The sequence below is a fragment of the Parabacteroides sp. PF5-6 genome (genome assembly GCF_029504695.1).
In the GTDB taxonomy this organism is placed as follows: Bacteria; Bacteroidota; Bacteroidia; order Bacteroidales; family Tannerellaceae; genus QVMG01.
The window spans coordinates 1-115343 of record NZ_JAQFIN010000004.1; the positions used below are offsets into that span (position 1 = coordinate 1).

Consider the following 115343-nt stretch of genomic DNA (forward strand, 5'->3'; position numbering starts at 1 on the left):
GTACGACGGTTTAAAACCGTAGCTTTGTCAATGGTTCTTGTTTCCACGTAGTCGTAGTTTTCGTCGAAAACAAACAACGTTACGCTGTCTACGTCACCTTTGGTGGTGATGTCTTTGTTGTTGGAGAATGCTTTGAGTACAATTGAATACGGGTTGGAAGCGGCAGCAGCTTTGGTAACAACCTCTGCAGAAGCTTCAGCCTGGATGTATTCCATGGTAGAATCTTCAGAAGAACAAGCTGTGAAAGCCATAACTGTGGCGATCAACCAAGCTGCAACTAAACCTTTAGATAATGTATTCTTTTTCATGACTCAATAATTGTATACGTTGAACTTTTTTTTGTTTTGTGTCTTTAAGATCGGGACCCTCACCCCGGTATATCTCTCATTCACGATGCAAATATATAGCCCGAAAATCAACGCCGCAAGTATTTATAGTTAAACAAAGTTAAAAGCATCAATATTCTCTCAAAAACGGCGTGATAACTCTCAAAAACGATGCTAAAACGGTCGGTAAAGGGGGTGAAAGTATCTGCAGATATCATTATTATCTCTTAAATCAACAGGGTTGAATATATCAAAAGAGTATGTAATCAAATCATCATGCCGAGGAAAATCCGAATCGTACGATCGGTAAACATATCAAGAGCCCACGTTCGGATTTCACCCAAGCGGGCTACCTATATATATATCGATATTTCCTATCCTTATTTTGCCTGGAAATAGCTGTTCTTTGAATATCCCTTTTGATTTCCGGGAGATTGGGAGGGGTGTACGGATGATAAATTGATGTAGCTTTTATCAAAGAGCTCCGGACAGGTGATAAGAATCCTTAAGACTTGTTGCGTGAAATCCGGTTTCTTTAACAGCCATGCAGCGGAAATTAAACTAATACTTGCCAAAAAGCATTAACATTATAAAGCGGAAAGACTAATTAAGCATTTTATAACACTTTCGCGGCGGAACAGTTATACATTTGGTGACGATAATGGTGTGGAGATGAAAAAACTTTGGATGGTTTACCTTATCCTCTGTATGCACAGTACGGACAAAATCTATGCTCAGTGGGCAGCGGTTGATTCATTGTGGTTGCAAAATATAATCGAGGGCAAAGACTCGATTCGGTTGAATCCTGAGACGATGAGGGCGATTGAAGAAGGGACTTTCCTGAACCGGGAGAATCCCTTCGCCCAGCCACTCGAAGCGCCTCCGATCCTCGCGATCACCCGTGATTTCTGGGATATAGCCACAGAAGATTCCCTGGCGTTTGCGATCGATTCGTTGTCGCCGGCTGTTTTAACGATGTTGATACGGATGAAAGAGAAAGATAGTTTGAAGATAAGTGATAGCTTTCGGTTGCGGTTGAAATTTCATGAGAAGGAGAAGTTCCGAATAGGCCAATCACCATTTGCTGTTTCTGCCGGCGCCCAGAGTCTACTTGATGATACGGTGAAGGACGGACAAAGACGAGGGAGCGTCGGCGGATCAGTGAATTTTGGATTTTCATTGGATGACATTTTGACTTATCTCTTTCGGCCGGAGGAAAGGCAAAAACGGAAAAACAGGAAACGGGCGAAGGCGATAAAGGACTATCATGCAGCACCATAAAAAAGTAAAACGAATAAATCATCTATACCTGGCTTTGATCCTATCCCTTCTGGGTGGGGTGAGCCCGGCTTTTGCGCAATGGTCGGCCAGGGATTCGCTTTGGCTGCGTGATGTATTGGCGGGAAAAGATACGATCCGCCTCAATCCGGAAGCGATGCAATCGATACAGGAAGGCTCTTTCCTCAATCTGGATAAACCCCGTACGCCCATGCGATCGACGCCTCTTGATCTGCCGATTGAGAAGGATTTCAGTTCCTATTTTTTACCGGAGGACTCGACAAAGGCTTATCAGTTTAAACTGACCGACCTGCCGCCCCATATTGTTTTGCGCTATTATAATCCGAAAGGCTCTCCCGGTCAGCAGTTTAGCTATGAGTATTTTTATTACTACCTGAAGCGCTCCACGCATGGCATCAGTGGCGGACAAAGCCATGACTTTGCGCATCTCTTGAATATGGCTTTCAGCCCGGAATACCGGCGGTTGATGAAGAACCGGAAAAACGCAGCCAATCTGCGGTATTATAACGATTTGCCGCGCGCCGAACTGTATCAAAAGCAGCAACAGTTCCTTTCGGCACATCCCGAACTGCGCAAACCAGCCAATGCGGCCGAGGCAGCAAAGATGAAGAAAGAATTGAAAGACAGAGGCTATGCGATTAAGACGGATTCGCTATCCACCAGTCGATCATCTTCCGGGCCAGACTCAGTTTCCGTGGTATTTCCGGAAGATTTCCCCGATTATAAAACGCAGCCGAACTGAGTTCCTCCTCTTGTATACAGATCTCACCGCCGGCATAGTCGGCAATAAACCCAACCATTAGCCCACTTGGGAAAGGCCAGGGTTGGTTCCCGAAATAACGGATATTCTTGATTTCTAAAGCTACTTCCTCACGCACTTCCCGCACGACGCATTCTTCAAGCGTCTCTCCGGTTTCCAGAAAACCGGCCACCAGTCCGTGGAACGGTCCCCGGAAATTCTTTGCCCGTATCAATAAAATGGAATCTTCCTTGCGTATAAGCACGAGGATCGCAGCGGAGATCACCGGATAAAGTTCATGTTTGCAATTCGGGCATATTTTCATCACCGGAAGCGGATGTTCAGTCGCTGTGCCGCACGCAGGGCAAAAGCGGCTATGTCGGTCCCAGTGATTGATCTCAAATGCCTTGCCGGCTATCCGGAACGAATCTTTATCGAGGAAATCGTAGGAGGTGCGCAAGCCCATGAATTCGTATGTGTCGGATGGTAGATTATGGGACGCTTCACCGGTATATATCCCCGTCTTTTCATCTACCGTTACTTCCAGCAAGCGGTCTACCGCAACCGGCGGATATTCGCCGATAGGAATCGCATAACGGTCTCCGTCCTTTTCAAGTAGGAGATCCTCTCCGGAAAAAATATAAAAGTATTGTGTTTTAGTGTTCATTTTGTAGGATCCAACCACCTCCCGGCTCGTACCGCGCCGTACTCCTCCTTAACCAAGGAGGAGAGCTTTAGGATTTGGACGAGGGTGTGTTATGAGCAACGGATATTCCTGCCCAGGCGGAGGATGGTTGTCCGGGATATGCCATTCAACTGGCAAAGCTTCTCGATCGTCGTACCGTATTTCATGGCAATCGCTCCGAGTGTATCTCCGGATTGTATCTTATGGTAGACCGGTTCTTTCGATTCGCCGGCTCCGCTTGTATTGGTGTTTTGGGCGGAAGCGACAGCGGCTTGCGTGGCCTTAACCGTTGTTTTCTGTGGGGCAGGGGCCTTGGCTGCTTTTTCCGCGCTGGTATTTACCCGCAGCGATTGTCCGATCCGGAGCGTTGTGGTCGATTTGATGCCGTTCAAGCGGCAGATCTCATTGATGGAAGTGCCGTAGATCCGGGCGATCTTACCCAATGTATCTCCTGATTTCACCCGGTGATAAGCCATCCGGTCGTCGGAAGAGGTGTAGATATTGCTTTTGCGTCCGTTGATCTTCACGTTGCGGAATACATATAAGTCCTGATGGGGCGTGCCATTGGTGAAATCAATGATTTCCGCCGGATTAATCGCCTGTCCGAGGAAGCGGGTCTCGAAATGCAGATGCGAACCGGTCGAACGTCCGGTATTTCCTCCCAAGCCGATCGGTTGTCCGGCGCGTATGATATCGTTTTCGTTGACAAGGAATTTGGAAAGGTGTCCGTAGATGGTTTCCAAACCGTTCGGATGGCGAATCACCACATAGTTGCCATATCCTCTGCGTTCAAAAGAGCGGATACGGATTTTCCCGTCGAAAGCGGCACGGATCGTATCACCGGTGTACACTTTGAGATCGATGCCCCGGTGCATCCGGCGGCGACGGGGACCATATTTGGATGTTACTTTGATTTCGGAGTCGATCGGCAGGACAAAAGAAGAACAATCGATGGCAAAAGAATCAGGGAATATGGCTTTGACTTCGCCACGGAAGGGGTCAACCCATTTGTTTTCCCAATGCGAACCGTAAAGTTCGTCGGCCGGGAAATTTAATGATTCGGTAAGCAATAATTGTACTCTCTCATTGCTTTCGATAAGCTCTTTAAGCGCAATATCCCTTTTGGCAGGAACCCGGTCGGCCATCAGTTCCGATACGCGTTCCTCCATCAATTGAGACTGACTTTGTAGTATAGTGTTACCTTCTTCTACCGGAGTTTGTGCATATAATACAGTGGTTGAGAGGATAATACCTGCCAGACTTAGTAGTACTCTTATATTCATTATATGTTAATTACTTTTGCTTTTTCAATTCGTACGGATGACCCTTTTTCTCGTTGAATTGGATCTATACCAACCAAACAAAGTTCGGGAATAAGATGAAGAAGACCAATAATACTGCGCTAAACTTTCCTAAAAGAGAAAACGGCAGAGAAATATATGATGGTTAGCCTTTTGATAATCAGTGTTGTGTAAACTGATATGTTTTACAACATGTCAGCTGATCATGCCCCAGTTTGTCCGTCTGGCAAAGAGTGATTTGAGCCGTTCGTTCAATATCTGATTGGTTTCGGCGTCCAAATTAGGGTCTTCGTTCAATATCTCCAAGGCGATATCGCGGGCGTATTGCAGGATCTGCCCATCGGCGCCAAGATCGGCAATTTTCAGGTCGATCCCATCCCCACTCTGGCGCGTTCCTTCCAGGTCGCCATGCCCACGCAAGCGAAGATCGGCTTCGGCAATTTCGAACCCATCGGTGCTGTTTACCATAATTTCCAACCGTTTACGGGTATCGTTACTCAGCTTGAACGAAGTGACCAAAACGCAGTACGACTGGTCGGCACCACGGCCTACCCGTCCCCGTAATTGGTGAAGCTGGGACAGTCCGAAACGTTCGGCGCTCTCGATAATCATCACGGAGGCGTTCGGCACGTTTACGCCGACCTCGATCACCGTAGTGGCCATCAGGATCTGTGCTTCGCCGGAGATAAATTTCTGCATCTCCGTATCTTTCTCTGCCGCTTTCATGCGTCCGTGCACCATGCAGACCTTGTATTCCGGAAAGATCTCTTTGTAGAGTTCGAACCCCTCCTCCAGGTTTTTGTAATCGCTTTTCTCGCTGCCTTCTATCAATGGATAGACGACATAGACCTGCCGGCCGGCATGGATCTCTTTGCGGATGAAATGGTAAAGCTCAGCTTTCTTGTTGTCGTAGCGGTGGAGGGTCTTGATCGGTTTCCGCCCGGGGGGTAATTCATCGATCACCGAGACATCGAGATCGCCATACAGCGTCATGGCCAGGGTACGGGGGATAGGCGTGGCCGTCATCACCAGTACGTGGGGAGGAACGGCACTTTTCGACCATAACCGCGAACGCTGTTCCACGCCGAAACGATGCTGTTCGTCGATCACCGCCAGTCCGAGCGAGGCAAAAGAAACCGTTTCTTCAATCAGGGCATGCGTGCCGATCACGAGCTGAATCTCCCCATTCGCGATAGCCGGAAGTATCTTGTTGCGCACACTCTTCTTGGTCGATCCCGTCAATAGTGCCACCCGGATATCCATGTCTTTGAGGAATGCCATCACCGTCGCATAATGTTGTGTTGCCAGTATCTCCGTGGGCGCCATCATACACGCCTGGCAATCGTTATCGACAGCCAACAGCATGGAAAGCAAGGCCACCAGCGTTTTCCCACTGCCGACATCCCCCTGCAATAAGCGGTTCATCTGCCGCCCGCTTCCCATATCGGCACGGATCTCGCGCACCACTCTTTTCTGTGCGCCGGTCAGTTCGAAAGGCAGGTATTTCGCATAAAACAGATTGAAATAATCGCCTACCGTGGGGAATACGATCCCTTTGAGTTTCATCTTCCGCAGTCCGGCTGTGCGCAATATATTCAATTGGATATAGAAGAGTTCGTCAAACTTCAGGCGTAACTGCGCCTGGTTCAGTTTCTCGATCGACTCGGGGAAGTGAATGTTTCGGATCGCCTCAGAGAGCGGCATCATCTGGATTTTCTGGCGTAACCAGTAGGGCAGTGTCTCTTGCACTTCCCAGCCGATCGCATGCAAGAGGTTGTATTGCAGGTTCTGGATCGCGCGGGAATTCAGGAAAGACTTTTTCATCTTTTCCGTCGTATGATAGAAAGGAGCCAGTCCACTCGCCACCTGACCCGCCTGATCCAGCGGATCGATATCCGGATGGGGGATATTGACAACCTGCCCGAACTCATTGGGTTTGCCGAAGACAATGTATTCGGTCCCCGGCCGGATCTTATCCGTCACGTAGCTGAGTCCTTTGAACCACACCAGATCGATCATGCCGGTGCCATCCGTAAATTTGCCGATCAGCCGCTTGGTACGCCCCTCGCCAACCGTATCGAAATAGAGGATACGCCCTTTCAACTGGATATAGGGCATATTTCCGTTGACCTCGGCTACCTTGTAGAAGCGGCTCCGGTCGATATACTTATAAGGAAAATAATACAACAGATCCTCGAAAGAAACCAAACGAAGTTCCTTCTGCAGGATCTCTGCCTTGCGGGGACCCACCCCCGGAAGATAGGTGATCGCTCTTTTGTCGAGATCAATCCACATGGTTATGACGACAATACGGACAAAGGGCCTTGGCCACCAGCAGATCAAAAGGGGTGGTGATCTTGATATTCTCCCGGTTGCCGGGCACGATATGTATCTTTTCCCCTGCCGCCTCCACGATCGAAGCGTCGTCGGTGAACAAAGGCGAATACTCCTGTTGATAAGCGCGAATCAGGATATCGCTATGAAACACCTGTGGTGTCTGTACCGCATAATATTCGGAACGGTCCACCGGATGATTCCCTTCATCGGTGACCACCCGGATCGAATCGACGATCGGGATAACCGGAACCGCATTGCCTTCCTGCTCGGCACTATTGAAGCAGTTGCCGATCACTTCGGGTGCCGGAAACGGGCGTACCCCGTCGTGGATGGCGACCCATCCTTTCTCTCTCCTTTCCGGGGCGACTCCTAATTCCTCCGCAAGATATTCAAGGGCGTTCTTGACGGAATGGAAACGCGTTTCGCCTCCGTTCACCACATGGAAAGAGATGGTGCAGTTCAATTCTTTGCACAGCATTGCCCAATAGTCCTGATGTTCTTCGGGCAATACCAACAGGATCTCGATGGTGGGATCCCAATCGTGAAACGCCTCCATCGTATGCATTAATACCGGTTTGCCTTCGATCGGAATGAATTGCTTGGGCAGGTCGGCGCCCATGCGCAGCCCTTTCCCGCCGGCAACAATGATTACATAATTCCTCATTAGTCCAGCTCTTCTAAGATTTTTTTTACTTCTTCATCCACTTTAAAGAGTTTCTCTTTACAAAGTTTGATCAGTCGGGTCGCTTCTTTGACCTTTTCGGATAAGAGATCGACATCCAGATCGTTCTTCTCGATATCGGCCACGATCTGATGCAATTTCTCTATCGCTTCGTTATATGTTTCCATTATCAATTATCCATTATTAATTATCCATTATCAACTGTGATCTGACTTCGCCATCGGCCAAGCGGGTAACGATTCGGTCGCCGGCCTGTAAGTCCGCCGCGTGTTTGATGATCTGCCCGTCTTTCAGCGTGAGGCTGTAACCTCTCTTCAGGATATATTCCGGCGAGGCTAATGTAACAAATTGTTCCGTCAATTGCAACTCTTTCCTTTTATCGGAAAAGAAATGAGTGGTGCCGCTTTTGAGGCGGTTGTTCAACCCTTCGAGCGCGAGCGTATAATCCGAGAGCAAGGAAGAGGCCACGACAGGCAATCGGCCGGTCAGGCTTTTCAATGTATTGCGGTTGCGCTCCAGCCGGTTCGATACGATAGCGGGAAGGCGTGTATTCAGGAGTTGCAGGAAATTTTTCTGCTCTTGCAGTCGCCCGGTCACCTGTTGGTATATCGCCTGATGCAGGCCGGACAGCTCATCGGCAGCCAGTTGCATACGCCCGATCAGGAATTCGGCCACGGCGGTCGGCGTTTTCAGGCGGGTATGGGAAACCAGGTCGACAACCGTATCATCGCGCTCATGCCCGATCCCGGTAATGACCGGCAAAGGGAACTGGGCACAGTTTGCCGCCAATAGATAGGAATCGAAACTGCTGAGATCGGCCGTCGAGCCTCCGCCACGGATGATGACCACCACATCGAAGTGCTCTACATAATTATATATATGATCCAGGGCGGCAATCACCGACATCTCCGTCTTGTCGCCCTGCATCAGCGCCGGGAAAAGGCGGATGTAAAACGGAAAGCCCATTTTGTTGTCTCTGATCTGTTCCAGGAAATCTTCGTAGCCGGCAGCCGTGGGCGAGGTGATCACGGCAATGCGCTGGGGCAATGTCGGGAAGGGCAGTTCTTTGTTCAAGGTGAAGATCCCCTCTTCCTGCAGTTGGCGGATGATCTCGATGCGTTTGCGCGCCATATCCCCCAGGGTATAGGTCGGGTCGATATCCGTCACCGTCAGGTTGAAGCCGTATAACTCATGGTAATCAACCGCTACCTTAACCAGTACTTTCAATCCGGAGACAAAAGCTTGTCCGGTCTCCCGCTCGAAGTACGGCCGGAGCATATGGAATGTTTTGGCCCAGATCGTGCCTCTTGCCTTGGCCACCAATTGGCCGGTGGCCGGGTTCTTTTCGACAAACTCCAGGTAGCAGTGGCCGGAGGCATGCGTACGCACATCGCTGGTCTCCGCCTGTATCCAACAGGTTGCCGGGAAGGCTTCCTGGATAGCGGCCTTGATTCTCCGGTTCAATTCCAGGAGGGAGAATGCCCGGGGCTGTTCGGCTGTTGGGGGATCAATGGACATCTTTTCTTCCTCTCTTATACGCTTTGTAGATATTCGGGATGCCAAAACCTTTCTCCGCGTCCGGACGTTTGGCCTGGCTGGCTGTACGCTGAAGTAAAGCGATCAGTTCTTTGTTATTCAATTCCGGAAGCGCCTCCCACAGGCAGGCGGCCAATCCGGCGATGATCGGTGCGGCATACGATGTGCCGCTGGCATAACGCAATTCGCCGTTCGAACCGATCACGGCGCAACTGCTTCCCAACGCCACAAGGTCGGGTTTTATCCGGTCGTCGGCCGTGAAGCCGGTCGAGCTGAAGCTGCTTTTCTCTTTCTCTTCCGTGACGGCGCCAACAGTCAACAGATGGGCTACATCCGAGGGGAACGTGATCTTTTGCCAGTCGTTATTGCCTTCGTTGCCGGCGCTGCAGACCACAAGCATTCCTTTCTCTGCCGCCATTTGGGCCGCCCGGCTGATAAAGGCGGTTTGCCCGTCCAATAGATCGGTGGAATAACTCATCTCTTCCACATCGAACGTGAAATAACCCAACGAGCTGGCAATAACGTCTACCCCGGTGCTATCGGCAAACTCGATCGCGTTTGCCCAATAATCTTCTTCGATCGGAAACTCACTGCGGTTGTCTTCGCTTTTCAGGAGCCAGTACGTGGCCTGCGGTGCCGTACCCACGAGAATACCCGGCAGATTTGCCGCCAGGCACGACAGGACCCGGGTGCCATGATCATCGCCCAGGAAAACCGATTCTCCGGGGGCGACGAAATTGTGCGTACCGGCCAGGCGCATCGCGGCAAAAGCCTCGATCCGGTCGGCGTTAGTGAAACCGGCATCGATCACGGCAATACTCAGGTTTGTGCCGGTAAATCCTTCTTTATGGAGTTTCTCGCCGTTGAGCATCCGGATCTGAGGCTCGGCGTATCCGTATAGATCATTGGTTTTTTCCTGCTGCAGGGTCAATCGTGAGGTGTCTCTGTTGAAGAAAACCGAAGGATCGAAATGGCTGTCTCTTTCTCCTTTCCACACCCATTTGACGGAATCGACGATGGCCAATTTTTGTATGCGTTCGGCGATCAGACTGTCCCGGCTGGCTACGACCACCGTGGTGAGCCATTTGCTTTGGGCGACAATCTCTCCGCCTTCCTGCGTGAGCGTCTGTAGGTAGGCCGGTGAAATAGGCAGATCCGACGGGTTTATCTCGATCCGGTGTTTCGCCCTTCGCTCGATGGCCTTTTGCGAAAGGAATGTTTCGGGTTTATCCAATAGAGCGGCCGGGTGTGTGCACCCTTTATCCGTCAGGTAGACACGGAAACAATAAGTCTCTCCCGCAGAAAGAACGAACCAGGGAGAGAGTAGAGAGACCGTAAGGAATAAAATCCGGGAAAATCTAACCATTCATTATTCTTCTTCTTTGCAGATCGGAATTTCTCGTTTGAGGCTTTGACGCAATGAAATCAGCGTCTCTGTTTCGATCACTCCGGAGATCTCCTGGATTTTTGTGTTGAGCAACTCCATCAGGTGTTCGTTGTCGCGGGCATATAATTTGATCAGCATGGTATACGGGCCTGTCGTGAAATGACATTCAACGACCTCCGGTATTTTGATAAATTCGGGAACGGCATCTTTGTACATGGAGCCGCGTTCCAGCTTCACGCCGATATACGTACACGTATTATATCCTAATATCTTGGGATTGATATGATAACCGGAACCGGTAATTACATTCATATCGATCATACGTTGGACACGTTGATGGATGGCAGCCCGGGAGACCCCGCATTCTTCTGCTACATCCTTAAAGGGAATCCGTGCATTCTTAGAAATGATATTCAATATTTGCCTGTCCAGTTTGTCAATCTTTTCCATTATTCTTTCACTTTTAATATGGGTATTTCTTTTCTTGGTATCAAAAGTATATATTTATTTTCAAATATATGTCATTCTGAAAGAGAAAAGTGCTTCGGTGTTAAAAAAACAAGGCGCAAACATGCTTTTAAACATATTTGCACCCCGTTTTCTTATGCAAAATGGCAGTATAGCTTATTTCAGGATTTCCAGTAATTCGACTTCGAATTTCAAGGTAGCGTTTGCTTTGATGTCCTGGCCGGCACCTCTTTCGCCATACGCCAGATCAGCCGGGATCCAGAAAATATACTTAGAACCTACGGGCATGATTTGCAAGCCTTCAGTCCATCCTCTGATCACCTGGCCTACGCCAAATTCGGCAGGCTCACCCCGGTCTGCGGTGCTGTCGAACACCTTTCCGTCTAATAATGTACCGGTATAATGCACTTTTACTCTATCCGTAGCCGTCGGCCGTTCGCCGGTACCTTCGGTGATAACCTGGTATTGCAGGCCGCTTTCCGTTGTGATCACACCGGGTTTGGCTTTGTTTTCTTCCAGGAATTTATCGCCTTCTTCTTTGGTTTTATTCGCTTCTTCGGCTTGAACGCGGGTGAAATACTCCTGTACGAAAGCGTTTGCCTCTTCCATCGTCAATTTGGTCTTTGCATTTTCGTCGCGCAGAGCTTCTTCGAACCCGGCCAAGAGCAGATCGATATTTACACTTCCACCCGGCACGGTAGTGATATTCTTGCGGAAACCATCCCCATTCAATATACCGAGAGAATAGCTGGCGCTATCCAATCCGTTGTTTAACTTCACACTCTTCTTGGAATCACAGGAAGAGGCAAATATACCGGCTACCAGGGCCAATACTGCAATGCATACATTCGCTTTTTTCATCTTTTCTTTTCTATTATATGATTATTTTACGATTTCTAATAATTCGACTTCAAAGATCAACGTGCTGTTGGGCTCGATGGCCTCTCCGGCACCCCGCTCTCCGTACGCCAGGTCCGACGGGATAAAAAGTTTCCATTTCGAACCTGTCGGCATCAACTGAAGCGCTTCGACCCAGCCGGGGATCACCTGCGAAACACCAAATACGGCAGGCTGTCCTCTTTCTACGGAGCTATCGAAAACCATACCGTTGATTAATGTACCATGGTAATGGCATTTGACTTTATCCGTTGCTTTGGGTTTGTCGCCCGTACCGGATTTCAGGATTTCGTATTGCAAACCGCTGGGCAAGGTGGTTACCCCGTTTTTGTGTGTATTGATCTGTAGGAATTCTTCCCCTGCCTTTCTGTTGTTATCCAATTTCTCGGATTGCAGTTTCATGAAGTAGTCGTTTATGACCTTTTTGGCTTCGTCGTATGAAATGGCCGGGTCTTTCTCCTGAAGCACATCACTCAATCCCTGCGTGAAATCTTCCAGGTTCAACCCTTTGATGCCGGAATTCTGAAAATTGTTTCCAATGCTTAACCCCAGCGAATAACTAATTTTATCCATATTGTTTATAACTAATTTGATACGGTATTCCAAACCGAATTTAATGCGGCACAAAAATAGTGTTTTTTATCTGACTTATAACTATACTTCTTGCTTTTTTAATCTGCTTGCATCGACTGCCTGTTCATCCTGGTGAATGTATTGTGTTGAATCGGCAAACCTATCACACATTGATACGCCCACCTCCCGTTGGCAATCCTATCATTGTGGATGATATTCCCGTCACCCAGGCAAAGCTATCACCGAATCGGTATTCCTATCACCCTTGATCCAGCCTGGCTTTAGGGTATTTTTGCTACAAAAATTAACAAAGGCAAAGCTATCACCGAATGATAGGTTTGCCTTTGTTCGAACGGTTGTGATCCGCCATAAAAAAACGCACATCCGGAATCTCCGGATGTGCGTCATATATTCGTATACAAAAATTGAGGGCTTCTGTTAGGCTACGTTTACAGCGTGAATAGTCTGTCCCCATGCTGCTACGATCAGGTCCAGTCTGTATTTGCAAGCGTCAAAAGTGATGTTGAACAATTCTGAGGCGTTTAGAGACAGTTCCTGTGAATTTCTGAGTTTTTTGCTGGAAAGAACCAATACGTCGTTCTTGTAAAGCTCTATCGTGATGTCGTCGGAAGGTAAAATCGCGATGTTGGCTGCAACCAGGTTGCCCGCTTTGTTTGCGGTTGCCGGTACGATGTATTCCACTTCTTTACCTGCGAATGTACCATCATGATTAATAGCGGATGTCGCTGTTTTGATTTTGTAGTAAAAGTCACCGTTTGTGTTACCAAATTTCTTAGCGATTCCTGTGGTGGTCAGTGAAAGTTCAGCTACCTTTCTTTCGATAGCCAGTGTCTGTACATTCTCAGTGCGTGTTGCGCTGGGGCGTCCGATGGTGATTTGTCCATGGAACAGGTCACTGGGGGAAGTGACCTGCCCATTGTTTTGTTTTAACTGGACGCGTAAATCAGATAAAATGCTGTTTTGGTTGAGTGAACTAACTTCTTCTTTTTTGTTTGTTAATCCTGCCCATGCCACCACAGTGATACTGTCGGTGCCGTTAGCCTGGATTGATATCGTACGACGGTTTAAAACCGTAGCTTTGTCAATGGTTCTTGTTTCCACGTAGTCGTAGTTTTCGTCGAAAACAAACAACGTTACGCTGTCTACGTCTCCTTTGGTGGTGATGTCTTTGTTGTTGGAAAATGCTTTGAGTACAATTGAATACGGGTTGGAAGCGGCAGCAGCTTTGGTAACAACCTCCGCAGAAGCTTCAGCCTGGATATACTCCATGGTAGAATCTTCAGAAGAACAAGCTGTGAAAGCCATAACTGTGGCGATCAACCAAGCTGCAACTAAACCTTTAGATAATGTATTCTTTTTCATGACTCAATAATTGTATACGTTGAACTTTTTTTGTTTTGTGTCTTTAAGATCGGGACCCTCACCCCGGTGTATCTCTCATTCACGATGCAAATATATAGCCCGAAAATCAACGCCGCAAGTATTTAGAGTTAAACAAAGTTAAAAGCATCAGTATTCTCTCAAAAACGGCGTGATACCTATCAAAAACAGAGGTAAAACCTCCTTGATGCGTGGTAAAAATATCTATACGACTGATTTCTCCCTCGCGTGAACAGGTTGCCAAAACTATCAAAATAGATTGTAAAAGAATCGGCAACCGCGGTTTTTCCCTTATCCTATATAAAGGTAAACATATCATCTGTGTACGGATCCATGATTCAGGCGATGGGAATCGAACCCGAATCCGCGGAACTATTTCTTCTTTTTGCTGGGAGTATTTGTTTGTTGATAACCGTCAACACATTTGTTGATAATTATCAACAGATCTGTTGACAATTGTCAACAAACTTGTTGATAATTATCAACAAATGAATGCTCCCGCGAAGGCGCTCAGATACAGTATCTTATAGCTGTCGGAAAAATAGGGGAAAATTGGCCTTTTCCGTACCCCCTATCTTTCGTTATCTATGCGGTGATTTTCTTGCTTTTTGCGAAAAACTTGATTTTCATAGGGTTATTTATAGTGTTTAATTTTGTCGTTTCGTAAAAATTTTATTCTATTCTTCTTTCTTCTGATATTTATTTCCTATTTTTGCATAGATTAAAATATACCTTTATCATTTCGTTTGTTGTACTACAATTAAATTATGCAGCATATTATGAAGAGCTTAGTATTAAATCGGAAAAGCCTTTTGGTTATTATTTTGGCTGTTGTATCAAGAACCCTACTCTTTGCCCAAGGAAATGCCGGCAGTGAATCATCTATTGGCCTGATCCTGATCTTTCTGATCCTGTTAATTGTCGTGGCGGGTGGTTTGTATTTCTTTCTGAAAAAGAAAAACGAATCCGTATTGCATGCGATTAAAGAAAAGAGCACGTCTGCCGCGACCGAGCTCGATGTGTTGCGTAAGCAAAAAGAGGAGTTGGACGCTGCCTATACGGCCTTGAATCAACAGATCAGTGAAAAAGATGCGGAGATCTCTACCCTGGCCGGCAATAAGCGGGAGTTGGAACAGATCCTTGTCGCTAAAATTAAAGAAAACGATACCATCCTGCGTGAAGCCGCCGACAAAGAAGAGCAGGCTAAAAAGCAGGTACAGGTAGCGGAAACGATTCAAGACAATTTCTTTGTGGAGACCATCCACGAGATGCGTACCCCACTTTCTTTGGTATTGGGGACCTTGTCGATGGTGGTACAGAACAAAACTCCGGAAGAGGAGGTCGCTACCCAGCTGCTTTCCGCCTACCGGAATACATTGGCATTGGAAGACCTTGCCGACCAGCTGATCGGAACACGCCATAATAATGATGTGGCCAGCTACCTGCGCGTGGCCCGCTACGATGTGGTGGATATCTCCCGTCAGATCTGCGACTTGTTTATCGACTGGATCGCGATGAATAATGTCGATTTCCAGATCACGGCGCAGAGCGAAGTGCTCTGGGTATGGCTCGACCGCCGGAAAATGGAATACGCCTTGCGTACCTTATTATCTAACGCGTTAAAAAATACCTTCGTCTACGGAAAGGTGGTCTTCGATATCTCGATCGAGCAACGCGAAGGCATCTCCTACTGTAAATTGCTTATCCAGGACGAAGGGCTCGATGAATTGGAAAACGCCCGCCGCGGCCTGCGCCAGATCGTCGATATGGTGGACGACCTGGGTGGTATCTACGAATGTGACTCTTCGGCAAACGGAACGGCCTATACCCTGATGGTGCCGCTGGGTAAGAAACACCTGTTGGAACGCCGCGTTGAATTTGTGGAGCCCGAAGGCGACCTGGTGAAGCTCAATGAGAAACAGAAAGAAGAAATCTCCCAACTGATCCAAATCATTCCGCAGAAGAAGACCACCGGCAAGAAACTGTTGGTGATCGACGATAGCGACCAGATCCGCTGGTTCCTCAAGCATGTGTTCAGCAAAGAATATCAGATCCTCGAAGCGCGCAACGGTGAAGAAGGGGTGACTATGGCCCTTCAGGAACAGCCCGACCTGGTTTTGTGCGACGTGATGATGCCGGTCAAGGATGGATTCGATACCTGCCGGGAGATCAAGAGCGACAGCCGTACGGCACAGACCCCGGTGGTGATGCTCACCGCCAAGGTCGAGAGCGAAGACGTGATCAAAGGGATCGAAGCCGGGGCCGACGATTATATCACCAAGCCGTTCGATGTGGAGATCCTGCGTTCGAAGGTCGGAAGCCTCTTGAAACGTCGCGACCAACTGAAACATTATTATACCCGTTCGCTGATCGCTGCCGATCCCAACGCGGGAGGCGATCCCGATGGCAAGACACAGAGCAATCCGTTTATGGAAGCTGTGATCCGCAATATCGAGAAACATCTGGACGACTCAACCTTCGAAGCCAAGATCCTGGCCGAGTCGTTGAATATGAGTTTGCCGACCCTCTACCGGAAGATCAAGCAACATTCCGATTGCAGTATCCTGGAACTGACCCGTACGGTCCGCCTGAAGAAAGCCGCCGAATTGATCCTGACCCAGCAACACTCCGTACAGGAGGTCGCCGAGCTGGTCGGCTTCAACGACACGGCCACCTTCCGCAAGCGCTTCACCGAGCAATACGGCGTCACCCCGTCGCAGTACGGCCAACCGAATTGATCCCTTTACATATATAATATAGACAACCGCCGACCGCAAGGGCCGGCGGTTTTTTTAATCTCTCCTAAAGCTGGAACTGGCTTAAATGCTCCAAAAGCTAAAAGATTCCTAAAGCTCTCCTCCTTTGAATCGAAGATCTATGTCATCTGTATGCATCAGCATATCGAAGGTGTGATATTATACCGTATTCACTTTTGCTAATCTTCCACAGCCTTTGAAAAACAATATCTATATTGAATATAATGTATATTTAAACGCTGATAAATGACTTTAATACTGTCGTTAAATGATAGTAATTACACTTAATAAATGATTTATCCGCCCATATAATTTGATTTGATTGCCTACTTCTGCTTTGGATGTAGGCCCGTATCTTTGCCATGCAAAAACGTCAAAAAAGCCATTTTACGAAAGTGCGCAAAGTCATGCCGGTACTGTAAAGTACGGCAAAATGAATAGTTCTATTATTAATTAATTTAAACCCAGACTTTTATGAAGTTAAAAGCAATTTTATTTGGAGCAATAGTTGCTCTGTCGCTGACCGCGTGTTCGAATGACAACCCGGATCAGATCGACCAACCGGTGGTACCCTCTGATAAAACCACATTGAATGTATTAGTGAATGACGCCATGACAAAATCCGACGCTGATGCCTCGGCAGTTATGAATTCTTTACAGGTGTTGGTATTCAATGCCACACAGTATGGTCTTGTATTGGAAAAGATCGGTAAGCAAGACGCGCAATACGATTACCGGTCAGAAGAAATCGAAATCAGCGCCGGTAGAAAAGCCGTTCTGGTGATCGCCAACTACCCACAGTTAGACCTGGTGGAAGACGCGGTCAACGGAACCCCGATCACCGAGGTATTGAATATGGTGAAAGATTTCGAGGAAGACCTGGAAGTTGATGGCGCGCTGACGATGAACAGCCGCTTGTACAAAGACATTACGGTTTCTTTGGGTAAGCGCCATTACTTGGGTTTCCCGGTGGTAGATCCCAACTCGGTATCGTATGAAGTATCCAAACCGGTCACTTTGTTCCGCAACGTTGCCCGTATCCGTTTGGCCTCTGTCCATATCATGGGCGATAAATTGGTCAATAGCGAGCAATATCCCGGCCTGGTGATGGAACTGCAGCAAGCCTATATCCTGCACGCCAAAGAAATGACGATGCTGGTGGGACAGGACGGAACAGCCTGGGGTTCAACTTCCGCTCAGAATGTGAACTATATCAATGGCTACCCGGGTGTAGACGAAAACAACCAGACGATCTATATGCGCAATGAGAATGCGAAGTACACCTCCCTGTTGGGCCCGTTCCGCTTCTTTGAAGGCTATAATAAAGAATGTAGATATCTCTTCGACCTGACAACAGACACGCATACGCTCTTCGACGGGAAGAACGGCAATCCGGAACCGGTGGAGTTCTATGTCTATGAAAACCCATACGGCGAAGATTTCGAAGGAATCCAAACCCTTCTGGTGTTGAAGGTCGACTTCTCTTATGTGGTGCCTCATCCTTCGTTGGCTATCGATCCCGGAGCAGCGGATAGTGATATGATCCGTGAACATTTCACTCGTTATTATACGGTAGCGGTTGGTGAGCATGGCTTCTCGTTGCCGAGAGGTTTCAAAGGCATTGGCACACCGCGCGATCAGGAGAAGGAAGGCCAGGAATACTGGGGAATCTACCGTAACCTGCAATACAATGTGCATTTCTCAATCCAGGGTGAAGGTTATATCGATGATAAAGGCGATAAAGGCCAACAATTCCTGCAAGCTAAAGTCGAAGTGGCTCCCTGGGGCGAAGTCGACCAGTATGTGATTGTTGAATAAACTAGCTTTCGCACACAGATCACACCGATTCGGCCGATTTCCGATCCGCATAATCCGTGTCATCTGTGTGCAAACAGACTGAAACACCCATTGGGGAGACCCTCTCGGACTTCCCGAATGAAATGCTTCCCTCCCTTTTTGAGAGGAAAGTCTATCAAAATAGTTTATCCGTTTTATATAATACCTGTTTTTCATCGGTTTACCGTGTTATTTTTATCAAATAAACCTATATTTCTATCAAAGTGCAGGGAAACGATTGTTTGAGCTTTTTACCCCTTTTTTTTGAGCGGATTGCCTCGTTCGACATTCGAGCAGTCCGTCTATATTTGCGTTGTGGTTCTCAAAGGGAAATATTTTTTTTCTGTCGGACCCGAACAATTTCAACATATTCTTGTTTAGAGTATGTCTGATGAAAAACGATAAAGAGCAACCGTTAAACAGGAAGCAACCGTTTAAACTGGAATATAAAACAATTATATATAAGCGAAAGTAATTAACTGTAATACTAATTTTTTAAAATTTGAGACTTATGAAACTTAAAAATTTGTTATTTGGAACCATGGTCGCGCTGGCGTTCACTGCTTGTTCAAGCGACAACGATCCCGTTATTGAACCGACACCGACTCCAGGTGCGGATGCAGCATTCTTAAATGTGAAAACAATGAGCATTCAAACGAAAGCTGAAACTGGTGATGCAACAATCACTAATATGCATGTTTTTGTGTATTCCGGAGGTAATCTGGAAATAAAGAGCTCTAATCATGGATTAGGAGTCTACACAGATGCAAACGATGAGGTAACCGAGATTGCTGTAAGCCCGGGTAATAAGGAAATTATTGTTGTGGCAAACGCTCCGGCAGGTGCTTTTGATGATGTTGTTAAAGGTACAGCTAAAAGTGTTTTGTTAGGTAAAACCGTTGATTTAGCAACTGAAGTTTTAGGTGAAGATGCAAAAGGCTTCTCTATGAACAGTGGATTATTCGCTGTCTCTTTACAAGCTAACGTGAATAACTTCCTGGGTTATACTGACAACGAAATAACAGCTGCAGGTGGTGGTTATAAAGTTGTACCTGCTGCAGGTAACTTGACAGTTGCAGGTCGTGTTCCATTGTATCGCAACGTGGCTAAGATCAATTTGAAAGGTGTAAATATCAGTAAGAACTTAAATGCAACACAATATCCGAATGCTGCGTTTACAGTTAAAGCTGTCTATCTGTTGCATACACCGAAATTGTCTTCTTTGATTGCTAATGATTACAAAGCATGGGGACCGACTTATAATGTATCCGGTGGTTATTATAACAGTGCAACAAATACTGTTTATGCAAATTCTTGGGTTAAATATATGACTACTCCGTACAACCCGGAAGAAATAGATGAAACGAAACTGGAATATCCGGTGATTAAAAAAGCCTTTATCAATGCAGCACTTGATGGTGCTCCGGTTTATGCTAATCTGTCTAACTTAGTTTATGAAATGCCGTCAGGAACGATTACTGCTCCATGGGCACCGGGTGCAAACGAAAATGAAAACGCAGACGAATGCTACTTCTATGCGTATGAAAATGCAGCAAAAGGCAACAACCAGCTTGAAACATTATTGGTTGTTATGGGTGATTTCTCTTGGGATAGCGCTAATAAAGACGAAGGCAGAATTACTGCTTCAGAGCGTTATTATCCTGTTGCTGTAGGTGTTGATGGTGTTGCTGCTGATGGTTTTACTATTAATAGTGGTTTCTTCGGAGCTGTAGAAGAAAGATATACGACTGCAAATGGTAAATTCTTCGGCGTACTGAGAAATCTTGAGTACAATGTAACTGTTGGTATCGCAGGTGTGGGTTATAAAACTCCGTTTGGTCCTCCGACAGGTCCTGGTGAAGGTCCTGGTCCTGACGAAACCGTTCTGCACGTGGCTACAGAAGTTGTAGACTTCGGTCAAGTTACCCAAGGTCATGTAGTAACAGAATAATCTATCGATTATCTAAATATAAAGCCTCCGGAATTTCCGGGGGCTTTTTTGTGTTTAGCTCTTTCCGGCTTGCGTTGCGTGAAGGCGAAGTCTGGGCGCTTCGGATCACCCCGAACCGTAGGTCGCTTACGAAGCGTAAAGCAAAAACTATGGATCACCTCTTCTTCGGTAGTAAAAAAATACGCAGAGGATGCAGATTAATTCTGTTTTTCTTTAACCCATGATAATCAACCGATATAGCTCTTTGTGGCGTCTGGGGCAGCGTTTGGGAGGCCGGGATCTGAGTTAAATATCCGCTTGAAGAGCCCGATAAGATAAATAGTTGAAAATAGACGCCTTCCCTGCCGAACATTTTCTTTGTTATATTGTTTAAAACTAAGAAATGGAAAGTGCAGAGGAGGCTTGATTTTAGGCGGTGACCGTTGATTTTATTGCATTACCGAGGTAAATCTATCACCCCAAAAAAGATGATACTTTCATCTATTAATATAGAGAGAAGCACCTATCAGCGGTATTGAGGAGAACTTCTATTTTTGTATCATAAATTATTCAAGATAAACGAAATAATTATATACCTTATGAAACTGAAGAATTATATTTTATGCGCAGCAGCTCTTTCCTTTTTGTTCAGCTGCTCGGACAATGAACCGATTTTAGACAAACCGGTGGAAACCGCGACAACGTTATCTCTTGTAACCACTGAATTGCAAACTAGGGCAGACAACAATCCAAACATTGAGAATCTGGTGGTAGCTATTTATAATGCGGATGGCACAGCCGTTATAACAGTAGATCCGACTGAAAATCCGACATTCGAAATAGATGGTGTTGACGGCTTTAGCCAAGATATTGCTATCTCTCCGGGAAACCATAAAGTGTTAGTACTGGCCAATATCGCAAAATCAGCCGTGGAAGGAAAAAGCTTGACTACCCTGTTGACAACAGGAGTGCTGACTTTGGATAATGAAGGTAAAAGCAAAAATGACGATGGCGATGAATACCTGACCATGAGCAGTAAGGTGATTGATGTTACTTTTTATCCGAATGTTCGAAACCTGATGGGACATACCACAGCAGGAGCGGGAGAAAAAATCGTTTACCAGGAAGACGGTGGTCCTATTAAGCTGTATCGTCACCTCTCTACTGTTGAGTTGACAGGTATCGCTTTAGTAAAAAAGACTCCTTATGGTAAAGGAATTAGTTTTAAACTAAAAGAAGTTTTTATGGCGAATGTAAAAAGCCAGAGCCGGATGGTAGCCGACTGGTCGACTGCTGATCTGCTTAAGAATCGCTCGGTAGAAGTGAATTTTACGGATGTGGCTAACTGGTGGTATGGCAATGTTGCTGATATGGATGGTTATTATAAAGGTTTTGAAGGTGGAACGGTTAAGGCTGGCTTGTTAAGCAGCGGCACAATCACGGATGTTACTTTGGATCGTGGCAATCCTGAGACACCTGGCGCTCTTGAAGGTCCGATGTATACTGGTGAGAATAATATTGTTGCCGGTCCTTTTAAGGTTTATGAAAATGAACTGCCGGAAGCAAATGGAAAAATCGGCTATCAGACATTATTGGTGGTTAAAGGAGATTATACCTATATCCCGGATGGTGAGGTTGATGAAGTTACTGTGGTGGATAAATATTATTCAGTTCCCATCAACAATGCTGGAACAGAGGCTGCCGAATCGGTAAAAGGTATTTTACGTCCCCATTTCGGAATTATCCGGAACAATAACTACACCCTGACCATGGGTATTAACGGTCCGGGTTCTAACAATCCCTACCAGCCCGATGCCTTTATTAATGTAAATGCGGAGATACGGGTAGCCGACTGGACTCAGGTGGTTCTCGGCGGTGACTTAAACTAATAGCGAGCAAAAAGAAAAAGATATAAAACGAAAAACAGTACAGTTATGAAACATATATTTTCAAAAACAAAAGCCCTTTTGATGGTACTCTGTATCGGTTGGGGGATCATGGCTACCAGTTGTATCAATGAAGACCTGGATGCTTGTCGTACGTATAAACTGACACTGCAGGTATTGAACCTGCAAGGGTATGATATCACTGAAGGGTCGGCCGAAGATGTTCAGGATGCTTCCGTATTTATCTTTGATGAAAACGGGAAACACCTGGAAACCGTGAAGATGACCAGTGCGCAGATCGTAACCCGCACACCGATTGAGATCAATTATCCGGCGGCTAAGAAATTACAGATTGTAGCCTGGGGAAATGTCAATAATGATTTGCAACAACTGCAGGTTGGCGCTACAATCGATGACCTGAAGATACAGGTGAAGAAATCGAACAGCTACGCGCAATCACCCGCTGAACTTTATTTCGGCGACGATGAAGTGCCCTTAAGCCTGGGTACATTAACCAAAGATGAAGAAGTGCCTATCCAGTTGGCTGTCGGCAGACTGCAGATGCGTACCTTGAATCTGGACAGAGGATTAGCTAATAATGGCTTGCGTTCGGATGTCGAGTGCCAGTTCTTCTTTAAAGAAACACTGGACCAACTGAACTCCAAAGGCGAAGTAGAAGGAAATGATGTCGCTTACGACCCGGATGCCGAATGGGTTGGCAGCGAATGGGAAATGACGGAATTTGATACGATCTTCCCCGGCGAATTGCAATTGGGAACAATCGAAGCCAATGGCATAGAGATCGGAAATGCAGATAGAGACTACGAAACAAAAGAACTGTTGAGAGCTGAAGCCGGACATGATACGATCGTTGTCTTTGTTTGGGGGGATGATGGCGAATACCTTGGCGCGCGCATCAAAGTTCGTCCCTGGGGATATATTGAAGACGATATTGAATGGTAAACTAACCGTAAAGAGAAAGAAAAATAATCATTAAAAGTTTAAGCTTATGAAACTGAAAAATATAATAATCGCTCTGGGTGTATTGGTCGCTTTTTCGGCCTGCTCGAAAGATGACGATGCTCAGGAACAGCAGAAAGATAAAGCATATCTTTCTATAAAGGTAGCGAATAAAACGATCTCGAAAGCGGAAGTTGACCCGCATGAATTGCCGGGCGAAGCCAATATCAATAATCTGGCGGCTTTCGTATTCAATGCCACGACCCTCGAAGGTGTAGGCGGTAAGATGGAAGTATTAACCGATGTGTCCCATGAATATGAGATGACCGGTATCCCGGCATCCAGTGGCGCTGACCCGGTGATGATCGTATTGGTGGCCAACGCCCCGGCTTCTGTCATGTCAGGAGTAAAGAACTATGCGGATCTGCAGAGCGCTTTGGCGCAGTTGAGCTATCAAGAGCAATCCAACCTGACGATGAGTACGCAGGTGATCACTTCCGATTTCCCGCTGGACTATGGAGATAACTATATCGGTTTCGGACCCGGATATGAAAATATCAATAATATCAGCGAACCGCTTTGGCTGACCCGCCTTCCGGCACGCCTGGAAGTGACCGGTATCAGTACGAAGTTTACCCGCGCGGAACTGCTGGGACGTAAAGTGCGCATCAATGGTTTCTATTATACAAATGTGAAAAACGAATCCCATTACTTCAGCGTAGCCGATTGGGGCGTGGTTCAGGTAGATAGTGAAACAAGCAATTCCGGCGTTACTTATACTACCGGTGTAGAGATTGATAATGATAATCCGGCGACCGATCTTTATTATACCAACTATGTGATGGAGAACCTGGGACCGGAAACCCCGACAGCGATCGTGGTCAGTGCCACCCTAAGCGCCTCGGATGAGTACGAAGCAGAAACCGTATTCTTCCGCGCCAATATTCACAATCAGAACACCACGCTGTTCCAAGATGGTATCAATGTTTCTCACCGGTTTATCAAACGTAACTTTGTGTATCGCATCACCATGGCTTTCGGTGATAATGCCTTCAATGGGACCAATACCGATCCGGACCCGGAACCACCGATAGATCCACCGGTAGATCCTCCTGTAGATCCGGATCCAGATCCTACGATTTTCAATCTCTCTGTTGAAGTGGTAGGCTGGGGTGAAGTAGACCAGTATGTTGAGATTAAGGAATAAACAAAAAGGAAAAAGTAAACCAGAAAAAAGTAAAGCGTATGAAACGAATATATTTATATATGACCTTATTGGCAGCCTTGCTGATGACAGGCTGTTCCAATGACGATTTGGGACCGGAAACTCCGACTCCGCAAGGTGACGCCGAGATCGCACTGACGATCGGTGTGGGCGATGGACTGACAGTGACTTCCAAAGCGGAGGGAGACGTGACAAATAATCCTAACCTGAAGGGAAGGGACGCATTTGAAACTAAAATCACTCGGTTGACGGCGATTATATTCAATGGGAATAAGGTGGAAGCCGCTAAGACGGTGGAAAATGAAAATGGGATCAATGCCATTGGTGATATTGTTGTTCCGGTAGAGACGTATGATATTGCTTTGGTAGCTAATGGACCGGAAAATCTGGAGACAGTGGCTGACTTGGATGCTTATAAAGCGAAAGTGATGTCTATCGATAGCCAGGAAAGCGGATTGGTTATGGTGCGCTATTTGAAAGGTGTTACTTTAATTGCTGAAACGGATGAGAACGGACAATGGATCCGCCGGACGTTTAATTATCTGCGTGAAAATGACGCTATTCATGCATCTGCGCCTTCTACAACTGATATAAATGTAGCAGCGAATCCATATAATTACGGGGCAGATGCTACAGCTGAAGCTAACCGTATCGTATTGACCCGCTTGGTGGCTCGCGTAGATTTTGAAACGATTAAAGTTGATTTTACGAATGCCAATCAATTCAAAGGAGCTACTTTTAAACTGGCGAAAGTATATGTGGTGAATGTTCGTCCGAATACATTGCTCCATCCGGGAGAAACTAACGGATATGAATCAGCCGCAGCGGATGATGCTTCTTACCTCTATTATCGTGGAGCACCGGCTACTTTTGTTGCTCCTACTGATGTTGTTGATCACTTGATCGATCCCGCATCTAAAGCACATGATTCCTGGAACCCGTTGGTGAAGGATTACTCCGCAGAAGCGGCAGGTGTTATTGAAATAAAAGATGGTGACCCTGTATATGATTTCACAAGCACCGCCACCCGGGATCAATTTAGCTGTTATGCCTTTGAAAACAGTAATCCGACGACAGAAGGTGGTTATCAAGCTCGCTTTGTGATCGAAGGACAAATCTACTATGCTGATGAAACAGCCTATGAAACACCGAGTTACTATCATGTGGTATTGAATGCAAAGGCTAAGACTGAGACTGAAAAAGCTATAGGTTTGGTGCATAATAAGATTTATCGTATCCAGGTAACCTTGAAAGGATTAGGTTCAAAAGTGCCGGATGAAAATCCGCCGACGTATGCCGATGTTGAAACTATGATCGCAGTAGATTCGTGGAAGATTATCAGGCAGTACGAAGAAGATCCGGATCTGGATTAACCGGAGACTAAAAACGCATAATGTAAGGCATTTGATCTACCCTTTCGGGGGTAGGTCAATGTTTTTAACTATATGGGACCCTCAATTAAAAACCCTCAAAACTCGTTAGTATTATGGAACGCATGATGAAAGTACTTCAACACGAAGTCGACAACACCAATCAGATGATCCTGTATCAGGAAGGCGACAGCTGGTACGCGTATGAACATTCGGCTTATTTCCTGGCATCGAAACAATCGGTGATCGTGAAAAAAGAAATCCTGGCCGAAGGATACGATGTAGTACTGGTCAAGGCCAAAGTGGAAGACCCGCTCTCCCCCTTAGCCGCCGGATTCTCCCTGAAATGGGCAGCAGACGACACCCTGCAATTCGCGATCGATGAACCCATCGCCGGTTTTCCCGAGTGGAAAGAAAACCAATTGAAGAAGTTCTCCGCTTAAGACATTCAAAAGGATAATGTAAGACGATTTTTTTAGCCCCCGCCCCATTTGGAGCGGGGGTTTTTGTTGTTATTGGAAAAAATCGGGAGATTTTTTCAGTAGTGAGTAGTGGGTAGTTAGTAGTTAGTAGGCGCGGAGCGGGAGGATGGAAGAAAATGTGAAGATTTTTTAAGCGAGCGTAGCGCGTGCCGCAGGCTCTCTTTTGCCGTCAGTTTCAACTGACGGTTTTTAAGCTGGAGGCGTAGCCTCAACCGCTGCGGGTTTCAACCCCAGCTTAATGATTATGTGTGGGTTGAACGTAATGCTGGGGTTAAAACCCGCAGCGGTTGAGGCTACGCCTCACATTATTCTGACCGTCAGTTGAAACTGACGGCAAAAGAGAGCCTGCGGCACGCGCTACGCGCACAGTTTAGAACCTATTAGTCCGCGTGATCCGTGTGATCCTTGGCTAAATAATCCTCAAACATCAAACTATTGGAAGAAATTTCAACATTCCCTTTGCCTCCCCTTTCGGGGGAGCTTGGAGGGGGCTTAAATATTCTCATCCCTGCATCCTAATCCTTTCATTCCGGAAATATTCCCTCCGAAAGCTGATAATCAAGTGATGCGGAACAAAAATATTTTCACGCGATTCTCGATTGTCAATAGGCTAATGTCTATTGTTTTCAAGGCTTTTCCGCCCTCTAAACGTGGTATTTCTATCCTTTCAAAGGTATTCCTTTCACCCCTCTGAAAGTTGGTAGTTTTACCCCTTAAAGTTGAAATTGCCACCTATCGTCAGCTGTTATAAATCAAGCTACTTTTGCTTTCACAAGTTCACAACAGAACGAGAGATAATTAAAACAAAAAGATAACAAGATAAAATTCTTTCATTATGAAACTGAAGAGCATAGTAGCAATGATTTCCTTCCTGATGGTAGCAGTATCCTGCTCAATGGAAGATGACGTTTTAAACGAAATGGCAAAAGGTACCACCACTCAAACTAACCAAGAAGAAGTAGGAATCTCTGTTTTAATTAATGTAAATAATGTACCGACTAAAGGTGCTTTTGGCGATGACATCAAACCGGGTGCTTATCTGGATGGAACCGACGCTGATAAAGTTGAAAAATGTATGGTTTTTATTGCAAATGCAGCAGGAACAATTACGTATCGGAATACAAACGTTGCAGTAGGCGAAGACAAAAAATTGGTCATGAACTTCTCCCTGAAGACCGGCTCGGCTTATAAGATGTTGGTTGTTGCCAATTCAACTACTGATTTCAACGCTTGCACAACTCTGGATCATATTAAAGCGAAAGGATTAGCCGCAACGGATATGAATGCATTGGTGAAATGGGGTGAAGAAGTTATTGACTTAACTGATTCTGTTGGATTAGCTACAATGCCTGGTGCAGAAGAAAAGATAACCGTTGACTTGCATCAACTGACCGCTCAGATCAGCCTGAAAGAACTGATCGTGAAAGGTTTTAATAATGGAACAAATCCGACCGATGTATATCTGAGAAGTGTAGAAGTTGTTAATCAGAATGTAGAATATAGCATTGATAACTCTTATCGTAATCTTGTTGAAACAACTTCTTGGGATGCTGATAGCAGAGGTGAAAATAAGATTGCCAAAATGCATATTTATTCTCCGACTGATGCTACGAAGGAATTTGTACCAAATGCAAATACTGTTTTTACAACATACCCTAATAATAAAGGAGTATACAGTGATTTTACGGCTGGAGCAGCCACACGCGTTCGCTTAACTTTTGAAGCAGGAACAAATGTTTATGATAGAGAGTTTGTTATCAATCGACCGGATGCCGATGACTTCATCAATAAAGAGTCGAATACGACATATGTTCATGCCGGATACATTTATGAATTGTATGTAGCTGTAAATATTGATGGCGATACTTTCAACTGCACGATCAAATGTTGTACTAAGGACTGGTTATACAACGAGTACGAAGTAACAATGGATGAGTTGACGGAACTATAATAAAAAAACAAAAGTCATGTCCGACACTCCCCGGTGCGGACATCGGCTTTTGGATCAAAGCGGGTAGGTGGCCAACAGATACCCAAATGCATAAAGGAAAAAAATAAAAAAAGATAGGATCATGAAACTGAAAAGTATAATATGGATTGCACTCGCTGCATGTATGGCATTCTCCGCCTGCACCCAGGAGGAACCGATTGATCAGGGTGAGAAAGTGAAAGATGGGATTCCAACTACGTTGGATGTAACGGTTTCGACTGAAATGGTGACGACAAAGGCCGGTGAAACACTAAAGCCTGGAACTTCTGAAGAAACAAAGATCAATACATTGGCTGTTGCGATTTACAAGAGAAATGACGATAATAGCGTGGGTAAATTCTTAAGCTTTAAGTCGGGTAATGCTACTGAATTGGCAGAAGCTGATGTACATGGTACAGATAATAGAACCGCTTATACTCTTTCTAATTTGTCTGTCGAAACGGGAAAGGTCCAGGTCTTGGTTATCGCTAACTCCACCGTGAAATTGGCCGAGGCGAATTTCACCTCTTATGCTACCGCAAAGGCTTTAGTCGAACAGATCAAGGAAGAGAGCGGAGCCTATCTCTTTGCTGCGGACAACCTGGTTAAGTATGCTGATGAACAAGCGGAAGTAAGTCTGACAAATAAAACGCTTCATATTGAATTGACCCAATTAGCCGCCAGAGTGGATGTGCGTTTGAAGTTTACCAGTATAACAACGGATAACCACTGGCAATTTGATATGTCTAAATACACGGTCTCCGGAATAAATGTAGCTTCGGATATTTATCTGAAAGATTATACGCAAGGGAATTATGCATACAATACAAAGACCTCTTATTTAGATGAGTTGAGTAAAGAGTTCTCTCCTGCGCAAAGCTTTGTCTCTTCGAAGCAGAATGGCGAGCTTCTTTTCACTTTTTATACGTATGAACGGCAGACTCCCAAAGAAGACGCTACTCCTTTGAAAATACAGTTTATCGGTGAGCTAACGAATGTGACGGAAGAAGTTACCGAAAGCAGAACATATACTCTGGAACTAAAACCTGAATATGTCGCGGGCAATAATAAGAAAACAACGGATGGCGTGGTGCATGGTTATCTCTATGACGCTACCGGTAGTATCGATGTGACCACAAAGAATATCAATTTCGAATATGAGGTTCTTGACTGGCAAGATCGGACAGTGGAAGTGAATATTAAGCCGATCTATTATTTGGCAGTGAAAGATAAAGTGATGTCAATGCCTAATATGGATTATATAACAACGACTTATCAGTCTTCTTCTTTAGTGACGGAGATTCTTAATCTGAAAACTTTTGTAATGGGTGAAGGTGATCCGGTTCAAGATGCATCGCCTCAGGCAACTGTAGACTGGGATAAAAGTAATAATGATGGTACTCTTCGTATTAGTGCAGATATCCCAACAAATTATGTGCCTCGTCTGATTACTTTTACGGTAAAGAATGCAAATGGTTTGACTGAAGATGTTGAGATAAAGCAGTATCCGCCGTTGTATATTGAAGCAAAACTTTCTTCTTCTCGAAAAACAGCATCAAGTTATCAAACAAACTGGAATATGTACCAGTTTACCTCATTAGTTGCTGATTATTCTTTATTCCCTTATCCGGATGAATTAGACGAAGATAAGAATATCCGCGGAAATGACCATAATCATGATAATGGAACGGATCAAGCAAGAGGAAACAGCTTTACAGATTATATACGACATAATGCGCAAATGGGATATCCTGTACTGACTGATGAGGGTTATACTAAGGATACTCCTGAGAATAATCGTTTAATTTCGCCTCGTTTTATGTTGGCTTCCCAATATGGCACTTCCAACACAAGTTCTACCTATGCTCATGCACAAAAGGACGGGTATACTACTTCTTTCAATGTGTGGTTAGTGGATAGTAATGGGAACACAGTGTCTGGAAGTACGAAGTCAAAAACGAAACAGGAATCTTGTTTGAATTATGAAGAAACACGTGGTAATACAGTCTATAAAGATTGGCGCTTGCCAACTCAAGCAGAATTGTATATGATAGATGTTCTTCAGAACGTAGGCAACTGCGCGGTTAAAGCAATCTTGGAAGGTACTTATTATTGGAGTGCAAATAGTAATGGGAGTATTTTCTTTATGGACGCTCGTTTGAGTGGATCTTCTTCAAGCCGAAATGGTGCTTTCCGTTGTGTACATGATATTAAATAAGGATGTTAATCGTTAAAAGATAGAACAATGAAAAAGTTAATATATTTATTTGCAGCCCTGTTTTGCGTACTCTCCTCCTGCCAGGATGGGTTAGGAGAAGATCCGGTAATTATCGAAGACGCAGACAAAGTGACGTTAAGTTATACGTTAGATATTCCTGATTATGTTCTCGCAACACGATCAGAGTCCATCGCCAATTTGAGTTTGATGACATTTGACGCCCAAGGCAAATTCTTAGGTAAAGTGTCAAATGCTACTTATACACAACCAGATGCTGTTTCAGGCAAAGGCACAGGCTCAGCTCGGGTATCCATCAAAACGGCCTCTATCCATTTTGTTGCCAATTATTCCTGGGCAGGTTATAATGAAGCGGATTGGTTAGACAGAGATGAGGCTGTGGTAATGCAAAGTTTTGTGACAAACCAACAGGTACTTTGGGGCGTTGCCGAAAATGTGAACCTGTACGCAACAATTCAAGTCTCTCTGCTGCGCAACTATGCGAAAATTGAGGTGATTGATGAGACCGAAGCCGGTTCAGGTGCACAAGCCAGATTCGGATTGACGGGTTTTGCCTTGGCAAATTACACAAGCACGGGTACGATTGTTACTTATGGTGAAGGTACAGGTTTTGCTAATGTGGAAGAAGTAGTGACTGTTCCTACTACCCCTGTATATTTGGACCAGACAGATAGCGATATGGATATGAGTCCCAAATATGCCTTTGAATCAAATAATAATTCGAATGCGAATTCAGTTGATATTATTATTAAGAATGAAGCAGGACGTTACTATAAATTGAAATTAATAAAGGATAATGCGACTCTCGAATCCTGGAAGGTAGAACGTAATTATAATTATAAAGTCATTCTAAAAACATTTGAGAAAGACCCCTTTACCAATGGTGTTGGTTCTTTTGATGAAGCAAAAGATGCCGCCTCGGCAAATAATCTTTATGCGGAAATTATTAAAGAATCACCTCAGGTGTCAGATGCGGATGAGAATCGCTTGGAATTAGAACAATTGGTCTATTTGTTTACGACAGGTGATAATTTCTCTATCCAGGCCAATTATTATCCTAATGGAGGCACGAGTACGTCTAATAGTGGTATACGCTATGACGTATTGGAAGATACACATGGTATTTTATCTAATTTAGGTATTAATAATGGTTTATTTACCGGTACGGTCGCTACTGTTACAGAAGATCAATATGAGGCTACAGTACGTATTTCTTATAATGGATTATCTCGTGAAGTGACGATTATCTCGACTAAAGCTTATCAATTCAATCCGACCACTCCGATAACCCATAATGGTAAAGATGCGGTTGTTACATTGAACTTTAGTATTCCGAGTGATTATCCGGCAGCATTGCTCCCGGTGAAATGTAAGATACATGCTACCACCTTATCTCCTGTTGCGCCCAATACCATGTTGACGCATTATGAGAATGAAACTTACTATTATATCTATGAGGCGAATACAACCGGAAATCATTCTGTTCAATTTACAGCCTCTTTCGAGAATAGCTCTGCCGATATTACCATCGAAAATGAATATTTTGAAACTGGAGAGATACGATTGAATAATAATGGAACGGCTTTAGCCTTTACCGATCTTTCCTTATCTGGTATTTATGAGCGTAACGAAAAGGTGGCAACATTGTCTTTCACCGTGCCTGCCGGATCTGATGGAAAAGTTATTACGATCGCTGGTTTGCCTACTGAATTTGATGGTCCAGCGACATATACCGTTTCAGGTAATAACGCGCAAACCATTACGCTTACTTACGACTTATTAGGCTATGTGAGTACGGCTATCTTGACCTTAAAAGCGGATGGATTTGCTAATGGCGTAGTTCAGGGGAATATAACTCTGGATAATTTACGATATTCTAAATTGTTTTATATTAGTACGAGCAACCGTATTACCACTGATAACCTTACAATAGTTGATGCAGATGGCACGGATTCAGGTTTCCGCTCTATAGGAACTTCTGGTGTGGCTGTAATCACGAATCGTATGGGCAATAATAATCGTTATTATGAAATCAAGATAGACGAAGCGGCTCAATTAACGGATAAGGTAACATTTAGCTATATGCATGTAACGCGCTCGGGGTGGTGGCCTAATTATACTTATACAAGAACTACTTATTCTAAAACCTATACGGTTGCCGAATTATTAGAGATGTCTACAGATTCGTCAAATGATGGAAGCTCAACGATAATACTTACAAATCCGTAAGAAATTCCTACATCATATTAAGAAAGACTGCTCGATAGGGCAGTCTTTTTTGTGTATGACGGGCATATTATACATCTATGGTGAAAGTCCATTCGAGGCGTAGTTACCGACGAACCCTATAGCGACTTGCAAGTTTCAAGTGGTGACGCTTGCCTTTTGCCTCTCGGCTTTCACTATTTTTGTATAAAATGCGATTAGGATGACTGTCCTAGAATTAAATGCCAAAAAGGCGGAATTGGAAGAGGCGATGCCGTGTCAATACACACCGGAGGAAATTATTGCCGGAGCATTGCAAGCCATTGAGGAGGCTGAAAACGGTGGCGGTGTATATTATCGTATATGGGATTGTCGGCAAAACCCCGAAAAACTCCGCGCGGAAGTGAATAAATTGCATTGACCCAAAGAACTTGCTTTGTATTCTTCGTGTCACTTCGTGCACTTGGTGGTTCAACCCGAAGAGTGATTAACCACAAAGTGACTCCAAGTGACACTACGTTTAGGGTTTGCTGCGATCTGTGTTCCTGTGTGCTCCGGGGTGGATAAATGTTAATGCCGCTGTCGGATTTGCTTTAAGACAAAACAACTATTATATTTGTATTGAAATGGAAGGCAACATTTCTTTCTCTTAAACGGCACTTTGGCGTGACTCGGCATAATCCGAACAAGTTCGGCTTCTGCGCTCACTACTTCAAACGTTCATCTTTACCTCGGGGTTCTAAGCGTTTTTAACCCCGACGGGCACGAAGGGCACCACGTCTATCGCAATCTATAATGATATTCCTTACCCCTAAACGTAAATAAAGTTTACGTTTTTTACTTCCATCTTCCATCATTGGCACACTGATGACACCGATCAGGCGGATGAGCGCGGATCTATCAGCGCTAATCCATTTATGCGATTCAGAGGCTGTTGATGTGAATGGCTTAATCCTCCTTCTTTACGTATAAAGGCGAGCGGCGATGTCCGATCTTTTGCAATTTGCCTTCGGCGACGAGCTGTTTGATGCGGCGGTAGGCTGTTGTGCGGGTCATGTGGAAAAGGAATTGGAATTGTTGCCCGGTGATATGGGGGTGCGTTTGAAAATAAGTCTCCAGCTTTTGATCTATTTGTTCCGCTGAATAGGGTGTCGAATGGTTTTTCTCCCGTACACGTTTTAAATCAATGGCGGTAAAGCGCTCTTTAAACCCTATTTCCGGGCGGAAAGCGATCGACTTGACCTGGATGCTGCCTGCCCGTATGTCTTTGGGGTCGCGCACCGGCGGCATGTCAAGGGTCAGCTGGAAATAACCCAGGCCTTCCAGGTGTACCCGTTTGCCATACTTCAGCTCATGCGCCAACACATCGGCCAGCTCGCTTAATGCGGCCTTGACGTCGCCGGGTGTCAGGCTACAACGATCATGGATCAGATAGGCCAGGTCTTCCGTATTCGTCGTGCCCCGCGTAACCACACGGGCATGAAGTCGTTTCCGGCGATTCCCATCCGGTAAAGGATTTTCGTAGAGGTCGTAATGTAATGACATCGTTGATCTGTTTTGTTTGTTAACTATATCTCAGTTGGTTTCACACGAGTGGAACAGTTGTTTCACACCTGTGGAACACCAGTTCCACACCTGTGGAATAGTTGTTTCACAGCTGTGAAATCATTCCATGAATACACAAATATAGTATTAATCTTCCACAAATGCAACAAAATGGGGCGTAAAAACGCTTCATTGTTTTAGTGATAAAAAATTTGTAACATGATGTATATCAGTGTTATATTTGTATTATGAAACCTCGGGGTTTGTCTGCCTTTGTGAAAACTTTGTGGTTTGTAATCCGAGGTTTGATGAACCGGGAGGTTTCACAAGGTAAAAAGGGCATTTTATTCACTAAAATTATATTGGAAATGAAAACGTTAAATTCTTTCTTTAAAAGCTGGTGGTCGCGTGTCTTACGTAGTGTACATCGCCAAGCGGTAACCAAACCGGCAGTAAACGCTTTTGCGTATGTTTCTCAACCGCGTTGTCCGAAAAGCCGGGTGGCGGATACGCTGCTTACGGAATTGGAAGAGTGGTTGTTGTCGCATTATCAATTTCGCTTTAACCTGTTGACGGAAGCCACCGAGTTCAGGAGGAATGAGGCGGTTGATGCGGCATTTTCCCCGGTAGACAATCGGCGGATGAACGGTTTTTGTATCGATGCGCGCAAGGCGGGCATTAATTGTTGGGACCGGGATATCAACCGCTTTATCCATTCGTGTTATATCCCGGTGTATCATCCGTTTCGTGATTTTATGGCGAATCTACCCTTATGGGACGGGACAGACCGGATGGCGGCATTGGCCGGCAGGGTTTCGGACTGGCCGTTGTGGGTCGATGGTTTTCATCGTTGGATGCTGGGTATGGTGGCGCAATGGATGGAGTTCGACAGCCAGTATGGGAATAGTATAGCTCCGGTGCTTGTCAGTCGCTGCCAGGGGTTGCATAAGTCGACCTTTTGCAAGATGTTGCTTCCCGCGTGTTTGCAAAATTACTATACGGATAGTTTTGATCTGGCAGCCCTTTCTTCGGCGGAGCAGAAGCTGGTTTTTTTCGGGCTGATCAATCTGGATGAGTTGGATAAGTTTACGCCCCGTAAGATGGCTTTGTTGAAGAATGTGATGCAGATGGCGGCTTTGAATATCCGCAAGGCGTATAAGAAGAGCTTCTCGGCACTGCCCCGTATGGCTTCGTTTATTGCCACGTCGAACCAGAAGGAGTTATTGACCGATCCGACCGGTAGCCGTCGTTTCTTTTGTATGGAGGTCGACCGGCAGATCGACTGTACGCCTCCTGACTATGTGCAGCTCTATGCGCAGTTGAGGTCCGAATTGTTGTCCGGTGAACGCTATTGGTTTACCCCCGAAGAAGAGGCGGCGATAAGGGAGCACAACCGTTCTTTCCAGAAGCGGCTGATCGAAGAGGATGTCTTTTTCCGTTGTTTTCGCCCAGCCACGCCCGAAGAGGAAACCTGTTTATTCTTAACGGCTGCAGAGATCTTCCAACAGTTGAAAAAGCATAATCCGGCGGCGATGTTGCAATCTTCTCCGGTGCATTTCGGTCGTTTCCTGACTACGCTGGGGATCGAAAAGGTGAATAAGACCCGCAACACGTTTTATAAGGTTGTGGCGATCGATTCGCCGGCTATGGAAGATGGAAGTAAAAATAGCAAACTTTCTGTAGGGGATGATTTTTGAGAGGAATGCAACGCTTGGGGTTGTTAAAAAAATCTAAAACAGCGAAAGGGCTTCTTCCCGGAGGAAGTGCCGGGATCTCCCTTTTTTAGCGGGATCTGGACTATATGCTTTGATAATCATGCCTTATCTGTATTTTTTTATGAAGAAAAAAAAGGGTTTCCCGGACGAACATTTTCCTGAAAGTTTTGGTTTGGCTTATAGATAGAGCGATAAAATGATGAGTTGTACTGCGATCTCCGGCAGGGAAAAAGGTAAATGTAAGAATAACGGGGGTATTTGTTTCATAAATGCTGCATGTTATTTTTACCCATTGAAGTTGAAGGCTTTGCCGACGATGTAATTAACAAATTAGCCCTATGTTTGTCATGGAAAAAGAGATAATCAATGAAATATTAACCGGAGTTAAACAGCTCTCACAAAAAAAATAAAAGCAAAGATATGAAACTGAAAAGCGTATTAATTTTAACCGTATTATTGGGGTTGATGTTTTCCTGTATAGCGGAAGACCCGATGGAGGATCCCAATCCTCCTGTGGGAGGGAAATCCCAAATTGACCTAACCCTTTCGATGGGGGATCTGATTACGAAAGCCGGTGTTCCGGCCGATAATTATACGTATGCTACTCCTGCAGAGATTACAGTAAACGATTGTGTGATTGCTATCTTTGATGCCGAGGGCAAGAAGGTGTTTTATAAAGAAGCCTCTTCCGGTGATCTGACGACAACCGATCACAATAGTGATGATAGTATGGCACCAGCCGGCAAAAAGGTACTGACATATCATGTAGATGTGGAAGTCCCCTGGGGTAAGGATATGACTGTGGTCGTGATTGCTAATTCAGCGCAGGACTATAGTAGTTATACCGACCTTGCTGGTTTCAAGAAAGCGATTGAGACCACCACGGCATTTACTAATCCGACATTCGATCCGACTAAGCTCGTAAAAGTGGGTATCCTGGAAACGGATATTACGACTGATATGACCGCGATTGAGGTGCCTATGGTGCAATTGGCTGCGCGGGTGGATCTGAATCTGGCGATTACGGCTACGGATGGGCTGGATGTAGAAGGTGGACAGACAGAGGTTTCTTATGAATTGGCTGGCTTTATAAACGAAATGTCGGAAGCGGCTAAAGCTGGTAATTTTATGAATAATAGCGGATTGACGTTCAAGGGGTATCCGATTGATGTCTTACAGAATGAGAATAAGCAATATCTGGCAAATAATGGTTATAAGGCACGTTATCAGAATCATAACCCTGTAAGCTATGATGTAAACAAAGGTAATGTTAAACTTTCCTTTAGGGAAGATGCTGAAGATCAATGGCTTGTGCAAAAAATCAACAGCCGGACAATCCAATGGGGGTTAGACTTGAAATCGATCACCATTGATAATATTATGTTGAAATCGGATGTGCTCCTGGACAAATGGGGAACACTTCTTTTCTCCAATACCCAGCTGCCTATTGAAGAAAATATGGAAAGTTTAACCTGGACGAACCCGGCTGTAGGGCAAGAAGGACATATTGATACTTTTGCCGGAACTCATTTCATTCTGACATTTTATACGTATGAAAAAGAGTTTGATAAAGAACCTTTGACGGTTAAAGTCAATGCCGATGTGATCAGAACTACTGTCTCTTCGGTTGAAAGATATCGCGGAATGTATGGTGCCTGGTATGATACGAAAAGTAAGAAATTGGTGAATGGATCTGGTGGAACAAATGTTGTGTTTGTTATTCTTGAGGGTAGCGAGTTTGGTTCCCTTGGCGCTGATCAGGAAATAATCGAAACCGAAGGGACGGCTTATTCGAAGCAATTCGCCTTTATTATCAATCCGCAGACCGGTCAACCCAATTATACCAGTAATACCGACGGTGTGATCCACGGTAATTTATACTCTGTCGCTGCAACGGTTAAGAGTGTGAATATCGATGTGGAGGTGGATCTGGAATATGCCGTAAATACATGGAAAGATGGTGGAACAGTAAATCTTCCTTCTTTCAATTAATCGTTTATTAAACAGAAGAGATAGAGTCTGATTTTCAAATCATAAATTATAAGTTATGAAACAGTTAAGCAAAAATATATTACTCCTTTTGATTGGAGGCTTCATCTTCAGCGCATGTGCGGATGAAGTGGATAATGTGGGAGGAAACGACCAGCATGTTGTAGACGGTATTCCGGTAGAGGCATCTCTTTACTATAAGAGTGATAAGTCTACTGTCATCACACGGGCAAACAGTGAAACGGGGAGTGCGGTGAAAGATCTCTATGTTGTTTTATTTAATACCGATCAAGCCGGTTCGTATGCGGGGAGTCAATATTTTACAGGTGAGGAAGAGTTGCTCCCTTCGTTAGCCGATAATGACGGGCGTGTAAAGATGAAAACGACTTCCGGGAAGAAAAAAGTGTATGCAGTAGCCAATGTGCGGTCTGCCAATTTTTCATCCTCAGAGGAGACTGAGGATTTGTATTCGCGGATAAAAGCATTCTGTGATGAAACGGATGCCAGCAAAAAGACATTGGCCAAATGGTTGGAAATATCAGCGATGATGACCGATGAATTTACCTATTGGCCCGATGATTTATTCCTGATGAGTGGGAAGTATGCAGCAGAGCCCTCTCTCGGACTTAATGCCGGTGAGTGTATATTCAATATAGATGGAACGGTTAGTGATGGCGTGATTGAACTGGACAGAGCGGTTGCTTCCATCACGTTCAATATCAGTGGGGAAGGATTTACCCCTGAATCATGGCAAGTGATGCAACTCCCTCGTGGGGTACAGCTTTTTAGTGATAACGGGACTACAGGTGTGCCTGAGGATAATACTTTTGATTATCCGAATGCAAATACCTCATTTAAACAGAATTCTTTCACTTTTTATATGTTGGAGAATCAAAATGATCCGGTTACAGATTACCCTGCCGATGCACAGGAACAAGCCAAATGGCGGGAGAAAAAAGAGGTGGCTCCTGCAACAAGTACCTATCTCAAATTAAAAGGATCCTATTCAGGAAAAGCGACTTATCCGTTTGATGGAAAGGAGGAGCAGAAAGATGCCAGTGCTTCGGTTACTTATTATATCCATTTAGGGTATGTCCCGGATGCAGGTAGCTTTAGCATCAAACGCAACCATAAGTATATCTATAATGTAGTCGTTAACGGAGTTGAAGATATCATTGTAGAAGCGACGACCGATGAGGATAATCCGCGTTCGGATGGGGAAGTTGTCTTTGCGGAAAAGGATTATATCGAATTGGATGCGCATTATGGCCGTGTTTTTCTGACTTTCCAGAGTGGAGAGGAACTGGGAGCTTATGAATTTGTGTCTAAGGTAAAGACCGTATCGACAAACTGGATTGAAAAGTCGGTTAATATCGCCAATCCGATCGATATCAATTGGGTTTATTTTGTCGATGAAGCGGATGTGCTTGCGTTGGAGGGTAATAAGAAAAACCCGAATTTCAAGAACCTGGAAGCAGAGGATAATCCCCAGATCATGACGATTAATGAGTTGGCCAATGAGTTCAAGAAAGATAAAGGAGAGGGTGTAGAAGGCAGGTATTATAAACAAGGAGCCCGAGTGTATGCTTATATAAGTGAAAACTATTATGATGATTATTCTTTGTCTTCTTTTGTCAGTTATAGTCCGTCGGGGGCAATGGATAAAGCCCGTACCATGTCGATCGCTATCCGGCAGGCAACGGAGGATGGAAAAACCTCTGTTGTTTCAACGGCACGTTATGTGCTCAGACAGAAACCGATTGTTACTTTTTATAATGTGCCGTCCGTTACTAATCCCTGGGGGGTAGAGTGGGTGAATGAAAATTTACCGTCGGATTATAATAGTTTGGGAGACAATGTAGGTGAAGGAGGAAAAGCCAGTGCCGGTTTAGAATATGGTTTGAAGAAAGATCTTCGGGAAAGTAGTGAAATGAAGTATGGCTTGACGGCGATGAAACATGAACTGACCCAATCCGGCCTAATGGCTGATGAGGCTGCCTGGTTTAATAAAGATATTATCGGAACAAAAGTGGAAAAAACAGGAGGATATAAAGATTGGGACTTGTATTATGCCAAAGCTTATGCTGCCTGTATGAGCCGTAACCGGGATGAAGATGGTGATGGAGAAATTGATAACGATGAGATCAAATGGTATTTACCGGCGATCGACCAATACCAACATCTATGGATTGGGATGAATGCCTTGCCGAATGCCGCAAAATTGTATCCCCAGGAATTTCAACAAAGGATATGGGACTTTTATCATTATGCCAGCTCGGGCGGACATGTCTATTGGGCGGAAGAAGGTAATGCGGTTAGCTTTAATCTTGGTGAATATAGTGGCCCTACGTTAGGTTATGGTAAGTTTCATGTGCGTTGTGCTCGAAATCTGAAATCTGATACCTACGATGATATTGCAAAAAAAGATTTGACAAAAATATCTTTGGGCAAATATAATGGTTCGGGACATGACTTGGGTTCTTATGTCACCCTAAATGTTGGAGAAACATTGACCAATGAGTCTCTCCGCAGTGGTTATATGATAAATGGCATGCATGGCATGCACAATGAATATGATGAAGCCAATAGGATCTATAGCGGAGTGATTGATGTGGCGACTTTAACGATAACTCCGAGGGTTAACATCGTTAATGGTAATTTCCCAAGTACCCATTTCTGGACAGATGGTGACGGTTATGGTGGCGGATTGAATTGGGCAGATATGGCTACTATCTTTAGACCTGTCTCTCACGAAGGAAAAGGACGGAATCCGTGTGAAGAGTATTATGGTAGTGGTACCGGCTGGCGTCCGGCCAATCAAAATGAGATCATTCTGATTACCTCTATATTGGGCGCGGATGATGATAGCAATACCGGGTTTAAGAAAGCAATTCAAGCACAGACCTATTATTCTTTCTGGGATATCGAAAATGACAAGGCAGCGGTTAAGAATCCACATAGTGGAGAACGTCGAGGATTTGGATATGGCGGTGAGTATATGACATTATCACCCGGCAAGTGGCATCTGCGCTGCGTGAGAGATGCAAGGAAATAAAATAGTAATATCAAACAAAAGAGGCCGATCCCGATGGGGTCGGCCTTTTCTTTTATGGCCCTGTGCCGGCGGTTGGAATCCGTATTTGCCGTGTGAGCGGCGGCGGGATGAAGTGGGGCGATAGGGTATGGTTTGTTAAGTATCGCCGCTTTGCAACGCATACCCCTTGAAATTGAAACTTTCACCTATCTATTCGAATGGGGAATCCATCTATGTTTGTAGCGAAATAATTAGACAAAAAGAAAAGGATAGAACTTAACAAGTGGTGTGAACCGTGCGCCAAGAAATACGATTTCTTCCTAAATGTTAAATTCAACTTTTCACTAATTTATAAATGAACATTTTGGCTTTGTATCGGTTTAGTCATTGTGCACGGTAAGATGTGCGCTGTTAACCGTACAACAGTTAAAAATCATAGTTGTAGGAATAATAGAAAAGTCAATTGTGTATGAAACTAAAAAACGCATTTCTGGCATTAACCGTTATAGGATTACTCTTCTCCTGTACGAATGAAGTGGTTCTGGAAGGACCTGACGGATCAAAAGCTATCGATGGTTGTGTGGCTACCACGGCTGAGCTTACCCTGAATATGGGTAAGGTGGTGACTAAAGCCGAAGACGGATATATCGCCGCTACGGCGGAAGAGTTGTCTGTCTCTAAAGGATATGTGGCTGTCTTTGCCCTTGAAATAGAAGACGGTGAGACGGTGGTCAAAGAGATGCTGGGTGAACCGCAATACTTTGAAACAAAAGCTGCAGATCTGACAACCACCGATAAAAATGAGCTGAAGATCGCTTATACAGTCCCCGGCATTCCGGTGACTACCGGAATACGTTGCCGTATCCTGGTGATTGCGAATACAACGTTAGATCTGAGTGAGTTAAAGACTTATAACGATTTTTTCAGCAAGGTGGAAGCTTATGAAGCAGCTACAGATTTTGCTGATGATAATCTGGTGAAAGTAGGGTATAGCGATGCGACTCTCACGCTGAAGAACCGGTCAGTAGAGGTCGCCATGACCCAATTGGCGGCTAAAGTGAATATCAAGATCCAGATGGGAAAGGATTGGCCGGCGGCTGAGACTGACGGATCAAACTATACCTGGACCTTTGAACCGACTTCCGGATTTACCGTTAGCAATATCAATACAGAGACCGACCTGATGCTGGTTGATGAAAAGGTCAATAGCCAGCTGGTAGAGCGCTCACTGCCCGAGTCTTCTAAAGGTGAAGATGAAGAATGGAGCAATTCCTTTACTTTCTATACCTATGAAAAAGTGGGCCAGACGGGGGCGAAAGACCTGGAAGTCCGTGTGAAGGGGAAAATTCATCAATATAAAGGCGGTGTACTTATCTACTCGCAAGAGGTAAAAGAATACGGTTTGACTTTGAATGCGAACACGGTATCCAACTGGGATGGATTCCGCCATGGTAATTATTATGATGTAGTGGCAAAGGTATCCCCCAGCACGATGCAGATCGAGTATGAACTGACGGTTTTAGATTGGGGAACCGGAGGAGATATAAAGATCGAACCTTATTATTTATATGTTGATAAATTGAGCCTGTTGATGGCATGCACGGAAGATCATTCCGTGGGTTATACCACATTCCCTTCGCTGACGGGTGCGTTCGAGATTTTATCTATTTCGGAATTAGTGCCCAACCCTGCTACCGGAGAAGTGAGCGAGGAACCGATCAGCGAAGAAAGTCTGGCAGACTTAAAGGATAAAATCCTGATCAGTGCAACCGATGACAATGGTTCGGGAACGATTGATATTTTTTCTCCACTGCCGACAAACTATGTGGGACGCAAATTTGTGTTTGTGGTGGAAAATGAAAAAGGATTAACTCAGCAGGTTGAGGTGTACCAGTATCCCGCATTTTATATTTCTTCTTATACTACAGGATCGAATGTAGCCGGAACGGATGGACAGACCAATCATTCGATGTATATCTTTAACTCGCTGGTTTCTACGTTTGAAAGCCTTCCGGAAGACTATACCGGGCTGAAGTTTAATGATTATTATACCACGAATGGTGGGGGGAATAAAAATATTGATAAAGAGAATTATACCGAAAATAATATAAATCGACCCGCTTATAAGAATGGGCATACGACTGCGGAAGATTTTCAACGGATTGCCAATATGAAGCTGAATTATCTGCGTACAGAAGCCGTATCCGGTTATCCCCAGGTAATGGCTGGCGATAAGACCGTTAACTCGGAAGAGAACAATCGGCGGGTATCTCCTAAATTTATGCTTGCCTCGCAGGCGGGTATTACCGGTCGGGCGAGCTATTCCGCTCAACAAGACCGTTGTGCGAATTATTCAGAGAAAGATGAACAGGGCAATAATTATACCGACTGGCGGATGCCGACTCTGGCCGAATTGCATTTGATTGATGTCTTGCAGAATATTGATGGGGCCAGAGTTACCGGAATCCTTGAAGGACCTTATTATTATAGTGCTTATTGCGCCTGGGGCGAAGCCTGGAAATATGCCAACGAGGGAAATAAACGGGATACGGATAACGGTTTCACAACAAGTGAAGGGATCGGTGGAGCGATGGCATTTATGGATAACCGTGTGCGTGACTTTACACGTGATGAAATGCGGGCACCGGTACGTTGTGTCCGGGATATGAAATAAGCCAAAGAAGAAGTAGAATAGTTTAATTATAAATTGACGAGAGATGAAAAAAATAATATATCTGCTTTCCGTATTATTCTTAACGTTTACCGCTTGCCAGGAAGAGACTTTGTTGGAAGTCCCGGGTGGGGAGGATACAGGAACGCTCAAAGAAGAAAGTTTGACCGTGAATTTCGGGTTGGATATTCCGACATTCTCAGTAGCAACAAAAGCGGGTGATGTAAATGTTTTTGGTGATGCAGGTGTTCCTGTTAATTCACTGGATGTTTTCACTTTTGATGCTGAGGGGAAGTTCCTGGGCAATGTAAGGCTTCTTGGAGAAGGTAAATCAGCAAGTAAATATGACACTTTTGTGGAAAATGATAAAAGCGGAACTGTAGTGATCTCCACAAAGACGGCGATTATACATTTCCTGATCAATTATGAAGGCAGTCTCACCGGGTTCTCCGGGACGGAAACAACGATTATCCCTTCGTTGGAAACGACACAGTTTGGTTATTGGGGACGTGTGGAAGTCTCATTAAGCGATTTGAAAAATACGGTTCGGGCAACCTTGATCCGTAATTTTGCCTGGCTTACTTTCAAAGATGAAGCTACTGATTTTGGTATAGTCAATGCTCCTCAGAAAGCTACTTTGGCGACTTTCGGGGAAACTGATGAAGAAAAAAAGGACTTTACTCCGGTCAAAGGGGTTGTTACATTACCGGCCACACAGAGCTATTCCAATAAAGCCGCGCTTCAACAATCGTATTACATATTGGAAACACCTAACGCAATCAATACAGATGCAGGAACCCCTCTCTATGTTATTGTAAATCAGGGAAACAAATATTATAAAATACAATTGGTGAAATCAGCTTTTGAAGCCTGGGAGCTGGAGCGTAACTATAAGTACACCATCGATTTTGAGAATTTTGAGCTGGCAACCGGCGGATATGATTCTTTTGAAGGTGCGGCTGGTGGAGATATTGCAAACAATGTATTTGCTGAAATTATTAAAACCGCACCGGGCATTATGGATGCCGCGGAGAATCGTCTGGAAGTTGAAAAAATGGCTTTCCAGTACACTCGGGGAACTGAATTCCAAGTTGGCGCGAATTATTATGTAATGAATGAAGAACATAAATCGATAAAAGATAATTCGTATATCCAGGTCCGGATAAGAAAAGGAGCAGACGACGGTGTGGTTGAACTGCTTGGATATGACGCAGAAAACGGAAAAATCCTCGGGAAAGCACTAAAGGATGGGGTTACCTATATTCAGGTGTATGAGACACTGAAGAATGTTTTGTTGCGTGATATTGAAATCACGGTTTCCGATGGTTTTGTGTTTATAGACCCCTCACTTGTCAATGAAGGAGAAAATAAAGTTAAGCTTACGTTTACCATACCGGATATCGATCCTGCTTTTTTCCCGTTGAGAGTAAAGATACGGACAAAGAACCTGTCACCTTTGAACGCGAAGTTATATATGGAATATGATGAAGATGGGGAAGTGATTTATGTGTATGAAGCTACCGCTCCGGGAACATACGAAGTGCCTTTCTTTGGTTTGTCGGAAGCCGAAACAGTGCTCTTGATGCATGAAAATTTCCAGGAAGTGGAACTGGATTATATCCCTGAGATAATCAATGGAATCTTTTTGGATATACGGGATTTTAACTATTTCAGATTTACAAATAACGCCGGGGAGTTTCTTGGAGCGAGTACTGGAAATTTCGCGGAGGAAAATACCTTTAAGATCACGTATAATGACGGAAATGATGTAGCATATATTTCGTTCAATAATTACTTATCGGTCAATCCGCTAATTCTGCCGGATGATTATGCGGGCGATGTAAGGGTTTCAATTACTGCCTCTTCAAATCGTACCTATGAGGGAGTCTTTACTGTGGCTCAGTTGCAGGAGAAGGGCGTTAGTAAAATATTGTCTGAAGTCGTTAATCCGGAACTAAGCGAAACAATGATAGATATAACGCCTAAGGGAACTTTCAAATTATCGACAGGAAAGGTTGTTGTTCCTACGGGTGGAAAATTGTATGTAGCCTATAAAGGACTCTCTTATGAAGAGTATAAGGATCTTAGTTTCACAATAGAACAAGGTCAGCCGGTAGAAGGGGAAACTTTCAGCATGCCGGAAAATGTAGAAGAGTTCTATATCTGGTATAAATCAGGTAGCACCGTTCGGAGTATCAAATATACGACAGAGGAATTTGCCGAGATAGAAGAAGATACGGATAAGGTGTTGTTGTAATAAGCGAAACATTTTCCTGTGTATCGGAGGATGTCAAAATCCGCTGCGTACGAGATAAATAACCTGAGTGAACGAACTATATTTTTATGATTTAAGCCCGGAGTCTTTTGGCTCCGGGCTTTTTGGTTCTTGCCGGTTCATAGATTATCATTTAATCCGTATAATCCAGGTTCAGACAATCTTTAAGTTTCAACCCCAGCATTACTGCTCTTACTTTGTGTTCTTCGCGCACTTGGTGGTTAGGACAAGACATTGTGGGACTATTCATTTGTTGATAATTATCAACAAATATCTACTCCTTGTCTTTGCTGCCGCAATCCCCCTTTTTCAAACTACCGGTAGTTTGCGAACAAAATACCAGTAGTTGGCGAACAAACTACCGGTAGTTTGCGAACAAACTACTGGTCGTTTGCAAAGGGGGTATTAATGGTTTATTTTCAATGGTTTAGGAGTTGCATTGAAGAGAATGGGAAGATTTTCTTCGGTAGTTAGTAGTTGGTAGTTAGTAGTTAGTAGGCGCAAAGCGGTAGATAGAAGGAAATGTGAAGATTTTCCGGTGATAGCAGATGGACATTCTTGGCTGGGGTTGACTCAAAAGTATCAGATATACGAACTAAGTGTCCTCGCCTGACCAGGCGAGGACACAGAGATAGTATATCTTATACTTTTGGGTCAGCCCCAACCAAGATAGTTCATTTGGTATTCTTGTAAACGAATCGGTTTGGGGATACTGCCTGAATTTCCGACGGTTTGTTTTAGTTGTGTTTTGGTTATGCTTTTTTAACACTTCGGGAGGGGGTGGGTTTTTTCTCTGTAGAGAGAGAAATGCGGGGGGATTGTGTTTTTGTGGACTTTGAAAGTTGGCGGATGTGGATTTTTGAGCATCCTGAAAGGTAGATGTAGAGAGAGTTTTACCATGGTTGGCCCGTTTTTTTTACCCCCTCAATTTGAAATATATACCTATTGCGAGGTGGGGAATTTGCCGTAATTTTGTCCCGAAGAAAAAGACAAAAGAAAAAATTGGAAATGCCAAATGGTGTGTGCATAGTATCCCTGATATAAAAGGTGATAACCCGGTCGGCAGAAAAAAAAGACTGTAATTCTTATTTTCTTTCCAAAATTGGTAGGTGCTGCTTTTGTAGTGCGCAGAGGGCTTTTTGTCTCTAATTTATAAACGCTATAACTAAATGGATTTGGTATGAAACAAGGAAAAAACTTTGTTCTGTTAATCGTTTTTGTACTCTTTTTTTCGTGTACCCATGAGGCGCCGATCGATGGCGAAGGAGGCGGAGGATCCGCAAGTAATGAAACTACCGTAACGATTCAACTCCCACTGGAAGGGGTGCTGACGAAAGGTCCCGACTCGGTGAACGGCCTGTATGCTACGGCAGAGGAGCTGGAGATCCGTGATTGTGTGATTGCGATCTTTGATGGCAACAACATTCTGACCGGATATAAGCGGGTGAAGAAAGGGGATGCCGACCTGGTCGCTCCGGCAGGCGAGCAGTCCTCAAACGCTTATTCGATCAAGAACGTGCGAACGGTCACCGGTGATGATATGTTTATACTGGTGATTGCGAATTCGGAAAACGCGCGTATACTGAATACGGATGAACCCGGCCTTTTCCCGGCGAAGATCGGGGAGACTACGATTGAGGAATATACGATGTTTTATGAAACGACCGCGTCTTTCACGGATAACCACCTGGTTAAGGTCGGGTTCGATGCCGGATTCTCTATCCGAGGGGTAGAGGGCGAGGTGATTGCGGTGGAGCTGACCCAGCTTTCTGCCCGGATCGATTTCAATATCGTATTGAGTAGCGATTTGATTAGTAGCGGCTGGGGCTATGCGATCAACTGGCTGGAAAAGAATAATCAGCGTCATGTGTCCTATCTGCTTGATCCGAATGTCCTGACGCCTTATGAGGCAACCGCGAATACTAAGGTCAGGGAGACCTTTACTACGCTGAGTGAGCTGGTGAACTTTCTCGAATATGGACATACCTTTTATACCTACGAGAAGAAATGGTATTCGGCAGCAGAATTGGCCGGGAAAAATGATGCCATGTATGTCGATGTCAATCTGACTTTGTTCAAAAACGGCTACTCGCAGAATAAGACGTACCGCGTATTGATCAACCCGAAAGGCTTAGGTCCCAATAAGGATCGGCATGGTTTGTTGCATGGTAACCTCTACGAGGTAAAGGCCCGCTTGAATCCTGTGCCTGATCCTAACCCCGGTCCTGATCCTGAACCGGGTCCTGATCCTGAACCCGAACCCGGTCCTGGTCCTGGTCCCGGTCCTGGTCCTGGCCCTGACCCTGTTCCCATGGATTTTGTATTGGAATATGAGGTGGTCAGCTGGTGGGGTAACGGAGAGACTGAGGTCTTTATCCCGAATTTTAACTAAGAGTAGTCGTCAAATAAAAGAAAAAAACAAATCATTATGAATAGAATGAATAAGATAGTGGTGTTCCTCTTCGCCTGTTTGGCTTTTGTTTCCTGCATGGACGAAACGGGGATGGAGCAAACGAAGATAGAAGTAAAAGACGGTTTGCCGGTGACTGTTCAGTTGGACTTTCAGCCGAGCGAGGCTACGCGTATCACAAAGGCGGAGATGACCGAGGCGGAAGAGCATGCGTTTAAGGATCTCTATGTGTTTATTTTCAATGAGAACGGCACGTTGGATGCCAAGCAATATTTCACGGAAGACGAACTGATTGCTTTCGGGAAGCAGAACGGGCAGGGGCGTGTCAGTCTTCGGGCCACTTCGGGCACGAAGCGTGTGATGGCCATCGCGAATATACAGGCTTCGAACTTCGCTTTGTCTGCCGATAAAGACGAGGTGAATAATCCGAAAGACCTGAAACGGCGGATCGACCGATTCTTCGAGAACCCCTCGAATGGGCTGACGCAGTGGATGAATTTCTCGGCGGAGATGACCAAAGACGATACCTCCTGGGCCGGTGGGCATTTCCTGATGAGTGGGATGTATAATAAGGAGAGACCGGAAAACTTCGATGCGATGGGTACGGGCGTTTGTCTTTTCCACGCGGATGGAAAGGTGACGGATACGGCGGGTGCCGGAGGCGGAAAGATCTGGCTGGTGAAGACGGTTGCTTTTGTGAAGTTCGAGATTTCAACGGCCGACGACGTTTCTTTTGAATTGGAAGAATGGCAGATCCACCATGTGCCCCAGCAGGTGCATCTGTTTAAGAACAAAGGGGTATATACCGAACAGGTGTTTGAGCCCGGCAGCGATTTTATGGGTAGCTTTGCCAATAACTCGTTTGATTTTTATATGCTGGAGAGCCTGCGACCGACGGGTAGCGGCTTGGATGTGCAGAGCCGGGAAAAGGTGACCGACAACTCGACCTATATTGTGATCAAAGGGAAATATAAAGGTCCGGGCGAGAACCGGTTCCTCGAAGATAAGAGTGACTGGATGCAGACGGCTACCGGTACGGTAACCTATAAAATTCATCTGGGTTACGTGCCCGGTCCGAATGACTTCACGGTCAACCGCAACTATAAATATACCTATAAGGTAAAGATCACCGGGGTGAACGAGATCATCGTCGAAGCGTTTGAAGATAAAGACTCTCCGCGGTCGAGCGGCGATCTGATGTTTGCCGGGGGTGAACTGATCGAGGTCGACTGTCACTTCTCCCGCTTGTTGTTGAACTTCCCCGCCGGTAGCCAGCTGGTGAGTGATCATAAACCGGGTATTCCGATTCCCTGTGCGGTGAAGACGGCGAAGACCGGTTGGAAAACGGGTGATGTAGAAGTGTTCAAGGCCGATGGTTCCTTAAATCCGGCTGCGGATATCGACTGGGTGTATTTTGTCGAGAAGAGTATGGCGGATGCGTTATGGGCGAAGGGAGGAAAAGGCCCGGATTTCGAGGCTTATCGAGCGATGTCGGATGAAGATAAAGCCCAATCGTATATTATGACGATTTATGATCTGGCCATGGCCTTAAATGCGAATCAGACTTACTATAACACAGGAGTGGATGTCTATGCGTATGTTTTTGACAATTACTATGATACTAAGGATGTGGATCTGGCTGATTTTGTCAATTACGAGAGAAGGTCACTGTCGGATAAGAGCCGTACGATGAAGATTGCGTTGATGAGTACGGGCAGCGACAGCCGGGTCAGCTCGGCGCGGTATGTGATCAGCCAGAAACCGCTGGTTACCATCTTCGACCCGACTCATGGCGGCGGATGGGCGTTTGAATGTATCAATGAGAACCTGCCGCCGAAATACCATACGAGCACGGATTACAGCTACAAAGCCAATTACGCGGGGCTGTATTATAAAAAATCGGGAACGATCTGGGGACCCAATGACGACAACGGTTGGAGGAATACCTATTGGTATGATGCCGACAAAACACAGCAATCGGCAACCGATCCTTCTATTACGGGAGGTGATGTGTATGATGGCGCGGGAAAGAAAGTACCTTACGTACTGAACAGGGCGAATAATCTTTCTTTGGCTTATGCGGATCTGGCTTGTCTGAGCCGGAATGTCGACCTGAACGGTGATGGGAAAATCACGGGTGATGAGCGCATTTGGTATTTGCCGGGCATCGATCAGTATCAACATTACTGGGTCGGTTGGGATGCTATTCCGGCAGAAGTCACGTTGTATCCGGAAGAGTTCCGGAGTTATTTCACGACACACCCGGATAAGGTACGTGAAACCTTTAGCTTCTATTCTTCCGGAGGAAAACGTTTTCAGGCGGACGAGGGATCTGCGGTACGAGAGGATTCGGACCATAACCGGAGATACCGCTTGCATATCCGTTGCGCGCGTAATCTGGGAAGTATTGATGGGACCAACAAGGTTTCTATTGCCGAGACGGCTCCAAGCGGATCGAACGATAGCTTCCTGATTGAGGTGACAGGTTTGCCGGCTCGCTCTTTGCGGGGGAAAGTCGATGGGAAACAGGTTTCGCATGATGAATATTCCGGTTTGAACGCTTTGTATAATACACTGGAAGTGAAGCGCAAGCTGATTGGTCCGACATCCCCGGGTAATCTGCATGCACAATGGTCGACCACAGGAGCTGCTTTGCCTTATAGAGCGATCAATGAACATATCAATAAAGAAGGCAATAACCCTTGTGAGAAACTTTATGGAAGAGGCTGGCGTCCGGCCAATCAACGGGAACTGATTGCTATCCGCACGATCGGATCGAACGAGATCTACGTGCCGATAAACGCCGACCCGGAAAACGAATATGCCCAGACGATGTCTTCGATGTGGAATTTCTTTAATGCCTGGACGGCGAAAGCGGAAAAACGGGAGATTGGCGTGACCGTATCCAATACGGAAGAGGTCATTACCTCCGCCAAGCCGCGTTGGGGCTATGCTTATCGGGGTAAAGAATTGCATTTGCCTTATGATACACACAACTTCGATGTCCGAGTGCGTTGTGTACGTGATATATAAATACGTAAATGAGTTGTATTTTCTGATAAGCCCGGGGTTCTTTCGACTCCGGGCTTTCTTTTTCGCCCGAAAAAGGAGGGAAGCATTTCAAAATAAGGGTATTCCTCTCGTAGTCTTGTATTTCAAAGGCATTCCTTTCATAAATGTATGGGTAGAACTTTCACCTTGTTTATTGGAAGTTTTACCCTTACAAGATGAAACATTTGCCTATTGCACGGGTTTACTTCTTTGTCTATATTTGCCAACGAATAGAGACTGTATATGGGTATTGGGGAGTATCCTGGGAATAGTCGATGTAGAACAGTGTATAATATTTTAAACAAATAGTATATGAAAAAAGTACTTTTCCTTTTTGCTCTTCTGGCTCTGATGACGACCAATGCCTATGGCCAGAAGTTCGCGGTGAAGTCCAATTTGCTTTATGATGCGACAACTACCTTTAACTTAGGGATGGAAATCGGCTTGGCAAAGAAGTGGACACTGGATATTTCCGGAAACTACAACCCTTGGAAATTTGGTGATGAATGTACAGGTACCCGTACCAAACATTGGATGGTACAACCTGAGCTCCGTTTCTGGACCTGTGAAAAATTCAATGGGCATTTCTTTGGTCTTCATGGACATTATGCCGACTACAATGTGGGCGGTTTCAAATTCCTGAGTGATAACATGGAGAATAACCGCTACCAGGGCGACCTGTACGGAGCGGGGCTTTCGTATGGTTACCAATGGCTGCTGAGCAACCGCTGGAGTATGGAAGCGGTGATTGGTGCCGGTTGGGCGCATATGGAACATGACAAATATCCTTGTGCTTGCTGCGGAGATTTTGAGAGCAAGGACAGAGATTATTTCGGTGTGACAAAGGTGGCACTCTCTATTATTTACTTTTTTAAATGATCTGAGCCATGAAGAAGATATTGAATACTTATATTACAATCGTTTTGCTCGCATTCGTTTCACTGGGTGCGATGGCACAAAACTCATCGGTTAGTGTAATCTCTAATGACCTTCGGAAAAAAGGGAATACATTGAATATTGATGCGACAATTATTATTCCGGGAGATGTCGTTAAATCAAAAAACTATATCGAATTGACTCCGGTACTGGAAACAAGCAACCAGAAGATGGGCCTTCCTTCCGTTTTGGTGAACGGCAAGAACCGTCAGAAAGTGTACGACCGCCTGAGCGCGTTGAACAACCTGGACGAAGAAGCCCGTTTTGCTATCGTCAAAGCGGCAGAAGCGCCGGAACACCGGGTAGAATACAAAACAACCATTCCTTGGGAAGACTGGATGCGCGATGCGAAATTCGTATTGGCACCGGACCTCTGTGGTTGTGGCAATGAAACACCGGGCGACCCGATCCTGATCGCCGACCGTATCCTGCAGAAACCGGACAAACGCTACGAACCGGCTCCTACCTTTGCGTATGTCAATCCGGATGTAGAAACCCGTAAAGAACGTGCCGAAGTGGGTACGGCATTCCTGGATTTCCAGGTTGGACGTTACGCGATCCTGCCGAACTTCCGCAACAACGCCACCGAACTGGCAAAGATCAAGAGCACCATCGAAACGGTGATCAACGACGAATATATCACACCTGATGGTATTGAACTGAAAGGTTTCGCTTCTCCGGAAGGCTCTTACGCCAGCAATACGACATTGGCAAAGAACCGTACACAAGCGTTGCGCGATTATATCATCGGACAATACCGTCAGTATAAAGCCGACTTCTTCACCTTGAACTCCGAACCGGAAGACTGGGCAGGATTCAAAGCGAAAGTCGAAGCCGACCAGAATGTACCTTCACGCAGTGCTGTATTGGATATTATCAACAGCAGTGATGAGGCAGACGCCAAAGAACGCAAACTGCGTGCATTAGATGGCGGTGTTCCTTATAAATATGTATTGGCAGAACACTTCCCGGCATTGCGTCGCACGGAGTATAAGATCAATTATACCGTACGCGGATTCTCCGTGGAAGAAGGACGTGAGATTATCAAGACCCGTCCGCAGCACCTGAGCTTGAACGAGATGTTTGCCGTAGCAAATACGTATCAACCGGGTAGCCGTGAATACAATGAAGTCTTTGACGTGGCTGTACGCATGTTCCCATCGGATCCTGTGGCCAACCTGAACGCGGCGAATATCGCGATCAGCAAGAAAGACTACGCTGCTGCCAAACGTTATCTGGCAAGCGCCGGAAATTCACCGCAGGCGGCACACGCGAGAGGCGTATTGGCGCTGGTGGAAGGTAATTTGAATGAGGCGGAACAGCTGCTCAAACAAGCGCAAAACGGGGGTGTGCGCGAAGCAGCAGCTAACTTGGAAGAGTTAGCGAAGAAAAAAGCGGACAACGCTCTTTTCGCCAGCTTCGAATAACTAAATAAGAAAAGGGGGAAGATGCCGAGTGGGCATCTGATTATATAGTTATTGTATATAAAAATGTTTTAACATGGAACGTATTTCGAACATTGAAAATGTTTTGTTAAACGAGGTGGACAATCCAAACAATGTCTATCTGTATCTGGAGGGAGATGTATGGTGTGCTTATGAACGGTCAGCTTATTATTTGGCTGCGATTAAGTCCGTCAATTTGGAAAAAGAGGTGATCGGCGACGGCTACGATGTCGTTTTGCTCAAAGCCCGTTTCAAAGTAGATGAAATGAGTTTACCACTCTCTCCGGGAGTTTCTTTGAAATCAGTCGCAGATGACAAACTGCAATTCTCTATGAATAGAGGTGTAGAAGGATTTCCCGAGTGGAAAAGAAGACAATTAGAATCGTTATCTGCTTGAGGAAATTTGCTGGTATAGTAAACTAGCGAAATTGAGGGTGTATTTTTGGGAAGCCTGGACTCCAATCCGGGCTTCCCTTTTTGTTGTTAAATCGCTGGATTTGTTTTGTATTGTCAAATAAAAATCTTTTCTTTGTAGCCGGGATAAGTGTTGAAAATCAAGCGATATAGTTTTTTGATTCCCGGTTATGCCATGGGACCGTTTCCCTGTTTATGGAAATTACTCTGCTGAGTGTAAATGTAGGAACGTTTAGACAAGAAAAAGAGCGATTTTGTATAGTATAATTTGATTTGATGCGAAAGATAAACCGTTGTATTATTGGAGGATTACTCCTATCTATTATTTGTATGGCTTCGTGTTCGAAGAAAACGCCTTTACAGGATGAGCCGGAGGAAACGAAAGGTTTGCTCTATGTCCATCCGCAATGGGTTGACTTTGAATGGAATCACACGCTCTATACCCATCTCTATACAACAAAGTCCGCTCTTCTGGATCTCGAAACCGCTTCTACCGGATATGCCATTACTGCCGAATCAGGTGTTTACTCGCTGATCAGTCACAATACAAATATTTCAGGCGTTCAATTTACGGATCTGGATAACTTCTACCAGGCCAAAGCAACCGCTATCCGGATCGATCAGACCCGGACAGACGACAAAGCGCTTTATCCTTCGGGCAATGCCTATCGCCTGGCGGTGGAAGAGGTTACCGTCAAGGCCGGTGAAGAAAATCATATCTATCCGCATGTTTATCCATTGACACGAACGTTTGTCATCCGCTTTGTCGTGACCAATGGCGATACATTCAATCGGATAAAAGGTGCGCTCGAAGGAGTCTATTTCGCCGTTTATCTGGCTACCGGTCTGCCGGTGGGTGAGGAGACCGACTGGCATATCCCTTTCGAGACAGCAATCAACGATGACAATACGGCAACTGCCACGATCCATCTCTTGGGTCTGTACGATCCGGCGAACGGCTTGAACTACGAAAACATCCTGCCGGTCGTGCTCGAAGACGATGATGGCGATACCTATCCGACGGAGATCGACCTGAGCGAGGTATTGACCGATATACTCGACGATAACGGTGGGCAGATCCCTATCGATATACCGGTGGAGATCGAGGTGGCGTTGGAGCAGATCAACGGTAGCCTGGTGGCTGTTGTCAAACCCTGGGATGAAGGCAAAGGAGGAGGAGAGGTTTGACGATGAAAAATATACGAACGATACTCTACGTTTGCTGCCTGTGCACCTTGCTTGCCTGCTCGAAAGAAGAGCCGGCAACTGCGCCGGACTCTCCGGCGGAGATCACATTGGGGGTACGGGCAGATCAAACGCGGGCGGCGGTCAGCAACCTGGCCGACCTGGCGCGGATCGGCGACCGGATCGGGATCTATGGCATTACCGACTGGGCGAAGCCGGCGGTGATGCGCAATGTGCAGACCACTGCCGTCAGTAAACAGACAGGCGCGCTCCATTGGGAAGATACCTATTATTATCCTTACCACCAGGACGTACGTTTCTACTCCTATTATCCGTATGCCCCTTCCGGCACGACGGGCGATCATTATATGGAAGAACCGGCCGGTATTGCGCCGATCCTGCATTTCACCCTGACGGGCGAAGAAGACCTGATGTATGCCGATCCGGTCACCGGCTCGGGCGATACCCCTCCGGCAGCCTTGGTGTATAATCACTTATTGACCCAGTTCCATTTCGTTTTGATCGATGAAGGAGATTTCCGCGAAGCAACAATCGAACGGATCACCTTTACGCGCGCCAATACCTCGTCCACCCTGCATCTCGCAGATGGCACATTGGGGGATTGGTCGAACCCGCAAGATATGCTTTTCCCCACTTCCTATCCGGTGCAGATCACCGGAACAGCCGAACAGCCGCAAGCAATCTCCGGTAGCCTGATGTTGCAACCCGGCCTGAAGCAATGCCGGTTGGAGGTTGTGGTGTCCGGCAAAGGCACCTTCTCCGATATCACGATCACGCCCTGGAATGAACCGGCGTTTGTCGCCGGACGCTCGTACGAGATCACGTTGAAGTTCAATAAAAGAGACGATGGCGGTAAGCCCGGTGATGGCGATGGTGATGGCGATGGAGGTGACGATGGAGATGGAGGTGACGATGGCGATGGCGGTGAGATCGGCGTAGAGATAAAAGCCAGCGCCTGGGTAACGCCCTGGAAAGAAGGCGGGAACGGCTCGGGACAGATCGGAGAATAAAGAGTAAAAACCAGTATATAGAGAATAAAAAAGTAAAAACAAGTAATAATTAAAAATGGAAAAGATCATGAAAAAGAGTTATGTATGGCTGATCGCTATTCTGGGAATGGCAACAGCATGGACCGGTTGCTCGAAAGACAACGGCAACGGCATCGACACCCCCACCCCGCAAGAGGAACAAGTGGAGATTATGGCAAAATCCAAGGCATTGACCTTGAATGTAACAACAAAGGCTCCGTTTGAAGGCACGATAGGTGAGGACAGTGAACTGACCGCACGCGTATTGGTATCCACGACGGAAGGTGATTATTCAGATACTCATACGGACGGGACGATGATTTTTGCTGACAATGGAGAAACTGCTGTTGGTTTTGAGACCGGTTTTGATGGGAATAAGTTTTTCCCGGGCAATGATGATATCTATCTGGTTGGATTATATCCGGTAACCACTGCCACAATAGCAGATGGAGCTGTTGCTTATACCATTGATGGGAAGAGTGATATAATGTTTGCCGGAGAAGAAGAAACAAGCAAAAATGCGGAAACTGCTCCTACGTTAGCCTTTACCCATCTTCTGACCAAGCTGAATATATTTGCAGTTACTGCGGATGATGCTACAGCTGAAGCTTGGGGAGATATTATTGAACTGACTATAACCGAAAGAAATGTAGCAGCGATTACTCTTGCTGATGGCACAGTTGATTTTGGAGAAGATACCGGTTCAATTTCATTTTATGATATAACGGGTGATGAAGCTGTATCTGATGAAAACGCTTTGTCTATTACTGTAGTTCCTGAAGAACAGGAAGAGGGGAACGAAGTAGAAGCAGAAGTAATTGCTTATTCTTTGGTAACGCCAATTGAATTAGCACAAGAAGAGACTTATACGCTTTTATTAAAAACAGCAACAAGTGGAGAAGAAGCAATCAGCGTTCCAATAACAATTACTCCTTCCGATGAGGATATAGATTCGACCGCCGGTTATTATTTTGATATCACATTGACTTTCAAGGGTACGGAAATCACAGCTACGGCAACCGTTACCGATTGGGTTGCAGGCGGAACCGGTGCCGGTACAATCGAATAATACCTCATACATCTAAATACATACAAAAATGAAAAAGTTTTTATTATTTGCTTTCTCCGTTTGCCTATTGAGTGCTTGCAGCTCAGGCTCGGAAGATATTGGGAGTGATATTCCCAAAGAAGATCCGCCGGTAGCAATTACCCTGAGTGCGAAAAGCCTGACAATTGATGTGAAGACAAAAGCGCCGTATACGGAAACGACGCCGACTGAAGCTGCGCCATTGAAGGCATGGGTGATTTCCAGTTTGGCTTCCGGTGATTATTTAGGGCGTCATTCTATCGGAACGATGACGTTTGAGGGGGTAACCGCCACGAAAGAAACAGGTGAAACGCCTTATGACAGTGGTGCGGAGAATCCTTATTATCCGGCTGATGAAACTATACCGCTTTATTTTATCGGATTGTATCCGACTGCGGCTACGGAAGGCGATCCGGATTGGACGTTTTCTGCAGAGAAGAGCGAAGCTTCTTTTACTTTCGACGGTAAAGCAGATGTGATGCATGCCGGCGAGGTATCGAAGAGCAAAGGGGAGTATCTTGCTGAGGATGGTAAAGCTCCGGCTCTTGCTTTTGCACACCAACTGACGCTCTTGCACGTGTATCTAAAAGCGGAGAACGAAAACGCACAAGCCGCTTGGGGAGAAATAACAGGAATAGAGCTGGTGAAAGCAGGAGATGCTGCGGCAAGTAATACGATTACTATAAGTACGGGAACTGTGGAAGTCGAGGGTGGTGAGGAAGGCGAAGAAACCTATGCCGCCGAGATCACGTTCTCAAGCGTTCCGGCAAAAGACACACCGATCCCATTTTATATTGCGGAAGAAGAAACAGAAGTGGATGAATCGATTTCGGTAATTTATAGCGATGGAGTATTTCCTAAGGTGAACGCTGAAACAGGAGCCGCGTATACATTAAGCTATGAGGCCACTCCACTTGCAGCGTATGCCATGGTGGAAGCAATCACTGCTGACGGCACACTCGACTATACGTTGAAAATCAAGTCTAAGAAGTATGAGGCCGGACGTGAAGTAGGGATAAGCTTAAAAAGGTTGGACAGTGACACCTTCACAGGAAGCACCCAAGGCAAATCCTTCAATATCACGTTGACCTTTGGTACAACAGAGATTAAAGCCACCGCTACGGTTACTGGTTGGGAAGAATCCGGCAGCGCCGAGGAAACTGTAAAGTAAAAACATACATATAAGAAGTGAATAAACCTCTCGTCATAGTATCCCTTTGTCTGACAGCCCTTCTGGTTTTGTTCGCCTGTTCGGCGGATGAGAACGGAGGGGGTGTTGGTCTCGATGGCAACGGTAGGCTGATCCGGGCAAGTGCCCAGGCGGTATCCTTGCATTCGGTGGCGACAAAGGCACCCTATGACGAGACTACTCCAAGTGAAGACCATCCGCTAAAAGCCCGGGTGCTTGCTTCGACTACCTCCGGTTCGTATAGTTCCTGGCATGCCAATGGCACGATGACGTTCACGGGAGAAGAGTTAACCCCTTATGATACGGAAGACTTTGATGGCAAGAATTATTATGAACTGACCGGGGATCATTATTTCTGTGGCTTATATCCGGATACCACCTGGAGCAGTCCGACAACTACCGCTTCTTTTACCTTCACCGGCAAAGAAGATGTGATGTTTGCCCCGCAGGTCACCTCGGATATCACGCAGGCGGCAAGTAAGCCGGTATTCCAGTTTGAGCATCTCCTGACCCGCCTGAATATCACCCTTGTAGGGGAAGACGGTGGCATCCCTAACGCCTGGGGCGAGATTACGGCATTGGCCTTAACCAGTGTGCCCAATACGGTGACGGTCACCTTGGGAGGAACGGATCTCGAAAAAGCCGCTCCCTCTTATACCGGCAACGCAACAATAAACGCACATCTATATTCAGAAGATGATACACCGGTCTCCACCGAGACTCCGGTTACCATACTCTCCTTAGCCACTCTCGATGAGGATGAAACCCCTCAGCCCCAGGCTTATATCCTTGCGGCGCCGGTGACGGCTATCAGCGGCAGTGCTGCCTACACCTTGTCGATAACGACCGCCAACGGGAGCGTCAGGACAGTCCCGTTGAAGCTGGAAAAGACCGAGGGCGGAGCGTTTACCGGCAATACCCGCGGTTGTTCATTCAATATCATCCTAAACTTCCAGGGGGATGAGATCTCTGTGGAATTTGCTAACGAGGATAATATTAAACTTAGCGGATGGGCTGCAAGCCTGGTATTGCAAACGATTATGCTCACCTGGGATAGAACGCGCGACGCGAAGAATATGCTATTTGCGCTTAACGCACTCAATACAATCAATGCGAATAGTATTTCGCATACCTACTCTTATTTTGGCTTGTATGGTGTGAACGATGTCGATCACGATATGGAGTTTGATGTGAATGTTCTTGCGTCTTGGCTTTCCAGTTTCAAGTCGGGGCAGCACGTGATGTTCGACCTGAAGAAGCTGGTGCGTAATTGGGGTACGAATCCCGGCTCCCTTGAAGACGATCCCAGTGATGACAAACCCTGGGAGGTCGTTCTGAAGAATTATGACACGAATTGGGAACTCGCGCCCGCCAAGCAGACAATCAAGATAGCGGATTATCCGACGGTCGACTGGACAAAGTGGGCGGAAGATACGGATCAGGAGATCGTTGACGGGATCACAGCTGCCACGCTACCCGCCACCAATGGCTTTCCGAAAGCGGGAGGTGCCGAAGGAGATACTGTCCAGATCCAACCTTCGCCTATTCTGACCGATAAAGGCACGATTATAATAAAAAGGAAATGATGATAAACCGAACGACATATCTCGCACTTCTGCTGTTGGCCGCCGCTTTATGGAGTTGCAGCCAAGAGCCGGTGGAAGAGCCTGTGCCACCTCGGGTCGAAGCACATCCGGTAGGGTTTCTGGTGGACGGAAATCTGAGCAAAGGGGTGGTAACGACGCATAAAGATTCGATCTATTCGCTCGGTCTTATCGGTTACTCCACCGAAGATTCTTTTGATATAAAGGCGAAAACATCTGATCCCAACTTATTCGATAATGTGACTGCCTACAGAGAAGAGATCGGAGGCGTATCCTGGATCTACGACCAGCCCGTCTATTGGCCATCCAATTCGGCTCTGAAGAATACCTTCTTTGCTTATTCGCCTTATCAGGATGAATTCCCTGACGAGTCGATAACGATTGTAACGGATAAAGGCTCTCCACGGATCATCTACAGCGTACCGGAGGCAATGAGCGAGCATACCGATCTGCTCTATTCGGTATATAATACGGATGTAGCCAATATCAATTACACCGAACAGAACAGGGGTACGGTTAAGCTTAATATGAAACACGCGCTGCTCTGGCTTCGCTTTATGATCGCGGCGGAGAAACAATCCGGACATGCGGATGAGGCTTATACCGTTACCGAATTCAATATGACAGCAGGGCGCATCATCAATACCGGCCTGTTTGATATGGCTACCGCCACCTGGTACAGTATCCCTGAACTGCCCAACGGAGAATATGAGTCCGTAAACTATGATTTTGATAACCTTGAGGATGAGCCTCTAGTGGTGAAGGCCGATTCAATGTACCCTATGGGTGGCGTTTCCTACGATCATTGCCTGATGATCATCCCACAGAGTATTGTGTTGAGTGAGAATGAAACCGCTGTGAACGTAGCCTTTACCTATGATACCGGTTTAGAAGATGATCCGGAAAAAGATATCGAACGGTACATCACGATGCCTTTCCCCGACGTCAAACTGAATAAGCCAGGTTATGTGATGACATTTATTGTGAAGTTATCCACTGAGGGAGCACGTATCACCTTCCATAGCAGCAACCCGATAGCGGAATGGCTGGAAGAAGAGGATGATCCCCTGCGGGAGATAGAAACGTATTAATTGGTTGAGATGAAACAAACGCTATATATACTAATCGCTTTATGTGGTGTCGCATTATTTGGGGGATGCACTGGGGAAGAACACTCCCCCCTGCCGGAAGAGCAGCCCGAAAGGGCACGGCTCAGGCTGAGCGGTTCGTTGCAAGCGCAGAGTTTCACCACCCGAAGCCCTATCGTGCCCGACCCGGGCGGGATGATCCACCCCATCGCAGGTGCAGGAGAGCAAGGCACAAAAAGCCTACCGCCTTATCAGTTGGAGATCGGTATCATAACGACAGAGCTTTTCTCTCTAACAGGCATCAAAGACTGGGATAACGAGACCACTTACCTTGACCGCGGATTCTTCGGCGGCCAGTATCCGGGCGACAAACCTGAAAATTACGAAGGTGAAGCCGATGAACCCGAAGACCCCGAAAACGAACTCGGGAAATACGCCAGTACCGTTTGGACGGGCAATATCGAATATACCAACCGCATGGGAACTGCCATTCAGCAGGTGTTCTACGACGAGATGGTGGGCGGGGTTACCTATTTTCTGGTGGCGTTCTATCCCTATCATGCAGTCTATGATATTGCTAAGGTCGAGGAGGAAGAGAATGAAACGATGATCTGGGACGATGAAGGCGCCTCGGTTGTCTTCCAGGTCGACGGAAGCCAGGATATTATGGCTTCAACGATGGGATTTGCTAATATTGAAGCCCCATTCGATACGTCACTGTACTTCTCACACAAACTCACCGCCTTGCGCTGCCATTTCGTGGCTGAAAGCGAACTGGCGGAGATGCGTTATGGCAATATCCTCTCTGTGGAACTGATGAATCAGCCTGAATTCATAGGGTTGAATATCGGTAAGCAGGCTGAGGCTGAGGAGTGGGATGATGAACTTTTCGACGCGGCGGAGGATACCCAAACCGACTATTCGGCGGTGCGCTCCTCGAATGACGCATTGCCTTTGCCCTATCCTACGGAGGAGGATACACCTGCCACACCTATCGAATTTGGTTATATGCTTGCCATGCCTGCGCAAAGCTATACGTTCCGGATCATTACGGAGGTAAGAGATGAGGATAATCCATTATACGCCACCTATACCTTCCCTACTGATGATCTCCCATTGGCGGGGACCATCTACAAGCTAACCTTTACGATGGTCGAGACAGCGGATATCGTATTGGAAGTCGCCGCGGCGGAGGAATGGACGTTTGATCAAACCTTTGATTAATAGAGTAAAGAGATGAAGAAAGAAACGATACGATATATAATCTATGCCCTGTTATTGGTGATCGCGTTCGCCGGATGCAATGAAGCGGAAGTGCCCGTTCCGGAAGACGATGAATGGGTCGCTATCGAATTGGTGGGCTTGGATAGCGCGGTAGAGGTGACACGTGGCGAGGGCGAGATTGACAATGCGACGATTATCGTCTTTCAAGCCACAGAGGAAGATACATACGAGTTTTTATACTGCCGCACGATTAACTATGGCAACAACGAAAGAGTCTACCTGAAAAGGGGAGCAACATATAAGGTCTTTGCTATTGCGAACCTCGATGATGCCAACTGCCCCGATGACGAAGAGGTTACGGCGGATACCTACTTCGACGATGTAAAGACACTGGATGGTCTTGCCCAGAAATACTTTATCTCCGCGGTCGAGCAACCCGGCGCAGCGCCTGATAAAATGCCGATGATAAGCGGCACCACAGAAAGTCCGTTTGAAACGGTGGTCTTGCCCGAACGCCTCGCATTGGACGGAGAGGGTAAGTATCCTGTGGTTACACTCCCCTTACGCCGCTTATACACCAAGGTCGCGGTTAATATCTATAACCATGCGAACTCCGAGGTCGATTTGGTTTCCTATTATGCGAACAATATCCCGGCAAACTCCTGGATCGTCGAACGGGCGAATGATGATCTTGATGGTGATTACCCGCAAATATTGACGACTCCCGCTGCCGGTTATACTCGATCTTCTCTAACAGGTATTGGTACAAGCACTACCGAAGGAGCGTATAAAAAGTATAATTTCGATATCTATTGCCTGGAGAACCGCAGGGGGACTGTGTCGGGCTTGACCAGTACGAATGTGTATGACCGGAAGGCACTGGCGCCTGAATACGCGTTTGAGATCTGTTTTCAGGGCAATGTTACAGTCAATGAAAAAGAAGAAGTACTTCAGACCTACGTCGTTGTCGGTAAGGGATACGATGAGGTTAATACGCCAATCTATAATAATTTTGATGTCGACCGGAACTGTATTTACACGGTAAACATCTATGTAAACGGTGTTGGCAATGTGGTAGCAGACTCCCGACGGATGTATCTGAATGTGGCGATCAACGGAGAGTTGACACCACCTGAAGATGGAGGGGATACCTGGTTTTAATATAATCAAGAGATGAAAACGAAGAACGATATACTATGCCTGTTGATGGTTGTCCTTGCCGCGTTTGCGGTATCGTGCAACAATGAAGAAGGGCTTCATAAGGATAAAGAGAAAGAGCAGTTGGCGTACGACCCTTCCACCCATTATTCGTTTGCCGTATCCGCCGGACGTACGCTGACCAAGGGGGATATGCCGGATACACGTGCTACGCTTGATCCAACCGTTGAGGGATATCCCTATTTATGGGAACTGGGCGATCAGGTGGTGATGGCTGTTACTCCTGTCGACGTGACAACTGTTATTGGAGGCTTTGAAGGAGGGATGCTTTTGGAAACCATAAATCCGGTACCCGCTTCAACCACCACCTTTTTTGCGGAGCTGGAGCAGGATCAGTTTATGAGTTTAGTGGATGGTGGACCCACCTTTGACTTTTATTCTTACTTCCCTGCCAATCTGAACGGGGTGGACGGCACTTCTTTCCCCGCGAGCTTGACATTTACTATGCCCGCTTCCTATACCCTCGTTCCCGATACCTTTGTGAATGAGATCTACGCGCCAATGATAGCCATTGAGCGCGATAAAGAGCCGGAGATCTCCTATCCGGAAGGGGAGGTAGAGAATCCGGTCTGCCAGTTAGGCGGTATCGACTTCACGTACGAACATATCCTGTCGTACGCCGCGATCGATATGGACGTGCGGCTACTGCCCGATCCCGTGACCACCATTACGATGACGGTCGATGGATCGGATAATATCATCAATGGGACGATGGTGTACTACCCCTCTACCGGCAACTATGAGTTTACAGAAGGCTCCAATAGCGTAACCATCGATATCACCGACGGCCTTACCGTCGGCAATGATCAACTTCTTTATATCCCTATGCCGGTAAAAGACCTCTCCAGGCATACGTTCACCTTTACCTTTACCACAGCGAATCCCAAAAAATATGCCTACAAAACATTAACCACCACCTCGGGCGTAGACTTCGAACGAGGCAAGATCCATCGGATCCACGTGGCCCCCGCGGCGGAATATGCGGAAGGGACAAGTTTTGCACTTACCGAATCAGGTCTGTATTATATAGAGGCCTGGGGGGGCGATGGGGGGACTGGAAGCAACTCTAATGGTAACAACAATTATGGCGGCACTGGAGGAAGGGGGGCGAATGTACGTGGGCTTTATTCTCTCAGTAAAGGCGAGGTTCTTTCCATACAGGTCGGAGGGGTTGGTTCATCAGCATCAGGAAGAACAGATAACCGAGCAGGAGGAGTCGCTTTGGGGCCAAATTATGGACTTGGCAATGGTGGTAATGGAGGCAATGGTCAAAATGGAAGTAGTGCAGGAAATGCAGGTGCGGGTGGTGGAGCTGCTTCGGGCGTGTTAAGCAATGGAGCCAAAGTTATGATCGCTGGTGGTGGTGGTGGCGGCGGCGGCGCAGCATCAGGGACCAGACCTCCTGACGGAGGTATTGGAGGTGCGGGAGGTGTCGCCAATAACAACGGAGAGGATGGAAAAATCGGATATGACCGTCATAACGCTACTGGCGATCGTAATGGCGGTGGCGGCTATGGAAGCGGTGTTGGTGGCTTTGGCTATAGCGGACAAGGTAGCAACGGAGATGGAAGTAATAGTTCCGATACTACTGGAGGTAACGGTGGCGATGGCTACACTATCGGTACAGCTTTACTTATCGGCGGCGGCGGCGGCGGCGGCGGTGGCGGCGGTTATGTGAGAGGTGGCGGCGGTGGTGCCGGTGGTGCCAGGGGTGCTACATTTAATGCAGCCGGTTCCGGCGGTGGCGGTGCCGGTGGTGCCAGTTTTAGCATCACTCAGGCAAACAGTTCCGGCTACACCCTCCCAACCAATCCGCGTCTCTCTGGCTCTGATGGCTATGTCGTGATCACCCCTATCCGACAGCGATAAGTTCTTTAGGCACGGATCACACGGATTTATGTATTTTGTTTGTGTCCTGTAAGGACAGTGAGCGCTGAAAGCGCGTTAGAGCCCAGCCCAGGGTAAGTAGGCCGTTAGGTCTACGCAACCCTGGGTCGGGAACACACCCACACACAACGGAGCGCTGAAAGCGCGAAAGCAAATCTTTCGCGCTTTCAGCGCTCCGTTTTTATATATATCCCTAACCCGGGGTGGCGAACCTCTTCAAGGTTCTGACCCCGGGCTGATGTATTACGCGCTTTCAGCGCTCATTGTCCTTTCAGGACGATCGCACACAAATCCTGACTCATAGTAAATCATTTAATCAGTAGAATCAGAGTTCAGAAATCTTCCCATTTTCTTCGATTTACCGCTCCGCGCCTACCAACTACTAACTACCCACTACCCACTACCGAAGAAAATCGGAAGATTTTCTTCAATGCGATTTCTAAACCATTGAAAATAAGACATTAATATCCCCTTCGCAAACTTCCGGTAGTTTGCGTACCAACTACCGGTAGTTTGGCGATAAAGTATTAGTAGTTTGCGCGCAAACTACCGGAAGTTTCTCACATAAAAGTTTTTAGTCCGGTCTTCACCTTTCACCCGGTCGCCAGATCCTTGTATTGATCAGCATTTCGGGTGAAAGGTAAAGACATACTTAAAAAAACGTCAGACCTTGCCGAAAAGGCTGCCGGCCTTTTGGAAAACCCTGCCGGCCTTTTGGAAAACTCCGGCGGCCTTTTAGAAAACTCCGGCGGCCTTTTTCGGGAAGCCTCCATCCTTCACCCGAAACGCTGATCAATACAGGGATCTGGCTGTCGGGTGAAAGGTGGAAGGGGGTGTAAAACTTTTATGTGTAGGCTGCCCAAAATAAACATTGCACTTTCGTCGCCTAAAGCGCAATGTTTTGTTCACCAAAGTGCAATGTTTTTTCGACCAAAGTGCGATGTTTTGGAGAAGGGGGGTCTGGCGTTTCAAATCTTGTGAAAAGTGAAGATTTGCGACTGTTGCTATCTTGGCTCCTTGCCTGGCCAGGCGAGGGGGACCGCTGCTTGCAGCGGTGGAGTGGTTGTTCCTATTAGTAATTTATTGGTATATAGTCACCTAACAAAGACAACCTCTCCACCACCGCAAGCGGTGGTCCCCCTCTCCTGTCCAGGAGAGGAGCTTAGATACTACTGATTTGTACACAAAACCTAACTCATAATTCATCATTTAATCAGTAGAATCAAAGTTCAGAAATCTTCAAATTCCCTTCTATTCCCCACCACCCCGCCTCCTACCTTCTCAATTAATCATTAATCATTAATCATTAATCATTAACCATTAACCATTAATCATTAACCATTAGAATCCGCCTACCCACTACTAACTACCCACTACCAACTACGGAAGAAAATCGGAAGATTTTCTTCCACTCCCTCTACTGGAAAAAGAACCGGCAGCCTTGGGGGGGCTGCCGGTGGGGATTGCTATTGCATATAATAAGGGGGTATTGTGTTTAGGGGATAAGGAGTTTGGTGCGGGTTTGGCCGGTACGTACGAGGTAGATGCCGGCGGGTAAGGTGATGGTTTGCGAGCCGCGCAGGGCAGGCAGGGATACGATGTTCTTGCCCGTCAGGTTGTACACGGCGACAGGCACCGGTCTGTCTGTGGTATTGACCATATACAATTGATTGTTGACCACCGAGAGGGTGACTTCTCCTTCGGCCAGGCGTGCGTTGGCGGTGGTGTCGAATCCTTCGATGGTGATGGTGATCGGGCCGGTCACGCTGTCGATGGTGTATTGGCCATTGGCATCGGGCTGTAGCTCTACGCCGTTGATACAGATCTTCAGACCGTTCAGGGCTTCCGGATCATTCGCCGTAACGGTAAACTGGAAAGGCTTGCCGTAGTCCACCCGGTGGTTGCCGGCGCCGGGGGTGAGTGTAAAGCCTTCGGGCAGTGTGGGCAGAGTGACGGTGTACTGGCGCAGGGCGATCACGATTGCCTGTGCCGCGGTGGGGGGATTGAGGATATAACTGCCGCCCCTGTTACCGATGGTCGGGGTGAATGCCGTTTCCACTCCATCGATCCATAGGAGGATATCGTCGCTTGTGATGCCGGCCTCGTCTGCCCAGAAGTTCAGGAAGAGATGATCCTCCTCGGTAATCAGCAATTCGCCCGCCTGATGGTTAACGGTAATGCCCGCCCCAACTTCCAGCCATATGCTGTGGAGGGTGGTGGCCGGTGGGTAACCATCCCATTCTTCCCAGCTAAAATGCGGGAACGCCTCGCCTTCCCGGATCGACCAGTTCGCCTGATTGAATGTCCATCCCGCCGCCAGGAAGGTGGCACGTTTTTGCATCTCTTCGGTGGTGATACCGGTTGCGCCGTTCGAATCGCCGAAGCCAACGCCTGATAGGGCTTGGTTCTCGGTTATATTGTAAAAGGACGTATTGAGCGGGCGACCGTCACCTCGCTCTCCTGACAATCCGCCTCTATACCCATTGCCGGTATCCACCTCGCCGGCGGCATAACATTGGGTGATACTTCCATCTTGACTACCCACTAATCCGCCGATCCGTGGGTTATTACCTGTTCCCTCGATATCACCCAGGGCATAACATTGGAAGAGGGAACCGCTATTTAGATCACCTGCCAGTCCGCCGCCGGCACCTGTATCATTGGAAACAGTTACCTGGCCGGTCGCGTAACTCTGGGTGGCGGAGCCATTATGTAAAGTGCCGACCAGGCCACCGATATGATTCTTTCCACTTACCTCCACCGTCGCCGCGGAACGAAGTATGGAACCATGCATATAACCCACCAGTCCGCCGATTTCAGTATTGCCTGTGACTGTACCGCCACCGGTTACCCGGCAGTCTTGCAGGGTGGTATTACTATCGCCCGAGCCAAGCAGCCCAGCGACATGACCATCTCCTTTGACCACTTCCCCTTCCGGTATCTCCACGGTCAGGTTTTTGATTATGCTTTCGCCCCCGATATATCCGAAAAGGCCTACCAGAATAGTCTCTTCTCTATTGATCCATAAGCCACTGATCGTAAATCCGCCGCCATCGAATGTGCCGGTAAATGCGGCATCCCAATTACCTATCGGCAACCAGCCAGCTGCGCCATAGATCTCGCCGGGGGCCTTGGAACTCCCCAGCCGCTTGCTCAGGTTGATATCTTGGCTCATTCGGTAGTGTTTATCCAGTGCGTAACGCACCCGATTGAGTTTGGTCGGCCCAGAGATCAGGTATGGGTCATTGATTGTGCCTGTGCCTTGATAGAAGAAAAGCCCTCTCAGGTCAGGTAGGGTTTGACCTGTGGGGTCTTTTACCCAGATATTGTCTGTGTTCCAGCTTAAGATGGGTTGGCCGGAGAGATTACCGTCCCAGTTCGTACCGTTATCGGTAGCATGATCTATCCAATTATTTGTTTCTACTGAGGCATAGGTATTGGTGATCGTGGAGGTAACATCATCCCCCTTATCCCCAATAATCCGCCGGATCGCAGAACCGTCGGGACCGGATAAGTCCTCCAGTACAGCCAGGCAGTGGGTAAAGGAGAGGGAGGAATTGCTATCACCATACCCCACTAAGCCGCCGGTGGCAAGGTAACCACTTTTACCTCCAATCACCTGGCCGGAAACATAAGAGTTGGTCGCTTTAAAGGTGGAATTACCGCTTACCCATCCCACTAATCCGCCGGTAGAATTATAAATAGTTGCACTTTCGCCTCCTATTATTATTCCCTGGAAATAACTATCGGTTAGTGTTAAGGTACCATTTAACTCACCCACCAATCCGCCGGTATAGGAGTTTTGTGTCCCACCTCCCTGTATATTTGTCCGGACTGCACAGGATTGCATCGTAAGGTTTACTTCGTAGGCCCATCCGATTAATCCCCCCGTGCTGGAATATCTGCTTCCCCCGGTAATCGCCATCCCATCGACCGCACAATTCTTCAGGGTAATTGTGCCAAAAGCGGCAGCGGCCAAAGCGCCGGTATAACTGTTATTATCGGTCATTCCCTGTATGGCTCCGTCTGACAGGTTTAGGTTTTGAATGGTGACCGGAAAGTCGTTACTTCCTTTTAGGCAACCGAAAAAACCCATAACTTGATACCCCCCGATCCTTTGGATATTCCGGATGGTACATCCGCCACCGTCAAAATGGCCCTGGAAAGCGGTATTGTTATCAAGAGTACTTCCAACCGGCCTCCAAAGATGTGCTGCCAGATCAATATAATCCGTATCATCAGCCGGATCCAGTTTAAAGTATTTCCCGCGATAGGTATCACCTTTGCCGGCGTTGAATTCATTGGCGAAAAAAGCCAGTTCAGCCGCGGTACTGATAATATAAGCCGTTTCGGCTGATTCACCGTTGCCACCGGCAAACTGGGTGGCTGCGTTGTTTGCCCAATAGGTGTCGGGCTCTGCCTGTAATATTCCTGCCGGAACGAATAGGGCGATCAGAAGAAGTACAATTTGTTTCATTATGCATTTGTTTTATTCGGTGTATGATTCGATTGATTGTTTCTCTTTGTTTGTGGCAAATATATGGATTGGGAAAATAGAATATGTTGCAATTGATCAATTGTAACCAACTTTTTCTGCTCCGACGGGTCGGAAAGAGCAAAATGATAGATTTACCGCCGTTGGGCGAGAGGAATGTAAGTTGCCTGCCCGTTAACTATTGCGTTAAGGAGAACTGGATGCTTAAACCGAAGTTGGAGTTGGAGGTCGGGAAAGAGCTGCTGGAGATCAGAGGTTCGTTGATCTGCAGGTCGTAGAATCCACGCAGGGTCAGTGCCCGGCTGACACCGTAGTCGACCGAGAAGGAGAGGGTTTTGGCGATATTCCCACTGGTAGCCTGGGTGAGTTGGTCTTCGATCTTACGGATCAACGACTGTTGCTTGCGGTGGGCATAGTCGACTTTGAGGTTCAGGTCGTTGCTGAAGTTCTGCGAGCCTTTTCTTTTCAGAATCTTATTGAATTCGGTGATGCGGTAGCCCAGGCCGACGACGATCTCATTGTTTAAGGCTTCGACGATCTGGTACGAAGAGATATTGAGGCTGAGGTTGCGGCTGCGGTTGTACATGGCGCGTACCGTCATATTGTTCAACAGGGTCGCGTCGGCGCCCAATAGGGGGTTGAACCTTTCGGAGATTGCTACGGAAGCGATCTCATAGGGCGACGAAGGCAATGGGTTGCCCGTCTGCACGCTGCGGATAAAACCTAAGCCATCGAGGCCGGCATCGACCCAGTTCTGGTAAGACGAGAAGGTGCCGACGGTATAGTTCGCCTGGTACTGATGGCTGATCGAGAAGCTCTTGAAGCGTTTCTTAAAGAAAGGCACCTGCATCAGTCCGTCGTAGGTGATGCGCCAGTTGGGCAATAAGGACGCCAATGACGGGAAAGCGGTGAGCGCGATACTGCCGGCATTCTTTCCCGTATAGGCGGAGAGGAAGGCGGGGATCAGTACATCGGCGGAGTTGCGGTCGACGGTGCCCACTTCGGCGTTGTACGCCTGGCCGCCCAGCCCCGTTCCTGCGATAAAGCCCTGATCGGGGTAGGTGGTGCCTTCGTATTGCTGCTGCAACCGGTTTCGGATGATATCGCGGTTGCTTAGGAATTTCTCGAAAGGAGCGGATTGGTAATTGTTGTCCACATTGCCGGTGCCCGAGAAAGCGGTCGACAGGGCGATGGTAGTCATATTGAAGCTACCGCCTTCGATCTGCGGCATGCCGTCGTACATAAATTGTACTTCCAGGCTATTCGAGGTCGAGCGTGTGGCGTTCAGGTCGATCTTCAGGCCGTTGATCGGTTCGAGGTTGGCACGCAAGACCAGGTTCCGGCTCCGGTTGATCATCGCCGCGTTCACATTGCTGGTATCGGTCACCAGCCATCCCTGCCGGAAGGCCTCGTCGATATACGAGCGGCGCACGTCGCCAAAGGCAAAGCCCAGTCCCGGCGCCATGGTGCTTCCCGAGCGCTGGCCGAACATGCCTCCGATCTCGGGGCGGAAGCCGGGCAGGTACATGCCGTCGCCGGTGGTATATTGAATATTAAACCGGCGAAGCATCATCAGGAAGCGGGCGGAGTATTCGGCGACCTCCAGCGTGACTCCTTTCAACGATGGCTTCTCGCCCGGGCGGACGGTGACTTTCAATGCGACCGTATCCTGGGTCAGGATACTGGCCTGCGAGAAGTTGATCGCTTTGTATTTGATCGGATAGCGTTTGCCGTCGAGGGTCTGGGCGGTGATTATCACTTTGTCGTTCAATAGTTTATGATCGATCAGTGTGGCGCTGTCGGGGTTGAGCTTGACCTCGAGTTCCACCTTGGCGGCTTTCTTCACCTCCGCCTGTTGCTGGCGGCGGTTGGCTGTCGCTGTGGTTTTGGGTGCAAACCGCTGGTTTACCTTTTTCAGGAAAGCGCTTTTGTTGTAGAGCGTCTGGAAGTTGAATCCTCCCTGTATATCGATCTGGCGCTGGTTGCGGATCGTATTGCCGATCTCGATGTCTTCGTCGTCGACCGTAGCGCCGCGTTCCCAGCGGTAGGTGGCGGTATAACCGACGCTGCTGTTCACCCAGTCGAGTACGGGGATGTATTGCAACGGCAGGGTGAGGTTCGCCTGGAAACGTTGGTCGTATTCCAGCGGGGTACCGAAGTTGCGGATACTCTGCATCACGGAGTCTTTCCAGATGCCGTAGTCGTCGGGGTTGAGCTTTTTATTCACCTGCACGTAAGGCTCTTCGATGCGGGCGTTCGTGCCGGAGGTGAAGCTGAAATTGAGGTTGTTCGTCAGGTTCCAACGCAGGCTGAACGCCCTGTTCCAGAGGAAGTTCTGGCTGAACGACGGATCGATCTTCAAGCCCGAGTTGCTGACATCCCGGAGTTGTATCTCGTAATAGTTCCGGTTCATCGACGTCTGGAAGCTGATGTTATTGGGCAGGTAGTTCAACGACAGTTGTTTGATGTATTTGGTGTAGCCGTTGTTCTTCTGGATCTTCTGGAACGGGCGGAAGGGCTTCACGTACGGGGTATAGTCGTAGGCGAAGTTCGCGCGGTAGTCTTTCTGCGTTTCGTAATCGGTCTCCGGGTTGCGCTTGCTGGTCTCGCTGAAGGAGTACCCCAGGGAGAAGTTCGCCGGGTCGTAGGGCATGGGGTTCTTGCTGCGCACGTCAACCTTCACGTTATTGAAAGCTACGCTTTTGACGGTTGTCAGTTCCTGCGCGAACCGCCGGATGGAGTCTTTCTCCGCCTGGGTCTCTACGACGTCGAGCGCGTCTTCCAATTTGACGTCAGTATCCAACGGGTTGTATTTCGGGTCGATCGTCTCTTTCGAATAGGCATAATAGAAGGGGATATTCACTTTTGCTTTTTCGGGGAAGAACTTCCCGAGCTGTATGTTCGTTGCGACGCTGAACTGCTTCAGATCGTCCAGGCGCCGTTCCATCAGCGACTGGTCTAAAGCGCCGAAGCCTGCCGTTTCGATCCGTCCGCTGGCGTTGACCGTTCCCAGGTCGGAGAGCGCGATATTCAGGTTCGCATTGGCTGCCCAGCCCCCTTCTTCGTCGAAGCCTGCCAGGCGCAGTTCGTTGACCCAGATCTCCCCGCTCTTCACACTGCTGGAGTTGTTGCGCACCCCGATCATGATCGTTTTCACTTCGCCCAGGCTGGGATTTCCCACGATGCGGATCGTATTCAGGTTGTTGTCCTGGTCGACATCCGAAAAGACCTGATGATATTCCGCTCCGCTTTCACCATTCCGTTTGGCTCTGTTGCGCTTGTTCTTCAATTCGGTGAGCACTTCGAGGCGGAAGTCCATCTTGTTCTGATCGGGCCATACTTTCCGCTGGTCGGACTCCGTCTCGTAATAGGATCCGGGATCGGTCAGGGTCAGTGGAACCTCGTATTCGTAGTAGTTGTTCTTATAGTCGGATCCCAAGCGGATAAAGACGGAGAGCTCTCCACCGGACAAGCCGGTATCATCGTCGATAAACTTTTCCGCGTGGGTAAAGAGTTGCAAGCGTTTGTACTGGCGAAGGTCGAAATAAGTATTTTTATAGACGGCGCGCGCATCGGCAGGTGCCAGCCGGGTAACCTTCAAAGACAAAGCCTGTTCATTCTCCTGGGTCAGTTGCGGCTGGCCCGGATCGACCATACGGGTGACGCCCGGCGGAATGACATAGTTGACAGGCGTACGCCGGCTATTCTCTTCGATATTGACGGAAGAAACGGTGAGCGTACCGTTCTCGATCGGTGGCACGTTGGGGTTCGATAAATCCTGCTCGTACGTACGCCAGTCGCCACGCACCAGGTCGAAAGAGCCGAAGCGCAATACGGTCGGTTTGGTGAACTGGGTCATATACATACGCATAAAGCGGATGGTCTTGAAGTCGCTGATGGAGCCGACCGTACGGTTGTAGCTCTTGATGGGGATACGGAACTGGTACCATCTGACTTTGTTGTTCTCCGTACTGCCGTTGGGCAGGCGCACAGTGGTGTCTCTGACATCCACGATATGATTACGCCCCACCACCAGGTCTTCCCGACGCAAGGATACTTTGTATTCGAAATACTTCTCGGTCTCGTTCAGGTTATTGTCCTGGTTGATATCTTCCACATCGGGCAAGGTCTTGGACGCGGAATTGTTATTGCCGGAGGCTTCCTGCGAATTGCCTTCCGTACCGTTATAGCGTTTGTAGCGTTCGAGGATGCCCGCTTCTGTCGATTCGTAATAGTCGTCGCGGTAATACATATAATTATCTCCGGCGGGGTCGTTCAATGGAGAAGCCGGGTTGTCGAGCATGGCATTTAGTATCTCGGGCGATAAAACCAGGGGCAGGTTATCGTAGAACTCTTTATAGGCGCCGTATGTTTTTTCTTCTTCCGAGTTCAAGCCGTTCAATCCGACATCCTGCTTCGGGCGGGCATTCGCCGTATTGTCGAAAGCATACCCCGTACTGGTCATTCGCGGCACCTTACCCCAGTGGGTATAATCGATATTCGTCTCGTCGTCGTTGACCGGCAGGCCGTTCTCGAAGAACTTCTTTCCGTCTTTCAGGATATCTTCCGAGATCTCCCCGAGGTTGAAATAGAGGTCTCCTCCTTCAGGATTCGTATCGTAGAGGAAGGGGTCCATCAGCCAGAACTCGATATACTGCACGTTGGCGGTCTCGAAGTCGCTCTGCTCGATTCGTCGCATCATCCCTGCCCAGCGCTTCTCGGGGAAAGAGAGGGTTCCGTCGCTGTTCAATGCCTGGGCATCGAGGTTGTACGGACCACGTTCGTTCGGGTAATACGCTACGTTGAGGACCGAGAGCACGGACGTCTCGTTGGTCGAGATGTCTTTATCCGGATACAATTCACGCACGGGAATGGCCCGCACATAATGGTTGGATAATTCGTTTTTGTCGATTCCCGGTATGTTCGTCGAGTTCGAGCGGTTGAAGATCCCGTCGATATAGTACCAGGAGAGTAAAGCCCTGTTTTTTCCGTAGTCTACATTGTCTGAGATGGACGCTTCCGGAAACAGGGGGTTGGCGCCGTCCTGGTAAGGGGTACTGGAGATCTGCCAGGAGTAGGGGTTCAAGAGGTTGAATCCGCTTTGGCTCGATTCGAAATCGTCCAGGTAGGAGTAAGCGCCGGAGTATTTGTTCTCGTAATGCCCGGCGATCAGGTGGGCAAACTCCGCATTGAAAGCGATCTGGCTGGGTTTGGTCAGATTCAGGAGCGGCAGCTTATCGAGCATATTCGTCAATAACTGGCTTTCTTTTTTATAGGAGGTATTGAGTCCCCATAAGGTGTTCTTTACCGATTCGTCGCCCGTTGTCGTCTTCACGGTCAGCGGCATCTCCGACATGTGCATGATGGTGGCTCCCAGGCTGAAGTCGGGCGTGAAATCGTAGTTCAGGTCGAGCCCCACCATGGTCTTGCGTTGCATGTTGTAGGTCGACTGATTCTCTAACTGAACCTGGATATTGGAGCCGCTCGAAGCGATGCTTTCATTGAGGATCGTCACGATACCGGAGGTGTAATCCACCGTATAGTCTACATTCTCGGTCAGGACGATGCCTCCGGCGGTCACCGTGACCGATCCGCGCGCCACATTGGTCGATCCCAGATCGATCTGGGCGCCCGAGGAGGCTTTGTATTCCCCGCGCAGGATGAATTTGTTTTTCTCGGCGATCTGTTGGGCTACCGTTTTGGTGGAGTCGTAAAGCTCCTGGTAGATATATTTCTCGGCAATCGAGTTGTTGCCGATCTTTTCTTTCAGGTGTGAGCCGAAAGGTTCGACAACGGGGAAGAAGATGCGCCCGGTCTCCGCGTTGACCGTATAGCCGTTCAGAAAGTCAAAGAAGCCGTCGGGGTAGGCATTCTCTTGTGAGTTCAGGCGGTCGAGGTTCATCACCCGCAACAGGATCTCTTCACTGATATTCCCATCCTGGATATAGTTGAGGTAGGTCCCTGTCGTATCGCTCTGGTAAAGGATATCCATCTTGAAATTCTCTTTCTGCACGGAATAGGCATTCAAAGAATACACATTCTTCATCATCAGGCGCCAGAAAGGCATGGAGGGTGCGGAGGTAACCCCTTTCAACAGTTTGACGATCAGGGTGGGGGATGTATTCGTATCGCTACCCACCTTGTCGGACGAGAACTCACCGACCTGGAAGGTCTGCCCGCCGTAATTGACTTCGAAGGCAACGGCTAAGACCTCGTCCTGTTGCAGTTGGGTACGCAACGAGAGATAACCCAGTTGTTTGTTCAGGATGTATTCCGACTCTTTCAGGCGGCGTGCGCTGGTCACCTTTTCGTAATCCGTTCCGTTGGTCAGGATAGCGCTTAAGATATTATTCACCTGGGCCTCGTCGCGTATGCCGGGGTAATTGTCGACCATGTTCCGGTAGAGGTTATTGGCGGCATTCTGCGGGATATCCGAGCTTCCGGCTCGTTGCACAAACGTCGGATTACTGATATGGGAGAACTCTCCCAAGTCGGAGAACCCGACAATGTTACGGGCTTCATTGAAGTCGTTGCGTTTATTGGTAATCCACACTTCGATCCGGTTGATCGTGATCGGCGAATTGACGTAAGGCAATGTCTTGAGCGCTTTGTCGTAATTGTCGTAGAAATAGTGCGCCAGGAAGTAATGGCGGTTCTCATCGTATTGGTCGACGGTGATCTCGAACGGGGTGGTTTGTACGCCGCCTTTGGAATTCACTGTTTTCGACTCGGATTCCTGCTGGGCGAACAAGGTGTTCACCTTGAGTTTCCCGAACTGCAGGTCGGCCTTCATCCCGAACAGGGCGGCACCCCCGCGGATCAGGGAGTTGTTGGTCGTCATACTCACATTCCCCGCTTCGATGTTCTTGATGATCTCGTCTTCTTCGCCCTGGTAGGCGAGTTTGAGTTTCTTGGAGTCAAAATCAAAAGAAGTTTCGGTATTGTAATTCATATCGAAACTCACTTTGCTGCCGACCTTGGCCTGGACATTCAATTGCACGCTCTCGTCGAAGTTGAAGAACGTCCGGCTACGCGAGCGTTCCGGCAGGGAAGGGTCTTTGGTGGTGTTGTTCTTCAAGCCCATGGTGATATCCGCGGTTCCTTGCGTACGGACGCGTACACCTCCGGGACCGAATATGCGTTCGGCGGCACCGATATCAAACTGGAGATCGGTCAGGTTGAGCTCTTTATTGGTCTCTTTCTGGAATTCTTCTTCGTTTTTCTGCCGGTAGTAGGCGCGTAAGGACTGTTGCAGGCTATAGTCCTGGTACTCTTCGGGGGTGAGCATGATGGGGGTACTGATCTCCATCTCACCGATGCGGGTACGGACGACATAATGTCCCGTACGGATATCGTACTCTACCGTTGTTTTCACATTCTCCGGGTCGCGCAGGTCAGCGGGATGTTGTTTCTCGAAATCTTTCAGATCCTCCGGAACGGTCTTGGCTACGGGGAAGCGGGTGACGGTGTCTTGTGGGGCCGCGGGCAGGCTTCGCTCAGGCAGGGAAGGGGTAATGTCCAGGAAGCCGGCATGCATAGCATAAATGCCCGCCCCGAACAGAAAAAGGGTAATCCATAAAAGATATTTCATTAACCGTCCCCTCATTTTCAACTCTCAGCTCTCAATTATCAATTGAATTAAAGCATCCGTAATGCTGTTTTGATCACCTGTTCGACCGGCAGGGCAGGCGAACCTTTGAGGATAGAAAGAACGGCTTTCTGCGAGGCTGCCTTCTGGAAGCCCAGCATCACCAGGGCGGCTGTGGCTTCTTCTACCACGGCGGCATTTCCTGCAACCGGGGTGGAAAGGTCTGTCGCGCCTTCGATCGGCTTCACCTTGTTCTTCAGATCGATCAGGATGCGTTGTGCCGTTTTCAGCCCGATCCCTTTGACGGCGGTAAGCGCAGTTTCGTTCTTGGTGGCAATCACCTGGATCAGTTCGGCGGGCGGAAGGGAAGAGAGGATCATGCGTGCCGTATTGGGACCTACGCCGGAGACAGAGGTCAGTTGCACAAACAATTCGCGCTCCGTCTTGTCGGCAAAGCCAAACAAGAGATGGGCGTCTTCCCGGATCACTTCCAACACATAGATCTTGCCGGAAGCCTTCCCGTTGAAAGCGCTGTACGTATGGAGTGAAATGTTTAATTCATAGCCGATCCCGCCGCATTCCATGATCAAACGTGTGGGGGTTAATTCCACAATTTCACCTCTGATATATTCTATCATTTGTTTTCGTCTTAAGAATTCATTCTTATTATAACGTAAAAATAGGTAAAAGCGTATATCTGACGGGCAGAAAAATACAGGAAAACTTATTCCCTGCCGGGGAACTCGGCCGTAAAAGTTTCAAAACATCCGCGATCCTGGAGTGTCACATAACAGCGGCGGCGATCCGCTCCGCCGAAGGTGATGTTCGATGGCTTTGCTCCCGCCAGCCTGATCTCGCGGATCAATGCCCCTTCCGGGTTGAGCATGGCAACCGTGCCTTTGTCGTACCGGCAGACGTACAGGTTGCCGCGGATATCACAGCGCATCCCGTCCATGCCGTATCCCGTAAAGTGGTGGAACAGACGTTTGTTGGCCACTGTCCCATCCGGCAGGATATCATACGCCCAGACCTTGAGCTGCACGGATTCGTTCACATAGAGTGTTTTGCCGCCTGGGCTGACTTCGATGCCGTTGGTCGTTCCCATATCCGACTCCAATAGGGTGACTTTGCCGTCGGGGGTGATCAGCCAGATCTGTCCCGTTTCGTTTGCCCAGTCCGGGTCGCTGGCGTAGATATTCCCGTCGGGCGACAGGGCGATATCGTTGGGCTGGTGCATCCCTGCCTCGTGGGTGAAAGAGATGATCTTTTTCTGTTCGATATTTACTCTCAGGATGTTATGCCCGGTATAATCGGCGATATGCATAAAGCCGTCGCGGTCGAAGCGGATCCCGTTGCCGGTCGATCCCTCGGGCAGGGTCATAAAAAGTTCGTGCGAGCCATCGGGACGCACGATGCCGATGGTGCCTTCCCGGCCGTAGTTGACCGCGTAAACATTGCCTTGCCGGTCGGTTGCCGGTCCTTCGATGCCGGAGGTAAAGGTCCATTCCGGAAGCAGGTCTTCCGTCTGCCGCTCTTCTCTCTTTTGAGTGGAGCAGGAAGCGAATAGGGCTGTCAGGAGGAGTATAAGGATTGTCTGTTTCATGTCGTATGTTTTTTATTGTTTCCAGAATCCGGGAATCAGGATCGTCAGTACGGTGAAGATCTCCAACCGCCCGGTCAGCATCAGAAAAGAGAGGAACCATTTGGAGATGTCGGGCACATTGGCGTAGTTGCCCACCGGCCCTTCCGCGCCCAGGCCCGGCCCGATATTGCCGATGGCGGAGATCGCCGCGCCGATCGTATCTTCGAAAGGCATACCATCCAATGCCAGTACCAGGCAACTGACCACGATCAGCGTGATATAGGCAAACACAAACGCCAGTACCCGGTGTACGATCTCGCCCGAGATGACATGGCCGTTCATCCGTACCGGGATCACCGCGTGCGGATGGGTCTGTTTCTTGAATTCGTTGAAGAGGTTCTTCGTCAGGATCACAAAACGTCCCATCTTCAGTCCGCCGCTGGTCGAGCCGGCGCAACCGCAGATAAACATCAGGATCAGCGCGATAAACCAGAAGAATGGTCCCCAGCTGATGTAGTTCTCCGTGGCAAAGCCACAGGTGGTGATCAATGTGACGACCTGGAACAATGCCTGCCGGAACGAGGTGCCGAGGTCGGTGAACACGGAAGTGATCAGTAGCCAGGCGGTTACCACCAGCGCGATCGCCAATACGAAGAAGAAAAACCAGCGCAGCTCTTCGTCGGCGAAGAACTTCTTCGGCTGCCGGTTCAACAGGAAATAGATCAGGGTGATATTGGTCGCGCCGATAAACATAAAAATGATGACCGTATATTCGATATACGCCGAATGCCAATGTCCGATACTGGCGTTCTTCGTCGAATAGCCACCGGTGGCGATGGTCGTCAGCCCGTGATTGACGGCATCAAAGAGATCCATCGGTCCGGCCCAGAGCAGGCCGATCACGATCAGTGTCAGGAAGATATAGACACCGGAAAGGCGTTTGGCCACCTGCGTCACCCGCGGGCGGAACCGTTCGTGGGTGATGCCCGGCGTCTCGGCATCGAACAGTTGGGCGGCACCCCCGCCGAAGATTGGCATCAGCGCGACGGTAAAGACGATGATACCGATCCCGCCCTGCCACTGGGTCAGGCTGCGCCAGAAGAGGATGCCGTGGGGCATCGCTTCGATATCCGTCAGGATAGACGAGCCGGTGGTGGTAAAGCCCGAGATGGTCTCGAAATAGGCATCGGTGATATTGTCGACATACCCACCCAGGTAGAACGGCAGCATACCGAAGAACGAGAATAAAACCCAGGTCAGCGCCACCGTCAGCATGCCTTCCCGCCGGCCGGCGTTGTATTCATCCGCCTTACGACCGATAAGGTAAAAGAGCAAGCCGGAACCGAAAATGATGCCGGTAGATATCAGGAAAGGATAAAAATCATCCCCTTTATACAAGAAAGCTACGCCGGTAGCCATCAGCATAAAGAATGTCTCCAACAGAAACATCAAACCTAACATCTTTATTATGAAACGAATGTTTATCATTCAACTTTCAACTAATTAAAGTAGTCCTCCAATTTGCGCATCGCCGTCTCCAGGCAGAAGACGACGACATGGTCTTGCGCCTGGATCTGCGTATTCCCGTTGATCATCTGCGGCTCACCGTCGCGGATCAGGCCTCCCAATGTCATCTCCGTGGGCAGGCGCAGGTCTTTGACCGGTTTCTTTGTGATCTTTGAGTTCGGGCGGGCGATCAGTTCCGCCACATCCGCGTTGGCAAAAGCCAGGCATTTCACGTTGGAGACATCGGCATCCAGTAGCGACTGATAGATGTAACTGGCCGCGATCAGCTTCTTGTTGATCACCGCGCCGATATCCATATTGTTGGCCACAGAGATATAGTCGAGCGTCTCCACCCCGGCGATGGTCTTAAACACCCCGTAACGCTTGGCGGCGACACAGGCGAGGATGTTCGTGCTCGCGTTCTCCGTCAGGGCGATAAAGGCTTGGGAGTCTTTGACGCCTTCCTGTTTCAATAGATCCGGATCGCGTCCGTCGCCGTTGATCACCAATACATTGCCCGGCACGGTCTCCGCGATCTTATGACTTTTCTCTTTATTGATCTCGATCAGCTTGATCCGGATGTTATTGGGCAGGTACTGGCAGGCGCGGATGGCTATGCGGCTACCGCCCATGATAATGATCTTCTTCACCTCCGGATCTTCTTTCCCGGCCTGTCGGCGCACTTCTTCGACGCCCGACTGGGTGGTGGTGAAAAACAACAGGTCACCCGCCCGGATCACATCGTGTCCACGCGGGATGATCGTTTCATTGTCGCGCTGGATCGAAACGATATGATAGAGCTTGTTTTCGCTCGGCAGGTCGGCGATTTGTTTGTCGACCAACAAGGAGTTCTCCCGGATCTTCACGCCGATCAGGATCAGCGCGCCACCCAATAGTTCCCAGTACTGGCGGGTCCAGGGTCGTTTGATATCCGATACGATCTCTTTGGCTGCCAGCATCTCGGGATAGATCATCGCGTCGATACCCAGCGTCTGGAAAAACTCTTTGCTGCGAGGCAGGAGGTATTCGTAGTTGTTGATGCGGGCTAAGGTGCGGCGCGCGCCCAGGTTATGGGCCAGCATGCACGCCATCATATTGGTCGTCTCTTCGGGCGTCACGCTGACAAAGAGGTCGGCATTCTTCGTGCCCGCCTCTTCCAGGTTCTTCAGCGAAGTGGGATTGCCGACCATCGGCAGGATGTCCATATTGGAGTTGGGGAACACCAGACGGTTCTCGTCCGGATCCATCAGGATGATATCCATCTTCTCCTGCGATAACATCTTGGCAACATGTGTTCCTACTTCGCCTGCACCGGCAATAATAATCTTCATTTTCTTTGAAATTATGAATTATGAATTATGAATTATGAGAGATGAGTTTAAGCCATTGGGGTTATTTCTCATCATTCATCATTCATCATTCATAATTCTCTTTTTAATGCTTTCCGCATCCATCCCGCAAAGCCTGTAGAGTTCGGGGATGGAGCCGTGTTCGACGAAATGGTCGCCCACACCGATCCGTTGGATCCGGGGGCTGTATCCGTTCTCGATCATAAATTCCATAACGGCCGTTCCCAGTCCGCCGCGGATCACCCCGTTCTCCACGGTCAGTATGCGCGAGAAGCGTTGGCCTACCTCGTGCAAGAGCTCTTCGTCGATGGGTTTGAGGTAGATCATATCGTAATGGGCGATCGAGAGCTTCGTATCTTCCAATAGTTGGATGGCGCGGATCACCTCATTACCGATCGGGCCGATCGAGAGGATTGCGACATCTTTCCCGTCGCGCAGCCGCTTGCCCTTGCCCACGGGCAGTTCAACCATCGGTTTGCGCCAGTCCTTCATCTCGCCTTTGCCCCGGGGATAGCGGATGACGAAGGGACTGTTGGCTTTGTAGCCGGTGTACATCAGGTTGCGCAGATCGATCTCGTTCAATGGCGACGAGATGATCAGGTTGGGGATCGGGCGCAGGTAGGCCATATCGAACACGCCATGGTGTGTCGCTCCGTCTTCGCCCACCAGTCCGGCACGGTCGAGGCAGATCACCATCGGCAGGTGCTGCAACGCCACATCGTGGATCACCATATCGTAGGCGCGCTGCATAAACGACGAATAGATATTACAGAAAGGGATCAGTCCTTCTTTGGCCAGTCCGGCCGAGAAGGTGACGGCATGCCCTTCGGCGATACCCACATCGAATGAGCGTTTGGGGAAGACTTTCATCATGAAATTCATCGAACTGCCAGTCGGCATGGCGGGAGTGATGCCCACGATGCGCTCGTCTTTTTCGGCCAGCTCAACCAGCGTATGGCCGAACACGTCCTGGTAGAGCTGCGGCTCGTCCAATTTCTGTGGGAGCAGGCGTTCGCCGGTCTCTTTATTGAATTTGCCGGGCGCGTGCCATTCGGTGGCCGACTCTTCCGCCGGGCGGAAGCCTTTGCCTTTCTTGGTTTTGATATGCAAGAGGGTAGGACCCTGCAAGTCTTTTATATCATTCAATACCTTGGTCAGGTAGTTCACGTTATGTCCGTCGACCGGTCCGAAGTAACGGATGCTAAAGCCTTCGAACAGGTTGTGTTGCTTGGTCAACAGGGCTTTCAGGCTGTTGTTGAAACGTAGGATATTGCCCTTGCGGTCGTCGCTGATCAATCGCATCCGTTTCATGGCGCGAAACGTATCGTAGCGCAGTTTGTTGTAGGCCTTGCTGCTGGTGATATCCACCAGGTACTGGCTCATGCCCCCGACGCTCTGGTCGATCGCCATATCGTTGTCGTTGAGGATGATCAACAGGTTATTCGGATTGGCCGAAGCATTGTTAAGCCCTTCGAACGCCAGGCCGCCGGTCATTGCCCCGTCGCCGATCACGGCGATGACTTTGCGGTGTTCGTCCGCTTTGAGGTTCGATGCCACCGACATGCCCAAGGCGGCAGAGATCGAGGTCGAAGAATGGCCGGCGATAAACGCGTCGTATTCACTCTCTTTCGGATTGGGGAAACCGCTGATGCCTCCCAACGTACGCAGGGTATGGAACGCCTCCCGCCGTCCGGTGAGGATCTTATGCCCGTAAGCCTGGTGTCCGACATCCCAAACGATCCGGTCGTCGGGCGTGTTGAACACATAATGCAATGCTACGGTCAATTCCACCGTACCCAGGCTGGCACCCAGGTGGCCGGGATGTTCCGATAGTACATCAATGATATATTGGCGCAACTCGTCGCACACCTGTGGCAGTTCCGCTATCGCCAGACGCCGTAAATCATCGGGATAGTCAATCTTGTCCAACAGCTGTCCTTCTTTGCTCTTTGTCATGATCGATTAATTTGCTGCAAAATTACAGAATTAACGGCAGAGTAGGCCCATATATTGTGGACAATTTGTGTTCTCCGGTTCCAGCCTCCTTTCAATCGCTCACCCGCTCCGGATTGCTGGTGAAGTAGGAAACGATCTGGCCGCTGAGTTGCAGGAGGGAGATTTCGCAGAGCTTGGTGTTGTATTCGGCGATGGAGCGGCGTTCTTCGGCGTCGAGCAGTTTGTTCTGGGCTTCGCGCAGCTCGATACCCGAGAGTTCGCGCAGGCGGTAGCGGTCGATGGCTACATTATAATATTCCTGGGCGACCACCACATTCTCTTTCTCCAATGCCCATAGGCCGAGGTTGTTTTTGTAGGCCATCCAGAGCGTACTCAGGTCGGCTCGCAGGGCGAGTTCCAGTTCCTGTGTCTGCAAATTCTTGTTCTCGATCTGTAAGCGGGCATTCCGCTGTTCGCGTTTGCGGTTCAAGCCGTCGAAGAGGGTGAAGCCCACGCTGACGCCGTAGTTCAGTCCCAAGCGCTTCTGCAATTCGGTCGTGCCCACCTCGTACCAGTTTGCCGTATAGCCATAACCGGCATTCAGGCGTACGTAGGGGTAGTTGCGGCTTTTCGCTTTTTTGTAATCCAGTTCGGACAAGGTTTTATTCTTTTGCGCAAGCAATAGGGAGGAGTTGGCCGCCAGCGTGTTGCGCCAGATATCCACTTCGTCGAGGAATGAATTGGGATAGATCGCCGTGTCGCGGATCTGGATCTGGTCTTCCACATTATCCAGCGCCATCAGTTCGTTCAGGCTGATGCGCGTGCGATGCACCATCTCCAACTGGTTTAAGACGTTCGAGCTGTCGGCATTGAAGTCGACCTGTGCCTGTTGAAGGTCGAGGCGCGACATGGATCCGATATAATAGCTCTGTTCGACAATCCGCAGGCGTTCGCGGGAGAGTTCGAGGGAGGCGCGCAGGTTGTTGAGGCGGGTATTCTGGCGGATCAGGTTGAAATACTCGGCCGACAGCTGGGCCACGAAGTCCTCGATGGTCATGCGCGTGTTCAGTTCACCCATCCGTTCGAGCTCCTTCAGGCGTTCGTAGGTAGCCTGTATGCCGAAGCCATCGAAGATCGTCCAGTTCATATTGACGCCGACATTGGCGGTTTCGGAATGCACACCGGTGGTTTTACTGGTTTCCCCATCCCGCAATTCGTTGGTCGTATCGTAGATCGTGCCGTTGAACCCTCCGCTCAGGTCGAAGGTCGGCAGATACCCGGCGTTACCGGGTATGGCGTTGTTCTCACTTATTTGTTGCTCGTTGCGGATGATCCGGATGGAATAATTCCGTTCCAGCCCTTTCTCGATGCAGTCTTTCAAGCTGAAAACCTCTTGTGCCTGCACGGAGAAAGAGATTAATCCGATGGCCAATACGAGATATATTCTTTTGTTCATGTTACACATCATTCTTTCATTAAAATTAGTCGTTTGGCGTGACTCGGCATAATCCATGCAAGCACGGATTCTGCACTCGCTACTTCAAACGTTCATTAAAATTAGTCGTTTGGCGTGACTCGGCATAATCCATGCAAGCACGGATTCTGCACTCGCTACTTCAAACGTTCGATTTATTAGCATTGTCCTCAGCCGTGGCCTGTATCTTTCCGGTTCTTTCGGTAGAGATATAGGAATACATAGCGGGCACGATGAAAAGGGTGAGGAAGGTCGATACCAACATACCCCCAACCACTGCCGTACCCATGGCGATGCGCTGGTTGGCCCCTTCGGCCGAGGCGAATACCAACGGCAATAATCCCAGGATCGTAGACACACTGGTCATCAGGATCGGGCGCAAGCGCTGGAGTGAAGCCGTGCGGATGGCTTCGGCAAGCGATAATCCTCCGTCTTGTCGCTGGTTGGCAAATTCCACAATCAATATACCATTCTTGGCCACCAGTCCGATCAGCATAATGATACCGATCTGGCTGAAGATATTCATCGTTACGCCCGACAGGCTCATAAACAACAGAGCACCGGCGATGGCCAACGGCACGGTGAACATCACCGTCAACGGGTCTTTGAAACTCTCGAACTGGGCAGCCAGTACGAGATAGATCATCACCAACGCCAATACCAGAGCGAACATCAAGCTGTCGGAGCTTTCGCGAAACTCTTTCGACTCGCCGGATAACGCGGTACGGAAGCTCGGATCCAATACTTCCCCGGCGATCCGGTCCATCTCGTTCAGTCCGTCGCCCAGGGTATATCCTTTGTTCAATCCGCTTGAAATGGTGGCGGCGACAAAGCGGTTGTAGCGGTACAACTGGGGTGGCGCCACCTCTTCGCGCAGGGTCACCAGGTTATCCAACTGGATCATCACCCCGGTATTGCTGCGCACGTAGATCGATTTCAAATCTAACGGCGTGTTCCGTTGCTGGCGGTTGATCTCGCCTAAGATCTGGTATTGTTTGCCGTTCAGGTAGAAGTAACCCATACGCTGGCCGCTCAGGGCATACTGGAGCGTCTGGGCGATATTGCGCGTACTCACCCCAAGCAAAGAGGCTTTGTCGCGGTCGATCTCGATACGGGTTTCCGGCTTGGTGAATTTGAGGTTGACATCGGCCATCTGGAACACGGGGCTCTCGTTGACCTTGGCCATAAACTCGGGCAGAAACTCCCTTAACTTATCGATATTCGTCGCCTGCAATACGTATTGAACGGGCATGCCTCCGCGTCGTCCGCCGAAGGTGGATTGCTGTTGCACGAAAGCACGCGCCTGTGTCTCTTTCCGGACGGCGGCCGAGAGCGCGTCGGCAACTTCCATCTGCGAGCGTTCGCGGTCCTGGATGTCAGGCAAGAGTATATTCAGGAACCCACTGCTTCCCCAGGAACGGGTCATGACCGATTTGCGTTCGGGCGCCAATGAGTCGGCCACATATTCGATCCGTTCGGAGAAGTCACGGATAAACTCGAAGGTCGTGCCTTCCGGTCCCCGCATATTGATCGAGATGCTGGAGCGGTCTTCCAACGGAGCCAGTTCGGAGGGGATCTTCGTCCAGAAATAGGCGATCATCGCCAATAAGACAGCAATGATCGGGAACGCCATCCATTTCTTACCCAAGAAGAGATCGAGCCCTTTCTCGTAGAGGTGATTCAATCCGGTGAAGAACGGTTCGGTCTTGCGATACAGCCAGTTCTGGCGTTCTCTCTTTTTCAACAGTTTGGTGGCCAGCATCGGCGTGAAAGTAAGGGCGACAAAAGAGGAGATCGCCACCGAACCTGCGATGACAATACTAAACTCCTTGAACAACCGTCCCGTCATTCCTTCCATAAAGACAATCGGGATAAACACGGCGATCAGCGTGATCGTAGTCGAGAGCACGGCAAAGAAGATCTCTTTCGAACCCTCTATCCCGGCTGCCCTTGGCGTCATCCCGTTTTCTATACGGACATAGATATTTTCCGAGACCACAATGGCATCGTCGACCACCAGCCCGACCGAAAGCACCACCGCCAGGAGCGATAATACATTGATCGAGAAACCGGCAATATACATAATAAAGAAAGCACCCACCAGCGAGACCGGAATAACCACGACGGGCACCAGCGTCACGCGCCAGTCGCGCAGGAACATAAAGATAATCAACACCACCAACAGGAAGGCGACATAGATTGTCTCTTCCACCTCGGCAATCGAAGCGCGGATAAAGCGGGTATTGTCGTACACCATCTCGATCTCCACATCTTCCGGCAGGTCTTTTCTCAGTTGCTCGATACGTTTATAGGCTTCGTCGGCAATCTCGATATGGTTGGCTCCCGGCTGCGGGATAATGATATCGATCACCATCGGTTCGCCGTTCATCTTGAGGAAGCTACGCAGGTCTTCCGGCGCCAGTTCGGCACGGCCGACATCCTGGAAACGCACGATGCGTCCTTTACTTTCTTTGATAATCAGGTTGTTGAATTCCTGTGCGGTGGTCATCAATCCCATGGTGCGGATCGAGAGGTCGACCGTGTTCCCTTCGATACTTCCGGAGGGCAATTCCACATTTTCGGAGGTCACGGCATTGAGGATATCCACGGGCGTCACTCCGTAGCCCCCCATTTTGATGGGGTCGAGCCAGAGACGCATGGAATAGCGTTTCTGCCCCCAGATATCGACACCACTCACATTCTGGATCGTCTGCAAGCGCTCTTTGACGGTCAGTTCGGCAATCTCGCTCAACTCCATCAACGAGCGGGTGCGGCTGCGGATCCCGATCTGCATGATCGGCGTCGCATCGGCATCGGCCTTCGATACGGTCGGCGGGTCGCAGTCGCGTGGCAGGTAACGCTGGGCGCGCGACACCTTATCGCGCACGTCGTTGGCTGCCGTCTCCAAATCGACGGAGAGTTCGAATTCCACCGTGATACGGCTATTACCCTGGCTACTGGTACTGCTCAGGGAGCGGATACCCGGAATACCATTGATATTTTGCTCCAACGGCTCGGTAATCTGGTTCATGATCACTTCCGCATTCGCTCCCGGATAGGAGGTGCTTACCGTGATAATGGGCTGGTCGACACTGGGAAACTCCCGCACGCCTAACGACTGGTATCCTATCAGCCCGAACAACAGGATTACCAACACCATAACGGTGGAGAGAACGGGACGTCGTATACTAAGTTCTGAAATATTGGCCATGAGGATCGATTAACGCAAATTATCAATAGAGACTTTTGTGCCCGAGCGCAATTGCATCACGCCGGTGGTGATCAATGTATCACCTACGCTGAGCCCTTCCAGTACCTGTACTCTCGCTTCCGTGCGCAAGCCGATCAGGATCTCTGCCGGTTGGGCGCTGCCATTCACGTATTTGTAGACTATGTTTTTGCCCATCTCCGGGATAACTGCCTCGCTGGGAATCGCCAAAGCGTCGCTGATCTCGTCTTTCGCCACTTCGATCGAGACGTAGCGGCCGGGAACAATGTGCTCGTTCGGGTTGGCATAGTAAGCGCGGGCGGTCAATGTCATCGTTTCCGATTCGATCTTACTCTCTACGGCATAAACAGTCGCCTGGTAGCTATGCGGTATGCCTTCGGAGTCCATCAGGCCGAAGACGATCCGGGTGCCATTCTTGATATCGGAACTGTATTTTTCCGGGACGGAGAACTCGATCTTGAGCGGGGATATTTTCGTTAACCGCACGATCATGGTGGTCGGCGTCACATAGGCGCCCTCACTGACCGTACGCAATCCGATGATCCCGTCGAACGGCGCGCGCAATTCGGTCTGGGCGATATTGGCTTTCACCAGTTCGATATCGGCCATCAGTTTCTCGTATTCGGTCGTTACCTGTTCGTAGGCTTCCTGGCTGACGGCATCTCTTTCCAATAGCGTATGTTGGCGATACACCCGGTCGCGCGCCAACGGAACCTGGGCTTCCAGCTTCTTCAACTGCGCTTGTAAGGGTTTGTCGTTGATCTTGGCCAACAAATCCCCTTCTTTCACATGCGTTCCTTCCGTGAAATAAATCGCGACAACCTTTCCTGAAGATTCAAACGTAAGATCGACCTCTTCATCCGGGATGGTCGTTCCCAGGACGATTGTCTTGTCGGTTAATGTTTGGTGTTTTAATACTTCAACATTGATATTCAACATCTGGTTTCTTGCCGATACGTTGGTCGGGACAGGCGAACTGCTCTGCTCCGATGCCGTAAACGTGTTTTTCAATTTGGGAAAAGCAATGATACCGATTATCAGTAGAACGATAACCACCATCAATGCCCATCTTACCTGCTTTGTCATCTTATTACTGGTTTTTACTTGTATGTTAACACACTATTAGGTTCCTCTCAGACTATCTAAACACAAAAAAGTTTAATCACCTATTTATAAAGAAGGCAAATATAGCCGACTTTGCCCTAATCCGTCCCGATATTTGTACAATTTAACATTGCACAGGTTAATCCCGAAAAGGTTCAAGTAGTTTGAGAAGTGAAGGTTTACGATATCGGTATCTCGGCTCCTCTTCTTAGACAAGAAGAGGGGGACCACGGCTTGCCGTGGTGGAGCAGTTTGATCTTCTGACAAATCATAAATACCTATCTCATACAAAATTAGGATCAAACTACCCCACCATCGCCTACGGCTCTGGTCCACCCCCTTCTTTTCTAAGAAGGGGAGCCAGAAATGTCCATCTGCTATTATCCTACACCTTCACATTCTCTTCGATGCGAATGAATTTCGTGGATTTGTAATCCATTGAAAATGAGATCTAAATATTCCCTTCACAAACTACCGGTAGTTTGCGAACAAACTACCGGTAGTTTGGCGACAAAATATTAGTAGTTTGCGCGCAAAGTACCGGTAGTTTGAAAAAGGGAGCTGTGGCGGGTTTTCCAATCGGTTGAAATGTGGAGATTTACAAAAGAGAAATAACCTTCTCCAGTGCCATACTGCGGGATCCTTTGAGCAGGATCTGGTGGCCTTGAAGCGGTTGTGTGTTGAGGTGGGCGATCAGGGCATCGGTCGACGGGAAGGTCTGGAAGTCTTTGCCTACTTTGCTGAAGCATTTCCCGCAGAGTAGGACCCGGTCGAAGCCAAGGATTCGGATCAGATCGACTATTTCGGTATGCAACGCTTGGGATGTCGGGCCTAACTCGAACATATCGCCCAGGATCACCGCTTTAGACGATCCGGACAAGCCGGCGAAGTTCTCCAAAGCTGCTTTCATGCTGGTGGGGTTGGCGTTGTAGGCATCCACGATCAGGCTGTTATGTTCCGTTTTCATCCATTGGGAACGGTTGTTGGAGGGTTCGTATGCCTCGATGGCGCGGTTGATCCGTGCGGAAGGGATCTTGAAATAGCGGCCGACGGCAACGGCTGCCAATACATTATCTATATTATAGTCGCCAATCAGGTGGGTCTCGACGATATTGTTTTTCCCTTGTTGTTTCCAGTTGAACACCAGGAAAGGGTCGCTGCCGAGGATCTGGCCGGAGGCAAACGAGCTTTCGCCATAGCCGTAGGTGATCTGTGTGATGCCTTTGGCGATGGATTGCAGGTCTTCATTTTCTTTTTTCAGGAAGATCGTCCCGTGGGTGCGCCGGATATAGTCGTAGAGTTCACCTTTGGTCTTCAATACATTCTCGAACGAACCGAATCCTTCCAGGTGTGCGCATCCCACATTGGTGATCAGCCCATAATCCGGCAGGGCGATCTCGGCCAGTTCTTTGATATCTCCGGGATGGCTGGCGCCCATTTCGATCACTGCCATCTCGTGTTCATGATTCAGGCGGAGCAGGGTGAGGGGTACGCCGATATGATTATTCAGATTTCCTTCGGTATATAAAAGATTGAACCGGGTAGATAAAATGGCGGCAATCAGTTCCTTCGTTGTGGTTTTTCCGTTAGTGCCCGTAATGGCCAAGACGGGGATGCCCAGCGTTTTACGGTGACGGTGGGCCAATTGTTGAAGGGTTTTCAGCGTGTCTTCGACCACAATCGTCCGTTCGCCAAGGAAATAATCGGGATTATCAATGACGGCATAATTGCAACCCGAAGCCAATGCTTTTTCCGCAAACCGATTTCCATCAAAGTTCTCGCCTTTCAAAGCGAAGAAGATAGAGCCTATCGGACAGTTCCGGCTGTCGGTGGTTATGATGGGGTTGTGTACAAACAATTCATAGAGTTCTGATAGCATAGGTTGTCCTCCGTTTATATGAGACATTGTGTTTTCCTGACAAATGTAATCATTCTTAATTGCTTTCCGCATTACCGGGCGAACTTTGTTTCTACATCCTTTAATTCTTCTGGATAAAAATTGTACTTTTGCCTGAAACAAGGGAAAACGATGAATAAAACACTCAATATAAGAGGAAAACTCATCTCGTTGGATAGCCCGTTGGTGATGGGGATCCTGAATGTGACGCCGGACTCTTTTTATGCCGAAAGCCGCAAGCAGTCGGAGAAGGCTATTGAGGAGCGGGTGCAGGCGATCCTGGCGGAGGGAGGAGATATGATCGATCTGGGTGGTTATTCTTCCCGACCCGATGCCGAGGAAGTGGCGCCGAAAGAAGAGATGCGCCGCTTGGCTTTTGCCCTTGAGATTATTCGCAAACATTATCCCGAAGTGATGGTCTCTGTCGATACGTTCCGGGCGGATGTGGCCCGCAGTTGTGTGGAGGACTATGGCGCGGATATCATTAACGATATATCGGGTGGGGAATTGGACCCCCAGATGTTCCGGACCGTCGCGGCGCTTCAGGTGCCCTATATCCTGATGCATATGCGGGGTACGCCCCAGACCATGCAGCAGTTCACCACGTATACGGATATGATGGATGAGATTATGCGCTACTTTGCCGATAAAGTCAATCGGCTGCACCAGTTGGGTGTGAATGATATCATCCTCGATCCCGGTTTCGGATTCAGTAAGACTACGGATCAGAACTATGCATTGATGAGCCATCTCCGGGAATTCCGTCTGTTCGACCTGCCGTTATTGGTTGGGATCTCCCGTAAAAGCATGATCTATCGTTTCCTGGGTGGGACTCCGGCGGAGAGCCTGAACGGGACAACGATCCTGAATACTTACGCCCTGTTGAACGGCGCCCATATCCTCCGTGTCCATGACGTGAAGGAAGCCCGGGAAGCCGTCTCCATCGTGCAAAAGATAACTTTCAACTCTCAACTTTCAACTCTCAACTCCTAATCGTATGTGGATGCAATTTGGCATAAAAGACCTGATCGATGTTTTGTTGGTAGCCTTTTTCCTCTACCAGGTCTACCGGTTGATGAAAAACTCGGGATCGCTGGCTCTCTTTAGTGGGATCGTCTCTTTCCTGGTGGTCTGGATCATCGTTTCCCAGATCCTGGAGATGCGGTTGATGGGCGCTATCCTGGATAAGTTTATCAGTGTGGGTTTCCTGGTGTTGGTGATTCTCTTTCAGGATGAGATCCGCCGGTTCCTTCTGGCGGTCGGTTCCCATAAGGGGTGGAAGTTCGTGAGTAATCTCTTCTCCAAGCGGCACGAAGACGAGGGACGGACGAAATATATCGCGCCGGTGGTACTGGCGTGTATGAATATGGCGCGAAAGAAAACAGGCGCGTTGATTGTGATTCAACAGGAAGTGGACCTGTCGGTCTATATCCATACCGGTGAGATTTTTAATGCAGACGTAAACGCCCGTCTGATTGAAAATATCTTCTTCAAAAACAGTCCGCTTCACGACGGCGCGATGATTATTGCCGACAATCAGATCAAAGCGGCCGGTTGTATCCTGCCGGTGGCACAGAACGCGACACTGCCCAAAGAGATGGGGTTGCGCCACCGCTCCGCATTCGGGATGTCGCTCGAAACGGATGCACTTATTATAATCGTTTCGGAAGAAAGAGGTAAGATTTCCGTAGCCCATAATGGAAAAATAGCGGCGAACATCACAGCCGAGGAATTGCAACAAGTATTATCCGGCGATAAAGAAGTAGCTTCCATAAGTTAAATCTTCTGAAATTGTCAACCCTACATGTAATTTCTTTGCGATTTTGCTAACCCGATGTTGCATTATGAGTACTTTTGCGGCTGTAAATCGCTTACTTTTATTAATAAATATAAAAAATGATCTTTTGCTATGGATTTAATGCAGGACATTATCGAACGCGCTAAAGCAAACAAACAACGCATTGTGCTTCCGGAAGGAACGGAAGAAAGAACCCTTAAAGCAGCCGACCAACTCTTGGCCGATGGTGTGGCTGATATTATTCTGATTGGAAACCCTGAAGAAGTGAAAACATTAGCTTCTCAGTACGGTTTGGTACATATTGAAAAGGCTATCCTTGTTGATCCCAAAAATCATGAGAAAAAAGGCGAATATGCCGACCTGCTTCTCCAGTTGCGCCAGAAGAAAGGCATGACTGCGGAGAAAGCTGCCGTATTGGTGGAGGATCCTCTTTATCTGGCTTGCCTGATGATCAAGGCCGGAGATGCCGATGGTGAGATTGCCGGGGCACAGAATACGACAGGTGATGTCTTGCGTCCGGCTTTGCAGATCATCAAAACGGCTCCGGGTATGTCGGTCGTTTCCGGCGCTTTCCTGATGTTTGTGCAGGATAAGAGTTACGGGAAAGACGGAGTGTTGGTGTTTGCCGATTGTGCCGTGATGCCGAATCCGAACGCATCCGAACTGGCGCAGATCGCGGTGGCTACGGCTCAGACAGCCAAAGATATCGTAGGGGTAGAGCCCCGGGTGGCGATGCTGAGCTTCTCGACCAAAGGCAGTGCTTCGCATGAGATGGTCGATAAGGTGGTGGAAGCCACACGCCTGGCCCAGGAAATGGCGCCTCAGTTCAGTATCGATGGCGAGTTGCAGGCCGATGCCGCATTGATCGCATCGGTAGGCCTGAAGAAAGCGCCCGAGAGCAAGGTGGCAGGCAACGCCAACGTATTGGTATTCCCTTCACTCGAGGTAGGCAATATCGCGTATAAACTGGTACAACGCCTGGGCAACGCCGAAGCGGTAGGACCGATCCTGCAGGGAATGGGCGCTCCGGTCAACGACTTATCCCGCGGCTGCTCCGTCAGTGATATCTATAATATGGTTGCGATCGCCAGCAATCAGGCGATTGGATTAAAAGGAAATAAATAAAGAAAACAATGAAGATATTAGTATTAAACTGTGGTAGTTCATCGGTGAAGTACAAACTGTACGACATGAACACCCAGGAAGTGATGGCACAGGGTGGGGTAGAGAAATTAGGATTACCCGGGTCTTTTCTGAAATTGACCTTGCCGAACGATGAGAAAGTGGTATTGGAAAAAGATCTACCCGAGCACACCGTAGCAATTGAATATATCCTGAGTATCCTGACGGATGCCAAATACGGCTGCATCCAATCGTATAGCGAGATCGACGCGGTCGGTCACCGGGTGGTGCATGGCGCGGAAGAGTTCAGCAGCAGCGTAAGGATCACGCCCGAAGTGATCGGTAAGATGGTCGAATGCATCGACCTGGCTCCCCTGCATAACCCGCCCAACCTGAAAGGGATCCGGGCGATGAGCACACTCTTGCCGGACGTGCCTCAGGTGGGGGTGTTCGATACGGCTTTCCATCAGACGATGCCGGATTATGCCTATATGTATGGCTTGCCTTATTCGTATTACAAGAAATATGGTATCCGCCGGTACGGTTTCCATGGCACGAGCCACCGCTACGTGTCCAAACGGGCCTGTGATGTCCTGGGTGTTCCCTATGAAAAGCAACGGATCATCACGGCACATATCGGTAATGGCGGATCGATCGCAGCCATTAAAGACGGAAGGAGCATCGATACGACCATGGGTTTGACGCCGGTCGAAGGATTGTTGATGGGTACCCGTTGCGGTGATATCGACGCCGGCGCATTGACGTATCTGATGGACAAAGAAGGCTTGGACGCCAAAGGCTTGTCGGATATGATCAACAAACGGAGTGGGGTATGGGGGCTTTCCGGTATCTCTTCCGATATGCGTGAGATCGAAGCCGCGGTGGAAGAAGGCGATCGCCGGGCCATCCTTGCTTTGAATGTGTATAACTACCGGATCAAGAAGTATATCGGCGCTTATACGGCCGCTTTGGGGGGTTGCGATATCCTGGTGTTCACCGGAGGTGTGGGCGAAAACCAATGGCGCACCCGCCGTGTCGTTTGCGAAGGTATGGAATATATGGGTATGAAGATCGATGTCGAAAAGAACGAAGGCATGCGTGGCCAGGAGATGGTGATCAGCACGCCCGATAGCAAGGTGACGATCATGGTCGTTCCGACGGATGAAGAATATACGATTGCTTCCGATACGTTGGAGATCTTACAACAGAAAGGCTAAGGAAAGAAAGAGATAAATCCTAATCCTCACAGCTTACAAAACATTTGGATTAGTGTTTAGACTGCCCCGGCATCGGTTGGGGCAGTTTTTTTATTTAGTCTTCGAAGAGCATCAAAGCCAGTTCTTCGCCATCCCACTCGGCATACGAGAAGTGCGTCATCCAATCGCCGATAACCAGTACCCTCGCCGTACGGCTAAGCATCAGGTCCAACAGGGTATGGCGGTGGCCGAAAAGGAAAAAATTGATATCCGGATGGCTTTGCAGGTATTTCTTGGCAAACAGGACGAGGTATTCCGTGTCTTCGCCTTTGTATTTTTTCTCTTCGTCTCTTTTTATTCCGTTCTTGCGGCTACTGAGCGACCAGCCCATGGCAAAACCGAACGTCCAACGGGGATGAATACCGGCATACAGCCATTGGCAGAAACGGTTACGGAAGATCCGGCGCAAGAGTTGGAACGTCCAGCTCCGGTCGTCGACCTCATCGCCATGCGCCAGGAAGAACTTTTTCCCCAATAGATCGATGGTCAGCGGTTCGCGGTGAATAGTTGCGCCCACTTCGCGGGGCAGGTAATCGAACATCCAGATGTCGTGGTTGCCAATAAATATATGGATCTCAATGCCTGAATCGGATAACTCGGCCAATTTGCCCAGGAAGCGGACATGGCCTTTGGGTACGACATACTTATATTCGTACCAATAGTCGAAGATATCGCCCAACAGCCAAACGGCAGCTGCATCCGCTTTGATGCGGTCTAACCAGCAAACCAATTTTTTCTCGATCGCCAGCGGATCATCGTGGAAGCGCGCCCCCAGGTGGGCATCGGAGAGGAAATAGATCTTTTTCGCGGATTTTGCCATATACTATTCTTCGTCTGATTCAGAGAAATCCCAGTTCCAGTTTCGCTTCTTCGGTCATCATGTCTTTGTTCCACTCGGGTTCAAAGACCAGGTTGATCTCCACACTTTTCACCCCTTCGACCGATTCGACCTTCATCCGCACATCCTCGACAATAAAGTCTGCCGCCGGACAATTCGGCGCCGTCAGCGTCATATCGATCTTCACGTGTTGCGCTTCGTCGACCTCTACCTTATAGATCAGCCCCAAATCAAATACATTGACCGGAATCTCCGGATCAAACACCGTTTTGAGCATGGCGACAATCGCCTCTTCCGTCTGGAGAAATTCGTTATTCATAAAATCTTCTTCTTCTTCTTTGCCGCAAAGATACAGCTATTTTGTCAGTAAATCACATCTCCCCGCAGGTTTGAATGCTTTGAGGGCTTCGCCCTACGCTATTGCTCCGAGGCCGTTGGGCTTTATTTAAGTATTGTGAAAAGTGAAGATTTGCGACTGTTGCTATCTTGGCTGGGGCTGACCCAAAAGTATAAGATATACTATCTCTGTGTCCTCGCCTGGTCAGGCGAGGGGGACCATCGCTTGCGATGGTGGAGTGGTTGTTTACACACATACCGTACTGAAGTACAGATTCTTGACAGAAAAGACAACCACCCCACCGCTACAAGCAGCGGTCCCCCCCGCCTGACCAGGCGGGGACACTTAGTTCGTATATCTGATACTTTTGAGTCAACCCCTACGGCGAGGTACGAGCCGGGAGGTGGTTAGATTCTTATATTGCTAATTAATAGTCACTTAAAGGATCTAACCACCCCACCGCTGCAAGCAGCGGTCCACCCCCTCCTTTTCAAAGGAGGGGAGCCGAGATAGTCCACTTGCTATTATCCTGCACCTTCACATCTTCTTCGATGCGAATGGACTTCGCGAATTTATAAATCACTGGAAATGAGTCATTAATATTCCCTTCAGAAACTACCGGTAGTTTGCGTACCAACTACCGGTAGTTTGGCGACAAAGTATTAGTAGTTTGCGCGCAAAGTACCGGTAGTTTACCACATAAAAGTTTTTAGTCCGGTCTTCACCTTTCACCTGGTCGCCAGATCCCTGTATTGATCAGCGTTTCGGGTGAAAGGTAAAGGAATACTTAAAAGAACGACAGACCTTCCCGGAAAAGGCCGGCGGCCTTTTGGAAAACTCCGGCAGCCTTTTCGGAAACCCTGCCGGCCTTTTGGTAAACTCCGGCGGCTTTTTTCGGGAAGCCTCCATCCTTCCCACAATTCTTCTATAAGCCTTCACCCGAAACACTGATCAATACAGGGATCTGGCGACCAGGTGAAAGGTGGAAGGGGGATAAAAATTTTTATGTGGTAATGAAATTGTCGAAAATCTTTCGTATATTTGTAGCCGTAGAACCCGCCCAGCCTCTTAATAATGCTCAAATCGGCGGGTCGTTTTTTTATATGTGATATGTATGACCAAAATATCTTATACAAAACACTGTTCCTTACCGACTGATTTAATCCTTTTATTAAAGGAGAGAGGACTCTCGTTTGTGGATGAAAAAAAAGCGATCAATTATCTTACCAATATCGGTTATTTCCGTTTAAGTGCATATTTAAGGCCTTTGTATAAAGAGCCGAAGTCTGCCCATATTTTTAAAGTCAATGCTACTTTTGAGAAAGTAATGGCTATGTATCGGTTTGATCGGAAGTTGAGAATATTGCTTTTCAATGAAATTGAAAAAATTGAAGTGGCCATCCGAAGTGCCATGTCTGATACGATAAGTAGGGAGTTGGCCAATGTGTTTTGGATGACAGACCGAAACAACTTCTCCAATCAATATTTTTTTGATGAAACATTAAATATCATCACCCATGAAATAGGAAAGACCAAAGAAGAGTTTATTTTGCACTTTAAGAAAACCTACAGTAATCCTTATCCTCCTGCGTGGATGATTGCCGAAATTCTTCCGTTAGGGGTTATATGCAGGATTTATCAAAACTTGAAAAAGGATAGTTTAAAAAAGAAAATAGCCCGTCAGTTCGGCTTGAATGTTCCGGTAATGACCTCTTGGATATTAGTTTTAGGCAATTTGAGGAATTATTGTGGGCACCACAGCCGCATTTGGAACCGTGAAATGGCAATCACTCCTTCTGAACTTCGAAACCCTATGTATAATTGGATCGATACAACGAAGACAGACAATCGACGATTGTATTGTCGTATCAGTATAATTAAGTATTACCTGTGTTCTGTTTCTCCGGAAAATACATTTAAGGCTAAGCTGAAAGATCTGTTTACTAAATTCCCGACAATTGACAGCGCCGCGATGGGCTTCCCTGAAGATTGGGAATCAGAATCTTTATGGGCTGAATAAATTCACAAACCCAGTCGTCCCTCGTCGGCGTAGCTGTAGTATTGGTTGTCGGAGATGATGATATGGTCTAAGAGGGAGAGGTTCATGAGTTTGGCGGATTGTTGCAGGCGTTGGGTGAGTTGGTCGTCCTGGGCGCTTGGGGCGAGGTTGCCCGAGGGGTGGTTGTGGAAGAGGATGATGCCGGAGGCCAGTGAGGTGATTGCGGCTTTGAGGATCAGGAGGATATCCGCTGAGGTCTCGCCGGTGCCTCCCTGGCTGATCTTTATTTTTTCGATGACTTTGTTGGCGCGGTTCATCAATAATACCCAGAGTTCCTCGTGCGGCAGATCGCACAAGAGGGGATGCATCAACCGGAAAGCATCATTACTGCTTCGGATGCTGTCGCGCTGGGGAATATCGGCGGCATTCCTTCTCTTTCCCAGTTCAAGGGCGGCGATGATAGACACGGCTTTGGCCTCACCAATGCCTTTGAAGCCGGATGTCAGTTCTTTGATAGAAAGTTTGCCTAAGGCATTCAGGTTGTTATCTACCGCGTGGAGGATACGTTGGGCAAGTTCGACGGCCGATTCCGTAGCATTTCCCGATCCGATCAGGATAGCCAATAGTTCGGCATCGCTTAGTGCGGCGACTCCTTTGCGGAGCATCTTTTCCCGTGGGCGGTCTTCTTCGGCCCAGCTTTTGATGGAGAGTTTTTTGTTCATAGGAAGGGGTTTTGTTAATTACGAATTACGAATTACGAATTAAAAATTACGAATTACGAATTACGAATAATTACCTTCTTTCTTCATTCGTAATTCGTAATTTTTAATTTTTATTTACTTCGCGCGGCCCACATAGGAACCGTTGCGTGTATCGATTTCGATCTTTTCGCCGGTGTTGATAAACAGGGGCACGCGTACTTCGGCTCCGGTTTCAACGGTGGCGGGTTTCAGGGTGTTGGTGGCGGTATCGCCTTTTACACCGGGTTCGGTATAGGTGATTTCCAGTACAACGTGGGCAGGAAGCTCGCAGGTCAGTACGGTTTCGCTGGCCGCGTGCACCATCGCTTCTACCATATCGCCGTCTTTCAGGAACTCTACGCCGTCGATCGATTCACCCGGGATGGTGATTTGTTCGAATGTTTCCGGATGCATAAAGTTATACCCCATATCATCCTTATACAGGAACTGGTACGGGCGGCGTTCGATACGCACTTCTTCTACCTTAACGCCTGAGTTCCAGGTTTTGTCGAGTACACGTCCTGTGGTTACGTTTTTCAGTTTGGTTCGTACGAAAGCCGGGCCTTTTCCGGGTTTAACATGAAGGAATTCCACAATGAAGTAGTAGGAACCATCTATGTCGAGACACATTCCGTTACGAAAATCAGCAGTTGTTGCCATACAATAGTCTTTATTTTGAATTAATAATTGCTTGTCAAATAGAATGCAAAAGTAGTGCATTCCCTGTAAACTCGCAATACCTTCGGTGCATTTCCTCTCTGGATCAGGACAATGACACGCAGATGAACATATAAATCATCATGCCGATAATGTCGTTCGTGATGGTAATGAAAGGGCCGGTAGCCAATGCCGGATCGATTTTGATGCGCTCCAATGCCATCGGGACCAATGTGCCGAACATACTGGCGAAGATCACCACGGCGAAAAGGCTGAGTGAGACGGAGGCCGTTACCACCCGGTCGCCCAAGGTAAAGAAGTTATAGATAAACACCACCAGACTGATGATGCTGGCATTGATCAGCGCCACGGCGGATTCTTTGAGCACCTGCGACCAGATCTCTTCTTTCTTCAACGATTTGTTGGCCAACCCTTGTACGACGATCGCCGAAGATTGGATCCCCACATTCCCGCCCGTTCCCCCGATCAATGGGATAAAGAGCGCCATCTTCGGGTTGGAGGCGATATTGGATTCGAAGCCACCCAGGATCATCGAGTTACCCAATCCGCCGATCATGCCGATCAGGAGCCAGGGCAAGCGCGCGGCGGTTTGCAGGAATACATTATCCGAGGTCTCCACGTCTTGCGAGATACCGGAAGCCAACTGGTAGTCTCTTTCGTGTTGTTCGCGCACTTCGTCCATGACGTCGTCGATCGTAATCCGCCCGATCAATCGTCCGATGCTGTCGATAACGGGCAGGGCTACCAGGTCATATTTCTCAATCGTCTGGGCTACCTCTTCGATGCTGTCGTTATCGTGGACCGCGATCGGATCTTTCTTCATCACGTGTTTGATCTTCGAGACCGATGGGTTGGTGATCAGCCGTTGCAACGGCAATACCCCGCGTAAGCGTTCATCATCATCGATCACATACACATAATAGATCTCGTCCATCTCCTCGGCTTGTTTACGCATCTCTTCGATACACTGGGGCATACTCCAATTCTCGTTGACCACGATCATTTCCGTACCCATCAACCCCCCGGCGGAGTCTTCGTCGTATTTCAAGAGGTCGACGATATCGCCCGCCTGTTCGATATCCTCGAGGTGGGAGAGGACTTCTTCCTGGGTGTCTTCATCCAGTTCACGGATCAGGTCTACCGCGTCGTCGGTTTCCAGGTAATCGATGAAACGTTTGGCGATCAATTCGGGCGGGAGTTCCTTCAACAGTCGTCCCCGCGCGTCTTCATCCAATTCCATCAAGACATCCGCCGCTTTATCTTCATCCATCAACGGATAGATATACGCCGTCTCCCGCAGGTCTAATTCGTCATAGATCTCCGCGATATCCGCAGGATGGAGCTCACTCAACAATAGCCGGATCTCTTTGTCGCTCTTCTCCGCTATTAAGTGTTTTATGTTTTCAAGATATTCCTTCGTTAGCTCGATCATCTTTCTTTGTTTTTAAAAATGAACACTCTGATTATCCGGCATGAGTACGTGTCTGATACTGTCTTGTTCAAACCGGGGCGAACTAAAGCTTTTCTCCAACGCTTCTCCGGGATAACGGATCGCCGCCAGGTCCAGGAGGGTATGGAAAAAGTGATCAGCACTTAACTTTTTATTCCGATGTTCATTCAGTTCTTTTCTTTTTTCCGGGAAAAGCTGATTATACTTTTCCGAAGTCCATACGAGAATCGGAATATAGATCTCGTATTCCGATAATTGTCCACCGCCATGCAAGATAAGATTATTCCCGTCATCATACAAATTTTCGGCATGATCGGAGATATAAAAAAACGTGCTGATCGCTTCTTCTTCTTTCAACCGTGCGATGATGGAGGAGAGGAGCCAGTCGGTGTACCGGATCGTATTGTCGTAGGAATTGACCAATACGGCTTTGTTGGAGGGCGTCAGCACAGACGTGCCGGAAGTCCCTTCGAGGGAGGGCGTGAAGACGTTGAACCGTTCGGGATACCGGAAATTATACCGGAAATGACTGCCCAAGGTATGCAGTACGATCAGTTGCTTCTCGTTCTTTTCCGCCAGAACCTTCTCGAGATGCGGCAACAGGTGTTCGTCGTAATTGGTCGACGCGTCGAAATCCGTGGTGGAGAAATAGGCATAGTCGGCCTCTTCCGCGATCCGTTTGATGAAGCGGTATTGGGAAGATTGGGTGGCCAGCCAAGCAGTCTTGAACCCACATTCGGCAAAGGCGTCGACCACGGTTTTCTCTTTATAACCCAACGACGGATCGAGCGGAGTCGCACGCGTCAGTAACAGAGGCAGGGCGATCTCCGTCAGGTTGGCGGTTGCCGTCGCATCCGAAAAAGAGATGAGCCCCTCTGTCTTTTCCAATAATGGAGTGGTTGGGCGTATATAGCCGTTGAGGGAGAAGTTGCCATAACGTGCCGATTCTCCGATGACGACAAGGTAGATCTCCCTTCCCTCTATGGCAGGGCGGGTCGCTTCGAAAGAGAAACCGGCCAGTTCTTCCTGCAGTTGCCGCATCTCCTGCCCGACGGCATAGGTGCGGTAGCTGACCGTGATCAGGTCGTACGGATAGATCTTCCGGTATTTCTTGGCAAAGTGTTGAGTCGCGTATGCCCAAGGCAATGGCGCCTCCATCCGGAAAGCCAGATGCAGCATCGCGCCATAGAGGAGAAGATTCCCGATCAGGCAGAGCGAAAATAACGCTGTCGCCGCTTGGCGTGTGAACAGGTAGCGGTTCTCGATTTTCCGGAAAGCGATGTAATAATATCCGGCAACGGCAAGGAGATAAAGCCATGCCGTGCCTTTCAATGAGTGGATCAACTCCCAGGCTTCGGCGAAGTTGGTATGAAGAATGGCCGATATAAATCCTTCCGTCACCGGCATCCCGTTGAGGATGATATGGGCGATCTCTATGGGAGAAAGTAACAGGAAAACCGACATCACGAGGAAGTAGGTCCGCAATTTGAGGAAGAACGCCGGACTGATCCAAAGGATAAGGGCAAAGCCGATGTAGGCGATCTGCATCGTGATCCGGCCGCTCAGGTCACTCAAAAGGAAAAGACCGGTCAGATTAGGTATGGCAAGCAAAAGGAATAACCCCATCACCCAACCGTAAGCGTTAGGGTTGAAGATGCGTTCCTTTATTTCTTTGAGTCGTTTCATCGTCAGTCTTTTATCTCCATGATGTATTTGTCCGGCGTCAGTACGTATCGTATGCTGTCGGGCTGAAAGTCAGGAGACGCGATACTCAATGCCACCTTCTCGTCCGGATAGCTTATATCGGCTATGTCCAACAGGGAATGGAAGAGGTTCGACGTACTGACCGCCCGGTCTTTATGGTTTTTCATCCGTTCCACCCGCTCCGGCCATTGCTCGATATAGGGCTTGGAAGTCCAGATAAACAGCGGGATATGGAGTTCCAGGTGGGTCGGTCGGGCATTGCCATGCACCGCCATCCGGGTGTCGTCGTCATAGATATTCTCCCCATGATCGGACAAGTAGATCATGGTGCTCACGGCCTCTTCCCGTTCCAGTCGGGTGATGACCTCGTTCAACATATAATCCGTATAGAGGATGCTGTTGTCGTAGCTGTTCACCAGTAACTCCCTGTTCTCGGCATTCAGGTTGTATGTCGTATTGTCGTGCAGAGCCGGGGTAAAGCGACAGAACGTCTCCGGATAGCGGGCGTTATACCGGAAATGGCTTCCCAGCGTATGGATCACGATGAATTGCTTGGCGTTCTTCTCTTGCAGAACCTCGTCGAATGGATCCAATAACTTGCCGTCGTAGCTGCTGGCGGCGTCGTAATCGGTCGTGGAGAAATACGTAAAGTCGGCCGATGCCGTTATCCGTTGGATAAACCGGTTGCTTACGGATTGATTGGCGATCCAGGCGACCTGGAATCCACATGCCTTAAAGACATCGGTCAATGCTTTTTCCTGGTGTGCCGTCTCCGGATCCAAAGGAGTGGCCCGGGTAAAGATCAGTTGCATCGCCGTATTGGTCAGGTTGGCGGTCGATAATACATCCGTATAGGCAATAAGATCCGTTTGCTTTTCCAATAGCGGACTGGTTGGGCGGTCGTATCCGTTGACCGAGAAATTGCCGTACCGGGCGGATTCGCCGACAACGAGTACGTAAATCTCCCTTTGCGGCAGTCGCTTTTGTTTCACTGCGCCAAAAGAGAAGTCTTTCAATTTCTCCTCCATCGCTTTGACCTCTTTGCGCGAGAGATAGACATCCGTACTTGCCTTGATCAGATCCAACGGATAGGTTTTGTTGTATTTGCTCTTGAAGTTTGAATTGGTTTCATGAAACCGGGAGATCGGATCCGCTTCATACCCGCTCAGTTGCCACATGGCCAGCCACAGGCAGAGGTTGAACAACAGAAAGAATCCGCCGGCTACCCTTTTACCCTTCCGCGTCAGTAAAGGCTTGTTCGTTATCCGGGTGAAAAGGATCAGGTAATAAAGAGCGATCACAAGAACGCCGGCGAAGAGATACGTTTTCAGGAAAGATAATAGTTCGATGGCTTCGGCTTGATTCGTTTGCAGGATGGCCGACATAAAGCCTTCGTTTACCGGCATCCGGTTGAGCACGATATGGGCGATTTCGATCGGGCCAAAGATCAGGCACAGGCTCAACAACAGAAAGTAAGCCCTTGCCTTCAGAAAGAAAGCGGGAATCAGCAGGATAATACCGGAAAAGAGGAGGTAGGCTATTTGTTTGATCCCGTTGCCCGTCAGGTCGCTGCCCAGGAAAGCCACAAAGAAATTCGGCGTTAATACCAACAGGAATAAAACAGCGATCCACCCGTAATGATGGGATGGAAATAGTGCTCTCCCTATTTTATCCGGTAACCTCAAACAGTGTACGTATTATATTACAGATTGTTCTCTTCTTTCAGCCACTTCTCTGTCAAGAGGGTTAATTCAACGAACTGATCGAAAGAAAGCTGTTCCGGCCGTTTGTCGAATACCGGTAAGGCGTAGTCGGGACAATCTTTCCCCAGAATCGGTTTCATCGAATTGCGCAGTGTCTTCCGCCGTTGGTTGAAAGAAGTCTTGACCACCGTCCGGAAGAGTTTCTCGTCGCAGCCCAGTTCCGTCCGTTGGTTGCGGGTCATCCGGATCACGGCGCTTTTCACCTTGGGCGGCGGATCAAACACTGTCTCACTAACGGTGAACAGGTATTCGATATTGTACCACGCCTGCAGTAAGACACTCGTAATGCCGTAGGTCTTGCTTCCGGGTCCTGCGGCGATCCGTTCGGCCACCTCTTTCTGGATCATGCCCGTGCAGCAGGGGATCAGATCTTTATAGTCTAATACCTTGAAAAAGATCTGGCTGGAGATGTTATAAGGATAATTGCCGGTCACGCAGAAAGGGCGGCCGTCGAAGACCTTCTGCAGATTGAGTTGCAGGAAATCATCGGCAATGATCCGGTCTTCAAGCGCCGGGAAATGTTGGTTGAGGTAATCGATCGAGTCCCAGTCGAGTTCGACTACCGTTAGGTCATGCCCTTTCTCCAACAGAAAACGGGTAAGCACACCGGTACCGGGACCCACCTCTAACACAGGCATGTGTTTGTACTCATCCAGTGTTCCGGCTATGCGCTCGGCAATCTGCATATCTTTCAGAAAATGTTGTCCGAGGGACTTCTTGGGTTTGACCGGTCTCATTGTACTTTTGGCAGCAAAATGTTTGTATTCAAATATAATGTTTATCTTTGCGGACGTACAAAAGTACAACAAATAATTAAATGAGCCTTATCAGGTATGGATTTTAAGAAAGTTCTCAATACCTCTTTCAAAGTATTAATCCCACTGCTTTTTGGCGGTTTGTTGTTATGGTATCTCTACAAGGATTTGGATATTTCGGATATATGGACAACAGTCAAGGTGGGTGTACGCTATGATATTATTCTTCTTTCTTTGTGTTTTGGGTTAATTGCCAATGTCATTCGCGGCTTGCGCTGGGAGCTTCTGATCGACTCGATCGGGGAAAAAGCCAAACGGGCGAATATCATCAATGCGGTGTTGGGAAACTACGCGCTCAACCTGGTCTTGCCCCGTGTCGGAGAGATCTGGCGTTGCGGCGCGATCACTAAATACGATAAGATCCCTTTCACCAAACTTTTCGGCACCTTGTTGATCGACCGCGTCTGTGACACGCTGACCGTCGGATTGATCACGCTTTTTATCTTTATCTTCAACTTCAGCTTTTTCACCAGTTTCTTCGCGCGTAACCCGGCCTTGATGGATGGGTTCTCGCAGATGTTCAACTCGATGTGGATCTATGTGACGGTGATCATTATCGGCTTGATTATCTGGTTTGTCTTTAAATATATGAGTAAGTTCACCCTGGTGCAGAAGGCTCAGGCGATGTTTAAGAATATCTGGATCGGCATCAAGAGCATTATGCTGTTGAAATATAAAGGCCGTTTCATCTTACAGACCATAGGCATCTGGGGTTGCTATTTCTTGTATTTCTATATCACTTTTTATGCGTTCGACTTTACCCGCGACCTGGGTGTGGGCGTTGGCCTGATCGCCTTTACGATGAGTAGTATCGGTGTGGCTGTGCCTGTGCAGGGCGGGATCGGCGCCTGGCACTTTATGGTGATCGCCACCCTAATGTGCTTCAATGTCAACGAAAACGACGCGGCAGCTTTTGCTTTTGTGGTGCATACGGTGCAGACTGTCTGGACCGGTCTTTGTGGTTTGATTGCCATTATTGCGTTGCCGATTATGAATAAGGAAAAGAAATAATAACTTAAAGAAAACTTTTATGTCAGCTGAAATCAAAGATCTATCGCCTAAACATGTGTGGAGTTACTTCTATGACTTAACTCAAATCCCTCGTCCGACCGGACAAATGGAGGCCGTAACCCGTTATGTAATGGACTTTGGCAAAAGTCTGGGCCTGGAAACCCTTCAGGATGAAGTAGGTAATGTCCTTATCCGCAAACCGGCTACCCCGGGCATGGAGGACCGTAAGACGGTAGTCCTGCAATCTCATCTGGATATGGTTCCCCAGAAGAACTCTTCGGTTAATCATGATTTCAATACCGACCCGATCGATGCCTATATCGATGGGGAATGGGTGACCGCCCGCGATACGACTTTGGGTGCCGACAACGGTATCGGAGCCGCTCTGGCGATGGCTGCCATGTCTGACAATACCTTGAAGCATGGTCCGCTGGAAGCTTTGTTCACCGTCGATGAAGAAGTCGGCATGGACGGCGCGATCGGCTTGAAACCCGGTTTCCTGAAAGCGGAGATCCTGATCAACTGCGACTCGGAAGAAGAAGGCGAACTCTTTGTCGGCTGTGCCGGTGGAGCCGACCTGAATATCTCTTTCCAATATAAAGACGACGCATACATCCCGGAAGGTGATGTGGCGGTCAAGATAAGCCTGACCGGCTTGAAAGGCGGGCACTCGGGCGTGGATATCCACCTGGGACGCGCCAATGCGAATAAACTCCTGTTCCGTTTCTTGAAAGAAGCGGTGGCCGATTACGGCGTACGCCTGTCGTCGGTCGATGGTGGCTCGTTGCGCAATGCAATCCCGCGCGAAGCTTTTGCCGTGGTTACGCTGCCGGAAGGTGAGACGGATAATTTCTGGGAACTGGTTTCCGACTATCAGGATCTCTACCGGGCGGAATATGCCGGTATCGAAAACAATATCACCTTTACGGCCGAGAAGGTAGAGACCCCGAACACCTTGATTCCCGAAGAGATACAAGACGACCTGATCAATGCCGTGGAAGGATGCCAGAATGGGGTGATCTCTATGCTGTCGGATTTCCCCGGCACGGTAGAATCTTCCTCCAACCTGGCGGTAGTCAAATCGACCGAAGGATTGATCGAAGTGAAGATCCTGGTGCGCAGCTCTTCCGAAAGCCGCAAAGCCTCCGTCTGCTCCAGCCTCGAGAGTGTATTCGCCCTGGCCGGTGCCAAGGTGGAAGAAGGCGGTGCCTATAACGGCTGGCAACCGAATATCAACTCCACGATCCTGAACGTGATGGCGAAGACCTACGAGGAACGCTACGGCAAGAAGCCGTCGGTCAAGGTCATGCACGCCGGCCTGGAATGTGGCATCATGCAAGGCGCCTACCCGACGATGGATATGATCTCCATCGGCCCGGACCTGGAATTCCCGCACTCGCCGGACGAACGCGTACGTATCTCGACCGTCGAAAAAGTTTGGGATTTCGTGAAAGCCACCCTCGAGCGCATCTGATTAGCGATTAGTGCCTCCTTAATCCGGAGGTATATAAACGGTATATAAAATGAATGGCGGGTGTATCAAAGCAATTTGATACATCCGCCTTTTTTATGCCCAAAAACCGCCATTTTTCCCCCTTGATTTCCCGTATTTATAAACGCCAGCAAATGAGCGTACTATAGGGAGTATTCATTTGTTGATAATTATCAACAAACAAATACTCCCCCGAATCTTCCAAATCCTTCGTGCAACTTCGTAAACTTCGTGCTTCGCCTACTATCATGTTTTCTTTTAGTTGTAAGATTTTAGTCGGACAACTACGATCATTCATTCTAATTCTTATATTTGCAAAAACACACACACATATATGAAACACCACTATCTACTCCTTATAATCTGCCTAATGCCTTTTTTATATGGTTGTTCATCGGCTCAGCCTGAGGGCGACCTGTTGACCCTTGATGTGACCAAAAAATATCCCAAGATTAAACTCAATCTGAAGGATCTTGCTGATATTGAATATATAAGGTTGAAGAATGATCCTGATTATCTGCAAAAATCACGTGTCTTATTGTTCAGTGGTGAATATATAATTGTAAGAGGAGAAAACAAAGCCTTACTGATTTTCGATCGTAAGGGAAACCCTATCCATAGGATTTTACAGGTTGGAAGCGGTCCCCAGGAATATCTGTATGCGTCGAATCTATTTCTTGACGAAGAGAAGGGCGAATTAATGGTGCATGACGGCCAAATCCAAAAATATTTCGTGTACACTTTGGATGGTGATTTTATTAGAAATGGAACTACGGGTGTTGAAAATAATGTATATAGCTTTAATGACAATGCATTTATTTGCTATAATAAAGTAACTAACCGGGTGCATACGGATATGATTCCTTATTTTTCTATTGTCTCCAAAGAAGACTGGCAGGTGAAAAAAGAGATCAAGATTCCCATTGATGAGATCCGGAATATTGAAGTGAAAAAAGAGGTCTCCGAAGGAAGTGTTTTTCTCTACTCTCCGATGCATCGTCCTTTGGTGAAGGGTTTTGATGGCTTTCTTTTAAATGAACCCGCTTCGGATACTATCTATCGATATTCATCCGGTGGGGAACTGATCCCGCTCATCGTCAGAGAACCGGCTATTAAATCGATGCACAACCCGGTTTATTTGCGCGCCGGAGTGGAAACCGGGCGGTATATGTTTCTGACTGTGACATCGATCGATGTAAACAATAAAGACGATATGTTTCCATCCGTTGAATTGGTTTATGACAAAGAAAATAAGACCATCCATGAATATCAGATTGTATTTGAAGATTGGCCCGAACGGTCGATAATCTTTGATGCTGAAATGATCAATAATACTAGCCGGAATGGTTATGGAGTCGTGGATTTTGATGTCGCATCGTTAGTTGCTTGTTATAAAGCCGGTCGATTCACCGGCGCACTGAAAGAAACCGCCAAAGATATGGACGAAGAAGATAATGCCGCGGTGATGCTCTTGAAATTTAAATGATCAATTTCTACGCTGAAAGGCATTCTTTTTATACTGTTTTTACTATCTTTACCCCACTACAAATTAAAGCGATTAACTATGACACTCACACTTGTACAATCCAAGATTTATGAGATCCGCAACCAGCGGGTAATGCTCGATCGGGATTTAGCCGAAATGTATGGCGTGGAAACCCGTGTGCTTAATCAGGCTGTAAAGCGAAATCCTGAGAGATTTCCTTCGGACTTTATGTTTCAACTGACGGATGAAGAAATGAAAAATTGGAGATCACAAATTGTGATGACCAATTCTATAAATATGGGGGTCAGACGTAATGCATACGCTTTTTCTGAATTATGTAAACCTTTACATAAACAGAAAAAGCTCTGTATATGTTGGCAACCATCCTGAAAAGCCCACATGCAACGGAAACCACTCTGGCCATTGTTGAGACATTCGTCAACCCACCCCGTTTCCGGAGTACCGGAGTTTGAAGTAAGCAGACGTTAAATAATATAATGTTTTCCTCTGGCTGCGAGAAAATATATATCTTTGTGTATCTTTTGGTGACAAAAAGACGGATAAAACAAAAATAAGAGAACAAACGATGACAAATGGCCCGGCAATGAAAGATATCTGGAAAGTTCCGGAACCGACCCTCAGGCGATTGCCCTGGTATCTTGCTTTTATCAAACTGTTGAAAGGCAAGGGGGAAACATCCGTTTCGTCTACCCAGATCGCCAAAGAGATCAATGTCGATTCGAGCCAGGTGGCCAAAGACCTGTCATACGTGAAGGTGTCGGGTAAGACACGCGTCGGTTATGAGATCGATGCCTTGATCGAGGTGTTGGAAGATTTCCTGGGTTTTAACGCACAACATCGGGCGTTTATCTTCGGAGTAGGGAGCCTCGGTGGCGCTTTATTGCAGGACTCGGGTTTAAACCAGTACGGGGTGGAGATTGTCGCCGGCTTCGATATCAAAGACGATCTGGCCGGTACGGTGGTCAATGGTATCCCGATCTTCCATCTCGATGATTTCCTGACTCAACAGAAAAAATACAAAGCCACGATCGGCATTATCACCGTGCCGGTAGAGAACGCGCAGGCAGTGACCGACCGGGTAATTGCCGGCGGCATCAAGGCCTTATGGAATTTTACTCCTTTCCGCATTCGGGTTCCTGGATCGATTGTGGTTCAAAATACTTCGTTATACGCCCACCTGGCCGTGATGTACAATCGCCTGAACTCACTGAACATATAACTCATTATGAAGATTCTTGCTGTTGGAATGAATTATGCTTCTCACAATAAAGAGATGCATCATTCGTTAGAATTAACAGAGCCGACGATCTTTATGAAAGCCGATTCGTCTCTGTTGAAAGATGGGAAACCTTTTTTTATTCCGGATTTCTCTTCACAGATAGAGTATGAAACGGAGCTGGTAGTCAAGATCTGCCGCTTAGGGAAGAATATCGCCGAACGCTTTGCCCACCGGTATTACGAGGAGGTGACGGTCGGAATCGATTTTACCGCACGTGATCTGCAACGTGATTTCCGTACGCGGGGTTTGCCCTGGGAGCTGAGTAAAGCGTTTGATCATTCGGCGGTTGTCGGTGGGTTTATCCCCTTGAGCGAAGCCGGAGAGATCGGCAAGCTGGCGTTTCACCTGGAGATAAACGGGGAAACGGTGCAGCAGGGAAATACGGCGGATATGTTGTTCACGGTCGACCGGATCATTGCTTATGTGAGTCGTTTCTATACGTTGAAAATAGGCGATCTGATCTATACGGGAACGCCGGCCGGGGTAGGACCGGTCAAGATCGATGATCATTTGACAGGCTATCTGGGCAACCGCAAATTGTTGGATTTTTATGTGAGATAGACGGAGTAAGCAGACGATTTGAAAATATGATAAAATACATGTATACGTTTCTTTTCTGGTTGGGTATCGTACTCAGCCTTTCAGCGGCCGACCGTTATGCGGCGGAGTCGGTATTGAACGAAGGGAAATGGGTGAAGATCGAAGTTGCCGAGACGGGTGTTTATAAACTCTCCCATGCCGATCTGCGGAAGATGGGGTTTGACAATCCGGAAAAGGTAAGTGTCTATGGGTATGGCGGCTGGCCGATCCCGGAAGATTTCACCAAAGAATTTATCGACGACCTGCCCGCCGTAGCCGTATGGAAAGGCAGTGATTACCTGTTGTTCTACGGGCGGGGCGTGACCCGCTGGGCGTATGCCTCCGGAGAATTTACACATACGCGCAATCCCTACGCCACCAAAGCCTATTATTTCCTGACCGACCGCGACGAATCACCCAAGGTGATGGCCAGCGAAGCCTCCGTAGGCAATGGCTCCGGGTTGCGGGTGACCAGCTTCGATGATTATGTCCTGCACGAACGTGAATTGATCTCCTTAAATAATTCGGGACGCGACTTGTATGGCGAATCGCTGACCGGCTCTTCTTCCCTTCTGACCTTGAATAACTTCCCCTCTATACCCGGCATCACGGATGAAAAGGCGTATGTGACGATGCGTTTTGTCGCCCGCGCCGTCGGCAGCCAGGGGAGAGCCTCTCTGCAGATCAATGGTGAGAATGTATTGAACGTCAGTATCGAAACGACCGGAAAGTCCGACAGCTATACCGTGGCGAAGTCAGGCCAGACCCGGGCGGAATGGACCGGCGAGAAGACCGAGAAGCCGGATGTGAAGGTTTCTTACAGCCATACCTCCCATGAGAACGTACACCTGGACTTTGTTCGCCTGCAGATGAAGCGCGAACTGAAGTCGTATGGCGCTTATACGCTCTTCCGCAGTATCGATGCGGTAGGTAACGATGCGCGCTTTGTCATTCAGGGAGCCAACGAGCAGACATTGGTCTGGGACGTGACCGATCCGCAGAACGCGAAAGTGATAGAGACCACCTTGAACGGCTCCGAATTGACGTTTGCGATCGAGAAGAGCGATGAGATTCGGGAGTTCGCCCTGGTACAGGCCGGCAGTACAGGCTTCGATGTGCCGGTGAAAACCGGTGATGTGGTCAATCAGAACCTGCACGGCCTGGGGAAGACCGATATGGTGATTATCGCCCTGCCGTTCTTGCAGGCCCAAGCCGAGCGTCTGGCGGAAGTACACCGCGAGCGCGACGGACTGACGGTCGAGGTGATCGACCCGCACGCGATCTACAATGAGTTTTCCAGCGGCACGCCCGATGCCTCGGCCTATCGCCGCCTGATGAAGATGCTCTATGATAAAGGCCTTGCCGCGGAGGAGACTCCCCGCTTCCTGTTGCTCTTCGGCGATGGGTTGTACGACAATCGCGGACTTTGTTCCAAGATCAAAACCTCTTTCCCCGAATCGACCATCCATCAGCGCCTGTTGTTGACGTATCAGTCGGAGAACTCGCTGAACATCAATACGTATGTGACCGACGACTATTTCGGTTTCCTGCAAGACTATCCGAATTTCTCTGCCGCGACCATGCCCCGACTGTCGATGGATATCGCCGTGGGACGCCTGCCCTTGCGCACGGAGACCGAAGCCCGGCAGGCGGTCGATAAGATCATCGGGTATATGGACAATACCCAGTTTGGCTCGTGGAAGAACGCCCTGGCTTTTGTGGCCGACGACGGCAGCAGCGCCGATAGTTTCACCATTGCTCACATGAGCCAGGCGGATACGCTCACACGGATGATCGAGAAGAACCAGCCGGACTTCCTGATCCACAAAGTCTATTTCGATGCCTACAAAAAAGACCGTTCGGGGCAGGCTGCCTATCCCGATGTGCGCAACCGCATCCAGAAGTTATTGAAAAACGGGCTCTTACTGATCAATTACACCGGACATGGCGATACCCAGTCGTGGAGCGACGAGAAGGTATTGACCCAGACCGATATCGCCACGGCAAGCTATACCCACCTGCCCTTATGGGTGACGGCGACCTGCGACTTTACCCGGTTCGACGCCTTGGCGACCTCGGCCGGCGAGCAGGTGTTTCTCAATGCCAATAGCGGTGGTATCGCTTTGATGACCACCACCCGCGTGGTCTATTCCGGACCGAATGCCCGCCTGAACCAGGCGCTGATGAGTCATCTGTTCGATAAGACCGACGGCCGGCGGCTGACGCTCGGCGAGGTGTTGCAACGCACGAAAGCTTCTTTGTATAACGATAGCAATAAACTGAACTTTATCCTGATCGGCGACCCGGCCTTGCGCCTGGCCTATCCCGATTACGAGATCGAGGTGACCGCAGTCAACGGACAGCCGGCTACGGAGATGGCGACGCTTCAGGCGTTAGACCGGGTGACGGTCGAAGGCCAGATCAAAGATTATACGGGCAACCGCATGACGGGCTTCAACGGCATGGTTTATCCTACGGTGCTCGACAGCCAGGATTCGATCACTACCTTATTGAATAACGAAGAATGCAAAGATGGGCCTTTCACGTATGTCGACTACCCCAGCACTTTGTTTGTGGGCAATGATAAGGTAGAAGACGGCCGTTTCAGCTTCTCGTTTACCGTGCCCAAAGATATTTCCTATTCGAACGCGATCGGCAAGATGAGCCTCTATGCCTACGATGAAACGCAAGGCATCGAAGCACAGGGCGCCTTTAAGAACTACCGCGTGGGAGGGTCCGCCTCGAATCCCGATCCCGACAATGACGGGCCGGAGATCCGCGCGCTCTATCTGAACGATTCCACTTTCGTCTCGGGCGATGCGGTGAATTCCACCCCTCTCTTCGTGGCTTATGTCTGGGATCAGAGCGGAGTGAATATTACCGGCAGCAGTATCGGACACGATGTGATATTGATCATCGACGGCAATCCGGCATTGAGCTACAACCTGAATAACTATTTCGAAACGATCCCTGATAACGAAGGGCTGGGACGGGTGATCTTCCCGCTTCCGACACTGACCGAGGGGTTGCATACGGCGGAATTCATCATCTGGGACGTACATAATAACTCTTCGCGGGCGACCTTCGAATTTGTCGTGTCGGCCAAACTGAAACCCCGCTTGATCGAGGTCTACGCCACGCCCAATCCGGCGCGCAACCAGGCCGATTTCTGCCTGGTCCATGACCTGCCCGAATCGCTTATGCACGTCGAGATCCGGGTCTTCGACATGACCGGCCGCCTGCTCTGGGTGGGCGAGCAGCAAGGCTCGTCCGAACTCTTCAAAGACTTCGTACTCAGTTGGGATCTGACGGAT

Annotated in this window: 76 protein-coding genes and 1 pseudogene (1 of these 77 running past the window's edge); 45 read left to right on the top strand and 32 right to left on the bottom strand. The window is 48.2% G+C overall.

The window, feature by feature from the left end; genetic code table 11:
* A partial coding sequence (locus tag M2133_RS06005) for a FimB/Mfa2 family fimbrial subunit (RefSeq protein ID WP_277465112.1) occupies positions 1-308 on the bottom strand: 308 nt, incomplete at its 3' end.
* A 690-nt stretch (positions 309-998) separates the two neighbouring features.
* On the opposite strand from M2133_RS06005, the gene M2133_RS06010 reads away from it, so the two are divergent.
* Both M2133_RS06010 and M2133_RS06015 read left to right on the top strand, forming a co-directional pair.
* Positions 999-1607 (top strand): hypothetical protein, encoded by a 609-nt coding sequence (locus M2133_RS06010; RefSeq protein WP_277465113.1) that lies wholly within the window; start codon positions 999-1001, stop codon positions 1605-1607.
* The gene (locus M2133_RS06015) at positions 1594-2367 is read left to right on the top strand and encodes a hypothetical protein (RefSeq protein WP_277465114.1); all 774 of its coding nucleotides are present in this window, start codon (positions 1594-1596) and stop codon (positions 2365-2367) included. The genes M2133_RS06010 and M2133_RS06015 overlap by 14 nt, the downstream gene beginning before the upstream one ends.
* Here M2133_RS06015 and nudC read toward each other — a convergent pair.
* From nudC to M2133_RS06070, 11 genes are all read right to left on the bottom strand, one after another.
* On the bottom strand, positions 2264-3031 hold the full coding sequence (gene nudC / locus M2133_RS06020) for an NAD(+) diphosphatase (protein ID WP_277465115.1): 768 nt from the start codon (positions 3029-3031) through the stop codon (positions 2264-2266). The two genes, M2133_RS06015 and nudC, sit on opposite strands and share 104 nt — an antisense overlap.
* Positions 3032-3120: 89 nt before the next feature.
* Entirely contained in the window at positions 3121-4332 is a 1212-nt protein-coding gene (locus tag M2133_RS06025) for a peptidoglycan DD-metalloendopeptidase family protein (protein WP_277465116.1), read from the bottom strand.
* A 213-nt stretch (positions 4333-4545) separates the two neighbouring features.
* Positions 4546-6645, bottom strand: a complete 2100-nt coding sequence (recG, locus tag M2133_RS06030; protein ID WP_277465117.1) for an ATP-dependent DNA helicase RecG — start codon at positions 6643-6645, stop codon at positions 4546-4548.
* The gene (locus tag M2133_RS06035) at positions 6635-7351 is read right to left on the bottom strand and encodes a 2-C-methyl-D-erythritol 4-phosphate cytidylyltransferase (RefSeq protein WP_277465118.1); all 717 of its coding nucleotides are present in this window, start codon (positions 7349-7351) and stop codon (positions 6635-6637) included. The genes recG and M2133_RS06035 overlap by 11 nt, the downstream gene beginning before the upstream one ends.
* Positions 7351-7536 carry an exodeoxyribonuclease VII small subunit gene (gene xseB / locus M2133_RS06040; protein WP_277465119.1) on the bottom strand — a complete coding sequence of 62 codons (186 nt, stop codon included), beginning with the start codon at positions 7534-7536 and terminating at the stop codon, positions 7351-7353. The genes M2133_RS06035 and xseB overlap by 1 nt, the downstream gene beginning before the upstream one ends.
* A 16-nt stretch (positions 7537-7552) precedes the next feature.
* The gene (gene xseA, locus M2133_RS06045) at positions 7553-8887 is read right to left on the bottom strand and encodes an exodeoxyribonuclease VII large subunit (RefSeq protein ID WP_277465121.1); all 1335 of its coding nucleotides are present in this window, start codon (positions 8885-8887) and stop codon (positions 7553-7555) included.
* A complete protein-coding gene (locus tag M2133_RS06050) occupies positions 8877-10271 on the bottom strand; it encodes a S8 family serine peptidase (protein ID WP_277465122.1) in 1395 nt (464 codons plus the stop codon). Before M2133_RS06050 ends, xseA begins: the two co-directional genes overlap by 11 nt.
* A gap of 3 nt (positions 10272-10274) precedes the next feature.
* Positions 10275-10742, bottom strand: coding sequence for an Lrp/AsnC ligand binding domain-containing protein (locus tag M2133_RS06055; protein ID WP_277465123.1), 468 nt, complete (start codon positions 10740-10742; stop codon positions 10275-10277).
* 174 nt (positions 10743-10916) lie between these two features.
* Positions 10917-11621, bottom strand: a complete 705-nt coding sequence (locus M2133_RS06060; protein WP_277465124.1) for an FKBP-type peptidyl-prolyl cis-trans isomerase — start codon at positions 11619-11621, stop codon at positions 10917-10919.
* Positions 11622-11642: 21 nt separating this feature from the next.
* Complete coding sequence (locus tag M2133_RS06065; RefSeq protein ID WP_277465125.1) at positions 11643-12230, bottom strand: FKBP-type peptidyl-prolyl cis-trans isomerase; 588 nt, start codon at positions 12228-12230, stop codon at positions 11643-11645.
* A 438-nt stretch (positions 12231-12668) separates the two neighbouring features.
* Complete coding sequence (locus M2133_RS06070; protein ID WP_277465126.1) at positions 12669-13613, bottom strand: FimB/Mfa2 family fimbrial subunit; 945 nt, start codon at positions 13611-13613, stop codon at positions 12669-12671.
* Positions 13614-14410: 797 nt separating this feature from the next.
* Between M2133_RS06070 and M2133_RS06075 the strand changes: the two genes are divergently transcribed.
* From M2133_RS06075 to M2133_RS06130, 12 genes are all read left to right on the top strand, one after another.
* The gene (locus tag M2133_RS06075; protein ID WP_277465128.1) at positions 14411-16369 is read left to right on the top strand and encodes a response regulator; all 1959 of its coding nucleotides are present in this window, start codon (positions 14411-14413) and stop codon (positions 16367-16369) included.
* A gap of 492 nt (positions 16370-16861) precedes the next feature.
* Positions 16862-18205, top strand: a complete 1344-nt coding sequence (locus M2133_RS06080; protein ID WP_277465129.1) for a fimbrial protein — start codon at positions 16862-16864, stop codon at positions 18203-18205.
* Positions 18206-18734: 529 nt separating this feature from the next.
* Complete coding sequence (locus tag M2133_RS06085; RefSeq protein WP_277465130.1) at positions 18735-20174, top strand: fimbrial protein; 1440 nt, start codon at positions 18735-18737, stop codon at positions 20172-20174.
* A gap of 578 nt (positions 20175-20752) precedes the next feature.
* Positions 20753-22042, top strand: a complete 1290-nt coding sequence (locus M2133_RS06090; protein ID WP_277465131.1) for a fimbrial protein — start codon at positions 20753-20755, stop codon at positions 22040-22042.
* 45 nt (positions 22043-22087) lie between these two features.
* On the top strand, positions 22088-23002 hold the full coding sequence (locus M2133_RS06095; protein WP_277465132.1) for a FimB/Mfa2 family fimbrial subunit: 915 nt from the start codon (positions 22088-22090) through the stop codon (positions 23000-23002).
* Between the two features lie 46 nt (positions 23003-23048).
* Entirely contained in the window at positions 23049-24206 is a 1158-nt protein-coding gene (locus tag M2133_RS06100) for a fimbrial protein (RefSeq protein WP_277465133.1), read from the top strand.
* Positions 24207-24244: 38 nt separating this feature from the next.
* Complete coding sequence (locus M2133_RS06105; protein ID WP_277465134.1) at positions 24245-25597, top strand: fimbrial protein; 1353 nt, start codon at positions 24245-24247, stop codon at positions 25595-25597.
* Between the two features lie 122 nt (positions 25598-25719).
* Positions 25720-26037 (top strand): hypothetical protein, encoded by a 318-nt coding sequence (locus M2133_RS06110; protein ID WP_277465135.1) that lies wholly within the window; start codon positions 25720-25722, stop codon positions 26035-26037.
* Positions 26038-26911: 874 nt separating this feature from the next.
* The gene (locus M2133_RS06115; RefSeq protein ID WP_277465136.1) at positions 26912-28027 is read left to right on the top strand and encodes a hypothetical protein; all 1116 of its coding nucleotides are present in this window, start codon (positions 26912-26914) and stop codon (positions 28025-28027) included.
* 121 nt (positions 28028-28148) lie between these two features.
* The gene (locus M2133_RS06120; protein ID WP_277465137.1) at positions 28149-30263 is read left to right on the top strand and encodes a fimbrial protein; all 2115 of its coding nucleotides are present in this window, start codon (positions 28149-28151) and stop codon (positions 30261-30263) included.
* A gap of 27 nt (positions 30264-30290) precedes the next feature.
* Positions 30291-32510 carry a hypothetical protein gene (locus tag M2133_RS06125; RefSeq protein WP_277465138.1) on the top strand — a complete coding sequence of 740 codons (2220 nt, stop codon included), beginning with the start codon at positions 30291-30293 and terminating at the stop codon, positions 32508-32510.
* A 199-nt stretch (positions 32511-32709) separates the two neighbouring features.
* Positions 32710-32907 carry a hypothetical protein gene (locus M2133_RS06130; RefSeq protein ID WP_277465140.1) on the top strand — a complete coding sequence of 66 codons (198 nt, stop codon included), beginning with the start codon at positions 32710-32712 and terminating at the stop codon, positions 32905-32907.
* 527 nt (positions 32908-33434) lie between these two features.
* On the opposite strand, the gene M2133_RS06135 is transcribed toward M2133_RS06130, so the two are convergent.
* The gene (locus M2133_RS06135) at positions 33435-34031 is read right to left on the bottom strand and encodes an HU family DNA-binding protein (protein WP_277465141.1); all 597 of its coding nucleotides are present in this window, start codon (positions 34029-34031) and stop codon (positions 33435-33437) included.
* A gap of 368 nt (positions 34032-34399) precedes the next feature.
* Here M2133_RS06135 and M2133_RS06140 point away from each other — a divergent pair, with 368 nt between their 5' ends.
* The 19 genes from M2133_RS06140 (at position 34400) to M2133_RS06230 (ending at position 65484) form a co-directional block, all read left to right on the top strand.
* On the top strand, positions 34400-35728 hold the full coding sequence (locus M2133_RS06140) for a VapE domain-containing protein (protein WP_277465142.1): 1329 nt from the start codon (positions 34400-34402) through the stop codon (positions 35726-35728).
* A gap of 438 nt (positions 35729-36166) precedes the next feature.
* Positions 36167-37738: a hypothetical protein gene (locus tag M2133_RS06145; RefSeq protein WP_277465143.1), complete on the top strand. Its 1572-nt coding sequence runs from the start codon at positions 36167-36169 to the stop codon at positions 37736-37738.
* A 55-nt stretch (positions 37739-37793) separates the two neighbouring features.
* Positions 37794-40790 (top strand): fimbrial protein, encoded by a 2997-nt coding sequence (locus M2133_RS06150; protein ID WP_277465144.1) that lies wholly within the window; start codon positions 37794-37796, stop codon positions 40788-40790.
* Between the two features lie 448 nt (positions 40791-41238).
* Positions 41239-43443 (top strand): hypothetical protein, encoded by a 2205-nt coding sequence (locus M2133_RS06155; RefSeq protein WP_277465145.1) that lies wholly within the window; start codon positions 41239-41241, stop codon positions 43441-43443.
* Positions 43444-43486: 43 nt separating this feature from the next.
* Complete coding sequence (locus M2133_RS06160) at positions 43487-45697, top strand: hypothetical protein (protein WP_277465146.1); 2211 nt, start codon at positions 43487-43489, stop codon at positions 45695-45697.
* A 1198-nt stretch (positions 45698-46895) separates the two neighbouring features.
* Positions 46896-48107 carry a hypothetical protein gene (locus M2133_RS06165; RefSeq protein WP_277465148.1) on the top strand — a complete coding sequence of 404 codons (1212 nt, stop codon included), beginning with the start codon at positions 46896-46898 and terminating at the stop codon, positions 48105-48107.
* 36 nt (positions 48108-48143) lie between these two features.
* Positions 48144-51158 (top strand): fimbrial protein, encoded by a 3015-nt coding sequence (locus M2133_RS06170; RefSeq protein WP_277465149.1) that lies wholly within the window; start codon positions 48144-48146, stop codon positions 51156-51158.
* Positions 51159-51488: 330 nt separating this feature from the next.
* The gene (locus M2133_RS06175) at positions 51489-52055 is read left to right on the top strand and encodes a DUF3575 domain-containing protein (protein ID WP_277465150.1); all 567 of its coding nucleotides are present in this window, start codon (positions 51489-51491) and stop codon (positions 52053-52055) included.
* A gap of 8 nt (positions 52056-52063) precedes the next feature.
* Positions 52064-53539 (top strand): DUF3868 domain-containing protein, encoded by a 1476-nt coding sequence (locus M2133_RS06180; RefSeq protein WP_277465151.1) that lies wholly within the window; start codon positions 52064-52066, stop codon positions 53537-53539.
* Positions 53540-53612: 73 nt separating this feature from the next.
* Positions 53613-53954 (top strand): hypothetical protein, encoded by a 342-nt coding sequence (locus tag M2133_RS06185; protein ID WP_277465152.1) that lies wholly within the window; start codon positions 53613-53615, stop codon positions 53952-53954.
* 347 nt (positions 53955-54301) lie between these two features.
* Positions 54302-55159 carry a hypothetical protein gene (locus tag M2133_RS06190; RefSeq protein ID WP_277465154.1) on the top strand — a complete coding sequence of 286 codons (858 nt, stop codon included), beginning with the start codon at positions 54302-54304 and terminating at the stop codon, positions 55157-55159.
* 2 nt (positions 55160-55161) lie between these two features.
* On the top strand, positions 55162-56187 hold the full coding sequence (locus M2133_RS06195; RefSeq protein WP_277465155.1) for a fimbrillin family protein: 1026 nt from the start codon (positions 55162-55164) through the stop codon (positions 56185-56187).
* Positions 56188-56254: 67 nt separating this feature from the next.
* Entirely contained in the window at positions 56255-57274 is a 1020-nt protein-coding gene (locus M2133_RS06200) for a fimbrillin family protein (protein ID WP_277465157.1), read from the top strand.
* Positions 57275-57302: 28 nt separating this feature from the next.
* Positions 57303-58463 (top strand): fimbrillin family protein, encoded by a 1161-nt coding sequence (locus M2133_RS06205; protein WP_277465158.1) that lies wholly within the window; start codon positions 57303-57305, stop codon positions 58461-58463.
* Positions 58464-58480: 17 nt separating this feature from the next.
* On the top strand, positions 58481-60067 hold the full coding sequence (locus M2133_RS06210; protein WP_277465159.1) for a fimbrillin family protein: 1587 nt from the start codon (positions 58481-58483) through the stop codon (positions 60065-60067).
* The gene (locus M2133_RS06215; RefSeq protein ID WP_277465160.1) at positions 60064-61176 is read left to right on the top strand and encodes a fimbrillin family protein; all 1113 of its coding nucleotides are present in this window, start codon (positions 60064-60066) and stop codon (positions 61174-61176) included. The genes M2133_RS06210 and M2133_RS06215 overlap by 4 nt, the downstream gene beginning before the upstream one ends.
* Positions 61177-61185: 9 nt before the next feature.
* The gene (locus M2133_RS06220; RefSeq protein WP_277465161.1) at positions 61186-62397 is read left to right on the top strand and encodes a hypothetical protein; all 1212 of its coding nucleotides are present in this window, start codon (positions 61186-61188) and stop codon (positions 62395-62397) included.
* 12 nt (positions 62398-62409) lie between these two features.
* Positions 62410-63558 carry a hypothetical protein gene (locus M2133_RS06225; RefSeq protein WP_277465162.1) on the top strand — a complete coding sequence of 383 codons (1149 nt, stop codon included), beginning with the start codon at positions 62410-62412 and terminating at the stop codon, positions 63556-63558.
* Positions 63559-63570: 12 nt separating this feature from the next.
* Positions 63571-65484 carry a hypothetical protein gene (locus M2133_RS06230; RefSeq protein WP_277465163.1) on the top strand — a complete coding sequence of 638 codons (1914 nt, stop codon included), beginning with the start codon at positions 63571-63573 and terminating at the stop codon, positions 65482-65484.
* 1513 nt (positions 65485-66997) lie between these two features.
* Here the strand turns inward: M2133_RS06230 and M2133_RS06235 are convergent.
* From M2133_RS06235 to murF, 11 genes are all read right to left on the bottom strand, one after another.
* Positions 66998-69979, bottom strand: a complete 2982-nt coding sequence (locus M2133_RS06235) for a T9SS type A sorting domain-containing protein (RefSeq protein WP_277465165.1) — start codon at positions 69977-69979, stop codon at positions 66998-67000.
* A 196-nt stretch (positions 69980-70175) separates the two neighbouring features.
* The gene (sprA, locus tag M2133_RS06240; RefSeq protein ID WP_277465166.1) at positions 70176-77603 is read right to left on the bottom strand and encodes a cell surface protein SprA; all 7428 of its coding nucleotides are present in this window, start codon (positions 77601-77603) and stop codon (positions 70176-70178) included.
* 32 nt (positions 77604-77635) lie between these two features.
* The gene (ruvA, locus tag M2133_RS06245; protein ID WP_277465167.1) at positions 77636-78223 is read right to left on the bottom strand and encodes a Holliday junction branch migration protein RuvA; all 588 of its coding nucleotides are present in this window, start codon (positions 78221-78223) and stop codon (positions 77636-77638) included.
* An 86-nt stretch (positions 78224-78309) separates the two neighbouring features.
* Entirely contained in the window at positions 78310-79188 is an 879-nt protein-coding gene (locus M2133_RS06250) for an SMP-30/gluconolactonase/LRE family protein (protein ID WP_277465169.1), read from the bottom strand.
* A gap of 12 nt (positions 79189-79200) precedes the next feature.
* Positions 79201-80655, bottom strand: a complete 1455-nt coding sequence (locus tag M2133_RS06255) for a TrkH family potassium uptake protein (protein ID WP_277465170.1) — start codon at positions 80653-80655, stop codon at positions 79201-79203.
* A gap of 11 nt (positions 80656-80666) precedes the next feature.
* On the bottom strand, positions 80667-82004 hold the full coding sequence (gene trkA, locus M2133_RS06260; protein ID WP_277465171.1) for a Trk system potassium transporter TrkA: 1338 nt from the start codon (positions 82002-82004) through the stop codon (positions 80667-80669).
* 78 nt (positions 82005-82082) lie between these two features.
* Positions 82083-83978 (bottom strand): 1-deoxy-D-xylulose-5-phosphate synthase, encoded by a 1896-nt coding sequence (dxs, locus tag M2133_RS06265; protein WP_277465172.1) that lies wholly within the window; start codon positions 83976-83978, stop codon positions 82083-82085.
* A gap of 91 nt (positions 83979-84069) precedes the next feature.
* Positions 84070-85413: a TolC family protein gene (locus M2133_RS06270; protein WP_277465173.1), complete on the bottom strand. Its 1344-nt coding sequence runs from the start codon at positions 85411-85413 to the stop codon at positions 84070-84072.
* Positions 85414-85573: 160 nt separating this feature from the next.
* Positions 85574-88642 carry an efflux RND transporter permease subunit gene (locus M2133_RS06275; protein ID WP_277465174.1) on the bottom strand — a complete coding sequence of 1023 codons (3069 nt, stop codon included), beginning with the start codon at positions 88640-88642 and terminating at the stop codon, positions 85574-85576.
* Positions 88643-88651: 9 nt separating this feature from the next.
* Positions 88652-89746, bottom strand: coding sequence for an efflux RND transporter periplasmic adaptor subunit (locus M2133_RS06280; protein WP_277465176.1), 1095 nt, complete (start codon positions 89744-89746; stop codon positions 88652-88654).
* 616 nt (positions 89747-90362) lie between these two features.
* The gene (murF, locus tag M2133_RS06285; RefSeq protein WP_277465177.1) at positions 90363-91643 is read right to left on the bottom strand and encodes a UDP-N-acetylmuramoyl-tripeptide--D-alanyl-D-alanine ligase; all 1281 of its coding nucleotides are present in this window, start codon (positions 91641-91643) and stop codon (positions 90363-90365) included.
* A 150-nt stretch (positions 91644-91793) separates the two neighbouring features.
* Between murF and folP the strand changes: the two genes are divergently transcribed.
* The 4 genes from folP to M2133_RS06305 all read left to right on the top strand — a co-directional run bounded on the left by folP (position 91794) and on the right by M2133_RS06305 (position 95798).
* Positions 91794-92654 carry a dihydropteroate synthase gene (folP, locus tag M2133_RS06290; RefSeq protein ID WP_277465178.1) on the top strand — a complete coding sequence of 287 codons (861 nt, stop codon included), beginning with the start codon at positions 91794-91796 and terminating at the stop codon, positions 92652-92654.
* 4 nt (positions 92655-92658) lie between these two features.
* Complete coding sequence (gene cdaA, locus M2133_RS06295) at positions 92659-93441, top strand: diadenylate cyclase CdaA (protein ID WP_277465179.1); 783 nt, start codon at positions 92659-92661, stop codon at positions 93439-93441.
* 129 nt (positions 93442-93570) lie between these two features.
* On the top strand, positions 93571-94584 hold the full coding sequence (pta, locus tag M2133_RS06300; protein WP_277465180.1) for a phosphate acetyltransferase: 1014 nt from the start codon (positions 93571-93573) through the stop codon (positions 94582-94584).
* 8 nt (positions 94585-94592) lie between these two features.
* A complete protein-coding gene (locus tag M2133_RS06305; protein ID WP_277465181.1) occupies positions 94593-95798 on the top strand; it encodes an acetate kinase in 1206 nt (401 codons plus the stop codon).
* 94 nt (positions 95799-95892) lie between these two features.
* Here M2133_RS06305 and M2133_RS06310 read toward each other — a convergent pair whose 3' ends face one another.
* Entirely contained in the window at positions 95893-96657 is a 765-nt protein-coding gene (locus M2133_RS06310) for a UDP-2,3-diacylglucosamine diphosphatase (RefSeq protein ID WP_277465182.1), read from the bottom strand.
* Positions 96658-96676: 19 nt separating this feature from the next.
* Positions 96677-96994, bottom strand: a complete 318-nt coding sequence (locus tag M2133_RS06315) for an iron-sulfur cluster assembly protein (RefSeq protein WP_277465183.1) — start codon at positions 96992-96994, stop codon at positions 96677-96679.
* Positions 96995-98126: 1132 nt separating this feature from the next.
* Between M2133_RS06315 and M2133_RS06320 the strand changes: the two genes are divergently transcribed.
* Positions 98127-99032, top strand: coding sequence for an Abi family protein (locus M2133_RS06320; protein ID WP_277465184.1), 906 nt, complete (start codon positions 98127-98129; stop codon positions 99030-99032).
* Between the two features lie 2 nt (positions 99033-99034).
* On the opposite strand, the gene radC is transcribed toward M2133_RS06320, so the two are convergent.
* From radC to rsmA, 6 genes are all read right to left on the bottom strand, one after another.
* Positions 99035-99733, bottom strand: coding sequence for a DNA repair protein RadC (gene radC / locus M2133_RS06325; RefSeq protein ID WP_277465185.1), 699 nt, complete (start codon positions 99731-99733; stop codon positions 99035-99037).
* 114 nt (positions 99734-99847) lie between these two features.
* Complete coding sequence (gene efp / locus M2133_RS06330) at positions 99848-100411, bottom strand: elongation factor P (protein ID WP_277465186.1); 564 nt, start codon at positions 100409-100411, stop codon at positions 99848-99850.
* 103 nt (positions 100412-100514) lie between these two features.
* Positions 100515-101861 (bottom strand): magnesium transporter, encoded by a 1347-nt coding sequence (gene mgtE, locus M2133_RS06335; protein ID WP_277465187.1) that lies wholly within the window; start codon positions 101859-101861, stop codon positions 100515-100517.
* Positions 101862-101873: 12 nt separating this feature from the next.
* Complete coding sequence (locus M2133_RS06340; protein WP_277465188.1) at positions 101874-103565, bottom strand: phosphoethanolamine transferase; 1692 nt, start codon at positions 103563-103565, stop codon at positions 101874-101876.
* A gap of 2 nt (positions 103566-103567) precedes the next feature.
* Positions 103568-105268 (bottom strand): phosphoethanolamine transferase, encoded by a 1701-nt coding sequence (locus M2133_RS06345; RefSeq protein ID WP_277465189.1) that lies wholly within the window; start codon positions 105266-105268, stop codon positions 103568-103570.
* A gap of 17 nt (positions 105269-105285) precedes the next feature.
* Positions 105286-106083: a 16S rRNA (adenine(1518)-N(6)/adenine(1519)-N(6))-dimethyltransferase RsmA gene (gene rsmA / locus M2133_RS06350; RefSeq protein ID WP_277465191.1), complete on the bottom strand. Its 798-nt coding sequence runs from the start codon at positions 106081-106083 to the stop codon at positions 105286-105288.
* A 96-nt stretch (positions 106084-106179) separates the two neighbouring features.
* On the opposite strand from rsmA, the gene M2133_RS06355 reads away from it, so the two are divergent.
* From M2133_RS06355 to porU, 7 genes and pseudogenes are all read left to right on the top strand, one after another.
* On the top strand, positions 106180-107172 hold the full coding sequence (locus M2133_RS06355) for a lysylphosphatidylglycerol synthase transmembrane domain-containing protein (RefSeq protein ID WP_277465192.1): 993 nt from the start codon (positions 106180-106182) through the stop codon (positions 107170-107172).
* A gap of 19 nt (positions 107173-107191) precedes the next feature.
* Positions 107192-108646: an aminoacyl-histidine dipeptidase gene (locus M2133_RS06360; RefSeq protein ID WP_277465193.1), complete on the top strand. Its 1455-nt coding sequence runs from the start codon at positions 107192-107194 to the stop codon at positions 108644-108646.
* Between the two features lie 352 nt (positions 108647-108998).
* Positions 108999-110150: a 6-bladed beta-propeller gene (locus tag M2133_RS06365; RefSeq protein WP_277465194.1), complete on the top strand. Its 1152-nt coding sequence runs from the start codon at positions 108999-109001 to the stop codon at positions 110148-110150.
* A gap of 78 nt (positions 110151-110228) precedes the next feature.
* Positions 110229-110590: pseudogene (locus tag M2133_RS06370) on the top strand (ORF6N domain-containing protein); the annotation flags it as partial.
* Positions 110591-110736: 146 nt separating this feature from the next.
* Positions 110737-111390 carry a redox-sensing transcriptional repressor Rex gene (locus M2133_RS06375; protein ID WP_277465195.1) on the top strand — a complete coding sequence of 218 codons (654 nt, stop codon included), beginning with the start codon at positions 110737-110739 and terminating at the stop codon, positions 111388-111390.
* 6 nt (positions 111391-111396) lie between these two features.
* Positions 111397-112011, top strand: a complete 615-nt coding sequence (locus M2133_RS06380) for a fumarylacetoacetate hydrolase family protein (RefSeq protein ID WP_277465196.1) — start codon at positions 111397-111399, stop codon at positions 112009-112011.
* A gap of 38 nt (positions 112012-112049) precedes the next feature.
* Positions 112050-115343, top strand: the 5' portion of a protein-coding gene (gene porU, locus M2133_RS06385; RefSeq protein WP_277465197.1) for a type IX secretion system sortase PorU. It continues 111 nt past the right edge of the window; the window shows 3294 of its 3405 coding nt (coding positions 1-3294); it begins with the start codon at positions 112050-112052; its stop codon lies beyond the right edge, outside the window.

What these genes read in the sequence shown, in the direction of transcription:
- M2133_RS06010 (WP_277465113.1), top strand. Translation starts at nt 999, where the DNA reads ATGAAAAAACTTTGGATGGTTTACCTTATCCTCTGTATGCACAGTACG.
- M2133_RS06015 (WP_277465114.1), top strand. Translation starts at nt 1,594, where the DNA reads ATGCAGCACCATAAAAAAGTAAAACGAATAAATCATCTATACCTGGCT.
- nudC (WP_277465115.1), bottom strand. Translation starts at nt 3,031, where the DNA reads ATGAACACTAAAACACAATACTTTTATATTTTTTCCGGAGAGGATCTC.
- M2133_RS06025 (WP_277465116.1), bottom strand. Translation starts at nt 4,332, where the DNA reads ATGAATATAAGAGTACTACTAAGTCTGGCAGGTATTATCCTCTCAACC.
- recG (WP_277465117.1), bottom strand. Translation starts at nt 6,645, where the DNA reads ATGTGGATTGATCTCGACAAAAGAGCGATCACCTATCTTCCGGGGGTG.
- M2133_RS06035 (WP_277465118.1), bottom strand. Translation starts at nt 7,351, where the DNA reads ATGAGGAATTATGTAATCATTGTTGCCGGCGGGAAAGGGCTGCGCATG.
- xseB (WP_277465119.1), bottom strand. Translation starts at nt 7,536, where the DNA reads ATGGAAACATATAACGAAGCGATAGAGAAATTGCATCAGATCGTGGCC.
- xseA (WP_277465121.1), bottom strand. Translation starts at nt 8,887, where the DNA reads ATGTCCATTGATCCCCCAACAGCCGAACAGCCCCGGGCATTCTCCCTC.
- M2133_RS06050 (WP_277465122.1), bottom strand. Translation starts at nt 10,271, where the DNA reads ATGGTTAGATTTTCCCGGATTTTATTCCTTACGGTCTCTCTACTCTCT.
- M2133_RS06055 (WP_277465123.1), bottom strand. Translation starts at nt 10,742, where the DNA reads ATGGAAAAGATTGACAAACTGGACAGGCAAATATTGAATATCATTTCT.
- M2133_RS06060 (WP_277465124.1), bottom strand. Translation starts at nt 11,621, where the DNA reads ATGAAAAAAGCGAATGTATGCATTGCAGTATTGGCCCTGGTAGCCGGT.
- M2133_RS06065 (WP_277465125.1), bottom strand. Translation starts at nt 12,230, where the DNA reads ATGGATAAAATTAGTTATTCGCTGGGGTTAAGCATTGGAAACAATTTT.
- M2133_RS06070 (WP_277465126.1), bottom strand. Translation starts at nt 13,613, where the DNA reads ATGAAAAAGAATACATTATCTAAAGGTTTAGTTGCAGCTTGGTTGATC.
- M2133_RS06075 (WP_277465128.1), top strand. Translation starts at nt 14,411, where the DNA reads ATGAAGAGCTTAGTATTAAATCGGAAAAGCCTTTTGGTTATTATTTTG.
- M2133_RS06080 (WP_277465129.1), top strand. Translation starts at nt 16,862, where the DNA reads ATGAAGTTAAAAGCAATTTTATTTGGAGCAATAGTTGCTCTGTCGCTG.
- M2133_RS06085 (WP_277465130.1), top strand. Translation starts at nt 18,735, where the DNA reads ATGAAACTTAAAAATTTGTTATTTGGAACCATGGTCGCGCTGGCGTTC.
- M2133_RS06090 (WP_277465131.1), top strand. Translation starts at nt 20,753, where the DNA reads ATGAAACTGAAGAATTATATTTTATGCGCAGCAGCTCTTTCCTTTTTG.
- M2133_RS06095 (WP_277465132.1), top strand. Translation starts at nt 22,088, where the DNA reads ATGAAACATATATTTTCAAAAACAAAAGCCCTTTTGATGGTACTCTGT.
- M2133_RS06100 (WP_277465133.1), top strand. Translation starts at nt 23,049, where the DNA reads ATGAAACTGAAAAATATAATAATCGCTCTGGGTGTATTGGTCGCTTTT.
- M2133_RS06105 (WP_277465134.1), top strand. Translation starts at nt 24,245, where the DNA reads ATGAAACGAATATATTTATATATGACCTTATTGGCAGCCTTGCTGATG.
- M2133_RS06110 (WP_277465135.1), top strand. Translation starts at nt 25,720, where the DNA reads ATGATGAAAGTACTTCAACACGAAGTCGACAACACCAATCAGATGATC.
- M2133_RS06115 (WP_277465136.1), top strand. Translation starts at nt 26,912, where the DNA reads ATGAAACTGAAGAGCATAGTAGCAATGATTTCCTTCCTGATGGTAGCA.
- M2133_RS06120 (WP_277465137.1), top strand. Translation starts at nt 28,149, where the DNA reads ATGAAACTGAAAAGTATAATATGGATTGCACTCGCTGCATGTATGGCA.
- M2133_RS06125 (WP_277465138.1), top strand. Translation starts at nt 30,291, where the DNA reads ATGAAAAAGTTAATATATTTATTTGCAGCCCTGTTTTGCGTACTCTCC.
- M2133_RS06130 (WP_277465140.1), top strand. Translation starts at nt 32,710, where the DNA reads ATGACTGTCCTAGAATTAAATGCCAAAAAGGCGGAATTGGAAGAGGCG.
- M2133_RS06135 (WP_277465141.1), bottom strand. Translation starts at nt 34,031, where the DNA reads ATGTCATTACATTACGACCTCTACGAAAATCCTTTACCGGATGGGAAT.
- M2133_RS06140 (WP_277465142.1), top strand. Translation starts at nt 34,400, where the DNA reads ATGAAAACGTTAAATTCTTTCTTTAAAAGCTGGTGGTCGCGTGTCTTA.
- M2133_RS06145 (WP_277465143.1), top strand. Translation starts at nt 36,167, where the DNA reads ATGAAACTGAAAAGCGTATTAATTTTAACCGTATTATTGGGGTTGATG.
- M2133_RS06150 (WP_277465144.1), top strand. Translation starts at nt 37,794, where the DNA reads ATGAAACAGTTAAGCAAAAATATATTACTCCTTTTGATTGGAGGCTTC.
- M2133_RS06155 (WP_277465145.1), top strand. Translation starts at nt 41,239, where the DNA reads ATGAAACTAAAAAACGCATTTCTGGCATTAACCGTTATAGGATTACTC.
- M2133_RS06160 (WP_277465146.1), top strand. Translation starts at nt 43,487, where the DNA reads ATGAAAAAAATAATATATCTGCTTTCCGTATTATTCTTAACGTTTACC.
- M2133_RS06165 (WP_277465148.1), top strand. Translation starts at nt 46,896, where the DNA reads ATGAAACAAGGAAAAAACTTTGTTCTGTTAATCGTTTTTGTACTCTTT.
- M2133_RS06170 (WP_277465149.1), top strand. Translation starts at nt 48,144, where the DNA reads ATGAATAGAATGAATAAGATAGTGGTGTTCCTCTTCGCCTGTTTGGCT.
- M2133_RS06175 (WP_277465150.1), top strand. Translation starts at nt 51,489, where the DNA reads ATGAAAAAAGTACTTTTCCTTTTTGCTCTTCTGGCTCTGATGACGACC.
- M2133_RS06180 (WP_277465151.1), top strand. Translation starts at nt 52,064, where the DNA reads ATGAAGAAGATATTGAATACTTATATTACAATCGTTTTGCTCGCATTC.
- M2133_RS06185 (WP_277465152.1), top strand. Translation starts at nt 53,613, where the DNA reads ATGGAACGTATTTCGAACATTGAAAATGTTTTGTTAAACGAGGTGGAC.
- M2133_RS06190 (WP_277465154.1), top strand. Translation starts at nt 54,302, where the DNA reads ATGGCTTCGTGTTCGAAGAAAACGCCTTTACAGGATGAGCCGGAGGAA.
- M2133_RS06195 (WP_277465155.1), top strand. Translation starts at nt 55,162, where the DNA reads ATGAAAAATATACGAACGATACTCTACGTTTGCTGCCTGTGCACCTTG.
- M2133_RS06200 (WP_277465157.1), top strand. Translation starts at nt 56,255, where the DNA reads ATGAAAAAGAGTTATGTATGGCTGATCGCTATTCTGGGAATGGCAACA.
- M2133_RS06205 (WP_277465158.1), top strand. Translation starts at nt 57,303, where the DNA reads ATGAAAAAGTTTTTATTATTTGCTTTCTCCGTTTGCCTATTGAGTGCT.
- M2133_RS06215 (WP_277465160.1), top strand. Translation starts at nt 60,064, where the DNA reads ATGATGATAAACCGAACGACATATCTCGCACTTCTGCTGTTGGCCGCC.
- M2133_RS06220 (WP_277465161.1), top strand. Translation starts at nt 61,186, where the DNA reads ATGAAACAAACGCTATATATACTAATCGCTTTATGTGGTGTCGCATTA.
- M2133_RS06225 (WP_277465162.1), top strand. Translation starts at nt 62,410, where the DNA reads ATGAAGAAAGAAACGATACGATATATAATCTATGCCCTGTTATTGGTG.
- M2133_RS06230 (WP_277465163.1), top strand. Translation starts at nt 63,571, where the DNA reads ATGAAAACGAAGAACGATATACTATGCCTGTTGATGGTTGTCCTTGCC.
- M2133_RS06235 (WP_277465165.1), bottom strand. Translation starts at nt 69,979, where the DNA reads ATGAAACAAATTGTACTTCTTCTGATCGCCCTATTCGTTCCGGCAGGA.
- sprA (WP_277465166.1), bottom strand. Translation starts at nt 77,603, where the DNA reads ATGAGGGGACGGTTAATGAAATATCTTTTATGGATTACCCTTTTTCTG.
- ruvA (WP_277465167.1), bottom strand. Translation starts at nt 78,223, where the DNA reads ATGATAGAATATATCAGAGGTGAAATTGTGGAATTAACCCCCACACGT.
- M2133_RS06250 (WP_277465169.1), bottom strand. Translation starts at nt 79,188, where the DNA reads ATGAAACAGACAATCCTTATACTCCTCCTGACAGCCCTATTCGCTTCC.
- M2133_RS06255 (WP_277465170.1), bottom strand. Translation starts at nt 80,655, where the DNA reads ATGATAAACATTCGTTTCATAATAAAGATGTTAGGTTTGATGTTTCTG.
- trkA (WP_277465171.1), bottom strand. Translation starts at nt 82,004, where the DNA reads ATGAAGATTATTATTGCCGGTGCAGGCGAAGTAGGAACACATGTTGCC.
- dxs (WP_277465172.1), bottom strand. Translation starts at nt 83,978, where the DNA reads ATGACAAAGAGCAAAGAAGGACAGCTGTTGGACAAGATTGACTATCCC.
- M2133_RS06270 (WP_277465173.1), bottom strand. Translation starts at nt 85,413, where the DNA reads ATGAACAAAAGAATATATCTCGTATTGGCCATCGGATTAATCTCTTTC.
- M2133_RS06275 (WP_277465174.1), bottom strand. Translation starts at nt 88,642, where the DNA reads ATGGCCAATATTTCAGAACTTAGTATACGACGTCCCGTTCTCTCCACC.
- M2133_RS06280 (WP_277465176.1), bottom strand. Translation starts at nt 89,746, where the DNA reads ATGACAAAGCAGGTAAGATGGGCATTGATGGTGGTTATCGTTCTACTG.
- murF (WP_277465177.1), bottom strand. Translation starts at nt 91,643, where the DNA reads ATGCTATCAGAACTCTATGAATTGTTTGTACACAACCCCATCATAACC.
- folP (WP_277465178.1), top strand. Translation starts at nt 91,794, where the DNA reads ATGAATAAAACACTCAATATAAGAGGAAAACTCATCTCGTTGGATAGC.
- cdaA (WP_277465179.1), top strand. Translation starts at nt 92,659, where the DNA reads ATGTGGATGCAATTTGGCATAAAAGACCTGATCGATGTTTTGTTGGTA.
- pta (WP_277465180.1), top strand. Translation starts at nt 93,571, where the DNA reads ATGGATTTAATGCAGGACATTATCGAACGCGCTAAAGCAAACAAACAA.
- M2133_RS06305 (WP_277465181.1), top strand. Translation starts at nt 94,593, where the DNA reads ATGAAGATATTAGTATTAAACTGTGGTAGTTCATCGGTGAAGTACAAA.
- M2133_RS06310 (WP_277465182.1), bottom strand. Translation starts at nt 96,657, where the DNA reads ATGGCAAAATCCGCGAAAAAGATCTATTTCCTCTCCGATGCCCACCTG.
- M2133_RS06315 (WP_277465183.1), bottom strand. Translation starts at nt 96,994, where the DNA reads ATGAATAACGAATTTCTCCAGACGGAAGAGGCGATTGTCGCCATGCTC.
- M2133_RS06320 (WP_277465184.1), top strand. Translation starts at nt 98,127, where the DNA reads ATGACCAAAATATCTTATACAAAACACTGTTCCTTACCGACTGATTTA.
- radC (WP_277465185.1), bottom strand. Translation starts at nt 99,733, where the DNA reads ATGAACAAAAAACTCTCCATCAAAAGCTGGGCCGAAGAAGACCGCCCA.
- efp (WP_277465186.1), bottom strand. Translation starts at nt 100,411, where the DNA reads ATGGCAACAACTGCTGATTTTCGTAACGGAATGTGTCTCGACATAGAT.
- mgtE (WP_277465187.1), bottom strand. Translation starts at nt 101,861, where the DNA reads ATGATCGAGCTAACGAAGGAATATCTTGAAAACATAAAACACTTAATA.
- M2133_RS06340 (WP_277465188.1), bottom strand. Translation starts at nt 103,565, where the DNA reads ATGAAACGACTCAAAGAAATAAAGGAACGCATCTTCAACCCTAACGCT.
- rsmA (WP_277465191.1), bottom strand. Translation starts at nt 106,083, where the DNA reads ATGAGACCGGTCAAACCCAAGAAGTCCCTCGGACAACATTTTCTGAAA.
- M2133_RS06355 (WP_277465192.1), top strand. Translation starts at nt 106,180, where the DNA reads ATGGATTTTAAGAAAGTTCTCAATACCTCTTTCAAAGTATTAATCCCA.
- M2133_RS06360 (WP_277465193.1), top strand. Translation starts at nt 107,192, where the DNA reads ATGTCAGCTGAAATCAAAGATCTATCGCCTAAACATGTGTGGAGTTAC.
- M2133_RS06365 (WP_277465194.1), top strand. Translation starts at nt 108,999, where the DNA reads ATGAAACACCACTATCTACTCCTTATAATCTGCCTAATGCCTTTTTTA.
- M2133_RS06375 (WP_277465195.1), top strand. Translation starts at nt 110,737, where the DNA reads ATGACAAATGGCCCGGCAATGAAAGATATCTGGAAAGTTCCGGAACCG.
- M2133_RS06380 (WP_277465196.1), top strand. Translation starts at nt 111,397, where the DNA reads ATGAAGATTCTTGCTGTTGGAATGAATTATGCTTCTCACAATAAAGAG.